Source organism: Achromobacter sp. ACRQX (assembly GCF_022346505.1).
In the GTDB taxonomy this organism is placed as follows: domain Bacteria; phylum Pseudomonadota; class Gammaproteobacteria; order Burkholderiales; family Burkholderiaceae_B; genus Achromobacter; species Achromobacter animicus.
Map to the genome: position 1 here is coordinate 1 of NZ_JAKRML010000028.1, position 86,815 is coordinate 86,815.

Here is an 86,815-nt window from a genome sequence, read left to right on the forward strand (position 1 = left end):
GGGCCTTTGGCGCGACAGGGCATATCGACCCCGTTTTGATGTCGGTGTTGCTCATCGTCGCCGCCGTGACCGGCAACTCGCTGAAGGGCGCCATCGGCAAATCCGGGCTGCGCGAAAAAGACGTGGTCCTGCGCATCGCACGGCGCCTGAAGGCGCTGATCGATAGCCAGCCCTACATGCGCGCCTACCTGACGCGCGACGACGATTACTTCGTGCCCCTGCACGTGCGCGTGCAAAAGGCGCGCCGCGTGCATGCGGACCTGTTCATCTCGATCCACGCGGACGCCTGGGTCAAGCCCTCGGCCAACGGCTCGTCGGTGTTTGCGCTGTCCCAGCGCGGCGCCACCAGCGCGCAGGCCCGTTGGATGGCCGACAAGGAAAACGCGGCCGACCTGATCGGCGGCGTCAACCTGGGCAGCCACGATCGCCAGGTCGCGAAAGTGCTGCTGGACCTGTCCACCACGGCCCAGATCAATGACTCGCTCAAGGTTGGCAACGCCTTCCTGGACGAGATCAAGAAGATCAACCGCCTGCACAAGAACAGCGTCGAGCAGGCCGGCTTTGCCGTGCTGAAGGCGCCGGACATCCCGTCGGTGCTGGTCGAAACCGCCTTCATCAGCAATCCGCAAGAAGAAGCGCTGCTGCGCAGCTCCTCGCACCAGGACAAGCTGGCGCAGGCCATGATGACCGGCATCCAGCGCTACTTCACGGCCAATCCGCCGCTGGCCCGTTTGGGCGACCTGAGCTAGCCGGGATTCGGCCCCGCGCTCGGATCCATTTCAGGGTTCACGAAAAAAGGCTATGCACCTTCCGGCGCATAGCCTTTTTGTTTGCGCAGCGCGGACGCTATTGCGTGCGGCGCGCGCGCACCAGCTTGAGGACACCGGCCCCCACTACCGGCACGACCGCCGCCGCCAGGCCCACCAGCACGATGGTGTTCAGATGATCGCGGATGATCGGGATGTTGCCAAAGAAGTAACCCGCCGCCACCAGGCTGATCACCCACAACAGCGCGCCCATGATGTTGAACAGCTGGAAGCGCGCCATCGACATCTCGGCCACGCCCGCCACGAAGGGCGCAAACGTGCGCACCACCGGAATGAAGCGCGACATCACGATCGTCTTGCCGCCGTGCTTTTCGTAGAACGCGTGCGTGCGCATCAGCGCACCGCGGTCCAGAAAGCGCAGGTTCATCGAGAACACCCGCGGCCCGATGTAACGGCCGATGGCGTAGTTCAGCGAGTTGCCGGTCACGGCGGCGACGATGAGCAACACCGACATCAAAACGGGGTCGATATGCCCTGTCGCGCCAAAGGCCCCGGCGATGAACAGCAGCGAGTCGCCCGGCAGGAAGGGCAGCACGACCAGCCCCGTCTCCGCAAAGACGATGAGAAACAGCACCAGGTACACCCACACGCCGTACTGCTCGACCCAAAGGCCAAGCGTCTGGTCGATGTGAAGCACCATATTGAAAAACTCAAGCATTGAAGCGGCCCTGATATCCGAGTGGAATTTGTCAGCGACTATAGCCGACCGGGGCATGACGCTAAAATCGTCCGCACTGCTACATAAGATCTGGGCCTCATGACCGAACGTCGTTCCATCCTTGCGCTTCCCGACCTGCTGATCAGCCAGATCGCCGCTGGCGAGGTCATCGAGCGCCCCGCGTCCGTGCTCAAGGAAATCCTTGAAAACGCCATCGACGCGGGCGGGCGCGCCATCGAGGTCCGCCTCGAAGGCGGCGGCATCCGGCGTATCGCCGTCACGGACGATGGCGGCGGCATTCCGCCCGAGGAACTGCCCCTGGCGCTGGCCCGCCACGCCACCAGCAAGATCCGCTCGCTGAACGAGCTGGAATCCGTGGCCTCGATGGGGTTCCGCGGCGAAGCGCTGGCGTCCATTGCGTCGGTCGCCCAGGTGTCCATCATCTCCCGCACCCGCGACGGCGATCACGCCTGGCAGATCGACGCGGGCAGCATGCAGGTCGGCCCCGCGTCCGGCCCGCCCGGCACCACGGTCGACGTGCGCCAGCTGTTCGACGCCGTGCCGGCCCGCCGCAAGTTCCTGCGCTCCGAAGCTACCGAATTCGGCCATTGCGTCGACGCCATGGAGCGCATCGCGCTGGCGCATCCGCAGATCGCCTTCCGCCTGTTCCACCACGACCGCGCGCAGCGCCAGTGGCTGCCGGCTGATCCGCCGCAGCGCATCCGCGACGTGCTGGGCGCCGAATTCGCCGAGCACGGCCTGCTGCTGTCGCATTCGGTCGGCACGGTCAGCCTGGCCGGCATGATTACCCGGCCGACCGCCGCCCGCGCCCGCGCCGACCGCCAATACCTCTACGTGAACGGCCGCTACGTGCGGGACCGCACCGTCAGCCACGCGCTGCGCTCGGCCTATGCCGACGTGCTGCACGGCGACCGTCAGCCCGCGTACGTGCTGTTCCTGGACATCGACCCCGCCGCCGTGGACGTGAACGTCCACCCGGCCAAGCACGAGGTCCGTTTCCGCGACAGCGGCGCCGTGCACCGCTTTGTCTCGCACGCGGTCAGCCAGACGCTGGCCCAGATGGGCGGCTCGTCGGCCGTTGCGCCTGCGGGGCACGCTGAAGACGCCGAATTTGAAACCGTAGCGCGCCCGGCGGGCGACGCGGCCTCGACCGACTCCGCCGCACCGGCTTACCGGCCGGCCTCGCCGTCCACAACGGAATCTCCGCGCCCGGGCTACGGCGGCGTGAATGGAGGCTACGGCAGCACGAATGGCGGCAATGGCGGCAATGGCGGCTTGAACGGCGCCGCGGCTGGCGGCTCGAATGCCGGCGCTTACCCTGGCGCAAGCGGCGGCCCGGGCAACGGCGCCGCCTACGGCCTGCGCCCCTCTCCCGCCCCCCAGCGCCCGCACACCCAGGTCCCCTTCCGCCTGCACGCCGAACCGGCCGGGATCCCCGCCGCCGACTGGCAATCGCTTTATCGCCCGCTGACCGACGACACGGCGGCCCGCGCCGCGCCCCTGCGCGAACCGTCGCCGGCACCCGCCGCGCTGCCCGCCGACGAAGAACACCCGCTGGGCATGGCGGTGGCGCAACTGCACGGCGTCTACATCCTGGCGCAGAACCGCCGCGGCATGGTGCTGGTGGACATGCACGCCGCGCACGAGCGCGTGGTCTATGAACAGCTCAAGCAGGCCCTGGACGCGCGCAGCCTGCCGCGCCAGGATCTGCTGGTGCCCGTGGTGTTTCACGCGCAGGAAAAGGACGTGGCGCTGGTCGAGGAGTTCGAAGAACAGTTGAACGATCTGGGTTTCGAGATGCGCCCGTCGGGCCCCACGTCCATCGCCGTGCGGTCGGTGCCGGCCATCCTGGCGCGCGGCGACATCGAAACCCTGGCCCGCGCCGTGCTGCGCGACCTGGGCGCCGTCGGCGTGTCGCGACTGCTCACCGAACAGCGCAACGAACTGCTCTCGACCATGGCCTGCCACGGGTCCGTGCGCGCCAACCGCAAGCTCACGCTTGAAGAGATGAACGGATTGCTGCGCCAGATGGAAACCACGGAACGGGCCGACCAGTGCAATCACGGGCGGCCCACCTGGGTGCAGTGGTCCATGTCGGACCTGGACAAGCTCTTTCTGCGCGGACAATAGCTTGTCGTCTTCCCAATCTCCCGCATCGCTCCCGGTCATCTGCCTTGCCGGCCCCACCGCGGCCGGCAAGAGCGCGTCCACGCTGGCGCTCGCCGAACGCTGGCCGCTCGAAATCGTCAACGTGGATTCGGCCACGATCTACCGCGGCATGGACATCGGCACCGCCAAGCCGTCGGCAGAAGAGCAGGCCCGCGTGCCGCAGCATCTGCTGGACATCCTGGATCCTGCCCAGTCGTATTCGGCCGCGGAATTCCGCGCCGACGCGCTGCGCCTGATCGGGGAGATTCGCGCGCGCGGCCGCATTCCGCTATTGGCGGGCGGCACGATGATGTACTACAAGGCGCTGCGCGACGGCCTGGACGATCTGCCGCAGGCCGATCCTGCCCTGCGCGCCGAACTGGAAGCGCGCGCCGCCCGCCTGGGTTGGCCCGCCCTGCATGCCGAGCTGGCGGTGCTGGACCCCATCACCGCCGCGCGCCTCGCGCCCAACGACAGCCAGCGCATCCAGCGCGCCCTGGAAATCTGCCAGCTGTCCGGCCAGCCGATGTCGGCGCTGCTGCAGCGGGCCGAGCGCAAGCCGGACGATGACGCCAACCGGTATCTGACCATCAGCCTGGAACCTTCGGACCGCGCCGCGCTGCACGCGCGCATCGAACAGCGCTTTGACGCCATGCTGCGGCAAGGCCTCCTTGACGAGGTGCGCGGCCTGCACGCCCGCGCCGACCTGCATCCCGGCCTGCCGTCCGTGCGGTGCGTGGGCTACCGGCAGATGTGGGCGCACCTGGACGGCGAGATCGACCTGGATACCGCCCGCGAACAGGGCATCGCGGCGACCCGGCAACTGGCCAAGCGCCAGATCACCTGGCTGCGCGCGCAGCCCGAGCGTGTGATCGTGGACTGCCTGGCCGCCGACGCCGTCGCGCAGACGATCGACGCCGTGGCAGTGGCGCTGGCGGACTGACGGGCGGCAACACTTCCTGATTCGAGAGCGTGGCGCCCAGGCGACCGCTCGCGCCACAAAAAAAATGACCGCCATCACGGCGGTCATTTCATTTCAGCGCTATCGCCGCGGCATCACACCACGAAGGTCTGCGCCATGCCGGCTTCCTGGGGAACGATCTCGCCCAGCTTGCTGACCGTCTCGCCCTGCTCGCGCAGCGTGGCGGCGATGGCGTCGGCCTGGGCCGGGTCCACCACCAGCACCATGCCGATGCCGCAGTTGAAAACGCGGTACATCTCGGTGTCTTCGACGCCGCCCTGCTCCTGCAGCCACTGGAACAACTTGGGCATTTCCCAGGCGTCGCGGTGCAGCTTGGCGGCCAGACCGTCCTGCAGGATGCGCGGCACGTTGTCCAGCAGGCCGCCGCCCGTGATGTGGGCCAGGCCCTTGATGTCGGTGCCGTGCTTGGCCAGCGCAGCCAGCACCTGCTTCACGTAGATGCGGGTCGGGGCCATGACCACGTCCACCATCTTCTGGCCGTGGAAATCGTCGTCCGGCTTGGCGCCGGCGCGTTCCAGGATCTTGCGCAGCAGCGAGTAGCCGTTGGAGTGCGCGCCGCTGGACGCCAGGCCCAGGACCACGTCACCCGCCTTGATGGACTTGCCGTCGATGATCTTGGACTTTTCCACCGCGCCCACCGCGAAGCCGGCCAGATCGTATTCGCCGTCCGGGTACATGCCCGGCATTTCGGCGGTTTCGCCGCCGATCAGGGCGCAGCCCGACAGTTCGCAGCCCTTGGCGATGCCGCCCACCACCGCCGCCGCCGTGTCCACCGACAGCTTGCCGCAGCCGAAGTAGTCCAGGAAGAACAGCGGCTCGGCGCCCTGCACCAGGATGTCGTTGACGCTCATGGCGACCAGGTCGATGCCGACCGTGTCGTGGCGGTTCCAGTCGAACGCGAGGCGCAGCTTGGTGCCCACGCCGTCGGTGCCGGAAACCAGCACCGGCTCCTTGTAGGTCTTGGGCACTTCGAACAGGCCGCCAAAGCCGCCGATACCGGCCAGCACCCCGGGACGCATGGTGCGCGCGGCAAGGGGTTTGATTCGGTCGACCAGGGCGTCGCCTGCGTCGATGTCGACACCGGCGTCGCGGTAGGTCAGGGGGGCTTTAGGTTGGTTCGTCATGAGAAATGCCGTGGGGTATGTAACAATTGCTGGGATTTTGGTGGAACGCCCTGCATTTTACGATGACGCGGGCACGGACAGGCGCGTAAGGCGCAAACCCACGCCAGGCCGTGCGTTCCGACGCGACATCAGCGCCCCAGGTGGTTTAAAGTGTAGGGTTGGCCGGTATTGATTTTGCCAGTTTCTACATGGCCCTTGCATCACCGATTTTTCTTGGCTTTTTTTCCTGGCTTTTTGTGGCGCCCCGAATTGGCTATTCCGGCGCCTTTGAAAATGGCTCTTCCGGCGCCCCTGAACATGGCTATTCCAGCGCCCCTGAAAAGCCCGATTGCTAACTCTCATGAACCGCCAGCTGCTGCTTGACGTTCTCCCCGCGCCAGCGCCATCGCTGAACAACTACATCGCCGGCCCCAACGGAGAAGCGGTGGCGGCCGTGCGTGCGCTCAAGCCCGGACGGGCCCTGTACATCTGGGGCGCCGCCGGCTGCGGCCGCACCCACCTCTTGCGCGCGCTGACCGCCCGGCCCGATGCCGTCTACGTCGACCCGGCCAACGGCGAAAACATGCTGCGCCGCCTGGCCGAGGCCGATTCCAAATCGCCCATGCCCAAGTTCGTGGCGGTCGACGACGTGCACCGCATGGACGACAGCCGCCAGGCTGCCCTGTTTGCGCTGTACAACCGGTGGCGCGAATCCGCCGCCACGCAGCGCGCCTTTGCGCTGGCGCTGGCCGGCGACCGCGCGCCGCTGTCGATGCCGCTGCGCGAAGACCTGCGCACGCGACTGGGCTGGGATCTGGTGTTCCGCCTGGATCCGCTGTCCGACGCCGACAAGCTGGCCGCGCTGTCCGCGCAGGCCGCCGAACGCGGGCTGCATCTGGCGCCCGAAATCATCAACTGGATGCTCACGCACCACGAACGCGACATCCGCAAGCTTGCCGCGTTGCTCGACGCGCTGGACCGTTATTCATTGGCCACCGGCCGCCCCATCACCCTCCCCCTGCTGCGCGCCATGCTCGCAGATCCTGATTCACAACGCACATGACCACCCGACGTCTCGCCCTGTTCGACCTGGATCACACCTTGCTGCCGCTCGACAGCGACTACCAATGGGCCGACTATCTGGCGCGCACAGGCCGCGCGGGCGATCCCGTCGAAGCCCGCCGCCTGAATGACGATCTGATGGACCGCTACAACCGCGGCGAACTCACGGCCGAACAGGCCGCCGAATTCATGCTGGGCCTGCTGGCTGCGCATTCGCCGTACGACCTGGCCGCCTGGCACGAAACCTTCATGGGCGAAGTCATCCGCCCGTCCATCACACCGGCTGCCCGCGACCTCGTCGACAGCCACCTCGAAGCCGGCGACCTCTGCGCCATCGTCACGGCCACCAACAGCTTCGTCACCGCCCCGATCGCCCGCGCCTTCGGCGTGCCCCACCTGGTCGCGACCGACGCCGAGTACCTGCGCGGCCGCTACACCGGCCGCATCCTGGGCACGCCCAGCTTCAAGGAAGGCAAGGTCGTGCGCGTCAACGACTGGCTCGCCGGCATGGGCCTGGGGGTTGCGGATTTCTCCGAATCGTTTTTCTATAGCGATTCGGTCAATGATGTGCCGCTGCTCGAAAAAGTGACCCGTCCAATTGCCGCCAACCCCAGCCCCACCCTGCGCGCCATCGCACAGGAACGCGGCTGGCAAGTGATCGACCTGTTCGACCACATGGAAGATTCGAAGTCCTAAATGATCACTGAAACCATAAGAAAATTCGTCGGCCGGCTCTTCGCGCCGACACCCAAGGGGCCGTTGCGCATCGCGCGCGACAAGCACGGCATCGATCGCCGCAACGTGTCGCGCCACGCCATCAAGGTGTGCGAGGTGCTGCGCCAGCATGGCTACGAAGCCTATATCGTGGGCGGCGCGGTGCGCGACCTGATCGTCGGACTGGAGCCCAAGGACTTCGACGTAGCCACCAACGCCACGCCCGAACAGATCCGCCCGCTGTTCCGCCGCGCGCGCATCATCGGCCGCCGCTTCCAGCTGGTGCACGTCGTGTTCGGCCAGGAAATCATCGAGACCTCCACCTTCCGCGCGCCCGCCTCGGAAGACCAGGAGACCGACGAGCACGGCCGCATCCTGCGCGACAACGTCTTCGGTTCGCAGGAAGAAGACGCCAAGCGCCGCGACTTCACCATGAACGCGCTGTACTACGACCCGCACAACGAGGAAGTCATCGACTACCACGACGGCGTGGCCGACCTGAAGAAGCGCCAGATCCGCATCATCGGCGACCCCGTCAAGCGCTACCGCGAAGACCCGGTCCGCATGCTGCGCGCGGTGCGCTTTGCCGCCAAGCTGAACGGCACGATCGACCCGGCCACGCGCCAGCCCATCAGCACGATGGCCGACCTCATCGAAAACGTGCCGGCCTCGCGCCTGTTCGACGAGATGCTCAAGCTGCTGACCTGCGGCCATGCCATGGACTGCCTGCGCCAGTTGCGCGCCGACGGCCTGCACAACGGCCTCTTGCCGCTGCTGGACGTCGTGCTTGAGCAACCCGGCGGCGAACACTTCGTGGAACTGGCGCTGGAACGCACCGATGCGCGCGTGCGCGCTGGCAAGACCATCAGCCCCAGCTTCCTCTTTGCCGCGCTGTTGTGGCAGCAGGTGGACGTGCGCTGGAAGCAGCTGCGCGCCCAGGGCGAGCACACCATCCCCGCGCTGTCGACGGCGGCGGACTCGGTGCTGGACGAACAGACCGAGAAGCTCGCCATCCAGCGCCGCTTCTCGTCCGACATGCGCGAAATCTGGTTCATGCAGCCGCGTTTCGAGCGCCGCATGGGCAAGACCATCTACCGCATGATCGAGCAGCCGCGCTTCCGCGCCGCCTGCGACTTCCTGCAGCTGCGCGCCGCCGCCGGCGAGTTCGACAGCGTGCTGGCGCAGTGGTGGATGGATCTGGCCAACGCCGACGACGACACCCGCGCCGAGATGATCGAGGAAATCTCGCGCCAGCCGCGCGAAGCCTCCGATGCGGCCACGGGCACGGCCTCTCCCGCGCGCCGGCGCCGCCGTCCGCGCCGCAGCGGACCGCGCAGCGCGCCCGCCGGCGAGTAACCCCATGCCGCAGCCGTCCGTGCGCGCCTACGTCGGCCTGGGCGCCAACCTGGGCGACAGCGCGGCCACCCTGCGCCAGGTCCTGGCGCAGTTGCAGGCCACCCCGGGCATCACCGGGGTAGCGGCCTCGCCGTTCTACCGCAGCGCGCCGGTGGAGGCCACCGGCCCCGACTTCATCAACGCCGTGGCGGCTGTGGACACCGTCCTCGCGCCGCTGGCGCTGCTGGACGTCCTGCAGGCGCTTGAGAACGAACACGGCCGCCTGCGCCCCTACCGCAATGCCCCCCGCACCCTCGATCTGGATCTGCTGCTGCACGGCGATACGCGGCTGGATGACGCGCGGCTGATCCTGCCGCATCCCCGCCTGCATCTGCGCGCCTTCGTGCTGCTGCCGCTGCGCGATCTTGCGCCCGGCCTGTCCGTGCAAGGACAGCCGCTTGACGCGTGGATCGACGCGATCCACGATCAGCCGATCGAACGAATCGCGCCCTGAGCGCAGGATCAGCAGCGCGGCGCAATGCGCGCCCGCGCAATCGCGCGGCACATTGCGCAGAGCATTACGCAGCACGTGACACGACACATAGCGCGAAACATAGCGCGACACATGGCGCGCCGCGTGCCAGCCCTCACGCCTTCGGCGTAAACGCCATCATCGCCCGCTCGACGTCTTCCACGCCCGGCAGCCCCGCCTCGTTTCCCAGATGCTGGATCTTGTGCGCGGAGGCCGCCCGTGCAAACGTGAAATGCTCAATCCACGGTTGTTCCGGCCGTGTCAGGTAAGACCACACATACGCGCCGTGAAACACGTCGCCCGCGCCCGACGTGTCGATGATGCGCGCAGCCGGCACGTCAAGCGACGGCAGCGTGTCGACGCGCCCCGTCTCGTCGTACCACAGCATGCCGCGCTCGCCGAGCGTCACCGCGCCGATGCGGCAGCCGCGCGCCTTCAGCAGATCCAGCAGCCCCTCGGGCGGCAGACCTAGCTGCTCGCACATGCGCTCGGCGCACACGGCCACGTCGATATGGCGCAGCAGTTCGTCGGTGTTCTCGCGCATGCCGCCCCCGTCCAGCGAAGTCAGCACGCCGGCCTGGCGGCAGGCGCGCGCGTAATGCAGCGCGGCGTCGGGCTGATGGCCGTCCAGATGCAGGGCGCGATAGCCGCTAATGTCCAACCGGGGGAAGTCGTTCAGGTAGCCCGCGTCGCGCGCGCGGACGATGGCGCGCTTGCCGTGGTTGGGCATGATGAACGACAGCGAGGAGCGCCGCACCTGGCGCGCGTGCAGCGTGACGCCATGCGCGGCCGCCATATCCGAGTACATGTGGCCCAGCCAGTCGGGCGCCAGCGAGCAGATCAGATCGGGCGGCAACCCCAGCCGCGCGCAGGCAAACGCCGCCGTCACCGCATTGCCGCCGAACGAGACCGCGTAGTCGCGCGCCACGCTTTTCTGGTCGCCCGTGGGCCATTCGTCGGCCAGCACGGTGACGTCGATGTAGGTATGTCCGATGAAAAGCGCCTCGCCCATGGGCTCGCCTTGTCAGGTTGTATGCGCGGGGCGCCTCGGCGCAGGGTCTGGACGAGGCGCCGGCGCGGGATTCAGCCGCGCGCGGATTCGCCCGCCTGCGCCAGCACCAGCCGCGCCCGTGCGATGACGGGCGCGTCGACCATCTTGCCATCCAGCATGAACGTGCCAGCGGCCGTGTCGCGGTGCGCGGCGATGACGCGCCGCGCCCAGTCGAGTTCCTGCTGAGCCGGCACGAAGGCGGCGTGGATGACGGGGACTTGCGTGGGATGGATGCACAGCATGCCGCCAAAGCCCATCTGCTGCGCACGGCCAGCTGCCGCGGCCAGCCCGGCCTGATCCTGCACACCGGGAAAGACGCCGTCCAACGCAGGCGCCAGGCCCGCGGCACGGGTATGCAGCAGCACCTGCACCCGGGCGTGGTCCAGCACGGTTTCGGCGCCCGGCGTGTCGGGCGTCAGGCCCAGGTCCAGGCCGTAATCCAGACTGCCGAACGCCAGCCGCGCGACACCAGGGGTGGCGGCGATCTCGCCGGCATTGAGAATGCCCTGCGCGGTTTCAAGAATGGGAATCACGGGACAGCCGGTCTGGGCTGCGTGCCGCACCTGCATCATGCTTTCGGCCTTGGGCAGCAGGATGCCCGCCACGCCGGCCCTGCCGCGGCAGGCCTTCAGATCGTCGTCGTGCCAGGACGTGGAGGCGTCGTTGATGCGCACCCAGAGCCGGGCCTCGCGATTCAAGCCCAGGAAATCGCACAGGGCTTCGCGGGCCGACGCCTTGGCCAGGTGCTCCACGGCGTCTTCCAGGTCCACGATGACGGCGTCCGCGCCCGCAGCCAGCGCTTTGGGGATGCGTTCGGGCCGCGAGGCCGGCACAAACAGGGCGCTACGAACGACGGGATGCGTCACACAACCTCCGAGGCATGGAACTGCGCCACCTGATCCGGCGCGTATCCCAGAGATGCTAGCACCGCATCGGTGTTTTGGCCCACCGCGGGCACAGGCCCCATGTGCGCCGTGAACGCGTTGCTGGTGGCGGGCGGCAGCAGTGCCGGCAGCATGCCGGCGGGGCTATCGACCTCGCTCCAGCGCTGGCGCGCCTGCAATTGCGGATGCGCCCACACGCCGGCCATGTCGTTGACGCGCGCATTGGCGATCTGGGCGTCTTCCAGGCGTTGCGTCACCTGCTCGATGGACAGGTCAGCGAAGGCGGCAACGATCAGCGCGCGCAGCGCGTCGCGGTTGGCGGTGCGCAGCGAATTGGAGATGAAGCGCGGGTCCTCGGCCAGCTCGGCCTGGCGCAGCACCTGGGCGCAGAAGACGCGCCATTCGCGTTCGTTCTGCAGACCCAGCATGATGGTGGATCCGCCGCCCACCGGGAACGGCCCGTACGGATAGATGGAGGCATGCGCCGCGCCCGCGCGCACGGGCGGCGCCGCGCCGTCAAAGGCATAGTACATGGGGAAACCCATCCACTCGACCATGCTTTCCAGCATGGAGACGTCCAGGCGGCTGCCCTGGCCCGTGCGCTGGCGCAGCAGCAGCGCGTTCAGGATGGCCGAGTAGGCGTACATGCCCGCGGCGATGTCCGCGATGGAACACCCCGCCTTGACCGGATCGTCCTTCGTGCCGGTGACCGACAGGAAGCCGCTTTCGCTCTGGATGAGGAGGTCGTAGGCCTTCTTGTCCTGATAGGGACCGCCCTCGCCGTAGCCCGAGATGTCGCAGACGATGAGGCGCGGGTATTTCTGGTGCAGCGCCTCGAACGACAGGCCCAGGCGCGCCGCGGCGCCGGGCGCCAGGTTCTGCACCAGTACGTCGGCCGATTCCAGCAGACGGTCCATGATGCCGCCGGCTTCGTCGCGCTTGAGGTCCAGCGTCAGGCTTTCCTTGGAGCGGTTGGTCCAGACGAAGTGCGAGGACAGACCTCGCACGCGCTCGTCGTAGCCGCGGGCGAAGTCGCCGGTCCCGGGGCGTTCGATCTTGATGACGCGCGCGCCCATGTCCGCCAGTTGGCGGGTGCAGAAAGGCGCGGCGATGGCGTGTTCCAGGCTGACGACGGTGATGCCGTCCAGCGGGCGGGAGGCCTGCATGTTCATTCGGTGAACCTCAATTCGGCTTGATGGGCCAGCGTGCCGTCCTGCTCGGCCCAGAGCTGGGCGACGCCCGGCTCGGACAGGCGGCCGGCGACCTGGAAAGGCGCGGGGGAAATCAGCGGACGCAGGCCGCGGTAGGCGAGATGCGTGAGGCGGGCCTTGGGATGCGCCCGCGCAAAGGCGGCAACCATCTCGGTGGCGATGAGCGGGCCGTGGACCACCAGGCCGGGATAGCCTTCGACGCCGGTGACATAGGGATGGTCGTAGTGGATGCGATGGCCGTTGAAGGTGACGGCCGAATAGCGGAACAGCAGCACCGACGTGGGATTGACCGTGTCGCGCCATTGCGCCTGCGGCGCCGGCTCGCTGCCGGTGAGCTTGGGCGGCGTGGGCTGGCGGTACACGATGTCCTGCTCTTCCAGGATGGCCACTTCGCCCGACTGCCGGTATTCATGCTGCACGGTCACGAACAGCAGGGAGCCGGTGCGGCCGGTCTTTTCCTTGACCTCGGCCACGGTGGACACGCGCTCGGCCGGCACGCCGACCTTGAGCGGCTGGCGGAATTGCACCCGGCCGCCCGCCCACATGCGGTTGCGGTCCTGCGCGGGCGGCAGGAAACCGCCGCGCGACGGGTGGCCATCCGTCCCCAACCCGTCCATGCCCACGGTGGAGATGAAGAATGCCCATTGCCACAGCGGCGGCAGGTCGTCGCCCTCGGCCGGCACCGGACCGCCCAAGGTGGCAGCGATACGCGCGGCGTGGCCGGGATCCATGGCGTCCGCCTTGCGTTCGCCGCTGCCGATCCACGCGGCCGGATCTGTAGATGTCATGCCGAGTTCCTCTGGTGGTGTTTTTACAGCCTGAAGCATGCCCGCAAGCCGACGGGCGTGTGAATTCGTTTTTCCTCAAGGCGGGGTTTGCTGCGCCTGAATCGGCCATCCGCGCCGGCGCCGGCCGCCGTAATATATGGCCCATGCACTTCGACCTTGCCGACCTCCGACTGTTCATCCACATCGCCGAATCCCCCAGCCTGACGCAGGCAGCCAAGCGGGCGCATCTGTCCCTGGCCGCGGTCAGCGTGCGAATCAAGGCGCTGGAGAATCAGCTCAATTCCCGCCTGCTCTACCGCGACAGCCGCGGCGTGGAAATCACGCCTGCCGGGCAGAAACTGCTGCAGCATGCGCGCGTCATCATGCGGCAGGTGGATCACCTGAAACACGACTTCCAGGAACAGGCCGACGGCGACGCCGGCCACATCCGCATCTTTGCCAACACCACGGCCGTCACGGAATTCATGCCGGACATCCTGGCGCAATTCCTGTCGGGCCATCCGGGCGTCACGGTCGATCTGCAGGAACGCCTGACGCGCGACATCGTGCGCGGCGTGCTGGATGGCACCACCGACCTGGGCATCGTCGCGGGACCGGTGGATGCACCCGAATTGCAGACCATTCACTTCAGCACCGACCGCCTGGTGCTGGTGGTGCCCAACGGCCATCCGTTGCAGGACCAGGACAAGGTCAAGCTGGTGGACGCCGTGCGCTATCCGTTCATCACCATGCACGAAGGCTCCACGCTGGTGGCCTTCCTGCGCGACCAGCTGGAACGCGTCGGCCAGCGCCTGCCGCAGCGCATCCAGCTCTACAGCTTCGACTCGATCTGCCGCATGGTGCAGGCGGGCGTGGGCGTCGGCGTCATTCCCGACTCGGCCGCGCGCCGCTACGGGGCAGACACCAAGCTGCAAGTTGTCGAGCTGGACGAGCCGTGGGTGGTGCGCGAGCGCAAGCTGCTGGTGCGCGACATCGACGCCCTGCCCGGCTGCGCGCGCGAACTCATCGACCAGATCCAGACGCCGCAAACGCCCTGACGTTGCGCCGCGTCATGTGCCGGTGAACGCCGGGGGCCGCTTTTCCGCGAAGGCGCGCATGCCCTCCAGGTAATCGTCGGTGTAGCCCAGCTCGCGCTGCAGGCGGCATTCCAGATCGAACTGCTGCGCCAGCGTGTTGCCGCTGGATGCCTGCAACGCCGCCTTGGTGGCGCCATAGGCGCGCGTGGGGCCGGCGGCCAGCGTGTCCGTCACCTGCTGGATCGTTTCCGCCAGCGCCGCGTCGGGCACCACCCGCCAGATCAGACCCCAGGCCTCCGCCTGCGCGGCCGACACCGATTCTCCGAACAGCGCCGCGCCCATCGCGCGCGCCGACCCGACCAGGCGCGGCAGGAACCACGTTCCGCCCGCATCGGGCAACAGGCCGATCTTGCTGAACGCCTGCACGAAGCGCGCCGACTCCACCGCAAACACCACGTCACACGCCAGCACCAGACTGGCGCCCGCGCCTGCCGCCACGCCGTTCATGATGCACACCACCGGCACCGGCAACGCGCGCAGGCGGTTGATGAGCGGGCGATAGCACTTTTCCAGCATGAGGCTCAGATCGCGGCGCGAGCCGTCTTCGGCGGGCTTGCGTTCGCCCAGGTCCTGGCCGGCGCAAAATCCGCGGCCCGCGCCAGTGATCACGAGGCCGCGCAGGTTTTCATGCCCTTCCAGCAGGTCCAGCGCGCGAGAAAGCTCGCCATGCATGACCTCGGTGAAGCTGTTCATGCGCTCGGGACGGTTCAGCGTAATGACGCCCACACCGCGGTCCAGCGTGAACTGGATCTGAGTAAAAGCCGGTACGTGCGCGCTCATGCCAACTCCTCCAGCACGGCCAGCTGCTCGGCCGTATCGCCCATCAATTGATCCACGACGGTCAGGCGCTTGAAATAATCGCCGACCTCCAGTTCGTCCGTCATGCCCATGCCGCCGTGCAACTGCACGGCCAGCTGCGCGACCAGACGGCCGGCGCGCGCGGCTTCCAGCTTGGCCGACGCGATCATGCGGCGCCGCTGCGCCGCGTCGGATTCGGTCAACGCCGCCACCGCCACATAGGCCATGGACAGCGCGAGTTCCTTGGCCACCAGCATCTCGGCCATCCGGTGCTGCAGCGCCTGAAACGACGCCAACGGCTGACCGAACTGCTTGCGGGTCTTCAGGTATTCCACCGTGATTTGCAGCAGCCGCTCCATGGCGCCGGCCGCGTGCGCGCACAGCGCGGCCGTGCCCCATTGCAACGCCTGCGCCAGCGCATCGTCGGCCGCAGCGCCTTCTGCGAGCAGCGCCCCCGCGGGCAGCGTCACCGCATCGAAGTCCAGCCGCGCGCAGCGCGCGCCATCCAGCGTGGGCGTGTCCGTCACGCGCACGCCGGCCGCATCGGCCGGCACCGCCAACAGGACGGTCTGACCGTCACCACCGCGCGCGCTGACGAACCACGCATCGGCGGCCGCGCCGTGCCAGACCAGGTGTTTGGCGCCGTCCAGCCGCCAGCCTTCGGCGGTCTGCGCAGCACGGCAGTCCTGCGGATCAGCCGCATATCGCCGGCCGGGCTCCTGCCACGCCACGCTGGCGATGGCCTCGCCCGAGGCAATGGCCGGCAGCCAGCGGCCGCGTGCCGCCTCGCCGCAGCCGTCCGCCAACGCCGCGCCCATCACCGCGCTCGGGATGACCGGCTCGGACACCAGCCCGCGCCCCAGCTCGACATGCACCGGCAGCAGGCTGGCCGGCACCTCGCCAAAGCCGCCGTGGTCCTGCGAAATGGTCAGGCCCAGCACGCCCAGTTCTGCCAGCGCATTCCAGGCCTGCCGGTCCAGCGTGCCCGCGGCCTGGCGGGCGCGCCGCTGGGGAAAGGTCCATGCCTGGTCCACCAGGCGGCGCAGGCTGTCGGCCAGCATGCGCTGTTCTTCCGTGTAGATGAAATCCATGCGTCGTGTTCCTGTCGGGGTTGCGCGGCGGGCCTACACGCCCAGCACGAGGCGGGCGATGATGCCCTTCTGCACTTCGGTCGTGCCGCCATAGATCGAGGTCTTGCGCATATCGGCATAGCCGGCGCCGGCGGCGGCAGCCATCTCGGGGCCGGGGCCGTGAAAATCGTTGCCGGCCACCAGCCAGTCGGGGTCATAAGGCCAAGCGTCCGGGCCCGCGACTTCCATCTGCAGCATGGCCAGATCCTGCTGGATCTCGGACCCGCGGATCTTCAGCACCGAGGCCTCCGGCCCGGGCGTGCCATCGTTGCTGGCGGCCACGCGCAGCAGCAGCATTTCCAGCGCCATGATGTCGACCTCGATACGCGAGATGCGGTCGCGCATCCGGCTGTCCTGCAGCAGCGGCCTGCCGCGCGACTGCGCACGCGCCGCCATGTCTTTCAGGATGCCCAGCTCGCGGTGGCAATGGCCCAGGCCCGCAATGCCGGTGCGCTCGTGGCCGAGCAGGTACTTGGCGTAGGTCCAGCCCTGGTTTTCCTCGCCGACAAGATTGGCGACCGGCACGCGCACGTCTTCCAGCCAGACTTCGTTGACGTCATGGCCGCCGTCCAGCGTGCGGATGGGCCGCACCGTGACGCCCGGCGAGCGCATGTCCAGCAGCAGCATCGAGATGCCGCGCTGCGCGCGCGCATCGGGATCGGTGCGCACCAGGCAGAACATCCAGTCCGCATACTGCGCCAGCGTGGTCCAGGTCTTCTGGCCGTTGACCACGTAGTCGTCGCCATCGCGCACGGCACGGGTCTTCAGCGACGCCAGGTCGGAACCGGAGCCCGGCTCGGAATACCCCTGGCACCACCAGTCCTCCACACGGATCATGCGCGGCAGCAACCGGGCCTTCTGCTCGGCGCTGCCGTATTTCATCAGCACGGGGCCGATCATGGACAGGCCGAACGGCAGCAGCCGCGGCGCGCCCGCCTTGAAGCATTCCACTTCGAAGATCAGGCGCTGCAAGGCGTTCCACCCCGTGCCGCCATGTTCGACCGGCCAGTTGGGCGCGCCCCAACCCTGGTCGGCCAGGATGTTGTGCCACCGCACGTAGTCGTCGCGTTCCAGCCGCTGGTGCCGCAGCACCTTGGCGCGTATGTCTTCCGGCAGCTTCTCGGCGGCGAAGGCGCGCACGGCTTTGCGGAATTGGCGCTCTTCTGGCGTCCAGGTCAAGTTCATGGTCCACCTCCTTTGCCCGGTATCTAGCCACGGCGCGTACGGCCGGACAATCTGCCTCTCCCGAAGACGGGCTTCGCGTTGCGTGTAGGGCGTGCGGTCCACTACGGATTGGCAAAAGTCCTGCTTCAGCAATGAAGAATGGCCGAAGCCGTTGGCAGTGCGGACACTAGGCGCTGTTCAGCTTCACGCTTCAATCACTGGAATCCCATCGCACCATGACTGCTCCCGATCAGACGGATGGCGTCTCGCAAGGCGTCGAGGCGCAATACCGCCAGGCGCTCGACGACGGCCGCTTCCTCATCCAGCGCTGCGGCGGCTGCGACCGCGCCGTGTTCTATCCCCGCATGATCTGCCCGCACTGCGGCGCGGACAAGCTTTCCTTCACGGCGCCCGACGGCCGCGGCACCGTGTATTCCACGACTGTCGTGCGGCGCAAGCCCGAGGCGGGTGGCGACTACAACGTCGCGCTGATCGACCTGCAGGAAGGCGTGCGGCTGATGAGCCGCGTCGACGGTGTGGCGCCGGACGCCGTGCGTATCGGCATGAGCGTGCGCGCGCAGGTGATCCAGCAGGACGGCCGCGGGCTGGTCGTCTTTGTTCCCAACAAGGAGGCGGCATGACGCTGAACGAATTGCGCGGCGCTGTGGCGGTGGCCGGCGTGGGCCACGCGGGTCTCGGACAGGCCACGGGCTTTACCGAAATGGAAATCCTGGTGCAGGCGGCGCAGCGCGCCGTGGCGGACGCGGGCCTGACGATGCGCGACATCGACGGCATCTGCACGGCCAGCGTGGCCGCGCCGATGTGGGCCATGCCGGTGATCGAACACCTGGGCATCCGCCCGACGTTCATCGACAGCACCATGCTGGGCGGCTCGAGCTTCGTGGCGCATCTGATGCCGGCGCTGCACGCGCTGGCCTCCGGCCAGTGCAATGCCGTGCTGGTCTGCTACGGCAGCACGCAGCGCACGTCCACGCTCAGCCGCGCCGAGGTCGGACGCGTGCGCAAGCAGTTTGATCCGCAACCCTACGAGTCCCCCTACGATCCGCTCAACCCGCTGTCCTCGTACGCGCTGGCAGCCGCCCGGCACATGCATCAGTACGGCACCCGCCGCGAAGATCTGGCGCGGGTGGCGCTGGCGGCCAACCAGTGGGCGCAGCTCAATCCGGAAGCGCAATTGCGCGAGCCGGCCACGCTGGATCAGATTCTGTCGGCACGCATGGTGTCCGACCCCTTGAGCGTGCGCGATTGCTGCCTGGTCACCGACGGCGCGGGCGCCTACGTGCTGGTGCGCGCCGACCGCGCGCGCGATCTGCCGCGTCCGCCCGTCTATGTGCTGGGCAATGCGACGGCGGTGTGGAACCGGCAGATCTCTTCGATGGAAGACCTGACGGTCACCGCCGCGTCCGAGTCCGGCCGCCGGGCTTTCGCGATGGCGGGCCTTGCCCCCAAGGACATCGACGTCGTCGAGCTCTACGACGCGTTCACCATCAACACGTTGCTGTTCCTGGAAGACCTGGGCTTCTGCGCCAAGGGCGAAAGCAAGGAGTTCATCGCGGACGGCGCCATTGCGCCCGGGGGCCGGCTGCCGGTCAACACCAACGGCGGCGGGCTGTGCTGCGTGCATCCCGGCATGTATGGTGTCTTCATCATGATCGAGGCGGTGCGCCAGCTTCGCGGCGAATGCGGCGAACGGCAGGTTTCGGACGCACAGCTTGCGCTGGTGCATGGCAATGGCGGTACCCTGTCCAGCCAATCGACCGCCATCCTGGGCACCCAGGCAACTCTTTGATCCTGACGTATCAACCCATGTCTCACGCAGAACCCATCCCCCGCATCCACGACATCCTGGCGCTGCAGGCGCGCCGGCAGCCCGACGCCATCTGCCTGTACGAGGAAGGCGGCGGCACGGTGACCTACGCCCAGTTGTGGCAGCGGGTGCAGGACACGGCGCAATGGCTGCGCGGCCAGGGCGTGCAGCCCGGCCATCGCGTGATGATGGTGGGCGAGAACTGCACGGCGATGCTGGCGGCGCTGTTCGGGTGCGGCGTGGCAGGCGCTTGGCCCGTGGGCGTGAACGCGCGCCTGTCCGGCCGCGAGATCGACAACATCCGCCAGCACGCGCAGCCCGAGCTGGTGCTGTTCACGAGCGGCGTGTCGGCGGCGGCTGCCGCGCATGCCGCCGCGGCGGGCGCGGTCGACGCGGACGCGGCCGTCTGGGGACCGGGCGTCGCTGCCGCGCGCGCGGCCGAGCCGACGCACGCTGAAACCGGCGAGCTGGCCGGCGAGGTCGCCACGGTGATCTACACGTCAGGCACCACTGGCGCGCCCAAGGGCGTGATGGTGCCGCATCGCGGGCTGATCCACTTTGCGCGGGTGTCGGCGGCGTCACGCCGGCTGACGCCGCACGATATCGGTTACGCGGCGCTGCCGATGTCGCACATCTTCGGCATCGCGACCGTGTTGATGGCCACGCTGCACGCGGGGGCCAGCCTGGTGTTGCGCAGCCGCTTCGATCCGGAAGACGTGTTCAAGGCGCTGGCGCATCCCGGCGTCAGCATCCTGCAGGGCGTGCCGACGATGTTCAGCCGCCTGATGGCGGTGGCGCCGCCCCGCGCGGAACTGCGCGCGCCGGCCTTGCGCTACCTGTACACGGGCGGCGCGGCGCTGGATCCGACGCAGAAGCGCGACGCTGAACGCTACTTCGGCGTGCCGATGCACCACGGCTACGGCATCACGGAGTACGCGGGCTCCATGTTCATAACGGACATCGATTCGCCGCGGGACGATTGCTCGGCGGGGCATGCGGTGGACGGCGTGGAACTGCGTATCGGCAGCCCGGACGCGGCGACTGCGCCGGGCACGCGCGGCGATCTGCTGATCCGCGGTCCGGGCGTGATGCTGGGCTATTACCGCAATCCGGAACAGACAGCGCAGGCGCTGCTGCCGGGCGGCTGGCTCAACACGGGCGACATCGGCTTTGTCGACGCCAGCGGCGCGCTGTTCATCTCGGGGCGGTCGAAGGACCTGATCATCCGGTCGGGCTTCAACGTTTACCCGATCGAGGTCGAGTCGGTCATCAACGCGTTTCCCGGCGTGCGGCTGTCGGCCGTGGTGGGACGCGGCACCGAAGATCACAACGAAGAGGTCATCGCTTTCGTCGAGCCGCTGCCGGGCGCGACGATCGACACGAATCTGCTGATGCTGCACCTGCGCGCCCAGCTCGCGCCGTACAAGCGGCCGGCGCGGATCATTCCCATCGAGACGATTCCCACCACCGTCAGCGGCAAGATCCTGAAGCAGCCGCTGAAAGAAAGGCTGGCGTAGGCGCGGACAGCTGTTCCGCTCTGACGACCGGCCACCTATGCACAAGGAGACAAGAGCGTGAACATCAAGACCCTGATCGCCGCGGCCTCGGCCGTGGCCGCGCTGGCTGGCGCGCAAACCGCGGCCGCGCAGACGTATCCCGACCGTCCCATCCGCCTGCTGGTGGGCTACGCGCCGGGCGGCCCGGTGGACACGACGGCGCGTGTCTTTGCGAAGTATCTCGGCGACAAGCTGGGACAGACCGTGGTGGTGGAGAACCGGGCGGGCGCGAGCGGCATGATCGCGTCGGACGCGACCGCCAAGGCGACGCCGGACGGCTACATGCTGGGCTTTGCCGCCAGCCCGACGCTGACGATGTCGCCGCTGGTCCAGCGCAGCACGCTATTTGACCCCCGCAAGGACTTTTCGCTGATCGGCCTGGTGGTGGATTACGCGAACGTGCTGCTGATCGGGCCGCAGATTCCGGCGGCGAATGTGGGCGAACTCGTCACCTATGCGCGGGAGCATCCGGAGGCGGTGTCGTTCGGGTCAGCGGGGATCGGGGCGTCGAATCATCTTTCGGCTGAATTGTTGAAGAAGCAGAGCCAGGCGTCGATGCTGCACGTACCGTATCGGGGGAATTCACCGGCGATGATGGACGTGGTGAGCGGGAAGGTGACGTTCATGTTCGACATCACGAGCACGGCGATTCCATTCGTGAAAAGCGGCAAGGCGCGGGCGCTGGCGGTGACGTCGAAGACGCGCAATCCGGAGCTGCCGGACGTGCCGACGATGATGGAGGCCGGGATGAAGGATTACGAGGTGGTGGGCTGGTATGCGCTGGTGGGGCCGAAGAAGCTGCCTGATGCGGTGACGGCGCGGCTGACACAGGCGCTGTCGGAGGTGTCGAAGGATCCGGCTTTCCGCCAGGCGATGACGGAAGGCGGGTACACGATCAACGCGGGCGATTCGAAGGCGCTGCAGGCGCGGATCGACCGCGAGTACGCGTTGTGGTCGGACGTGATCCAGACCGCGAACATTCAGGCCAACTGATTTTCCCCGGAGCATCACGATGAATTCCCCGTCCGCTTTGCGAGACCAGATCCGCCTGCCTGTGATCGGCGCCCCGATGTTTCTGGTGTCGGGGCCCCAACTGGTGGTCGCGCAGTGCGCGGCGGGGATCATCGGGACGTTTCCGTCGTTGAACGCGCGGCCACAGGAGCAGTTGCACGAGTGGATTACGCGGATCGAAGATGGACTGGCGGCGCGGCGTCTTGCGGCGCCGGGGGAGAAGGTGGCGCCTTATGGGGTGAACCTGATCGTGCATCCGAGCAATCCGCGCTGGCAAGGCGACTTGGCGATCTGCGCGGAACGGCGGGTGCCGTTGCTGATCACTTCTCTGCATGCGCCGGAGGCGGTGGTGAAGGCGGCGCATGCCTATGGGGGGGTGGTCTATCACGATGTGACGAACGTGCGGCATGCGAAGCGGGCGCTGGATGCGGGGGTTGACGGGTTGATCCTGGTTGCCGCAGGGGCCGGCGGACATGCGGGGCAGATGAATCCCATTGCGCTGGTGAATGAGATACGGGCCTTTTATGACGGGCCGTTGGCGTTGTCGGGGTGCATCAGCCATGGGAAGGATATTTTGGCTGCGCAGGTGCTTGGGTGCGATTTTGCTTATATGGGGACTCGGTTTATTGCTACTCGGGAGTCGTTGGCGGGGGATGCTTATCGGGAGATGGTGCTGGCGGCGCAGGCGGGGGATGTGACTTATACGGCTTACTTTTCGGGGGTGCCGGCCAATTATTTGTCGGCCAGTATTTTGGCGGCGGGGTTGGATCCTGTTGTGTTGGGCAGCAATGGGGTGACGCCGCCTCCGAATATGGATAAGAGTTCTCGGCCTAAGGCTTGGAAGGATGTTTGGAGTGCTGGGCAGGGGGTGGGGGCTGTGCAGGAGGTGTTGGGGGTTGCGGAACTGGTGGCGCAGTTGGAGGGGGAGTATTGGGATGCTTTTAAGGGGGTTTCCCGACGCTCGGCTTAGCCGCTAGCGGGGATGGTTCTTTTGGCGCACGGCACGGCGTCGGCCTGGGGCGCGCGGGGCTACGATTGCGGTCCGGAGCCTTCGCTCCGGACTGCCCCGTCGTCATCGTCGTTGTCGCCTTCGGCGACTGCCTTCCGATTCCCTCGGGCGCATCTACACGCCCCGCGCGCCCCAGGCCGACGCCACACCGGGCTCGGGTGGCTTCAGCTTGGCGGGCGCTTTGGCGGGTTGAGTTCTTGAGGTTCTTGGCTGCGCTTGCGCGGGTTTTGAGCGTCTTGCGGGGCCCGCGGCCGGTTGGCCGCGCGGGCGGCCTCCGGGCGCTTACGCGGTGTCTTGCGTTCGGGGATGGCGCTTCGCGCTTGCGGTGGCGGGTTCGTACTCTGGGTGTGTTTTTGCTCGCGATGTGCGCTGGTGTAGCAGATGTCTGACACCCTTGAGGCACACCCCCGGCATCACGATAGTCCTCGCAGGGTGTCAGACACCCTCTCCGAGATGACGGCAACACCGGTAAACTGCGCGGTCATGCGGCGCCGGTTGGCGGCCGGACTTGTACATCCTCTGGAGAGCTTCACACCATGATTCGATATCTGGTCCTTTCGGCTTCGCTGGCGATGGCTGGCAGTGTTGTGGCCGCGCCCTCGTTCAATTGCGCCAAGGCTTCCACGCCGGTTGAGAAGTCTCTTTGCGGCAATTCGCGGTTGGGGGATCAGGATGCTGCCATTGCGCAGCAATACAAAGCCGTGCGCGATCAACTGGATGCCGAGGCGGCCAAGGCGTTGGTTGCCGATCAGAAGTACTTTCTGGGCGTGCGCGACAGAGCGTATGCAGAGCCCTACGTGCAGAGCACGCCTTTCCAGGCGCTTACCGACACCATGCGATATCGCTTGGAGTTTCTGAAAGCGATCAATCCCAAGCCGGCCGACGGATTTGTTGGCAAGTGGAGGAACATCGAGGGCGAGATCGAGGTTACGCAGAATTCGCGTGGCGAGTTTCTGGTGGCGGCGAATTCGGCGCGGCCGTATAGCGGGAACTGGGTTTGCGATTTGAGCGGCCGGGGCATTGTGTCGGGCGACACGCTGACGGTGATCTATCAGGATGGACCGCCGTGGTCGCTGACGCTCAAGCGCCGCGGTGCGGTGCTGGTGACGGTTGAGACGCCGCCTGCCGGTGTGAAGAATGAGGGCTTTGGGCCGCCGTTTTGCGGCATGAACGGCAGTTTGTCTGGCAACTGGTTCGCAGTGCGCTGATCACCACCGCGGTTGCGCGAGTGACCTGATGCGCAATCGCGCGCTGCGTCAGGTCACTCCTCGGTTGATGTCGGCAGTGCCGACCAGCCCGGTTCACGCTGATCTTCACGATTCCGACCGGATCACTCCAGCTTGATGTTCGCGGTCTTGATCAGGTCGCGCCACTTTGCGATTTCGTCGCGCACGAATTTTCCGAATTCCTCGGGTGAACCCGGCTTGGGTTCCGCGCCGGCGGCGATCATTGCCTTTGCGGTGCTGTCGTTCGACAGGACCTTCACCATGTCCGCGTTGATGCGCTTGACGATGTCGGGCGGGGTGCCTTTGGGCGCCATGACGCCGCTCCACGAGTAGGCTTCGTAGCCGGGCAGGCCGGATTCGGCGATGGTGGGGATGTCGGGCACCATGCTGGATCGTGTGGGGTTGCCGACGCCCAGGGCGCGGATCTTGCCGCCTTTGAGGTGGGGGACGGCGGAGGGGCCGTCGGCGAACATGACTTGCACCTGGCCGCCGAGCAGGTCTTGCATGGCGGGTGCGCTGCCGCGGTATGGGACGTGCTGGATGCGCACGCCGGCCATGGCGTTGAAGAGTTCGCCGGCCAGGTGCGTGCCGCCGCCGGTGCCGGAGGAACTGAAGGACAGTTTGCCGGGGTTCTGTTTGGCGTAGGCGATGAGTTCGCTGACGGTGTTGACGGGCAGCGATGCGTTGACGACGAGGACGATGGGGAATACCGCGGCCATGCCTACTGGCACGAAGTCGGTGGTGATGTCGTAGCTGAGGTTGTTGCGCAGGCTGGGCAGAACGGCGTGGTGGATGGAGGCGAAGAAGAAGTTGTAGCCGTCGGGCTCTGCTTTCGCGGCGAACTGGGCGCCGACGATGCCGCCGGCGCCTGACTTGTTGTCGACGACGGTGGGCACGGACCAGAGTTGGCCAAGGGGCTGCGTGGTGAAGCGTGCGGTGGTGTCGACGGGGCCGCCGGCGGGAAAGGGAACGATGAAGGTGACGGCGTGGCCCGGCCAGATGGCGGCGCGGGCCCAGGATGGAAGCATGGCGGCGGCGCAGGCTGCGCCCAGCCCCGCGAGGACGCGGCGGCGGTCTTGATGAATCACGGCAGTCTCCTGAGTTTTGTTCTGGTCACGGCTGGACATCGCGTGCTGCCGCCCGCCGCTGTTTTTTATTATTTGCCGAATGCGGATCGACGCCGCTACGTATTTGCAAAAGCCCCTCTTTCGCGCTGCCGGAAGGACGGACTGCACGCCCGGTGATCTCGCGGTGCGGCCGGGCTACGGCACACGGGCTAGGACATTCTGATCAGGGCAAACCCCGACCGGTGCATTCAGGTGAGCGACCGCGGGCGTTTCAGCGTCGCAAGCGCACGACGACGACGCGGGCTGCCATGGGTGGCGGACGCCTTATCTGTTGCAGGCGCGATTGGCTGCAGGCGTCCTGTCTGTCGCAGCCCCCCTACTGCCCGCGTGCGGCGCGTTGCACGTGGCCGATGAAGCACTCGGCAAAACTGGGCAGGTCGCGGCCGCGCTGGCGGCACAGCAGGCGATCTCGCAGCGCCCAGGGGTCATCCAGTTTCAACACGTGCAGGAAATCAGGGCGGCTGTAGCGCGCCGCGCACGCGCGCGGCACGACGGCGATGCCTGCGCCGGCCTCGACCATGCGGCACACGGCTTCAAAGCTGCCTACGTGGACGCGTTGGCAGATGCGCTTGCCCAGGCCGCTGGCGATGTCTTCGAGGAAGGTCTGGATCGCGCTGTCCGGGTGGATGCCGACGAACTGGTAGGCGTCTACAAGATCGGCAAAATGCGCGGACTTCTGCGCGGCCAGCGGATGGTCCAGCGATGTGACGACGGTGAGTTCGTCGCGGAACAGCGGCGTGACGTCCAGGCCTTCGACGTCGATGTTGCCGGCGACAAGGCCCAGGTCGCCGGCGCCCGCGCGGATCGCGATGACGATGTCGCCGGAGATTTTTTCCTCAAGCTCGACGTCGACGTCGGGGTTCTCCGCAAGGAACGTGGACAGCGCGTCGGCCAGGAAGGAGTTGGTGGCGGTGGTGTTGGCCAGCAGGCGCAGGCGGCCTTTCAGGCCGCTGGCGTAGGGCTGCAGATCGGCATTCAGGCATTCGAGCTGGCGGAAGACGGCATTGGCGTGCTTGAGCAGCACTTCGCCGGCGGGCGTGAGCGCGACGCCGGTGGCCATGCGCACCAGCAGACGGGCCTTGAATGCCTCTTCCATGTGCTTGACCCGCGCGCTTGCCGCAGGCAAGGACAGGAAAGTGCGTTCCGCAGCACGGGTCAGATTGAGTGTTTCGCCCACGTTCAAGAACAAACGCAGGTCCGTTAGATCATGTCTCATGTTCCACCACGCAGAAGGGGGGCATTTCTAATTTTGAATTCTTCGAATGCCGGGTCGAATCTACCATGAGGCCATGCCCATGAACCAGACGGGTTGATGCGGAACTGTTTTCCACAGACGGCGTGCGCGCCGCAGCACAGGAGTCAGAAGCAATGAGCGGCTTGGTATCCGGAAAGGTGGTGATCGTGACGGGCGCGGGCGGTGGCATCGGCCGCAGCGTGGCGCTGGCAATGGCCGAGGCGGGCGCGAAGGTCGTGGTGAACGACATCGGCGTGTCGCTCACGGGCGAAGGCGGCGCGGACGGCCCAGCGCAGGCGGTCGTGAAGGAAATCGTGGAGGCGGGAGGCCAAGCCGTCGCCAACACCGACAGCGTGGCCGCGTACGACAGCGCCAGCCGCGTCGTGCAGACGGCGATCGATGCATTCGGCCGGGTGGACGCCGTGATCAACAACGCGGGCAACCTGCGCGACCGGGTTTTCCACAAGATGAGCGAAGAGGAATGGCGCCAGGTGATCGACGTGCACCTGAACGGCTCGTTCTACATGAGCCGCGCGGCGGCGCCCTACTTTCGTGAACAGGAGTCTGGCGCCTTCGTGCACATGACGTCCACCTCGGGGCTGATCGGAAATTTTGGACAGGCCAACTATGCGGCCGCCAAACTGGGCATCGTCGCGTTGTCCAAGTCGATTGCGCTGGACATGGCGCGCTACAACGTGCGGTCCAACTGCATCGCGCCATTTGCCTGGAGCCGCATGACGAGCTCCATTCCGGCGGAGACCGACGAAGAAAAGGCGCGCGTCGAGAAGCTGAAAAAGATGGAGGCCGGCAAGGTGGCGCCCATGGCCGTGTTTCTGGCCAGCGACGCGGCCAGCGAGATCACGGCGCAGATCTTCGCCGTGCGCGCCAACGAGATCATGCTGATGAGCCAGCCCCGCCCGCTGCGCACGGTGCATCACAGCGAAGGCTGGACGCCGGAGCGCATCGCCGAGATCGCCGCGCCCGCGATGCGCAAGCACTTCTACGCGTTGGAGCGTTCGCCCGACGTGATCGACTGGGATCCCATCTGAGGCCGCCACATGCCGTTGAACTATGCAACCGTGAAGGACTGGCGCTTTGACGATGTGCGTCAGCGTTATGAACAGAAGGACACGATGCTGTATGCGCTGGGCATCGGCCTGGGACAGGATCCGGAAGACGCGGGACAGTTGCGCTACGTGTACGAAAAGGACCTGCGCGCGTTCCCGACGATGAGCGTGATCCTCGGCTACCCGGGCTTCTGGGTCAGCGACCCGCGCTCGACGGTGGACTGGGTGAAAGTGGTGCATGGCGAGCAGCGGCTGACGTTGCACGCGCCGCTGCCGGTGTCGGGCGTCGTCACCGGCAAAACGCGCAACACGCACGTGATCGACAAGGGTGCGGACAAAGGCGCCATCATCGTCAGCGAACGCACGCTGCACGACGAAGACGGGCAATGCCTGGCCACGCTGCGCTCCAGCACGTTCTGCCGCGGGGATGGCGGATTCGGCGACGGCGATGCCAGCCCCGAGGCCCTGCCCGCCGCGCCCGATGGCGACCCGGAACTGCGCTGCGAGCTGCGCATTCCGTCCAGCGCGGCGCTGCTGTATCGCCTGAACGCCGACCGCAATCCGCTGCACGCAGACCCGGAGGTCGCGCGCCAGGCGGGTTATCCCCGGCCCATCCTGCACGGCTTGTGCTCGTACGGCGTGGCGGCGCATGCCATCGTCAAGACCTTCTGCGACTACGACGCGGCGCGGCTCACCAGCCTGAATACGCGGTTCTCGGCCCCCGTCTATCCGGGCGAGACGCTGCAGTGCGACATGTGGCGTATGCCGGATGGTCAGATCCGCTTCATTGCCCGCGCGAAAGAGCGCGGCATCGTGGTCATGAGCCACGGCACCGCGACGGTGCAATCATGACGCGCCCGCCTCCGCTTGACGGCATCCGCGTGCTGGACCTGTCGCGCATCCTGGCCGGCCCGTGGTGCACGCAGAACCTGGCCGACCTGGGCGCCGACGTCATCAAGATCGAACGCCCGCGCGTCGGCGACGACACCCGCGCGTGGGGACCGCCCTTTTTGAAGGACGGGAATGGCCAGGACACCAACGAATCGGCGTATTACCTCAGCGCCAACCGCAACAAGCGCTCGGTCGAAGCCGACATGGCCACGCCCGAAGGCGCTGCGCTGATTCGCGAACTGGCGGCGGTCAGCGACATTCTGGTCGAGAACTTCAAGGTGGGCGGACTGGCCAAGTACGGGCTGGATTATGAAAGCCTGAAAGCCATCAACCCGCGCCTCATCTATTGCTCGGTCACCGGCTTCGGCCAGGATGGTCCGTTTGCGCAGCGGCCCGGCTACGACTTCATGATCCAGGGCATGGGTGGGCTGATGAGCATCACGGGCGAGCGCGACGACCTGCCCGGCGGCGGGCCGCAGAAGGCGGGCGTGGCGGTCACCGACATCGTGACCGGCATGTACGCCACCGTAGCGGTGCTGGCGGCCCTGCAGGAGCGTCATCGCAGCGGTCAGGGCCAGCATCTGGACATTGCGCTGCTGGATAGCCACGTGGCCCTGCTGGCGAACCAGAACTCCAACTACTTCAACTCGGGCGTGGCGCCCACGCGCGCCGGCAACGCGCATCAGAATGTGGTGCCCTATCAGGTGTTTGCGGCCAGCGACGGCCACCTGATCGTCGCCACGGGCAACGAATCGCAGTACCGCGCCTACTGCCGCGCCATCGGCGTGCCGGAGCTGGGCGACGATCCGCGCTTTGCCACAAACCGGCTGCGCGTCACCAACCGCGTGGAGCTGATCGGCATCCTGACGGACATCATGCGCGAAGGCCGGCGTGATGACTGGATTGCCAAGCTGGAGGCGGTGGGCGTGCCGTGTGGGCCGATCAATGACATCGCGCAGGCGTTTGCGCACCCGCAGGCGCAGGCGCGGCAGCTGCGTCGCGACATGCCGCATCCGGCGGGCGGCGTGGCGCCCGTGACGGCCAGTCCGCTGCGGTTTTCGGATTCTCCCGTCGTGTACCGCCGCGCGCCACCGATGCTGGGCGAGCATACCGAGGAAGTGCTGCGCGACGTGCTGGGCAAGTCGGCGGAGGCGATTGCGGCGTTTCGGAAGTAAGCCGGGGGGGGGAAGGCGCGGCAGCACGCTGCAGCGTCACCCCCGGCATCGCCGCGCGGCTCAGTGCATGCCGTCGAGCAGCCAGTGGCGCGTGTTGAACCAGCCTCGAAACACGCGCGCGCCTTGCGGGCCGGCGTCATGCTGCGGCAGCCGCTGGCCGCCTGCCGCCACGTGCAGGCCGCGAATCACGGGTTCGAAGCGATCGCGAAACGCCCTGCTCTGCGCCCGGAAATGCGCATCCATTGCGGCGATCGTCGCGGCCTGCGCCCCCTGCGGCAGCATCGACAGAAAGAACAGCCCCTGCCGCCATGCGTAGGCGGTGTTGCGGGTCATCCGCACACACGCGTGCCAATCGTGGATCTTCATCTGATGGCGCGCGCAGATCCATTCGAAGCCGGCCATCGCCATGCGGCCGTACTGGTCACGCAGTCTCTCATCCAGCCCTGCGCCCTTCACCAGCACGGCAAGATTCTGCGTCGTCAGGATCTGCTGCTGCTCGATGACCATGCCGTTGGCGCCCACTTGGCCGAATCCTGGCTGTACGCCGGCGCGCGTGATGCAAAGCCGGTCGAACGCATCGGCGCCGGCGTCCTGGCCACGTGATATCCGCGGCAACGGCAACGCCAGCACCTGGCGGGCGTCGATGTCGAAGTAGCGGGTGTACAGACAGTCGCCGAGCAGCGCCGCCGCGCATTGCGCCGCCTCCTGGAACTTGCGTCCGAATCGCCCCATGAAGATGTCCGCCGCCACCTCGTCCACCAGCGGCAGCGTCCATTGCGCGCGCTCGGCAAGCGCATGCAGTTCCTGCAGCAGCTTGTTCGGCACGGGCGCATGCGGAAATGACGCCAGCGCGAGTTCCGCGATTTCCGTCAGCGCGGCGCGCGCCGCGTCGGCATCCTGCCGCGCGGGATGCCGCAGATTCTCCAGGGCCGCGATCCAGGGCAACCGGTCGAACGAGGCCTGCCGTTCAAGATTGACCAGGAGTAGCGATCGGCGCCGGCGGAACGCGCGATAACAAGCGCTGTAGAGCGTGCGCAATGCCGCATCGTCGAAGCCGCCGCTTTGCAGACCCGACGTGATCTGCGGCGTCAGCGTCGCCAGGAAGTCCGAGGAGGTGATCAGTTCCCGCGTCACCAGGTCGGCCAGCGTGCCGCTCTGGCAGCGCTGCGCACGGCGCGCGATGGGCGCCGGCACCTGCACGCCCGGCGGCAATTGGAGCGTTGCGGCTTCGGTCGCACTCATCGGCGCCAGCACCGGGGCCAGGTCGCGCACGCCGGCCGTCGGCGGATGATTCCGCAAGCGAGCGGCCACCACGCGCGCGATCTCATGGAATCCCACTGCTGAAACATCCTCGCGCTGACGTTGGCGCAGGGCCTCGTGCTCCGCGGACCCGGGCTCGCCATGCGCGGCCACGAAATCGCGGACGATGCGGCGTATGCGGCCGACCTGCCTGCCGGTCAGGCTGGCAGCGTCCTGCGCGCATTGCGCCAGCAGGCCGAAGAGCTCGCGTTTGTGGCGATGTCTGCGCGACGTGCCGGCCGGCAACTGGCCGCTGTCCTGGGCGGCATTGATTTCGTTCGTCAGCGCCTGCGCGCGTTGACGCCAATCCTGCGGATAACGCCGGCACGGCCAATCGTCTTCGACCGTTTCAAGGAACAGCGCGACGGTGCGATCGTAAACGGGCAGCAGGTTCTGAACGGCCGCGCGCTGCGCCGCGATGCGCGGCTGCGCCGGAAGGGTCGACAGTCGGGCGGCAACGTCGCCCGCCGTGCTGACATGGATATCGGCGCCCGACGCCTCATCAGCCGGTCCGGGCGCGGGGAAGAATCGCAGCCGGTCGAAGAACGGCGCCACCACCGCGACCAGTTCCCGCGCGGCGTCGCCAAGCCCTTGACCCAATAGCCACGCCACCACGGCCAGCGCAGCTTCTTCCGGCACCTCGATGCGATAGTCGCCACGCGCCAGGCGGTCTTGCAGCTGCGCGACGCCGGCCTCGCTGAGAAACCAGGCATTGAGATCGCGCCGTTCGCTGCCCGGCGTGATGCCGGAAAGCGTCGCCGCCAATTCGCGCTCGTAGGACGTCAGGGGTCCGCCGGCAAGCAGATCGCCCGTGGCAAAGCCGCCGGTGGCGACGTCCAGCGTCACCCAGTTGGGAATCCCGGGCAGCGGCGTGGCGGAACCATAGCTGGCCGAACCGTCCAGCGCATGCGCAGCACCTGGCGCCAGCGTTCGACGCGCACGGCCGCGCGCTCGCGCACGGCGGGGTCCGGGTGGGTCTCGAGGGTCAGGAAGGCTTTGGCGAGCATGGCCGCGGCATAGCCGCCACCCGCCCCGTGCGCATCCGGCGCGTCATCCATGCTGCGTCGCTTGGAAAAGAGGAAGGGATCCGGGAGCTGGATTCGAACCAGCGCCTATCCGGACTGGAGCCGAATGTTCTGCCGCTGAACTATCCCGGAACGACGGACGGAGTATATACATCGATTGCGCCGCGCACCCGGCAAAAAATCCGTCAAAAAAATTGGCCGCTGATGTCAGCGGCCAATTCGGACTTCATGCAGTCAAGGCGTTCAGGCAACGGCAACCGGGATCTTGCCGATCTTGGCCTGCCATTCCTTCGGGCCGGTCGTGTGGACCGAGGTGCCCTGAGCGTCGACCGCCACCGTCACCGGCATGTCCTTCACGTCGAACTCATAGATGGCTTCCATGCCCAGGTCCGCAAAGCCCAGCACCTTGGCGCCGCGGATCGCCTTGGACACCAGGTAGGCAGCGCCGCCGACGGCCATCAGGTAGGCCGAGCCGTGCTTCTTGATGGCCTCGATCGCGACGGGGCCGCGCTCGGACTTGCCGATCATCGAGATCAGGCCCGTCTTCTCGAGCATCATGTCCGTGAACTTGTCCATGCGCGTGGCGGTGGTGGGGCCTGCCGGGCCGACCACTTCATCGCCCACCGGATCCACCGGACCCACGTAGTAGATGACGCGGTTGGTGAAGTCCACGGGCAGCGGTTCGCCCTTGGCCAGCATGTCCTGGATGCGCTTGTGCGCGGCGTCGCGGCCGGTGAGCATCTTGCCCGACAGCAGCAGGGTCTGGCCCGGCTTCCAGCTGGCGACTTCTTCCTTGGTCAGCGTGTTCAGGTCGACCTGCTTGGACTTGTTGTAGTCCGGCGCCCAGTGCACTTCGGGCCATTCGGACAGCGACGGCGGATCCAGGCGCGCGGGGCCCGAGCCGTCCAGCTCGAAGTGCGCGTGGCGCGTGGCCGCACAGTTCGGGATCATGGCGACGGGCTTGGAGGCCGCGTGCGTCGGGAAGGTGCTGATCTTGACGTCCAGCACGGTCGTCAGGCCGCCCAGGCCCTGGGCGCCGATGCCCAGCGCGTTGACCTTTTCGTAGATCTCGATGCGCAGCTCTTCCAGCTTGTTCTGCGGGCCGCGGGCCAGCAGTTCATACATGTCGATGTCTTCCATCAGCGACTGCTTGGCCATCAGCATGGCCTTTTCGGCCGTGCCGCCAACGCCGATGCCCAGCATGCCGGGCGGGCACCAGCCGGCGCCCATCGACGGAACGGTCTTGAGCACCCAGTCCACCAGCGAATCGCTGGGGTTCAGCATGGCGAACTTGGTCTTGTTCTCGGAACCGCCACCCTTCGAGGCGATCTGCACGTCGACCTTGTCACCCTGGACAAGCTCGACGTGCAGGATACAGGGCGTGTTGTCGCGCGTGTTCTTGCGCGCGAAGAGCGGGTCGTCCAGCACGGAGGCGCGCAGCGGATTGTCCGGATTCAGATAGCCGCGGCGCACACCTTCGTCACAGAGCTCCTGCAGGGTGCGCTTGGTGTCAAAGCGCACGCTCATGCCGATCTTCAGGAAGACGTTGACGATGCCGGTGTCCTGGCACAGCGGACGCTTGCCCTCGGCGCACATGCGCGAGTTGGTCAGGATCTGCGCCATCGCATCGCGCGCGGCCGGGCTTTCCTCGCGCTCGTAGGCGCGCGCCAGGTGGCGGATGTAATCGACGGGGTGGTAATAGCTGATGAACTGGATGCCATCGGCTATCGACTGGATCAAGTCTTCTTCTTTAATGATGACGGACATGGCGATTTGCAGGTCTGGAGGGGGAAACGTGAAACGCGGCCGGCTAGCGGCCGCGAGGTGAAAGTATTGGACGCCCTATTTGCCTTGCCACACCGGCTTGCGCTTCTCGGCGAAGGCGGTGGCGCCTTCCTTGGCGTCAGCGGAAGTGAAGATGTGCGCGATTAGCGGGCGCTGGCGGTCGAACATGCCTTCCTGGTCCCAGTCGCCGCCTTGCGCGACGATGCTCTTGGCGGTCTGGACGGCCAGCGGGCCGTTCTCGACGATGGCGCGGGCCAGTTCCAGCGCGCCGGCCAGGGCGCCGCCCGGTTCGGTCAGGCGGTTGACCAGGCCGAAGGCGTGGGCGCGTTCGGCGCTCAGCATTTCGCCGGTCAGGATGACTTCCATGGCGATGTGGTACGGCAGGCGGCGCGGCAGGCGCAGGAGGCCGCCGGCGCCAGCCACCAGGCCGCGCTTGACCTCGGGCAGGCCGAACTTGGCGTTGCTGGCGGCCACGATCAGGTCGGAAGCCAGCGCCATTTCGCAACCGCCCGCCAGGGCGTAGCCCTCGACGGCGGCGATCAGCGGCTTCTTGGGCGGGCGTTCGTTCAGGCCGGCAAAACCGCGGCCTTCGACGTAAGGACGCTGGCCGGACGCGGCGAATGCCTTCAGGTCCATGCCCGACGAGAATGTGCCGCCGCCACCCGTCAGGATGCCGATGCGCACGTCGTCACGGCTGTCCAGCTGGTCCAGCGCGGCGGCCATGGCCACGGCGGTTTCCAGGTTGATGGCGTTCTTGGCCTCGGGACGGTTGATCGTGATGATCTGGATGCCGTCGGTGACTTCCACCGTGATCAGGTCAGACATGGGACTGCTCCTTTTTCGCGAATTTCTCGGAATCGGGTTCCGGGTTTTATATAAGACTCAGGCTCAACCCGGAATCATACGACCATTGGTTTGCGGGCGCAGGCAAAGGCCGGCGCGTGTCCACCAGGGGCACATTCGGGGACGCCCTCAGCCTCAGATGTAACGGCTACGGCCCCACCGGGGACCGCTGCGGCCGCAGGCCAGTTAAAATGCCGGGTTTCCCACGCGCAGGGCAGTTTTTGCCCGGCGGCCGAATTCCAAGAATCCTATGCTCACCTTTCAGCAAATCATCCTTACGCTCCAGGAATACTGGGACAAACAGGGTTGCGCCCTGCTGCAGCCCTACGACATGGAAGTCGGCGCCGGCACCTCGCACACGGCCACGTTCCTGCGCGCGATCGGCCCGGAGCCCTGGCGCGCCGCCTATGTGCAGCCGTCCCGCCGCCCGAAGGATGGCCGCTACGGCGAGAACCCCAACCGCCTGCAGCACTATTACCAGTACCAGGTCGTGCTCAAGCCCGCGCCCCCGGAAATCCTGGATCTGTATATCGGTTCGCTGAAGGCGCTGGGCATCGATCCTACGCAGCACGACATCCGCTTCGTCGAGGACGACTGGGAAAACCCCACGCTCGGCGCCTGGGGCCTGGGCTGGGAAGTCTGGCTGAACGGCATGGAAGTGACGCAGTTCACGTATTTCCAGCAGGTCGGCGGCCTGGACTGCACGCCCACCACCGGTGAAATCACCTACGGCCTGGAACGCCTGGCCATGTACCTGCAGGACGTGCAAAGCGTGTACGACCTGGTCTGGACGGAAGGCGCCAACGGCAACCGCGTGCTGTACCGCGACGTGTTCCACCAGAACGAAGTCGAGCAATCCACCTACAACTTCGAACACTCGTCGGCCGAGATGCTGTTTGCGCATTTCAACGACTACGAAGCCGAGGCCAAGCGCCTGATGGACGTGCCGCTGGCGCTGCCGGCCTACGAGGCCGCGCTGAAAGCCGCGCACACCTTCAACATGCTGGACGCGCGCGGCGCGATCAGCGTGACCGAGCGCGCCGCCTACATCGGCCGCATCCGCAACCTGTCGCGCGCCGTCGCGCAGGCCTACTACGATTCCCGCGAACGACTGGGCTTTCCCATGCTGGGCCGCGACAAGGCCGCCGGGGAGGCTGCATAAATGACGACGAACATCCGCCCGCTGCTGGTCGAACTGCTGACCGAAGAACTCCCGCCCAAGGCCCTGCAGAAGCTGGGCCAGGCCTTTGCCGAAGGCGTGCGCGCCACGCTGGACCGCCACGGCCTGCTGGCCGAAGGCTGCGCCGTGACGCCGTACTCGACGCCGCGCCGCCTGGCCGTCCACCTGTCCGCCGTGCTGGCGCAGGCGCCCGACCAGGCCTATGCCGAAAAGCTGATGCCCGTGAAGATCGGCCTGACCGAAGACGGCAAGGCCACGCCTGCACTGCAAAAGAAGCTGGCCGCCAAGGGCCTTGAAAACATCGACCTCGCCACGCTGGACCGTGAATCCGACGGCAAGCAGGACTACCTGGTGGCGCGCGGCACGGCCGCGGGTGCGCAACTGGCCGCCGGCCTGCAGGAAGGCATCGAAGCCGCCATCGACGGCCTGCCCATCCCCAAGGTGATGCGTTACCAATTGGCCGACGGCGTCTCCACCGTCAAGTTCGTGCGCCCGGCGCACGGCCTGATCGCCCTGTTCGGCGCGGACGTGGTGCCGGTGTCGGCGCTGGGCCTGGCCGCCGGCCGCGAAACCCTGGGCCACCGCTTCATGAGCGAAGGCGCCGTGGTTATCGCCGATGCCGACGCCTACGTTGCCGCGCTGGCGGAAAAGGGCCACGTCGTGGCGTCGTTCGAGGCGCGCCGCGCCGAGATCCAGCGCCAGTTACAAGAAGAAGCGACCCGCCTGTCCGCCACGCTGGGCGACGACCCCGAAGTGGCCGCCCTGCTGGATGAAGTGACCGCGCTGGTCGAACACCCCACCGTCTACGTGGGCCAGTTCGAGGAACAGTTCCTGCAGGTGCCGCAGGAATGCCTGATCCTGACCATGCGGCTGAACCAGAAATACTTCCCGTTGTTCGACCCGGCAACGGGCCGTCTCACGCACCGCTTCCTGATCGTGAGCAACATGCGCACGGACAACCCGGTGAACATCGTCGAAGGCAACCAGCGCGTGGTGCGCCCCCGTCTGGCCGACGCGCAGTTCTTCTTTGAAACCGACCGCAAGACGCCGCTGGCCGCGCGTGTCGAACAGTTGGGCTCCATCGTCTATCACAACAAGCTGGGCACCCAGCTCGAGCGCGTCGAGCGCGTGCGCGCCATCGCCCGCGGCATCGCCGGCGAGCTGGGCGGCGACGTGTCCGCCGCCGACCGCGCCGCCATGCTGGCCAAGGCCGACCTCGGTTCGAACATGGTCGGTGAATTCCCCGAGCTGCAAGGCATCATGGGCGCGTACTACGCCGCTGGCGACGGCGAACCCGCCAGCGTCGTCGAAGCCCTGCGCACGCAGTACCGCAACCGCTACGACGCACCGGTGTCGCAGGACACCCTGACCGCCGCCACGCTGTTCATCGCCGAACGCGTCGAAACGCTGGTCGGCATCTGGGCCATCGGCCTGGCCCCCACCGGCGAACGCGACCCCTTCGGCCTGCGCCGCGCCGCGTTGGGCCTGATCAGCGCCTTCGAACAACTGGCCGCGGGCGGCTGGCTGAAGATCAGCCAGAACGGTCCGCTGACGCTGGACGGCCTGCTGCAGCTGGCCGCCGGCACGTTCCCGGCGGACAAGATTCCGGGCGACACGCTGGCCGAGGTCCGCACCTTCATTTATGAGCGCTATCGCAATCAGCTCATCAACGACTTCGACCGCAACGCGGTCGAGGCCGTGATCGCGCTGACCCCGCCGCTGCACCAGGTGGCCGAGCGCGTGCGCGCCGCCGCCGCGTTTGCGCAGCTGCCCGAGGCCGCCAGCCTGGCCGCCGCCAACAAGCGCATCGGCAACCTGCTCAAGAAGGCCGAAGGCGAGATCGGCGCGGTGAACGACGCCGCGCTGGTGGAGCCGGCCGAAAAGGCCCTGGCCACCGCCGTGGCCGCCTTGCGTCCCAAGGCCGAGGCGCAGCTTGCCGACGGCGACTTCGCCGGCAGCCTGTCCACGCTGGCCCAGGCCCGCGAACCGGTCGACGCGTTCTTTGCCGACGTCATGGTCATGGCCGAGGACCCGGCCGTGCGCGCCAACCGGCTCGCCCTCCTGGCCCAACTGCATGGCCTGATGAACCAGGTCGCCGACATTTCCAGGCTCGCCCAGTGAAGCTCATCATCCTCGACCGCGACGGCGTCATCAATCAGGACAGCGACGCCTTCGTCAAGACGCCCGACGAATGGATCGCGCTGCCGGGCAGCCTGCAGGCCATCGCGCGCCTCACGCAGGCCGGCTGGAAGGTGGTGGTTGCCACCAACCAATCGGGCTTGGCGCGCGGCCTGTTCGACATGGACACGCTGACGGCCATCCACACCAAGATGCGACGCGAGCTCGCCGCGGTAGGCGGCAGCGTCGATGCCATCTTCATGTGCCCGCACGGCCCCGACGACGACTGCACCTGCCGCAAGCCGCGTCCCGGCATGTTCGAGCAGATCGGTCATCGCTACGACATCGATCTGGCCGGTGTCCCGGCCGTGGGCGATTCGCTGCGCGACCTGCAGGCCTCGTCGGCCGCCGGGTGCTCGCCGTGGCTGGTGCTGACGGGCAACGGCGCCAAGACCCAAGCCAAGGGCGGACTGCCGGACAACACGCGCGTCTGCAACGACCTGTCGGCCGTGGCCGACGCCCTGCTGCAGGACGCGTGACCCGATGGCCCGGCTTCGTTCCTTCCTGTATTTCGTGTTCCTGGCCGTCACGGTCATCCCATACGCCTTCGCCTGCATCCTGTGGGCGCCGCTGCCGCTGCACTGGCGCTACAAGCTCACGGTGGGCTGGCCCCGCCTGGCCATCTGGGGCGCCAAGGTCTTCTGCGGCATCCGCTGGCAGGTCAAGGGCTGGGAAAACCTGCCCGACGGCCCCGCGGTGCTGCTGTCCAAGCACCAGTCGGCCTGGGAAACCCTGTTCTTCCCGGCCTACATGCCGCGCGAAGTTTGCTTCGTTTACAAGAAAGAACTGCACATGGTGCCGTTCTTCGGCTGGGGCCTGGCGCTCTTGCGCATGATCGCCATTGACCGCGCCAAGGGCCGCGACGCCTTCGAACAGGTGGTCAAACAAGGCCAGACCCGTTTGAACGAAGGCCGCTGGCCGCTGCTGTTTCCCGAAGGCACGCGCGTGCCGCCGGGCCAGGCCGGGCGTTTCAAGATGGGCGGTGCGCTGCTCGCGTCGCGCACCGGCGCCGTGGTCATTCCCGTGGCGCACAACGCCGGCGAATGCTGGCGCCGCAACGCTTTCGTCAAGTATCCCGGCATGGTCACCCTGTCGATCGGTCCCGCGATAGAATCCAAGGGTCTTACCCCCGAAGAACTGAACCAGAAGGTTCAGGACTGGATCGAAGGGGAAATGCGGCGTCTCAACCCCGAAAGGTATGCCCAGCACTGATCAGCTAGAACTCCTGTTTGGTACGCAGGAAGACGACGCGCCCGCGGGCGCGCCGCCGTTGATCGCCGTGCCGACGCCGACGGCCGCCCCCCGGGCGCCGTCCGCCGGGCCCCAGGCTCACCGTCCTGACACTCCCCGGCCCGTCACGCCCGCCAACCTGTTTCCCGATGCCGCCAAGACGCCCGCCGCCACCGGCGAGCCGCTGCTGACGCTCTCGCCCAACGCCGCCTCACGTGTGCCCACGCCCTGCCCCGACCCGCTGCCGCCCGGCGCGCGCTGGCGCGAGGTGCCCACCGAACAGCAACCCATCGGTTTCGTGCTGCTGCGCTCACGGCGGCGCAGCATCGGCTTCGTCATCACCGACGACGGCCTGCGCGTCACCGCGCCCAACTGGGTGACGCTGACGCAGATCGACGATGCGGTGCGCGAGAAATCCCGCTGGATCCTGACCAAGCTGCGTGAATGGCATGCCCGCAAGCAGCAGCTTGCGATGGCGCACACGCGCTGGCAGGCAGGCGGCGAACTTCCGTATCTGGGCCGCCGCATCATCATCGGCGTGGGCGGCGACAGCCGCCAGGCCAATCTGTCCGGCGACGCCGATGCGCCGCAGGATGGCGAAACGCTGTGGCTGGCGCTGCCATCCAATGCCGACCAGGGCCGCATCCGCGATGCGGCGCAAGCCTGGCTGCAACAGCGCGCGGGCGCCTGGTTCGGCACGCGGCTGGCCCACTTCCTGCAGATCAGCGGGTTGAAGATACGCCGCTGGCGCCTGTCGTCGGCCGCCACCCGCTGGGGCTCCTGCACCAGCGACGGCAACATCATGCTGAACTGGCGCCTGATCCATTTCGCCCCCGCCATCATCGATTACGTCATCGCGCACGAGCTTGCCCATTTGCGCGAGATGAACCACAGTCAGGACTTCTGGCGCGAAGTGGGCCAGATCCTGCCCGACTTCGAAGACGCCAAGAACATCCTGCGGCGTCACGATCCCGCCTCGCTGCCTCAGTTCTGAGGCGCCGGGGCACACCAGCGTCTATCGCGCTCCAAGGAGAATCGAAATGTTGCTGCTGATTCCGGGCCCGGTCACGACCGATGCGCGGGTGAAGGCCGCCATGGCGCAGGACTACGCGCCGTGGGACAACGATTTCCGAACCCTGTACCGGCAGGTCTGCGACGGCGTGCTGGCCATTGCGCAGGCCGGCGCGGACGAACACGTGGCGCTGGCGCTACCCGGCTGCGGCCATTTCGCGGTCGAAGCCGCCATCCGGACTTTCGTGCCGCCCGGCGGCCGCGTGCTGGCGCCGTCCACCGGCGCCTATGCGGCCCGTCTGCAGAAGCTGGCCGGCGAGGCCGGCCGCGTCGCCGTGCCGCTTGCGGTGGGCACGACCGAGCGCGTGGATCCGCAAGCGGTTGCCGACGCGCTGGAACGCGACCCGACGCTCACGCACCTGGCGCTGGTCTACAGCGAAACCGGCAGCGGCATCTGCCACGACGTGCCTCATCTGGCGCGCATCGCCCATGCGCTGGGACGCCGCGTGATCGTGGACGCGGTGTCCGCCTTTGGCGCCCTGCCGCTCGAACTGCGGGCCCTGCCCGCGGTCGACGCCGTGGTGCTGACCGCGAACAAATGCCTGGAAGGCCTGCCCGGCGCCGCCTTCGTCGTCGCGCGCCGCGACAGCCTGGACGCCGCGCGCGGCAACGCCGGAAGCTGGTCGCTCGACCTGGCGGACATCTATCAGCACACGCTCGCGCCCAACGCCGGGCCCCGCTTCACGCCCGCGGCGCCCACGCTGGCGGCGCTGGCCGTGGCGCTGGAACTGTTCCGCCAGGAAGGCCGCGAGGCGCGGCAGGCGCGCTACACCGCCAATATGCGCGCGCTCTATGATGGCGTGATCGATCTTGGCCTGACCCCATACCTGCCGCCCGAGCTGCAAGGCCCCATCGTCGTCAACGTCCGCGCGCCGGACGCCCCGACCTGGCACCTGCAGCTCTTCGTGGATGCGCTCAAGCAGCGCGGGTATGTGATCAGCAACTTCACCAACACCGAAGAACCCACGTTCCGGGTCGGCTGCATCGGCGCCTTTGGCGCCAGTCAGATGCGGCAGGCGGTCGACGCCATGGGCGGCGCGCTGCGCGACATCGGAATCTCCCGCGAACACGCCGGAAATGCCCGGCTGTTCCCCCAACCCCTCACCGCTTAAGGAAACTTCCCATGCGTCTGCTCCACACCATGCTGCGCGTCGGCAACCTGGACAAGTCCATCGACTTCTACACCAACGTGCTTGGCATGCGCCTTCTGCGCCGCAACGACTACCCGGACGGCAAGTTCACGCTGGCCTTCGTGGGCTATCAGGACGAGGTCGATGGCGCCGTCATCGAACTGACCCACAATTGGGACACCGACAAGTACGACCTGGGCAACGGCTACGGCCACATCGCGCTCGAAGTCGACAACGCCTACGAAGCCTGTGACAAGGTCAAGGAACGCGGCGGCAAGGTCACCCGCGAAGCCGGCCCCATGAAGCACGGCAAGACGGTCATTGCCTTCGTGGAAGATCCCGACGGCTACAAGATCGAGTTCATCCAGAAGAAAGACCGCCAGGACTGACCCGGACACCGGCCATGATCCATCCCATCCTGAAAATGGGCGACCCGCGGCTGCTGCGCGTGGCGCCGCCCGTGGATCGTTTTGACACCCCTGAGCTGCACGCCCTGATCGACGACATGTTCGAGACCATGGCGGCCGCGCAGGGCGTGGGCCTGGCCGCGCCGCAGATCGGCGTGGACCTGCAACTGGTGATCTTCGGTTTCGACCGCAACGACCGCTATCCCGACGCGCCGCCGGTGCCGCAGACGATCCTGTGCAATCCGGTCATCACGCCGCTGTCGGACGAGATGGAAGACGGCTGGGAAGGCTGCCTGTCGGTGCCCGGCCTGCGCGGCCTGGTGCCGCGCTACCGCCACATCCGCTACAGCGGCCGCGATCCGTACGGCCAGCTGATCGAACGGGAAGCCGAGGGCTTTCATGCGCGCGTCGTGCAACACGAGTGCGATCACCTGATCGGGCGCCTGTATCCGTCCCGGATCCAGGATTTCACGAAGTTCGGCTTCACTGAAATCCTGTTTCCGGGCATGGACCCGAACCAGGACGACTAGGGGTTATCGGCGGGTTTTGCCGCAGCGGGGGGCTCGTTCTCCTGTTGCGGCGGTTGCGGTGATTGCGGCGGTTGCTGCGGCGGTTCCGGTTGCTGCGGTTCCGGCTGCTCCTGCTCCTGCACTCGAACCGGCGCCCCTTCGCCCTGCGGCGTCAGCGCCTCCGGCGCAAAATCATCCACCTGCAATACCTTCAGCACGGTCGCTTCCGCGGCTTCGAGCTGCGCCGCCTGCGCGTCCGTGATCGCCCCGCGCCGATGGGCCTCGCGCCAGTCGCGCACGTTGGACTGCCGCAGACGGTCGCGGATCGGTTGCACCGCGTCGGCCAGCGCGAAGGCGCGGGTCAACAGGCCCAACGGATCATCGCCGGGCTCGCGCTGCAGGTCGGCCGCCAGCCGCACATGCGTGGGCGACGGCTTGAGCAGCAGCTCGGCGCATTCGCGCGTGAGCGCGTCGTCCGGGCCCTTGGCCAGCCGCAAGGGCAGAATGGCCGCCCGAAGGCCCCACGACAGCGCCTTGACCGGCAAGTTGCGCAGCACCTGATCCATGCTTTTCTCGATGCTGGCGTAGCCTTGCGCCATGCACCACCGCACCAGCGGCAGGTCATCGTGCTTGCGGCCTTCGTCTTCCCAGCGTTTGAGCACGGCGGACAGCAGATAGAGTTCGGACAGGATGTCGCCCAGCCGGGCTGAGATCATTTCGCGGCGCTTCAGGCCGCCGCCCAATTGCGCCAGCGTGGCGTCCGCCAGCAGCGCAAAGCCCGACGCATACCGGCCCAGCCTCCGGTAATGGCCTGCCACCGGTCCCGAGGCCGGCGCGGGCGCCAGCATGCCGCCCGTCCAGGCGCGGCCAATCGCGCGCAGCGTGTTCATGCCCGCGTGGCGCAGATGGCGCCAGAAGACATCGTGAAAGACCTCGATGCCGCGTTCCTCGTCGGGATTGCCCAGCGCCAGGATCTCCGGCATCAGGTAGGGATGGGCGCGGATGGCGCCTTGCCCGAAGATGATCAGATTACGCGTGAGGATGTTGGCGCCCTCGACCGTGATCGCGATGGGCACGGCGCGGTACAGCGAGCCGAGGTAATTGCTGGGACCGTCCATGACGGCGCGGCCCGCGTGCACGTCCATCGCGTCGTTCACCGACGTGCGCATGCGCTCGGTGGCGTGGTATTTCATGATGCCGGACACGACCGCGGGCTTGACGCCCTGGTTGAGCGCGGCGCAGGTCAGGCGGCGCGCGGCCTCGACCAGATAGGCGTTGCCGGCCAGGCTGGCCAGCCGCTCCTGCACGCCTTCAAATTTGCCGATCGGTATGCCGAACTGCTCGCGCACCCTGGCGTACATGCCAGTGGTGTGCGCGCACATCGCCGCGGCGGCGGCCGACAGCGACGGCAGCGAAATGCCGCGTCCGGCGGCCAGCGCGCTCATCAGCATCTGCCAGCCCTGCCCGGCGCGCTCCACGCCGCCGATCAGCGCATCCAGCGGCACGAAGACGTCGCGCCCCGAGTTGGGCCCGTTCTGGAAGACCTGCATCGCAGGCAGGTGGCGGCGGCCGATGTCGACGCCGGGCGCATCCGTGGGGACCAGCGCCACGGAAATGCCGATGTCCTTGGCGCCGCCCAGGATGCCGTCGGGGTCCGACATCTTGAACGCCAGCCCCAGCACGGTGGCCACCGGCCCCAGCGTGATGTAGCGCTTGTGCCAGTTGAGCCGGATGCCGATGAGCTCTCGGCCGTCCACGACCTGGCGGCACACGACGCCGGTATCGACCATAGAAGCCGCGTCCGATCCGGCTTCGGGACTGGTCAGGCCGAAGCACGGGACTTCACGGCCGTCGGCCAGCCGCGGCAGCCAGTAATCGCGCTGCGCCTGCGTGCCGAACTGCATGAGCAGCTCACCGGGTCCCAGCGAATTCGGCACCATGACCGTGACGCCGGCGGTGATGGAATAGGCGGAAATGCGGCGCACGACCTCGGAGTGCGCGTACGGCGAAAAGCCCAGGCCGCCATGGCGCCGCGGAATGATCATGCCGAAGAAGCGCTGCGCCTTCAGGAACTCCCAGACCTGCGGCGGCAGATCGCGGCGGTTCCAAGAGATGTCCCATTCGTCCAGCATGCCGCAAAGCTGCCTCACGGGACCGTCGATGAATCGTTGCTCATCGGACGTCAACGTCGCGGGCGGCACGGCGAGGAGCTTGCGCCAGTCGGGGTTGCCCGTGAACAGGTCGGCGTCCCACCAGCTGTCGCCGGCTTCGATGGCTTCGCGTTCGGTGGCCGACATGGCCGGCAATGCATTGCGGGCCCAGCGGTATGCGGGTTCCGAAATGCGGCGCCGGCGCCAGGCGTTGAAATCCATGGGTCCCCCTGTGGTTCGCTACAAGACGTATCGGGGCAAAGTACCAGAATTGGCGCCGTGCGGCCAAGCTGCGGCTTACCGACTCTGCGACAATGAGCGTCGCCGCGCTGATGCGCAATCAACCGCTGTCCGGGCACGTCCGCATGCTGAACAAACTCTGGCTTGGCTTCTTTCTTACCGCTGCCGCGGCCGCGTTGTACCGCTGGCTGGTCATCGGAGATCCCGAGGTCTTTCGCCAGATGGTCGCCAGCCTGTTCGACATGGCGCGCGTGTCCGTGGAAGTGATGGTGCTGCTGTTTGGCACGCTGACGCTGTGGCTTGGTTTCCTGCGCATCGCCGAAGGCGCGGGCCTCGTCGAAAAGCTGGCGCGGTTGCTGGGACCGCTGTTCGCGCGTCTGATGCCCGAGGTGCCGCGCAATCATCCGGCCATCGGCCTCATCACGCTGAACTTTGCGGCCAATGGCCTCGGGCTGGACAACGCCGCCACGCCCATCGGCCTGCGCGCCATGCGCGAGCTGCAATCGCTCAACCCCAAGCCCGACACCGCCACCAATGCGCAGATCCTTTTCCTGGTGCTCAATGCGTCGTCGCTGACGCTCTTGCCCGTCACGCTGTTCATGTTCCGCGCGCAACAGGGCGCGCCCGATCCCACGCTGGTATTTCTGCCCATCCTGCTGGCCACCAGCGCGTCCACACTGGCGGGCTTTCTGGCGGTGGCGCTGTGCCAGCGCCTGCGCCTGGCCGATCCCGTCATCATGCTGTGGCTGGGCGGCGCCGCGTTGGTGCTGGGCGGGTTCATGGCGCTGCTGGCCAGCATGTCGGCGGCCGCTATCTCCTCGCTGTCCTCGCTGATGGGCAACCTGACGCTGTTCGGCATTCTGCTGGCGTTTCTGATCGTGGGCGCCTGGAAAAAGGTGCCCGTGTACGAGGCCTTCATTGAGGGCGCGAAGGAAGGATTCGACATCGCCAAGAGCCTGCTGCCCTATCTGGTGGCGATGCTTTGCGCGGTGGGCGTGCTGCGCGCGTCGGGCGCGCTGGACTTCCTGTTGGACGGCATCCGCTGGGTGGCCGCGCAGGCCAACTGGGACACGCGGTTCGTGGACGCGCTGCCCACCGCGCTGGTCAAGCCGTTCTCGGGCAGTGCGGCGCGCGCGATGATGCTGGAAACCATGACGCATTTTGGCGTCGACAGTTTCCCGGCGCTGCTGGCTGCGGTGGTGCAAGGCAGCACCGAGACCACGTTCTACGTGCTGGCGGTGTATTTCGGATCGGTAGGGATCCTGCGCGCCCGCCATGCAGTGGGCTGCGCGCTGATCGCCGACCTGGCCGGCGTGCTGGCCGCGATCGGCGTCTGCTACTGGTTCTTTGGTTGACCGCAGGGCGCGGCGGCCGGCATTCACGCCCGCGCCGCGCCGCAACGCGTCCGCTTCAATCCACCAGCAGGATCTTCATCCCGTTGGTGCCGCCGCTGTCGCGGTAGAAATCGCCCTTGGTCAGGATGACCCAGTCGCCCGTCTGCACCAGATTGCGCTTGCGCAGTTCGTCGATGGCGGCGTTGGACAGGTCCGCGGGATCGTAGTCCGACGGCGAGAACGGAATCGTGTACACCCCGCGGAACATGGTTACGCGGTTCTGCGTCACACTGTGCGGGCTGTAGCAGTAGATCGGCACGCCTGAACGGATGCGCGACATGATGAGCGGCGTATGGCCGCTTTCGGTCAACGCGATGACGGCTTTCACGCCGGGGAAATGGTTGGCCGCATACATGGCCGCCAGCGCGATGGTCTCGTCGCAGCGCGTGAAGGTTTCGCCCACGCGATGGTGCGATTTGGTCGAGGTGGGGTGCTTTTCGGCGCCGAGGCACACTCGGGCCATGGCCTGCACGGTTTCCACCGGGTACTGGCCCGACGCGCTTTCGGCCGACAGCATGACGGCATCGGTGTAGTCCAGCACTGCGTTCGCCACGTCGGAGACTTCGGCACGGGTCGGCATGGGGCTGGAGATCATCGACTCCATCATCTGCGTGGCGGTGATGACGACCTTGTTCAGCGTGCGCGCGTGCTGGATGATGCGCTTCTGGATGCCCACGAGTTCGGCGTCGCCCACTTCCACGCCCAGGTCGCCGCGCGCCACCATGACGCCGTCGCTGGCGCGGATCAGCGCGTCCAGGGCTTCGTCGTCGGCCACGGCTTCCGCGCGTTCGATCTTGGCGATGATCCACGCCTGACTGCCGGCGGCGGCAAGCAGGGTGCGGGCCTCGTCGATGTCGCTGCCATAGCGCGGGAACGACACGGCCACGTAGTCCAGTTCCATTTCAGCGGCCAGCTTGATGTCGACGCGGTCCTTGTCAGTGAGGCTGGGCGCCGACAGGCCGCCGCCGCGGCGGTTGATGCCCTTGTTGTTGGACAGCGGGCCGCCCACCGTGACGGTGGTGTGGACCTCGTCGCCTTCGACGCGGTCGACGACCAGCACGACGCGGCCGTCATCGAGCAGCAGCTCGTCGCCCACGCGGCAGTCGGTGACGAGTTCGGGGTAATCGATGCCCACGATGCTGGCAGTACCCGCGTCCTTGGGATGCACGCGCGACAGCGTGAACGGCTGGCCCACCTGCAGATGCACCAGCTTGTCGACAAAGCGTGCGATGCGGATCTTGGGACCCTGCAGGTCGCCCATGATGGCGACGTAGCGGCCTTGCTTGGCGGCGATCTCGCGCACCATGCGCGCGCGTTCGCGGTGATCGTCCGCGCTGCCGTGCGAGAAGTTCAGCCGCGCCACGTCCAGCCCGGCGCGAATCATCGCGTCGATGCGTTCGGGCGACGAGGTCGAGGGTCCCAGGGTGGCGACAATTTTGGTGCGGCGCAATACAGGCATGGCGGTCCACTCTCGCAAAAACAACGAAAGCGCTATGGTACGCCGGCCGCGTTGCCACGGGTATCATGGGTGACATTTCCGACCCTCAACGCGCCCAACGACACCCGTGAAAATCGTCATCGCTCCCGACTCGTTCAAAGAAAGCGTTTCCGCGCCGGATGCGGCCGCAGCCATTGCGCGCGGCGTCAAGGCAGCCTTTCCCGGCGCGCATACGGTTTGCGTCCCAATGGCCGACGGCGGCGAAGGCACCGTCGAAGCCGTCCTCGCGGCCACCGGCGGCAAGGAACGGCAGATCGCGGTCAACGACGCGCTCGGGCACAAGGTCGATGCCGTCTGGGGACTGCTGGAAGACGGCACCGCCATCATCGAGATGGCCGCTGCGGCGGGGCTTGAATTGATTGCACCGGCAAAGCGCGACCCGATGCGCGCCAGCAGCCACGGCGTGGGCGAACTGATGCGCGCGGCACTGGACGCGGGCGCCACGCGCATCATCCTCGGCCTTGGCGGATCGGCCACCAACGACGCGGGCGCCGGCATGCTGACGGCGCTGGGCCTGCGCCTGCTGGACGCGGGCGGCAACAGCCTGCCGCCGGGCGGCGGCGCGCTGGGGCAGCTTGCCTCGATCGACACTCGCGGCCTGGACCCGCGGCTGGCGCACGTCCGCATCGACATCGCCTCCGACGTCGACAACCCCTTGTGCGGTCCGCAGGGCGCCTCGCATGTCTTCGGTCCGCAGAAAGGCGCGACGCCGGAACAGGTGCAGAAGCTGGACACGATGCTGGCCCACTTTGCCGACGTCTGCGCCCGGCATCTGAACGCGGATCACCGCGATGCGCCCGGCGCCGGCGCTGCGGGCGGCCTTGGTTTTGCCGCCAAGGCGTTTCTCAATGCGCACTTCCGCCCCGGGGTCGAAATCGTCGCGGAACTGGGTGGCCTGGCCGACGCGATGGAAGGCGCAACGCTGGTTTTCACCGGCGAAGGCCGGATGGACGCACAGACCCTGCGGGGCAAGACGCCCGCCGGCGTCGCCAGGATTGCGCAGCGCGCGGGCGTACCCGTCGTGGCGCTGGCCGGTTCGCTGGGAGAAGGCTACGAGGCCCTGCACACCTGCGGCATCAGCGCCGCATTCAGTCTGGCCCCAGGCCCCATCACGTTGCAGCAGGCTCTGGTGGACGCCGAGCGCCTGCTGACCGACCGGGCGCGGGACGTGATGCAGCTGTGGATGGCGGCGCAGAAACGCATGCTGTGATCCGGCAGCCGGCCGCCCTCGCCGTGCATGCCGGCGACGTTGCCGCCCCGCCGCAGCGTGGAAAAGCAAAAAAGCCCCGAGGGGCCTTTTTGCATTGCCTTGCCATTCCGAAAGGACGTCAATCGCGCGCCAACACCCCGGCTTCGACCAGCGCATCCGACAGGCGGATGTAGCGGTCCACCGAAATATCCTCGGCGCGCGCGGTGGGCGCAATTTCAAGCGCCTCCCAGGGCACTTGCGGCGCCCAGTCAGCCAGCACCCGACGCAGCATCTTGCGGCGCTGCGAAAAGGCGCGCGCCACGACGGTTTCGAATGCGCGCTCGCTGATGGGCCGCAGGCGGTCCGCCGGCAAGGGCACCATGCGCACGATGGCCGACACCACCTTGGGCGGCGGATCAAAGGCCTCGGGCGGCACGTCGAACAGCTTGTGCATGCGATAGCGCGACTGCAGCATCACGGACAAGCGGCTGAAATCGCCGGAGCCGGGCTTGGCCACCATGCGGTCGATCACTTCGCGCTGCAGCATGAAATGCTGGTCGCGGATGTGATCGGCCCACGTCATCAGGTGGAACAGCAACGGGCTGGAGATGTTGTAGGGCAGGTTGCCCACAACGCGCAGCGCGCCGCCGAACTGCGAGAAATCCACCGTCAGCGCGTCGGCCTCGACGACCGTCAGGCGCGAAGCCTCGAACTGCTTGCGCAGGCGGGCGGCCAGATCGCGGTCGATTTCGACAGCGGTGAGATGGTCCAGGCGCTCGAGCAGCGGCCGCGTCAGCGCGGACAGGCCTGGGCCGATTTCGACCACGGCATCGTCGCGGGCGGGCGCAACCGCCCGGACGATGGACTCGACGACGCTGTCGTCGGTCAGGAAGTTCTGGCCAAAGCGCTTGCGCGCCTGGTGTTGAGACATGAAAAGCCCGTAATGCGTTTAGCGGTTGTTCTGCTGGATCTTCTGCTGCTTTTCGAGGCGGTTGTCGACGTACGCCTGCGCACGCAGTTGCTCGAGCCAGTCTTCAAAGGCCGGTTGGGCACGGCGCTCGAACAGCGTCTGGCGGGCGCGCATGCGGGCCAGATCGTCGGTCGCATCGTGATCGCGGCGTTCTTCGACCTCGATCAGGTGCCAACCGAACGGCGTCTGCACGGGTTGGCTGATTTCGCCAGGTTGCAGCGCGTTCATCGCGGCCTCGAACGTCGGCACGGTTTCACCCGGGTTCAGCCAGCCGAGTTCGCCGCCTTGCGGCGCGGTGGCGTCCTGCGAATACTGGCGCGCCATTTCCTCAAACTTGGCGCTGCCGTTCACCAGACGCTGGCGAACCTGCTCCAGGCGCTGGCGGGCCAGTTCATCGCTCATGACGGTCGACGTCTTGATCAGGATGTGGCGCGCGCGCGTTTGAACGACCTGCGTGGGACCCTGCGGCGCCTGCGCGCGCGCGGCCGGCTGCGGAGCCGGTTGCGGAGCGGCTTGGGGCGCCGGCGCGCGAGCCGTGCGGCTGGGCGCGGGCTGGGCGGTGCCGCGGTCCATCACCTTGATGATGTGGAAACCGTTGCCGCTCTGGATGAGCTGGCTGACCTGGCCCTTCTGCAGGTTGCTGATGGCCTTGACGAAGAGGTCGGGCCAGCCGTCCAGCGGACGCACGCCCATGACGCCGCCCTGCAGTGCCTCGGGACCGTCGGACGCCGCCGCGGCAAGGCTGGCGAAGTCGTCGCCGCGCTTGGCTTGCGCCAGCAGGCCTTCGGCCTTCTTGCGCAGCAGCGCCAATTGTTCCGGCGACGAGCCTTCGGGCACGCGCACCAGAATCTGCGCCAGCGCGTACAGCATGGGACCGGCGGGCGCGGCGGCCTGCTCGGGCGCGGGCTGCGGTTGCGCCTGGGGTTGCGGTTGCTGGGCCTGCGGGGGAGCCGCGCCGAAAGCCGGGTTGCGGCGTTGGTCCTTCAGGAAGGCGTCGACTTCAGCGTCGGAGATGACGATGGTCGAATCGACCGCGCGCTGACGCAGGCGATCCGAGCGTATCTCGTCACGCAGCGACTTGCGGTAACCGTCCCAGGACGTGCCGGCCTTCTCGAGCTCCTGGCGCAGTTGCGCCACGGTGATCTTGTTGCGCGCGGCGATGGCCTGGATGGCCGTATCGATCTGGGCGTCATCCACGCGGATGCCGAGGCGGTCGGCTTCGTGGCGCTGCACGCGTTCCATGATGAGACGCTGCAGCACCTGGTGTTGCAGCGTCTGGTCGTCCGGCACCTGGATGCCACGCGATTTGAGTTCGCCTGCGATGCGCTGGGAAGCGTCGCGCAGTTCGCGCAGCGTGATCACATCCTTGTCGACGATCGCGGCAATGCCGTCCACGAACTGCTCGCCCTTGGGCGCGGGCGCTTCCTTGTTCTGCGCAGCCGGAGCGGCCTTGGCGCTGTTCGCGCCGCGGGCGGTCTGCTCGGCCGCATGAGCGGCGGGCAAGCCGGCGCACAAGGCCAGCAGCAGCGCATTGCCGGAGAGGCGGCGCAAAGAGTGCAACCTACGCATCATTCATACCTTTCAAATGTGGTCCCGGCCTGCGCGGGCGGCGTGACGCGCGTGTAACCGGGGATACTTCTGTTCAGCAGGTTCATCGGGTCGGTTCCGAGGGAACCCAGGCCCGTGAGCTCAAGCTGGAAGAACAGCGCGGAGTTGGTGTCCGCCGCCGATACGGCGTAGCGCTGGTAGACCATGCGGCCCACCCAGCAGCAGTCGCCCTTGTACTCCAGGCCGGCAATGGCCTGCGTCACGCGGGGAGATTCCGTCGTGTTGGCCACCGTGCTGGACGGACCTGAACGCAAAGAGTAGTCCACCCGGCCCACGCCGTACCAGCGCTTGCTGAACGGCCACTGGACCGCCAGGCTGACCTGGTTCTGGCCTTGGGGCTGGTAGAGCACGCCTTGCTGCGGATCGCGCTGGTAACGGTACGCCAGGGCAACGGTGGTGAGACGCTGCGGCGACCAGCGCGCGCTCACGAGCCCGCGCGACCAGTTGTTGTCGTAGGGGTTGTATTGCGCTGCAAGGTCGGTGGACAGCGTATCGGTCAGAGCCGCGCTGGCGCCCACCAGGAAGTCGGAGCGCACGTTCTCGCGCGGCGTTTCGCCGGGCAGCGTGACTTCCTGGTCCTCGAAGTACAGACGTTGGGCGACGCCCAGCGACATGCGCTCGAAGCCGGTGTCGGCATCCAGCCAACGCGTGGTCAGCGCCGCGGTGAGCTGGTTGGCGTTGGCGATTCGGTCCCAGCCGCCGGTGTAGATGTTTTCCTCGAAGGCCTGCGAGAAGCTGAAATCGGCCAGCGACGTGTCGTAGACAGGAAGCGTGGACTGGTTGCGATACGGCACGCGCAGGTAATAAAGGCGCGGCTCGAGGGTCTGCGTGGAGTCCTTGCCAAACAGGGTGGTGTCCCGCTCGAAGATGAGGCCGGCGTCCACGGACATGATGGGGACAGTGCGCGACTGCGAGCGGGGCAGGCCCGCCGCCGAGCCGTTATTCAATCCGAGGGCGTCCACCCCATACCATTTGGTCTGGTAGTCGGTGTAATTGACGCCAACTTTGGGAGTGAAGAACCAGCCAGGCCGCACTATGGGATAAGACGCCGTCAAATACGTCTGGAGCCGGTCGCCGTCAGGGTAACGCTTGGCGGCGCCAAATTCCGGCATGCTGAAGCGTACGGCAGTCGAGGTCCAATCGACGTCGAAGCCGCCCCAATCGTAGCGAGCGCCCCGAAGATAGAGTTCAGGTTCCTTGTCGTACGGCGGCACCAGCGGAGCGTCCGGATCCTGCAGCGTCTGGTACTTATAAACCTGAGCGTAGGTGTTCCAGTAACCGGAGGCCCAGCCCACGCGGCCGCGCTGAGGCAGGTACGTTGTGGACGCCTGGTTCAGGCCGAGCTGGGAAATATCTCGAAAGTAGTTATCGTCGGAAACCCTGGCGATATCCCAATCCGCGTAAAAACCGCGGGAGAAGGTCTGCTGGTGGCGCCACCAATACATCCAACGATCTTCGCCTGTCACGTGATCGTCGGGCAAATACGTGCCGTTCAAAGTGCCCAGATAGCTCGACCCCAGATAGCGGAACTCGCCGCCCAGCTGGGTGCCGCGTTTGGAAAAGTAGCGCGGCTGCACCGTCAAGTCGTAGTTGGGCGCCAGGTTGAAGTAGTACGGGATCGAAATGTCGAAGCCGCCCTGGCTGGTCGTGCCGTACGTCGGAATCAGGAAGCCCGACTTGCGCTCGCGCTTGACCGGGAAGGTCATGTAAGGCGATGCGAGGATGGGCACGTCCTTGAAATACAGCACGCCGCCGCGGGCCACGCCTTCGTTTTCGTCGAAGTCGATATCGACCGAATTGGCCTTGATGTACCAGGACGGGTTTTCGCAAGGGCAGCCGCTGTACGTCACCGTGTGCAGCCGCATCTGCGACTTGCTGAAGATGTCCGCGTGGTCGGCGACGGCAAAGCCGCCCGTGGCGCCCAGCCAGAAGTTGGGTTTTTCGACTTCACCGGAATACCGGTCCACGTTGAACGTGGCGTTCGGGCCGGTCACCAGCGTGCCGTCGCGCATCATGCGGGCGTTGCCGCGCACGTCGACCTTGCCGGTGTCCTTGCGGTAATTGATCTCGTCGCCCTTGATCACGCCGTCGATGCGGCGCACCTGCGCGTTGCCGGACAGCGTGAGCTCGTAGTCGGGGTCGCCCGAAATGGTGTCCGCTTCCATGAAAGCGGGAATGCTCTCGTCGGGCAACCGGTGCATGCGCAGACCCGGAGACGTGCGCAGCTGGGGGGTTGACGTGACCGACGGCGCGGAAGCAGCGGTGCCCGGGCTACCTTGAGCCTGGGCGGCTCCGGCGGCGACGCTGACAACAGAGAGGATCAACCACGGAACCTTGCGCACGAATGAAAACAGCCCTTTTAGACCACGGGAGAGCCGGACAAAGGCGCCCACGGGGGGCCAATGCTGACGGAAATGAGCCGGTATTATAGAGAAGCCGCGAACAACGCCCAGCCTTATGTTCGCCAAATCGAAATTTCCGCAATTTTGCCCTTCTGACACGGATCTTCCTTGAAAAACGATCACGACCCCCGCTTGGCGCAGGTGCGCAACTGGCTGCAAGGCCTGCCCCCTGCCCTGAACCTGGCCGTGGAGACGCTGCGCCCCGCGTCGGCTGACGCAAGCTTTCGCCGGTACTTCAGGCTGGACGCCGGATCGCGCACCCTGATTGTCATGGACGCCCCGCCCCAGCACGAGGACTGCCGCCCCTTCCTGCACGTGGACAAGCTGCTGGCGGATGCCGGCCTGAACGTGCCGGCGGTGCTGGCGCAGGAACTGGACCAGGGCCTGCTCCTGCTGTCCGACCTGGGCGAACAAACCTACTATCAGCGCATCCAGGATGGTCTGGACGACACCCAGTTGCAGACGCTGTACCGCGAGGCGCTGGCCGCCCTGGTCAAGCTGCAAAAGGCCTCGACCGACGGCCTGGGCACCTACGACAGCGCGCGCTTGGCCGACGAGCTGAAACTGTTCCCCGAGTGGTACGTGCAGAAGCACCACGGCGTCACGCTGGACGACAAGACCGCCAATGCCCTGGAAAAGATCTTCACCCTGCTGTCGGCCAGCAACGGCGGGCAGCCCCACGTGCTGGTGCACCGCGATTTCCATTCGCCCAACCTGATGGTCTGCGACCAGCCGCAGTACGGCCCCAACCCGGGGGTCATCGACTTCCAGGATGCGCTGGCCGGCCCCATCACCTACGACCTGGCGTCACTGGTGACCGACGCCCGGACCACCTGGGAAGAACCGCAACAGCTCGACTGGGCGATCCGCTACTGGGAAATGGCGCGCGCGGCCGGCCTGCCCGTCGACGCCGATTTCGCCGAATTCCACCGCGCCTATGAATGGATGGGCCTGCAGCGCAACCTGCGGATCCTGGGTGTCTTCGCGCGCCTGAACCACCGCGACGGCAAGGCGCACTACCTGGCGCACATGCCGCGCGTGAACGGTTATGTCCGCCAGGTGGCGCAGCGCTACGGCGTCTTCACGCCGCTCCTGCGCCTGCTGGATCGCCTGGACGACCGCCAGGTCAGCGTCGGATACACGTTCTGATGCGCGCCATGATCCTCGCCGCGGGCCGCGGCGAACGCATGCGCCCGCTGACCGACCGCCTGCCCAAGCCCATGCTGCCGGTGGGCGGCAAGCCGCTGATCGTCTGGCACCTGAAACGCCTGGCCGCGGCCGGTATCCGCGACATCGTCATCAACCATGCCTGGCTTGGCCTCGAGATCGAACGCGGGCTGGGCGATGGCGCCGCGCATGGCGTGTGCATCCGCTATTCGGCCGAAGCCACCGCGCTGGAAACGGCCGGCGGCATTGCGCAGGCGCTCCCCCTCTTGGGCGACGACCCTTTCCTCGTCATCAACGGCGACATCTGGTGCGACTGGGATCCGGCCGCCGCGCAAGACGCCGCGAGCCTTGTGGCGCGGGCCGGCGCCTGGCTGCTTTTGGTGGACAACCCCGCGCATCATCCTGCCGGCGACTTCGTCCTGACGGCTGATGGGCGTGTGCTGGCCCACGGCGAGCCGCGTTTGACCTTTGCCGGCGTGGGCGTCTACCATCCTTCGTTGTTCGCGGACGTCCCGCGCGGCGAAGCAGCGCCGCTGGCGCCGCTGCTCAGGCAGGCGATGGGCCAGGACCAGGTGCACGGCGCCCGGCATGCGGGCCGATGGACGGATGTCGGCACCCCGCAGCGGCTTGCCGACCTGGACGCGGAACTGGCTGACACGGCTGCCTGACTCGGGCAGCCTGACACCCACATATTTCACAATATCAAGGTGCGCAACGAGGCTTGTCTGCGCACCATCGCCCCCGGCTAACGGGGTATTCTCTGACGCTTTGGCATGCGCGCGCCGCTTGCCCACAGGCATAAACACAGGAAGTTTTCTAGGAATGGGGATGTTTGGAAGATCGCAACGGGCCACGTTCAAGCCCTCCGTATACCAGCCGGGGCAACGCACGCGCCGCATGCCGCGCTGGCTCGTCCTGCTGATGGTTGGCATTGCGCTTGGCGCGGGCGGTGTGCTCTTCCTGCAAACCAATTACGGCCCGCAACGCCTGACCGTCGAACAATCCGAACAGCTGCACAGCGAGCTCAGCGCCTCCAACATGGAGCGCCAGCGCCTGCAGACCCAGCTTGAAGAAGCCACCCAGCAGCGCGACGCCAACAAGGCCGGCCACGAAAAGCTGACCACCGACCTGGCGGAATCCCGCGCCAAGATCGAAACGCTGAACAAGGAACTGGTGCTGTTCCAGGACGCCATGCCGCCCGATCCTCGCGGCGGCAACATCGGCATCCGATCGGCCAGCTTCAAGCGCGCCCCCGGCCTGCTGGACTATCAGGTGCTGGTGATGCGCGAAGACCGCACGGGCGCGCCCTTCAAGGGCACGCTGACCTTCGCCATCGAAGGCTCCTACCCCAACGGCCGCGCCGCCACCGTGACGCCGGAAGGCCCCGCGCTTACGGTCGACCGCTACGACTACGCGCTGGGCCAGCTCAAGCTGCCCGACGGGTTCACCGCACGGGTCGTGGTGCTGCGTGTGCTGGACCCCAACCAGAAACAGCAGGCGATGCGCATCTACAACGTACGCAACTGAAGCGTGCGCAACTAAAAGCATGTGCCACTGAAGGCCCCTTTCCCGGCCTGACCTGGCCCCCAAAACCCGCCCCTCGGCGGGTTTTTTATCGTCTTCAAAATTTGGTTGCGTGCGCAACATACCAGGAATATAGTTGCGCAAACAACCAAATTCTGGAGACGGCATGACGCTCCCTTCGCATGTTCCCGTGCTGATCGCCGGCGGCGGTCCGGTCGGTCTGACCCTGGCCGCCCTGCTCGCCGAGTACGGCATTGCCTCGCTCACCATCGAGGCCGATGAAGGCTACTGCAGCGGCAGCCGCGCCATCTGCATGTCGCGCCGGTCGCAGGAAATCCTGGGCTGGATCGGCGCCGACCGGCCGCTGATCGACACCGGTCTGGCCTGGACAGGCGGGCGCAGCTATTACCGCGACCGCGAAGTCCTGCACTTCCAGATGCCGCACGATCCCCTGCAGCGGTATGCCCCGATGGTGAACATCCAGCAGTACTACGTGGAGGAATTCGCGCACCAGGCCATGCAGCGCCATCCCGGCCTCGCCACCCTCGCCTGGTCAGCACGCGTCACTGCCGTGCAGCCCGGTCCCGACGGCGTATCGGTCGAGGTGGAGGCGGGCGGCGCCCGTTACACGGTACGCGCCGACTGGCTCGTCGCCTGCGACGGCGGCCGCAGCACCGTCCGCGAATCCATGGGCCTGAAGCTCGAAGGCATGCAGTACGAAGGCCGCTACGTCATCGTCGATATCGAACAGGAATCGCAACGGCCCGTCGAGCGCCTAGCCTGGTTCGATCCCCCATCCAATCCCGGCTCCACGCTGCTGATGCACCGCCAGCCCGGCAACATCTGGCGCGTCGATTACCAGATCCGCGACGACGAAGACCCCGACGAGGCCGTCAAGCCGGAAAACGTGCTGCCGCGCGTGCAAAGCCATCTGGACATGATTGGCGAGACCGCGCCCTGGAAGCCGCTCTGGATCTCCATCTACAACGCCAAGTGCCTGACGCTGGACCGCTACCGCCACGGCCGCGTGCTGTTCGCGGGCGACGCAGGCCACCTCGTGCCGATCTTCGGCGTGCGCGGCCTGAATTCCGGGCTGGACGACGCCGGCAACCTGGCCTGGAAGCTGGCGTGGGTGCTGAAGGGCCAGTCGCCCGACACCCTGCTGGACAGCTACAGCATCGAGCGCGTCCATGCCACGCGGCAGAACCTGGCCTATGGCGCCAAAAGCACGGAATTCATGGCGCCGCCGGATTTCGGCTTCCGGCTCATGCGCGACGCCGCGCTGCGCCTGGCCCTGGTGGACGACGGCGTGCGGTCGCTCATCAATCCGCGCCAGTCCGCACCTATCTCCTATGACACCTCGCCGCTGAACCGCGAGGACCGTGCGCCCGAAGCCGGCCCCGCCGCCGCGCCCGGACAGCCCGCGCCCGACGTGCTGCTGCAAGACGGCGAATCCCCGCAGTACCTGACCGCCAGCTTTGGCGCGGGCTTCGTCGCGCTGGCCATTGCGCCCGATGCGGCGCTGTCGGCGGCGTTGGACACACTGGCCGCCGACACGCAAGACGCGCCCCAGCCACTGCGGGTGCTGCGGGCAGGCGAAGGCGGACTGGGCGACCCGCACGGCCAGCTTGCCGCGCGTTACGGCAATCAGGCAGGCGCGGTCTACCTGCTCCGTCCGGACGGTTACGTGCTGGGCCGCTGGATCGCGCCCGCCGCCGCTGAACTGCGCGCCGCGCTGGCGCCCTACTACCCCTCGCTGCACGTGAACGCCACCCCGAAAGGCCAAGCATGAACAACGAATCTCTGGATCAGGTCTACACCAGCATGGCGCAGGCGCTGACGCGCGTCGGCGAATCACGCGCGCCGCTCTTTCTGTCGATACTTGGCTTGTCGCTGCTGAGCCGCCTGCCTTCCACGCAAGACGCGCTGGCCCTGCTGGCGCAGGCCGAAGCCGCCAGCCTCGAGGACGGCGCTATGGCAAACTATCCGGCCTCATCTTCCGCGGGCGCAGATCCCGCCCGCCCGACGTGAAAACGCCCCCTCTGGAACGATTCCTGACTTACCGCCTGCACGTGCTCAACAAGATCACGGACCGGGACACGAATCGGGCTTACTTGAAGGATTGCGACATTCCTCTGGGCGAGGCGCGGTGCCTGGCCGCCATCGGCCGGTTTGCGCCGCTCTCGGTCAATGACCTGGCGCGCGCTGCCAACCTGAACAAGGGCCAGGCCAGCCGATCCGCGCAGGCACTGGTGGATCGCGGGCTGGTGGAAAAAACGGTGTCGGCGTCAGACGGACGCGGCGTCGTGCTGGCGCCAACCGCCGAGGGCCTGACGCACTACCGGCGCATCATCGACCTCATCGCGCACCGCAACAAAGAGATCTTCGGCTGCCTGACCGCCGAAGAACAGCGGCAGTTCGGCGATATGCTGGACCGCCTGATCGGCCATCTGCAAGCCGAGGCCGGCGACGCCGCGGACTGAGAGCGGCGGCAGCGTCCTTCAGGGCTGTGCTTTCGGCGCCGTCGCGCCCGCGTGCTCGGCGGCTTCGTCCATGAACTGCGCCATCCGCACGTCCAGCTCGGTCACGCCGCCGGCGTCATGCGTGGTCAGCGTGACGTCCACGCGGTTGTAGACATTGGTCCATTCGGGGTGATGGTTCAGCTTTTCCGCGAACATCGCCACCCGCGCCATGAAACCGAACGCGGCATTGAAATTGGGAAAGCGGTAGCGCTTTTCGATGGCATCGCGCCCGGCCACGGCCTGCCAGCCGGTGAGCGCGGCGATCGCGATATCGGTGCCGATGCGGGCGGGGGGGAAATCGCTCATGACAGACTCCGTAAAGAAAGGCGGCGGCGCATCGCGCCAGCCGCCTGTCAGCAAATGACGCGCCCGCGTTTATTGCTGGACCGCGTACAGGTAGATCTCTACGCGCCGGTTCAGCGCGCGCCCTTCGGCGGTCGCATTGTCGCCGATCGGGTCGTTCGGACCGCGGCCTTCCACCGTCAGACGCGTGCCGGCCACGCCCTGTTTGGCCAGATAATCCGTCACGCTCTTGGCGCGGTTCACCGACAGCGTCTGGTTATGCGCCAGCGCACCGGTGCTGTCGGTATGGCCGACCACCTTGGCCCGCAGTTCAGGATGCTGATTCAGCGAACGCGCCACGCTGTCCAGCACCGGCAGCAACGCCGGCTTGAGCTGCGTCTTGTCCGTATCGAACGACACGCCGCTCGGGATGTTGACCTTCAGGCTGCCGTCGGGCATTTCGACGACGTCGATGCCGAGCGATGACGCGCCGGACTTCTGCACGTCATCCTTCACGACCTTCCAGTTGTAGCCCACCAGGCCGCCCGCCACCGCGCCGATGCCGGCCCCGATCGCAGCGCCCTTGCCGTGCCCGATCAGCGCGCCGATGCCCGCGCCCAACGCCGCGCCCGCGCCCGTACCGACAGCGGTATTCGTTTGCTGTTGCGTCGCGCAACCGGCCATCAAGGCACCCGCCGCCACAATCACGGCGATACGGTTGAGTGTTCTTCTTGAATTCATGGCAACCTCCACTGTCCATCCATCCAGATGCCGGATCATTCCGGCGTGGATCATGCTAGCAAGGGGAAATGGGGCGCCGGGCAACATTTTGTACGCGGCCAACGCTAAGATGGCGCTTCCGATGGAGAAACCCATGTCCGTGGCGCGCACCTACTTTTTCAACAGGATGGCCGGCGACGAACTCGCCCGCTTGTGCGACGCAAAAGCGGATTTCTTCCTTGAAAACGTCGACGACCTGGAACTCGCCGTCACCCGTCTCCATGCCTTGTGCCGCGACGCAGGCATGAGCAGCGCGGTGGTGCGTGCCCCGCTCAATCCCGCGCCCGGAATCGGCGATCTGGTATCGGCAGCCGTGCCATTGCTTGGGCTGATCTGGACCGCCAAGACGGTGGGCTCCGCGGTTCATCCTCAAGCCGACGTGAGCTTGCGCCTGACGTCGAACACGTCGATCAGCGTCGTGTTCTCGGATTCGGCCCGTGTGCCGACGCTCCGGTAGGCCACGCCGTCGCGGGCCATCAGCGGTGCGATCACCCGCGCCGGCCAAACACCATCGCCAGCCCGAACAACGCCCCCAGCCCGCCCACGATGGCCAGCGACACCGATGGCTCGCGCAAGTTCAGCGCCATGATGGCCGATCCCGCGCCCAGGGCGGTGATTGCCAAGCCGACCAGACGCCCCGCCGTGGACCCATAGAAATGCGTGCGGCGCGCCGCCTGCGTGCCTGCAGGCTGGCGCTTCTGCCACGCCGTCAATGCCTGTTCGAATTCGCGCAGCAGGCGCTCGCGCCTGGGCAAGTCCGCCGCGCTGACCAGCAGGGTCGGCAGACCGGGGCGGACCAGTTTCAGATAATCGTCCGTGCCCCAACTAACCAGATCTTTGAAGGCAACGGGTTTGCGGCGTGAAAACTCCAGCCCTTCGGCGGTCACCTTCACGTCATTGCGCGTGGGAAATCCCCTGAACGCCACCAGCGGCGGCACGAACAGGCCCAACACGGCAAGCACGGCAGCCAGCCCGATCGGCCCGCGGTTGAAGACCACGAGCATAAAGTTGCCTGCCGCCAGCGCGAACGCCAGGGGCACCGACAACTGGTGCCATCGCGTATAGACCGACACCGGGATCCGTTCGTTGCTGTTCATGCGTGCGCCTTGTCAGTTAGTCGCTCTTACAAGATTTGAACCGCCGGGGCCCATGGGCACCGAGCGGATGTCGGGCATGCGATCCGGGTCGGGCCAGTATTCGACCTTCAGGATCGCTTCATTGAAAATATCGTCATCGACCAGCACCTCCGTGCGCAGCACCCCGCGGCCGCTGCTCACATTGAACTGAACCGACTCGTCCCAAGGCTTGGCGGTGAACTCGATGGATTGGCTGCGATCCTTGCGTATCCAGCGCCAGGCATCCGCCCACCCGGGGCGGGAGGTCATATTGTCGACGTAGTTGTCCACACGGTCGGCCCAGGTCTCCTCGCGCGGGCGCCCCTGCACCCATTGCATATCGGATGGTCCACGCGGCAGCAGATCCGGGTCCGTCGCGCGCGGGGATCCCTTGCTTGCCACGATGACGCTGATGCCCGGTCCGACGAGCTTCAGGATGTATGCGTAATCGCTGTGTTCGGTATAGCCCGGCATCACCACGTCCAGCACCAGACGATCGCGGCCAAAGATTTCCCCCTGCTTAAAGCCCTTCCACTCCAGCATCACGCGCACGCCGAACACCGCCCAGTTGAAATCCTCAAGTTCCTCTTCCCGGGTCGAATAGAGTTCGCGATCCTTCACGTCCGAGAACTGCGCGGAGCGCATGCAGCAACGCGTGAACCAGACTTCCAGTTCGCTTTCCTTGGCGCTGTCGCCCCAGAATTTGAAGTACAACCCGGCAGCCAGAAGGCACAGGCCCAGCGCAATCCATCCCCACACGGGAATGCCCAACAGCACCGTGCCGCCGCTGGTAAGGCCGACCATCGCGCTGCCAAAGCCCCCCGCGCCCGCCACCACCCCGGCCGTGCTGAATGCGCCGCCCAACGAAACCAGGGCGGTGGCCACGCCGGTCAACCCGGACAACAGCAGGAACACGGATGAGGTGGCATAGGCGTTGCCCGCCTCGTAGTTCTTCACATCGTACTGGTCGATCGCATTCAGCGCGTTGTTGGCGCCGTCGACGAACGTGGCCGCTGCCGCAAACACGGCGCCGGCCGTCCGCACCGCAGTCAGGCGCATGTTCAATTTCAGGTTCATCGTGAAGGCGGTGTTGGCGCCCACGCGTGCACCGATCGCGCCCGCGGTCACTTCGATCGCGACGCTGCCCACGCCCAACACCCCCGACGTGATGCCGAACCATGCCTTGCGCGCGGCCTTGGCGTCCTGCACGACCTGCGCGTTGCGCAAGTCCGAGACCGACGCATACAGCGCCACCAGCGTCAGCACGCCAGTCGCCCCCGCATTCGCGCCGTCCTTGGACTTTGCCCACTTGACCAGGCCCGCCAGCGGCGACATGGTCGGTGCGGGCAGCGCCAGCACGGGCGCGGGCGCCGGTAGCGCAAGCGCCGGCGATGGGCCGCCGCCGGGACGGGGCGGCGCCGCCGCCGCGGCGTTCAACTGCGCATCCACTTCCTCGGGAATGATGTAGTTGAGCGTGACCGGCGTGGAGCGTTCGGCCTGCGTGCCCATCCAGCCGGACTGCATCTGCTTGCTCGCACCGAGGCCCTCGCTGCTGCCCGCGCCCACCGTCACCGTCGCCGGGTTCGGTTCCCAGACAATCTGGTGCATGTCCGCGATCATCCGCGGCAAGGTGGTCGTATGCGTGCGCACGGCCATCACGACGTTCATCCGCGCCGACATCGTCAGCGTGACGCGCGCCGCAACGCGTTCGGCGATGGGGTCGCCCGCCAGGGTCAGCCGCAGCAGCTGCGTCGCCATGAACCGGCCGATCGCCGCGCCAGCCACCCGCATCGGCGGCAACTGGCCTTTGGCCGCCCGCGCCTTGATCCAGTCGTTGTAGCTCTTGATCATCCTGCGGACATTGGAGACCTGCTTGGAGATCACCTTGCCCTTGGCCTCGCGGTCCAGGAAACCCAGCAGCTCGCCGTCGTTCGCCGCCAGCGCGCGCCAGATCGCCGCATAGGTGCTGTCGCTGTCCTCGTCCTTGAGCGAATCGTCGATGACCTTGTGTTCGCTTTCGATCGCGCCCGCGCCATCCACGCACAGCGCCATGTCCTCTTCCAGCCGCTCGCCGGCCGCGGCGTCCTTGGGCGAATAGGCCTTGAGCGCCAGCCAGAACGCTTCGCGGCCATACCACCACGCCCAATCCTTGCCCGCCCCTTCGATCTTCTCGCGCATGCGGTCGATGGCGACCTTGTTGTCGCTGAGCGTCTTGGCGACCTTGCCGGTATCGACACGTTCGCGCAGGCGCCGGATCTCGTCGCCCGTGTTGCCCATCTGCTTCTGCAGGCCGTCGATGATCTGCGCGACGCCCACCTCGCGCATGCGCGTGGGGTCCAGATGGTGTTCGGCCAGCTCGCCCATGCATTTGTTGCGCCACGTCGCCACGTCGGCCAGGATGCCGACGGGGTCGCGCAGCGCGAGCACGATGCCGCCCTTGGGCGTCATCTGCCGCATCTTGGCCGCAACGGCCGCGCCCTGCCCGCCGAACACGTTGACGGCCGGGGACAGCGTATTGCTGAACAGCGTGGCGGCGCCGGCCGCGTCGCGGAACTCGATCGAGTGCTTGGCCAGATTGGCGCCGTCCTCGGCCACGCGGTAGCCGGTCTCGGGCTTGGGATACCCGCCGCCCCACACCGCCTTGGCGTCCAGCTCCACCATGATCTTCTTGCGCCAGCGTTCGTCGCGGGTCAGATCGCGGCGGATGTCGCGCGTCCACCATACGCGCGAATACCCCACCCACACCGTGCGCGACGCGTTGGCCGGCGCCTCCACATTGATCAGCGTGGATTCCAGGCCGTGACCCTCGCGCGTGCACGTGAACGTGGGCTGTTCGGACGGACGGTTGTCGTCGTCGACCGGCACTTCCTTCATCTGGCCCGTCGCCGTCGCCGCGAACGCGCGCCAACCGTAGCTGCGGCGCGGATCCCAGATGTAGACGTAGCCGGCGGTGATGGCGCGCAGCATGTAGGCGCCCTGGCGCATGGTCTCGTAGTACAGCTCCGGATCCATGTACACGCCGTCGGGCAGGTCGTTCTTGCCGCCCGGCACATAGGCGATCCGCATGGGCAGGATGGGCAGGCCCGGCCGGCCGCAGAACTTGCCCTTGCAGGGCAGCGCGTCGTAGTCAGTCGTCATGCTTGCAGATCCTCCCGCGCCTGCGCCTCGTGCGCAAACGCCTGCCAATCCTCGTCGTCCATGCCCTCGGCGGCGCGATACAGGCGGCCGCCTTCCTCGCGCACTTCGCGCAGCAACGCCAGGAACGATGGCGCGCATTCCAGCGGCGCGTCCAGTCGCACGCGCCAGGCCGCGAACAGCGCCGCGTCCTCGTCATCGGCGATGCCGCACGCCGCGGCGGCATCCAGCGCGCGCCGTACCGCCTCCAGCGCCGGCGTCTCATAACGCAGCCCTTGCGCGTTCAGCCGTTGCAGGACGGCGTTGACGCGGCCCAGCCGCGCCAGACGCGGCCAATCGGGCGTGACGGTCTGCATCGGGCCGCGCGCGTCCGGCAGCGTCTGCCACTGGCCGAACCCGTCCACGCTCATCCACGTGACGCCCTCGATCCAGGAGGCCGGCGCCGTGCCCGCGTACAGCTCGCTCTGGAACTGCGTGGTGCGCGGGTCCCAGAACCGCAGGATGCGCACGCGCCCCTGCGCATCGCGCAGGCGCGCGCGCAGCACCAGGCGCTGCGCGACCTCGGCCAGCGGCAGATTGGTGGCCAGCCATGCCGACATCGAGCGCGGCCGTTTGGCCGCCGGCGCCGGACGCACGGCCTCGTCCACCGCCAGCCGCAGGCTGCGGTTGATCAGACGTTCGTGCCGCACTTCATCCGGCACCTCGGCCAGATACAAGGGCGGCGCGCTTGCCCCTTGTGAAATCAGGTCGACCTCGCAGCGCCGCAGGCCGGCCGAAGCAATGTCCTGGCCCAGCGGATCGGCCAGCGTCGAATCGCACAACAGCAGCACGCGGCGGTCGGCGCGCGCGTCCAGCACCGCGCGCAGGCCCGCAATGGCGTGCTCGACGCGGGCCTCGGCGGCGGGCGTCCAATACTCGGGCTGGCGGGTCGTCATGTCCAACGTCATGTCCATCGTCATGCCGCCAGCGCGCCGCTGCCGGCCGCGTCTTCTAGCGCCGCGGCGCAGCCTTCCATGTCGCCCTGCGGCGGCTGCGCGGGTCCGGCGCCGCTTTGCGGTCCCACCCAGTTGTGCACACCTGCCTTCAGTTCCACCTTGCCGGGCGCATGCAGCTGGATGCCGCCACCCTCGATCCGCATGTACGCGCCCGCGGCCGTCGCCAGCACCTTCTTGGACGCATTGACGTCCACCGCGCCCTGCGCCGACGCCAGCGTCACCGCCTTTTCCGCCGCCAGCCGCATGCGCGCCTTCTGACTCTGGAGCCGCAGCTTTCCACCGGCGGCGTGCAGGCGGATGCCTTGCTCTTGCACCGCCCTTCCGCTGCCGCCCAGTCCCTTGGTAAAGAGCGCGACGCCCTGCGCCACGCACATCGCCAGATTCGCGCCCGCCGCCCAGTTCACGTCCGGGGCAATCTGGCACAGCGTGGCGCCGGCCACCGTGTACGCGTTATGCGGCGTGTATTGCCCGATTCCGCTGGGCGCGCTGACCTGGACGTGCGGCTGGGTGTAGGCCGGCACGCGGTGTTCTGCGTCGGACTTGGTGCCTTCGATGATCTCGCGCACTGCATTCAGCTCGTTCAGCGCCCGCGGCTTGTCGTTGTCGCCGGGCAACAGGGCCTCCTGGCGGCCGGCCGTTGCGGACAGCTCGGCGGCCTGCTCGATGGACTTTTCCATTTGCTGGATGGCCTCTTCGCTGTCCAGCAGGCCGCCCGTTGCGTCCTCGCGCTTGTGGGCGCTGATGAGCAGGCCTTCCCCCGCCCGCAGCGCCAGCGCCTCGGCCGTCGCCAGCTCGGCGCCATGGCCCAGGTCCGACAGCCGCTCGTTGTCGCGCTGCTGCTTCAGGTGCCCCAGGTTCAATCGCGATTCGGCCTGCGTGGTCGAGGCCGTCAACCGCGACTGGCCCGGCGTGTCGTCCTGCACGAGCTGGTTGTAGCCGCCCATGCCCTGTCCGCTGGACGCCAGCGCCTGGGTCTTGAAGCCCGACATCACCACGTTGTGCGCGTGCCCCGCTTCACTGCCCGCGAACCAGGCGGGCGCATTCCCGGTCGCCTTGGCCGCGCCGCCCTGCACCTGGTTGTTCGCGGCGTTTTCCGTGCCCGCGCCGTTGTACAGCGCGCCCACGACGACAGGCCGATCGATATCGCCATGCAGGAACTGCACCAGCACCTCCTGTCCCAGCCGGGGAACGAAATGCCCGCCCCAATCCGATCCGGCGACGGGCTCGGCCACACGCACCCAGGTGCCCAGCGCCTCGCTGGCGGGCGCATTGTCCTCGCCGGCCGGATGGTCCTGCCGGCTGCTCGACGCGCTGCCGCGCTGCCAGTGGAACTGGATCTTGATGCGATGATCGCGGTCGGTGTGCACCGAGTCGCCGGCGCCCACCACCAGCGCAGTCTGCGCGCCGTGCACGGTGGGGCGCGGATGCAGACGCGCGCCGTGGCCGTCGCGTGTGCTGGGCCGGTACTCCAGCGTGGCGGCAATGGCCTCGAAGCGATTGCGATAGAAGTCCGCCGCCTCGCCCTCCGCCTTTTCCACAGCCCCGCCGCCCGCCGCGCCCAGCGCCTGCGCCACGGCCTGCCCGAAGCTTTCGTCGAAGTTGTTGCGCGCTTCGTGACGGATGCCGATGACCACGAAGTCCGCCCCTGCGCCTTGCGAGGGCCCCCAATGGCCGGTCAACGTGAAGCGCTGCCCCGGCGCCAGGGTGCGCACGGTGCCTTCGCCCTCGAACAACGACTGGCGAACGCGCTGCGCGGCCAGCGCGTTGTGCGCCAGCCGCTCGCCCTGCGCGCTGTCTTCGTACAGATACTGCCCGGGGTAATCCGAGTCGGCCAGTTCCAGCGCATTGGCGAACTTGTCTTCGACCTGGGCGCTGACCTTGCGCGCCTGCATGGCGCGATAGTCCCAGGTGGCCAGCCGCACGGCATTGGTGCGCCATGCGCGGTGCTGCCGCCAGGCCTGGATGGAGTCCTGTTCCTCGGTCGCATCGGCGCGCTGGAAGGAAACGCTGTCCTGCGGGCCGGTCTCGAATGCGCCGTTGTGATCGGCGATCACGATCGTATGCGTACCGGGTTCCCCGTCGCCGCCTTCATGTTCGACCCAATAGAACAGCCCCTCTTCCGCCAGCAGACGCTCCACGAACGCGAAGTCGGTTTCGCGATACTGAATCGTCAGGCTGCGCTTGGCGTAAGCATCGCGATCCTTCACTTCCCAGCGCCATTGGGGCGCAAGCGCACCCTGGCCCTTGTAGTCGCCAAACACGCTGTCGACGATGTCGATCACCGACAGATCCTGAAACGCAAAACTGTCGCGCCGCTGGCGCAGCAGCGCCAGCCATGGCTCGATGCGCAGGCGGTAGCGCGCAAAGCCGCCATTGGCGCCCTCGAAGCGCGCCTCGGTCACCACGCCGCACCACACGCGGTGTTCGTCCCGGCCCAAGGCGGTCTGCAGCTTGACCTGCGCGGACTGGCCGATCAGCGACTTCAGCGGGATGTGGGCATCACCGGACAGCGCGTCCACGTCCAGCACGAAGCCGCCGCCGCTCAACTGCTCCCGGCCCTGCAGCCGCTCGGCCAGCAAGGTGTCCGGACCCAGCGGCGTGGCCAGGTCCAACAGGCGATCGGCCTGCGTAAAGCCTGCGCCCAGCGGGCCGGCGGCAGCGGATTCAAGGGCCATGTCTGCGTCTCCCTCGTCAGCTCATCCGGAACCGGAACTCGCCGTTCTTGCCCGCGGTCACGCGGATCTTGGCGATGGCCTCACCCTGCGACATGCGGCCAAGCACCTGCTCGGCGATCTCCGGCAGCAGCGCGCCGTTCAAAATATGGTCCACATTGCGCGCGCCCGTGTCGACCTCGGTGCAGCGGGCCAGCACGGCTTCCACCAATCCGTCGTCCCAGTCGAACGCCGCGCGGTGCGTGGCCTGGACGCGGCGCGCGATGCGGCCGAGCTTCAGGCCAATGATGTGCGCCAGCGCGTCGTCGTCCACCGGGTAGTACGGAATCGTCTTCATGCGGCCCAGGAACGCCGGCTTGAACGCCTTGTACAACTGCGGCGCCAGCAGTTCCGCCAACTGCTCCGGCGACGGGCGCTCACTGGCCGGCTTGTTCAGGCAGGCCTGCATGATGGTGCTGGACCCCACGTTGGACGTCAGGATGATGAGCGTGTTGCGAAAGTCGATCTCCCGCCCTTCCGCATCGTCCATCACACCCTTGTCGAACACCTGGAAGAACAGTTCCAGCACATCGGGATGGGCCTTTTCTATCTCGTCCAGCAGCACCACGCTGTAGGGCTGGCGCCGCACCGCCTCGGTCAGCACGCCGCCCTCGCCGTAGCCGACATATCCGGGCGGCGAGCCCTTCAGTCCGGAAATGCTGTGGGCCTCCTGGTACTCGCTCATGTTGATCGTGACCAGCTTGCGCTCGCCGCCATAAAGAATGTCGGCCAGCGCCAGCGCCGTCTCGGTCTTGCCCACGCCCGACGGGCCCACGAACAGGAATACGCCCTTGGGCTTGTCCGGATCTTCCAGCCCGGCGCGGGCCGTGCGCACACGCTGCGCGATGGCATGCAGCGCGTGGTCCTGGCCGATGACGCGCTCGGCCAGCATGGGCTGCAATTGCAGCACGGTGCGGATCTCGTCGTTCACCATGCGGCCCAGCGGAATGCCGGTCCAGGCGGAAATGATCTCGGCCACGATCTGGGCGTCCACGCAGGCGGGCACCAGCGGCTGCTCGCCTTGCAAGGCGCGCAGCTCGTCCATCAGCCCGGCCAGACGCTGCTGCTCGGGCGTAAGCGGCGCGGGCGCCGGCTTGCGGCGTCCGGAGGCCGGCGCGGCGGATGGCGCAGCAGCCGCATCCCCGCTCGGCCCTTCCTGCCCCTGGGCTTCGAGTTCGGCGCGCAAGGCCTGGATCCTGTCGACGAGCGCCATCTCGGCCGCGTGACGCCCTTCCGCCTCGGCTAGCGCCGCTTCCACGCTGGCGATCTCCGCGTCCAGTTCCGCCAGCCGCGCCTGCGGCGCCCCCGTGGCGGCCTCGCGGCGCAGGGCCTCCCGTTCGGTGCGCAGCCGCGTCAGGCGATGGCGCGCATCGTCGATCAGCGCCGGCGTGGCGCTGCGGCCCAGCGCCACGCGCGCGCAGGCGGTGTCGAGCACGCTGACGGCCTTGTCCGGCAACTGGCGGCCCGTGATGTAGCGATGCGACAGCCGCGCGGCCGCAACAATGGCCTCGTCCAGGACGCGCACACCGAAGTGGCGTTCCATCAGCGGCGCCATGCCACGCAGCATTGACGCCGCCAGCGCCTCGTCCGGCTCCTCGACCTTGACGACCTGGAAGCGCCGCGCCAGCGCAGCGTCCTTCTCGAAGTACTTCTTGTATTCGCTCCAGGTCGTGGCGGCGATGGTGCGCAGCTCGCCCCGCGCCAGGGCGGGCTTGAGCAGATTGGCGGCATCGTTCTGCCCCGCCTGCCCGCCCGCGCCGATCATCGTGTGCGCCTCGTCGATGAAAAGAATGATGGGCGACGGGCTCTTCTTGACCTCGTCGATCACGTTCTTCAGGCGGTTCTCAAATTCGCCTTTCACGCTGGCCCCGGCTTGCAGCAGGCCCATGTCCAGCACGCGCAACGTGACGCCGGCCAAGGCGGGCGGCACGTCGTCCGCGACAATGCGCAGCGCCAGCCCCTCGACCACTGCAGTCTTGCCCACGCCCGCCTCGCCGGTCAGGATGGGATTGTTCTGCCGCCGGCGCGTCAGGATGTCGATCATCTGGCGGATCTCGGCATCCCGCCCGATGACCGGATCGATCTTGCCTTCCCGCGCACGCTCGGTGAGATTGGTCGTGTACTGGTCCAGCGCGGGCGTCTGCGACAAGCCCGGCGCGGGCTGCCCGGGCGCTTCTTGCCCACCCGCGTCATCGGCCAAGCCCACCGCCTGCCCCGTCTCCTCCGACCCTTGCGTCAGGGCGGCGAAATCGTGTTTCAGTTCGTCCAGCCGGAACGATTCGAACAGCGGCGAGCCCCGGCGCGCCAGTTGCGCCAGGTCCGGCTCCGTCAGCAACGCCAGCAGCAGATGCCCGGAACGGATCCGCGTGGTCTGCGTATCCAGCGACGCGATCAGCCACGCGTGTTCGAACAGCTTGGGCAGATGCGCCGAAAACACGGGCGTACGCGTATTCCCATTCTTGAACCGGTCGATCTCCGCCTTCAGATCGGCTTCCAGCGCATCAGCCTGGATGTGGCAACGCCGAGCAATGATGCTCACGTCGCTGGCCGGCTTTTCCAGCAGCGCCAGGAACAGATGCTCGAGATCCACCTCATAGTGGCCCTGTGCCATGCACAGGCTGGCCGCGCGCTCGGCGGCCTGGCGGCAGGTCTGATTCAACTTCCCGATCAACGTCTTCAGCGGAGTGGCCATGAGTCTTTAGCTTGTCTTCGGTTCAATGGATGGTGTGCAGTTCATAACTGGCGTCGTCGCGGTCCTCAGTGGCCGGGCCGGTGCACAGGAACGAATTCCAGCCCAGGCGCACGTCGCCGCCCTCGCCGAGCTGGCAAGGCATGACGCTCTCGCGCGCCAGCACCAGCCTCACTTCGTATTCGAAAGTCATGCCGCCGAACATCGTCAACAGCTTTTCCAGCGCCTGCGCGCGCTCGCCACCCGGCAGGAAATCGGCGAAGGCCTGGCGCGGCAGCGGGCCGATCCACAACCGGATGCGCAGGTCGCGCTGCCAGATGCGATCGCCCGCCAGGGCGGACACGCCGAGTACCGCGCCCGGCTGTCCCAATCGGGTACGGTTCTGCGGCGGCACGTCATACCAGCGCCCCACGAACTGCTCCACGCGCAGAGGCACGCCGAAGTAGTCCTGCAACACGCGCTGCAGCATCGGCGCCGAAACAGGCCGCTGGCGCGCGGCCGCCGCGTAATGCGCCACGGACTCGTCGAACACTTTGCCCGCGCCGCTGTGCAACCGGTCGCGTAGCGCCGGGTGACCGATCCCACCCAGCGCCAGCAACAGCGGCAGAAAGTGATGGTCCTGTTCGGTTTCGTGCCGCAGCGGCATGCGGTACTTCTTCCACGCGGCGTAGAACAGCGCCGCCGCCCGGTTCGAGAAAATATCGAAAAAGGCGCGCGCGCCGCGGTCGCGCCGCAGGCTCTCCCGGTTTGCCAGCATCTCGGAATAATGCAGCGGCAGCGCCCCCTGCCCGCCAAGCAGACCAAAGAATGCCGGTGTCACTTCCACACGGCCCAACCGTCCCTCGGCAATGGCAGCCTGGCGCGCCGCCTCGTCGGCCAATGCCTCGCCATCCTTGTCATACGCCACCGCATCGACGACTTCGCTGGGCGGGAACGCCAGCCCGGGGGCATTGGGAAAGCGCAGGTGCACGGGAACCGTATGGCGCGTCGCGCCGCGTTCCTGCCGCGCGAAGCACTGCTCGAGCAGACGTACGGCCTGGAAAAACTTGAAGCGCTGCGGCTCTGCCAGCAGCGCGTCCATCACGCTAGGATGGCGTCGCCGTTGCATGGGGGGCATCGTAGTAATTCCTCTGCGCCGCGGCGCGACAACACGACCAATTGCACAAAGCTGTTGGCGTGCACGTACAGGCCAAAGAAGCGGTTGATGACGGCAACGAAGGTATGCAGGCTCGTGCCCACGAAGTGATCTTCATTGACGGTCAGGCGGATCTCGATCCCGCGCACGAATGTGGCGAAAGGCTCGCCCGGCATCCAGTGCGTGGCCGGTTTGTAGTCCAGGCCGATCAGTCCTTCGATCTGACGCGCGGCGACCGCCGACCCGGACAGGTCGTAAAGGCGCAGCGTTTCCTTCAAGGCGGGCAGGCCGCTCTGCACGAGGGACAGATGGTTCAGCGCCAGATGCGAAATCAACCGCCAGTGGGCGGCGCGCCCCTGCTGGAAACGGTGCGAATGCGTCGGCCGGCGCAGCATCCGGATGCTGCGCGCCACCGTGCCGCCTTCCAGGAACAGGTCGCCGCCCGACTGGCCCACCGCGATGCTCGCCGGCAGGTCGCGATTGGTGCACGTCAGGTCCAGGCTCAGGGTTTCGGTCTGCGGCACCGAGGGATCGAAATCGATGTCGACGATGGAAATCTCGGTCTCGTACCCCGGGCTGCGTTGCGCCATCGACGCATCGCGCCGCATGGTCCAGTAGTGGCCGGCAGACTCCGGCGATTCGCCGTGATGCAGCGAGTAGAACGGCCGGAAGTCCACCACCGTATCGTTCTGGGCGTTCTGCCGCACCTGACGCACGCGATCGATGGAATAGACCTCGTATCCGTACGCGCGACGCGCATCGGCCACCACCGGATACGACGCCGCGGCGTGCGTCACGCGGATCGGATCGGCGCGCTGCGCAAACAGGTTCACCACCGGCGTGCAGCCCAGCCGCAGGTTGTCCGCCGATGTCGATTCGAGCAGACGCGCCGTGTTGGAATCGGCGCGCACCCCGCTGACCGGCACATGCAGCGTAAATTGCCGCACGGCGCCCAGATGGGGACGCAGCGCGCTCAGGTCGATATCGACGAAATTGAATTTTTCGGCGAACACGAAGTATTCGGCCAGCAGGCGGTACGCCGGGTGCGAGCTGGCGGGAAAGTCGATCAGCGCATCTTCCTCGGCCAGCCCGACCTGCGCCAGCGGAATCGTGGCCAGGCGGTCCCACCGTCCCGGCTGCTGCTCGACATAGGCAGCAGCCGCGCGCAGGAACAGGGCGTCGCGCAGCGCCGCCACGAACGACGGTTCGCCGTGCAGATAGACACGCAGCCGGTCGACGCCCGGCATGCCGAAGTGCTGGTTCTCGCCCAGGCAGCCCAGCGTAATGGAGAAGCGGCCCGTGACGCCGGCCGGCAGCTTGGCCGTGGCCGGCGCATTGGCGCTGGACTCGAACGCCGCGCGCCGGACCTCGATGGGGGCCAGCGTGACGTCATAGGCGGTGCGGAAGCGGCACGCCACCCCGCGTACCGGATGGGATTTCAGTTCGGTGCCTCGCCCGATGCGCACGGGTGCGGTCAATTGCGCGCCCGCGCCGCCCAAGTCGAACTGCGCCACGCTGCACGAAGGAAACGGCCGCAGATAATGCGGATACATCACCTCGAACAGCGCTTCGGTGAATTCGGGGTAATCGTCGTCCAGCTTCTTGTTGATGCGCGCGCTCAGCAATGCGAACGACTCGATCATGCGTTCGACGTGCGGATCCTCGCAGGTCTCGCCCGACAGCCCCAGCCGCGCGGCGATCTTCGGGTAACGCTCGGCAAAGTCGCGCGACGAGGTGCGCAAGAAGCCAAGTTCGCGCTCGTAATAGGGCAGCAATTCTTCCATTGATGTCTTCCTGTCCGGCGCGCCAGGGCACCTGCACCGCGGGTTGATGCGCTAGACCGTGGCCGGGCTTTTGGCCCAACCCTTGGTCACGGAGTACTGCAAGGTCGAGGGCTGCAGCGTGGCGTCGAAGGTCACGGGCTCGTGGGCGGGTCCCACGTCCAGCATGGCCGTGATCGCGAAATACAGCACCGACGTCGCCCGGCTGTCGACCTGCAGCATGACCCGCACGTGCGTCAGCCGGGGCTCGTGGCGCGCAATCGCCTGTTCGAGCGAACGGCAGATGAACTCGCGGTCGTAGTGGCTGGCCAGGCTGAGCCCAGAAAAGTCCGACAGCCCGTACGTCAGCACGGAACGCCGGCAGTTCGGATAGCGCCGCAGGTCCTCCTCGGTGAACACCATGCGGGTGTTCAGCAGCGCCTCGATGTCGCGCGCCACCGTCTCTTTCATCTCCTCGATCGACAAGCGCCGCAAGGCATAGGGCGACTGGCCCTCTGCTTCGAACAGCTTGTCGAAGAGACTCGGTTCGAATCCTTTCATCGGGGCCTCAAAAGAAGGACGGCGACCCTCTCGGGCCGCGGTCTTCGTGCCTGCCCGGCGGAGATCAGACCGAGTAGGTCTTGTCGTTCTTGGTCAGGCTCCAGGCGCCCTGGGCGTTGCCGCCCTGATTGCCGCCCACCTTCTGCTGCGTGTACTTCCACTGCACGGCGGCGTACTTCAGCGAGAACGTTTCGTGCGGCAGGCCTTCGGCCACGACTTCCGGCGCCACGCGAGCAATGATCACGTACTTGAGCTTGATCTCCAGGTACTTGACGCGGTTGCCCTCGCCGTCGGCGCGCAGGAAGTCGATGGTCACTTCGTCAAAGGTGGTGCCGCCCGACGCGTGCTGATACAGCAGCGGGCTGACAACGTCCAGATCCTTGGTGAAGACCATTTCGCCGTGTTCGGTGCGCTCGGCGGTATGGCCGCCCGAGGTCGATGCGGTGGCCGAACGCGGCTGGATGATCTCGTGGCGCCACGAACTGACTTCGATCCAGTCCGGATGGTCCTTGTCCTGCGACTCGCCCTTGAGCGCCGGATTGCCGAACTTGACGTAGATGTCCTTCATTGTTGATAGCCTCTTCAGATGATGGATGAGTTGTCAGTGCAATGACGCTCAGGATTTCTGGGCCTGCGCCGGCAATTCGGCGACCAGGCGCAACGAGATCGAGAGTTCGTCAAGCTGGAAATGCGGCCGCAGGAACGCCACGGCACGGAAGACGCCAGGGCGGCCTGGCACCTCGGCCACTTGCACCGATGCTTCGCGCAGCGGGAACTGCGCCTTTTGTTCCTGCGTCGCGTTGTCGTCCAGCAGCACGTACTGCGATACCCAGCGATTCAGGAAACTCTCTACGGACTGCGCCGATGCGAAGCTGCCGATCTTGTCGCGCATCATCGCCTTCAGGTAGTGCGCCACGCGCGATACCGAGAAGATGTATTGCAGCTGCGCCGACAACACCGCGTTGGCGTTGGCGCTGTCCGTGTTGTACTTCTTGGCCTTCTGCACCGATTGGGCGCCAAAGAAGGCGGCGTAATCCGAATTCTTGCAATGCACCAGCGGGATCAGGCCCTGATCGCTCAGTTCCTTTTCGCGCCGGTCAGTGATGGCGATCTCGGTCGGGCACTTGAGTGCGATTTCGCCGTCGTCCGTCTTGAACGTATGCGTGGGCAGATTCTCGACCAGGCCGCCGCCTTCGACGCCGCGGATCGCCGCGCACCAGCCGAAGTCCGCAAATGCCGCCGTCAAGCGAGCGCCGAAGGCCCACGCGGCGTTGCACCAGAGGTACTTGGAATGGTCGGTGCCGTCCACGTCCTCGACGAAGTTGAAGCCTTCGACCGTGGTGCCTTCCACCGGGTCGTACGGCAGGCGGCCCAGAAAGCGCGGCATGGTCAGGCCGACGTAGCGCGAATCTTCCGAATCGCGGAAGCTGCGCCATTTGGTGTATTCGACGGTATCGAACACCTTGGCCAGATCGCGCGGGCGACCCAGATCGGCAAAGCTGTCCAACCCCAGCAGCTCCGGCGACGCCGACGCGATGAACGGCGCGTGCGACGCGGCCGCCACGTGCGACATCTGCTCGATGAAATACATGTCCTCGGGCTGGCGCGTGATCTCGAAATTGCCCAGCAGCGCCCCGAACGGCGCACCGCCGAACGTGCCGAATTCCTCTTCGTACACCTTCTTGAACATCAGGCTCTGATCGAAGTCGATCGCGGTCTGGAAATCACGCACCAGGTCGCGCTTGGTGGTGTTCAGCACCTTGATCTTCAGCATCGGGCTGGTGTCGGTCTCCTGGCACAGGTAGTGCAGGCCGCGCCAGGTGCTCTCCAGCTTCTGGAACTCGGGCGCGTGCATCACTTCGCTGAGCTGGGCCGAGATCAGGCGGTCGAGCTCGGCGACGCGCGCGTCCAGCATGGCCGACAGATTGTCGGACACGACGACGGTGCCCTTCATCACCTCACGCACCAGCTCGCCGATGATGTCCTTGGCGCGGTCGTGCTCGGCGGTGGATTTGGCGACGCGGCTTTGCTCGACGATCTGGTCCAGCAGCCCGCTTTGCGCTTCGGTGGCGGTGGCGGCGGTGTTTTGTGCGGCGGCGGAATTACTCATTGCGGCCTCCCTTGTCGGTCTCGCTGGTGAGCTGTTGCAGCTTTTCGGTGCTGGTCAGCACTTCGCCCAGCAGGTCTTCCAGCTTGTCGTTGCCGGCAAGCTTGTTGCGCAGATCGGCCAGCTTGGTGCGGATGTCGAGCAGCTCGCGCAGCGGATCCACCTGCTGCACGACGGCTTCCGGACGGAAGTCCTCGATGGAGCGGAATTTCATGTCGACGCCGAACGTGCCGCCTTCATCAGTCAGGCGGTTCTTCACGCGGTACGCCGCGCGGGGCTCCAGCCCCCGCATCACGTCGTCGAAGTTGTCGACGTCGATGTTGACGAACTTGCGGTCCTTCAGACGGGGCAGCTCGGCCTCGGACTGCGCAGAGAAGTCGCCCACCACGCCGACCACGAAGGGAAGCTCCTTCTGTTCGATGGCGTCGCCCTTCTCCACGTCATACGTGAGCTGAACGCGCGGCGGACGGACTTTCTGCAATCGTTTCTGAACGCTTTCTTTCTTGGCCATGGACGGCTCCGTGCAAAGGATCTTGTCTGTCGGTCGAGGAGACGCCAGGGCGGCGCCCCAAGGCGAATCATTTGGTCAGCAGGTCGCCGAACGGATTCGGCGCGCGATTGGGCTGCTGGGCAGGCGGGCTGGCGGGTTGTTGCGAAGACGGGGACGCGGCGGGGGATGCGGCGGGCGATCCTGCGGCGGGCGCCCCTGCAGTGGGCAGCGCCGCTGCCGGTTTGACTGCGGGTGCCGGATCCACCTTGCGCGGTTGGCGCGGCCGGGGCGGCGGGCGGCGTCCCTCGGGAAACAGGACGTCCTGGCCCAGCGTTTCACGCATTGCCTCGGCAAGTGCAACGGCGTCCGGGCGGGCATTGCCGGCCAGCAGCGCGTCGGCGCGCACATCGGCCAGGGACTGCATGGCCACGCGCAGGCCACCGACGGCGCGCACCGTCTTGGCCACGAAGTCATCCGGATCGCGGCTCAACGTTTCGTCGGCGGCCACGATCGCCTGCCCGTACTTCTGCTGGTCGAAGCGGATCTTTGCAATGTAGGACCAGGGTTCGCCCTTGGACGGATTGCGCTGCGCGATCTCTTCAAATTGCGCGACAGCCTGGTCAGCGTCTTTCTGCGCCAACGTCTTTTCGGCGTCGGCCAGGGACTGCTTGTACTCGGCTTCGGACTGCGGCTTGACCGACACACAGCCGGTCATCAATGCAACGACACCTGCGATGACAACGAGGCGGAAGAAGGGCATTTTTTAAGGACCTAGCAAGGTTGTAACCAGGGGCCGTATTTCATCAACCTTTTGTTAGTGCAGCGCTACAGCACGTTTCTTCATGTTACTTGCGTCGAATTTGCACGTATCGTGCCGTGATCTGTATTGCTTCACACACTTCCGGTATAAAGAGCCATGTCCAAACATATCCGTTTATCACGTTTGTTCACGGGGTTGTCGTGTGCGCTCGCGAGCACCGTCCTTACTGGATGTGCAGCCGTTTCGGCCATCGGCGCGGTGGCCGGTTTGACGGGCAATGCGATGGAGATGGCGGGCCTGAAAAAGCCCGAAAACGCGCCTGTGGAAGTAAACCTGGCGATTCACGCCGGAGAAAATTTGAATGCCGGCGCCGGCCAGGCAATGGCGGTCGTTACAAAAATATACTACCTGAAGAATCCTGAGCCATTCCAGCGTGCGCCGCTCACGCAATTGATAGACACTGCCGGGGAAAAGGCAGCGCTGGGGGAATCAATGCTGGGTTCGCGCGAGCTCACGCTCACGCCGGGACAGCGTTACGAAACCGTCGAAAAAGTCCCCAAGCAAGCCGATTACATCGCTGTCGCCGGGCTGTTCTATGCACCCGCGCCCTTGCGTTGGAAGTACGTATTCAAAGTCGAGAATGTTGAAGACGACGGCATCGTACTGGGCGCGCATGCCTGCGCGCTGACGGTGGCCAAGGGCCGCCCCACGTTGCCTGCGGGGGTGCCCGGCTACGACCCGTCACGCCTGTCCGGCGTGCAGTGTCCGGGCTGAAGCATCAAAGCCGCCCGCCGCACATCCTTCAATTCTTAAAGCAATAAGAGAAACCAGGAAAGACGAAACAGGGAGCGCGTATTTTGAGTTACTCCGCCAAAGTCCTTTGGGGCGAAGGTCTGTTCCTCCGGCCGCAGCATTTCCAGCGGCAGGATGCGTATCACGAAGATCGGCTGGCCGAAATGGCCCGCGTGTTGCACCCCTATGCATGGGGTCTTCGCTCTGCGCGTTTCGATGCCTCGGCGCTCGCCAACGGCATGCTGCGCGCCACCGAAATGAGCGCCGTGTTTCCGGACGGCGAACTCTACAGCGCGCCGCACGGCGATGAACTTCCACCGCCTGTCGCGTTGACCGCGCTGGATGGCGTGACCGAAGCCGTGTTCTATCTGGCGATCCATCCCTTGAAGGCAATCGGCGGCAACTACCGCGACGCCCAGACGTCGGGCAGCTTCGATTCCCGCTACACGCACAGCAATACCCCCGCCCCCGATCTCTACACCGGCGCGGCCTCCGCCGAGCTCGCATTCCTGCGCAAGGACGTGCGCCTGATCTCCGAATTCGAACCGCGCGACGAACTGCTGGCGATTCCCGTGGCGCGTGTGCGGCGCACGGCCAACGCCAGCTATGAACTGGATACGACCTTCATTGCGCCCAGCCTGTCGCTTACTGCCTCGGGCGCCCTGCACGAGCTGCTCCGGCGGCTGCTCGACGCCTTGCAGGCCAAGGTCAACGCGCTCTACGGTTTTCATCGCGAACCCAGCAAGAACATCATCGAGTTCCGCTCCGGCGACGTCGCCTCGTTCTGGCTGCTGCACACCGCAAACGAGGCCTACGCCACGCTGTCGCACCTGTTCCATCACCCGCAACTGCATCCCGAGCGCCTGTTTCAGGAACTGGCGCGGCTGGCGGGCGCGTTGATGACCTTTTCCAAGGTGCACACGCTGGCGGATCTTCCCGTGTATCGCCACGATGCGCCCGGACCGGCGTTCGCCCGCATGGACGAGATCCTGCGCGACCTGCTCGAAACCGTGATCTCGACCCGGTACTTCTCGATCGTGCTCGAAGAGTTGCGCCCCTCGTTCCACATGGGCCGCCTCGATTCCGAAAAGCTGGACGAGACCACCTCGCTGTATCTGGCGGTGCAGGCCGCGATGCCCGCCGCTGAACTGGCCGAGAGCGTGCCCATGCGCTTCAAGGTGGGCGCGCCGGAAGACGTGGACAAGCTGGTGCTGTCCGCCATGCCGGGCGTGCCGCTGTCCTATACGCCGCAGGTGCCGCCCGCCGTGCCCGTCAAGCCGGGCGCTGTCTATTTCGCGTTGCAGACGCGCGGTTCGCTGTATGACCGCATGCTGCAGGCGCGAAGCATTGCCATCTATGCCCCCGCCGGGATTCCCGAACTGAAGCTGGATCTGATCGCAGTGACTCGCTGACAGGAACGACACCGCCATGACTGCTGACGCCCCCTCCCTGATGCCTGGCGCAACGCTGCCGCCGCACGCGGCGGCCTTTCACGCTAGCCGTCCCGCCAGGTCGTTGCTGGATCTGATGTACGACGGCTTCCTGATGCTGTTTTTGCTCAAGAGCGGCCAGGAGCCCGCCGACGCGGCCGCCTTCTCCGCCCACGTGCAGCAGTTCCTGGCGGACTACGAGCGCGCCGCCAAGAAAATGGATATTCCCGCCGAGGACGTGTACGCGACCAAGTACGCGTTCTGTGCCGCCGTGGACGAGACCGTGCTCAATTCCGGTTTCGCGATCCGCGACGCCTGGATGCTTCAGCCGCTGCAGCTTGCGCTCTTTGGCGAGCAACTGGCGGGCGAGAACTTCTTCGCCCGGCTGGAGGATCTGCGCGCGCAGGGCGCGCCGCGCCTGCAATCGCTGGAGATCTATTACATGTGCCTGCTGCTGGGCTTCCAGGGCAAGTACCTGATCGAAGGCCAGGAAAAGCTGGGGTATCTGACGGCGCGCCTGGGCGACGAGATCGCCCTGTTGCGCGGCAAGCGCACCGGCTTCGCGCCGCACTGGCCGCTGCCCGACAAGGTGGCGCACACGCTCAAGCGCGACGTGCCGCTCTGGTCGATCATGGCGTTGTTCGCATTGCTGGGCCTGCTCGCCTTCCTGGGCATGGGCCACTTCCTGAACACCGAAATGCAGACCGCGATGGCACCCTATCACGACATCGTCAAGCTGGGTCCGCGTGCCGCGCACCTGACGATTTCGCTGCCCTAGCGGCGGCACGCAAGACCCGGGCGGGCCACGCATGAGAGGGCCCGTTCCTTCCGGCGCACCCGCGCGCCTCTGGCTCCGCCAAACGAATACCGCCCAGCCCTATGAACGCCTCGCCTTCCAATGCCCCGGCCTATTCCACGCTGAACATCGCCACCCTGTCGCAACAAGCCCGCTTGCTGCGCCTGACCACCGCGCTTGATGCGGAACTGGTCATCGAGCACATGAGCCTGTCCGAGGGCGTCTCGCGGCTGTTCTCGATGACGCTGGATTGCCTGGCGGCCAGCGCGGAATTGGACGTGGCGGCCTTGCTGGGCAAGGAGATCACCGTCAGCCTGCTGCAGGCCGACGGCTCGATGCGGCACTGGCACGCGGTGGTAGAAGGCGCGGACGCGCTGGGCGCCGATGGCGGCCTGGCCCGTTACCGCCTGCACGCCGCGCCGTGGATGGCGGCGCTGGCGCTGCGCCGCGACAGCTTCATCTATCAGGACCTGTCGGTGCAGGACATCGTCAGCGAGGTGTTTTCGGATTATCCCCAGGCCGCGTTCGCCTTCGAACTCACCGACGCGCTGCCGCCTCGTGCGATCTGCACCCAATACCGCGAATCGGACCTGGCGTTCGTGGAGCGCATTCTGGCGCAGGCCGGCCTGTGCTACAGGTTCGAGCACCAGCAGGACGATGGCGAAAGCGCCGGCGGCGGCGCACGCCACCGCGTGGTGATCTTCGATGCGGATGCGGCGCGTCCGGAAGACCCGGCGTCACCCCTGCGCTTTCACCGCAGCGACGCCACGGAGACCAGCGACACCATCACGCGCTTTTCCGCCGTTCAATCCGTGCGTCCGGGCAGCGTGGCGCGCGCGGCGTGGAACGAGCGCTCGTTGACCGCGCATGCCGCGCAGTTGCAGTCGCAGGTGGTCGTCGAGGCGCTGCCCGTGCTGGAAGACTATGACTACGCGGGCCACGGCCAGTACGCCGACGACGATGCCGCCGAACAGAGCGCGGCGCGTGCGATGCGCGCGCACGAGTCGCGGCTGGTGCGCTTCGAGGGCGCCGGCACGGCCCGCTCGCTTGCCCCGGGCCGGGTGTTCGCGCTGAGCCAGCATGACCGTTATGCGCAGGGCGGCGGCAAAGAGGCCATTGATGAGCTTGCCGGCAACCGGTACGTGCTGCTCGACGTCACGCACGAAGCGACCAACAACCTGGGCGGACAAGCCGCACAGGTCCTGAACACGCCGGACATGGAGCGCGGCACCTATCGCAACCGCTTCCGCGCGCAGCCGGAGGCGGCAGCGCTCATGCCGGCCTGGCGCCCCCGCCCCACGGCGCCCGAGAGCCTGGCCGCCGTGGTGGTCAGCGCCACCGACGCGCCCATCACGTCCGACCGCGACCTGCGCGTGAAGGTGCAGTTTCCGTGGCAACGCGGCGAGAAGCCGTTGACGGGCGGCCTGCCGCATCGCTCCCATGGCGACGCCAGCGGCAACGCGCCCGGCGACGACCGGTCCGGCACCTGGCTGCGCGTGGCCAGCGCGCAGGCCGGGCCAAACTGGGGCGCTCATCATCTACCGCGTGGCGGCACCGAAGTCATCGTCGAGTTCATCGACGGCGATATCGATCAGCCCGTTGTGGCGGGCCAGCTATACAACGACGCGGATCTGCCGCCCTGGTCCGCGGGAGAGAACGGCGACGCCAACCACGCGGGCGTGCTCAGCGGGTGGCATAGCCAGGGACTGGACGGCGCCGGCCGCAACCAGTGGGTCTTCGACGACACCAAGGGCAAGCTGCGCACGCGCCTGGCAAGTTCCACCGCCGCCACGCAACTGGGCCTGGGCTATCTGGTGGAACAGGGTCTGGACGACGCCAGCCGCGGCCAATGGCGCGGCACGGGCTTCGAACTGCGCACGGACGCCTGGGCCGTGCTGCGCTCGGGCCAGGGCCTGCTGGTGTCGGCCACGGCACGCGAGCAGGGCAAGTCGACACAGGCCGATATCAACGAAGCGCTGCTGTTGCTGCGCGGCGCGCAGGACGCCTCGCGCCGGCTCAACGACAGTGCGGGCCAGCACCAGGCGCGGCCCCTGGCGGCCGCCGAGGGCTATGACGATCTCATCAAGGCCCTGGATCCCGAGCAGGACGGCCGCTACGCCCGCCAGGTCAATGGCCAGGCGGCAGGCAAGGCGATCAACGGCCAACGCATGGCCGAGGCCGACATCGAACGCATCGACGGGCCGCACCTGCTGGTCGACGCGCCGAACTCGCTGAACCTTGCCACACCGGCCAGCGCCGTGCTGCATGCGGGCGAACACCTGCATGCCACCGCGCAGTCCGATGCCCATGTCGCGGCCACGCAGACGTATGCAGCCGTCTCGGCCAAGTCCGCCAGCGTGTTCGCGCAGCAGGGCCCGCTGCGCGCCATCTCGGCGCAGGCGCCCGTCTCCCTGCACGCCCACACCGACATCCTGGAAGCGCTGGCCGGGCAGGACATCACCGTGACCTCGTCGGCCGAAGGGATCGAGATCCTTGGCAACCAGCGCGTCACGTTGCAGGCCGCCGGCGGCAGCGTCACGCTCGATGGCGCGGACATCGTGTTCAAGGGGCCCGGCCTGTTCTCGGTCAAAGGCGCCACGCACAACTTCGTCGGCCCCGGCAGCGATGCCGCCAGCCTGCCGGCCCTGCCCAGCACGACGGTGGATGATCCGCTCATCATCAGCGCGGAACTGGTGCACAAGGACGGCGTGTTCGCCACCGCCGCCAAGAAGGCCGGTACGAGCCTGATGGCGGGCTTTGGCGGCGCGGCGGGTGCTGCGGGCGCGGGCGGTGGCCTGGGCGGATTGGGCGACATGGTGCCGAGCGGCTTGAGCGACCTGGGCAAGACCGCTGCAGGTGCAGCCGGCAAACTGTCGCAACTGGCCGGCCAGGCCAATGCGCTGGCCGGCATGGCAAAGAATCCGATGAGCGCGCTGTCAGCCGCCCCCGGGCTGCTGGGCAACGCCAGCCCTGCCGTCGGCGGCCTGCTGACTACGGCGAAGAACACCATGGGTATGGTGTCGCAGGCGCAGGCCATGGTTGCCAACCCCATGTTGGCGCTGCCGGCAGCCAAGGGATTGCTGGGTAGCGTGGCGCCCGGCGCGGGCGGCCTGATCGACGGCGCCGCTTCTGCTGCGGGCGCGGTTTCCAAGGCGGCTGAACTCGTCAAGAACCCCATGTCCGCGCTGCCGGCCGCCACCGACATGCTGGCCTCCGTCGCACCCGAAGGCGCGTCGAAGATGATCAGCAGCGCCGCCGGATTGGCGGGGATCGGGAGCGGCGCTGGCGGAGCGGGTGCTGGCGTGGCGGGGGGATTGGGTGCTGGTGCTGGTGCTGGTGCTGGTGCTGGTGCTGGTGCTGGTGCGGCTGTTGGCACGGCGGGTGAAGCGGCTGCCCCAGCCGGTGTTGCCGATAGTGCGCAAACAAGCGCAAGCTCGACACCCGCGGCAAGCGCTGCTGGTGGCCCTGGCGCCACGTCTGGCGGGCCTGCCGCTGCAGGCGGCGCAACAACCGCGCAGGCGTCGCAACCCGCTGCGGCATCGCCCGCCGCCAACAGCTCGGCCACGACGGCGGATGCCGCTGCGTCGCCTGCATCGGCGCCGACCTCCACACAGAATTCCGCCGAGGCGTCGGCGCCTGCCTCGGCATCGGCATCGGGTTCCGCTCCGGCAACGCCATCCGCATCCGCACAGACAACGGCATCGGCGTCGTCAGCGACTTCGCCATCAGCGCCTGAATCGGCAGCATCTGCGCCGAATGTCACGTCGGCAGCCGCTGACGCGCCCTCCGCAGCGTCGACAGCGTCCGCCAACGCAACGCCGACGCAATCCGCGACGACACCAGCCACCGCCTCGAGTTCCGGCGCGGCGGCAGGCAGCGCAACCGCAGCGGTGAGCGCTTCCGCCGTCTCTGCCACGGGCGCGGCGGCAGGCGTAGCCGCCAACACCCTGCCGGCCGGGGCCGGCGGGGGGCTGGCCGCCAGCACCGCCGGAGCCGGCACGGTCGCAGGTCTGACCGCTGGCGGGGCGGGCGTGAATCCGTCCGCGGCGGCCATGAACGCCGGCGCGCAATTCGCGAGTCCCGCGCTTGATGTCCAAGGCGCGGGCTCGGCGGCAGAGCTGCCGCTCGCAGCGGTGGACCCGTCGGTTGGCGCAAGCGTCGCGCACAGCATGACCAGCGCAAACCTGGCGACGGGCACCGTCGAGGGAACGTCTGGCGCATTCGCGGACATGGGTCTCGCAAACCATGCCGCCGACGCAGGCAGTGCCGCACCATCTCTAGCGGGATCGTCCGGAGCATTTGCAGACAAGGCGCTCGCGAACCCGGCAACCGATGCAAGCATCGCGACGCAAACCATCGCGCGTTCGCCAGCAGCGATCGCCGGCGCGGGTCTCGCGAGCGACGCCGCGGGTGCGAGCGCAACAGCAAGGCCCATTCTGGATGCAATGGGCGCAGCGGCTGGCGCGACGATGGCCGCAGGCGTTGCCGCCGGCACGGTTGGCGGCAAGGTCCAAGCCTCGCGCGAGCCCCAGCCGAGCGCAAGTGGCGCGCGTGCAGCCACGGACGCCCCGGGTTCGGAAACGGCTGCTCCGTTTGCCGCCACGGCCGCAGCGAATTCGGCGAGTCCGGCGGACTCCGCTTACGCCGCAGACATCAAGCGCTCCGTCCGGCCAGAGGACGCCGTCTCTCGCTTCGACGCCCAGCCGTCCCTGCTCGCGGGCTTTGCCAACGTCGCGTCTTCGGGCGCCCGCCAAACCAGCGCACCGATCGCGTCTGCTGGCATGCTGGCGACATTGGCCCACGCGATGTCGGCACAAGCGTCGTCGCAAGCCGACAGCGAAGGCGTCAGCCGTCGTGCCGATGAAGCCCACACCGCCGATGAACCGCGCAGCGCCGCGACCAGCTCCGCTGCCTCCATTGAGAACCCCGACCAATACGGAACGCCGACACACGGCGAGGCAACGCCCGCCGCGCACGATCGGCATTCCGAATCGAAAACAGCCGCGCTGTCCGCGCTGGCCCTGCTTGGCGCAGGCCGTTCGGGACAGTCCAACGCGACCGCCGCGCCGTCCGCGCGCGCACAGGCAGCGGACGGCTCAGCCACGCTCCCGCACGCTTCCCACGACGCCAAGACCGGCAACGCGCAATCCGGTTCTCACCGCGACAACACGGCGAGCACCACGGCGCTGCCGAATGCGGCCCTGCTCGCCTCATTGGCCGCGGGCGCGGGCAGCCTGCTTGGCACAACGGCGTCGGCAGCCGGCCATGCCGGCCCGCTGACCTCCGCATCCACGGTGGAAGGCGGCCTGCCCGGCGCTTCGGATCTTCCCTCCATGGCTTCGCCTTCCGGCAGCGCCGCGTCCGGAATATCCGCTGGCGACGCCATGACCGAAGACTTTTCGGCGGCCGTGTCCGCGCCGGCACAAGGCGGCGCCGCTGCCGCGATGTCCTCGACAGGCGCATTCGCGCAGCATGCGCCCTCGGCCTCCGCGCCTGACGCCGTCATGAGCGAAGCGACGATGCTGCCGGCAACCGATGTTTCGTCCGCCGCCGCGACGTCCCTGCCGCAAGCCTCGATGCAAACGCCGGGCTTCGTGCCGGAGGCCGGCACGGCAGGATTGCCGCAAGGCGCCGGGTTACCGCAAGGAGCGGGCTTGCCGCAAGGCGCCGGGCTGCCGCAAGGAGCGGGACTGCCGCAAGGAGCGGGGCTGCCGCAAAGCGCCGGGCTGCCCGATGTGCAGCCGTCGGCCGGGGCAGGCATCGCGGGGACGAGCGCCGCCGTCGGCGCGGCCTCCGGCGGCAACGCGACGGCAGGCACGGCGCCGGCCGTTGGTTCCGTCGCCGGGGCCACGGCAGCGCCGGGCGCTGAAGTGTCACCGACCGTCGGGTCTTCCTCCGCAAGCGTGACGGGAGCGCCAGGCGCAGACGGCACGATGACAGGAGCAGGTGCGGGCGCTGATGCAGCCGTTGGCGCGCCCCCAGGCCCCAGCACCCACGCAAATATCGATGCGGGCAACACAGGATCGGGCACGGATGCTGGTCCGGGCGCGAACACGGGCGCCACAGCATCCACGCCTGCCGCGACGAATGCTGACGCCGGAGCAACGGCGGACGTTGGCATGGGAGCGGGCGCGGATGCTGGCGTTGGAACAAACCCTCAAGCGGGCGGCGCAGCAGGTGCTGACGTTGGCGCTGGCGCTGGCGCTGGCACGTCTACAGGAGCCACCGCGGGTGCAGGGGCAGGAGCAGCCGCAGGCGCCGGGGCAACCGCAACCGCAGGCACAAGCACCGGCACCACCATCGGAACCGGCGCAGCCGCCACCCCCACCTCCCCCCCGGGCGCCACGC

General features: G+C 67.2%; 71 protein-coding genes and 1 tRNA gene. 38 read left to right on the plus strand and 34 right to left on the minus strand.

The window, feature by feature from the left end:
• The coding region (locus MHZ91_RS21555) for an N-acetylmuramoyl-L-alanine amidase (RefSeq protein WP_239215640.1) at positions 1–749 on the plus strand (749 nt) is incomplete at its 5' end.
• Between the two features lie 97 nt (positions 750–846).
• Here MHZ91_RS21555 and MHZ91_RS21560 read toward each other — a convergent pair.
• Positions 847–1,485 (minus strand): VTT domain-containing protein, encoded by a 639-nt coding sequence (locus MHZ91_RS21560; RefSeq protein WP_175123266.1) that lies wholly within the window; start codon positions 1,483–1,485, stop codon positions 847–849.
• A 99-nt stretch (positions 1,486–1,584) separates the two neighbouring features.
• Between MHZ91_RS21560 and mutL the strand changes: the two genes are divergently transcribed.
• Together mutL and miaA are read left to right on the plus strand one after the other, a co-directional pair.
• On the plus strand, positions 1,585–3,636 hold the full coding sequence (mutL, locus tag MHZ91_RS21565; protein ID WP_239215641.1) for a DNA mismatch repair endonuclease MutL: 2,052 nt from the start codon (positions 1,585–1,587) through the stop codon (positions 3,634–3,636).
• A 1-nt stretch (position 3,637) separates the two neighbouring features.
• Positions 3,638–4,597 carry a tRNA (adenosine(37)-N6)-dimethylallyltransferase MiaA gene (gene miaA, locus MHZ91_RS21570; RefSeq protein ID WP_175138850.1) on the plus strand — a complete coding sequence of 320 codons (960 nt, stop codon included), beginning with the start codon at positions 3,638–3,640 and terminating at the stop codon, positions 4,595–4,597.
• A 113-nt stretch (positions 4,598–4,710) separates the two neighbouring features.
• Here miaA and purM read toward each other — a convergent pair whose 3' ends face one another.
• On the minus strand, positions 4,711–5,760 hold the full coding sequence (gene purM, locus MHZ91_RS21575; RefSeq protein ID WP_056320991.1) for a phosphoribosylformylglycinamidine cyclo-ligase: 1,050 nt from the start codon (positions 5,758–5,760) through the stop codon (positions 4,711–4,713).
• 340 nt (positions 5,761–6,100) lie between these two features.
• Here purM and hda point away from each other — a divergent pair, with 340 nt between their 5' ends.
• Genes hda through MHZ91_RS21595 form a run of 4 tightly spaced genes read left to right on the plus strand, consistent with a single transcriptional unit; the run spans position 6,101 to position 9,364 of the window.
• The gene (gene hda / locus MHZ91_RS21580; protein WP_105237474.1) at positions 6,101–6,802 is read left to right on the plus strand and encodes a DnaA regulatory inactivator Hda; all 702 of its coding nucleotides are present in this window, start codon (positions 6,101–6,103) and stop codon (positions 6,800–6,802) included.
• Positions 6,799–7,497, plus strand: coding sequence for an HAD family phosphatase (locus tag MHZ91_RS21585; protein WP_175123270.1), 699 nt, complete (start codon positions 6,799–6,801; stop codon positions 7,495–7,497). Before hda ends, MHZ91_RS21585 begins: the two co-directional genes overlap by 4 nt.
• Positions 7,498–8,871: a polynucleotide adenylyltransferase PcnB gene (gene pcnB, locus MHZ91_RS21590; RefSeq protein WP_175138851.1), complete on the plus strand. Its 1,374-nt coding sequence runs from the start codon at positions 7,498–7,500 to the stop codon at positions 8,869–8,871.
• 4 nt (positions 8,872–8,875) lie between these two features.
• On the plus strand, positions 8,876–9,364 hold the full coding sequence (locus MHZ91_RS21595; protein WP_239215642.1) for a 2-amino-4-hydroxy-6-hydroxymethyldihydropteridine diphosphokinase: 489 nt from the start codon (positions 8,876–8,878) through the stop codon (positions 9,362–9,364).
• Positions 9,365–9,497: 133 nt separating this feature from the next.
• Here MHZ91_RS21595 and MHZ91_RS21600 read toward each other — a convergent pair whose 3' ends face one another.
• The 4 genes from MHZ91_RS21600 to MHZ91_RS21615 form a co-directional block, all read right to left on the minus strand.
• Positions 9,498–10,394, minus strand: coding sequence for a sugar kinase (locus tag MHZ91_RS21600; protein WP_239215643.1), 897 nt, complete (start codon positions 10,392–10,394; stop codon positions 9,498–9,500).
• Positions 10,395–10,465: 71 nt separating this feature from the next.
• Positions 10,466–11,299 (minus strand): CoA ester lyase, encoded by an 834-nt coding sequence (locus tag MHZ91_RS21605; protein WP_175123274.1) that lies wholly within the window; start codon positions 11,297–11,299, stop codon positions 10,466–10,468.
• On the minus strand, positions 11,296–12,489 hold the full coding sequence (locus tag MHZ91_RS21610) for a CaiB/BaiF CoA-transferase family protein (RefSeq protein ID WP_175185927.1): 1,194 nt from the start codon (positions 12,487–12,489) through the stop codon (positions 11,296–11,298). Before MHZ91_RS21610 ends, MHZ91_RS21605 begins: the two co-directional genes overlap by 4 nt.
• Entirely contained in the window at positions 12,486–13,316 is an 831-nt protein-coding gene (locus MHZ91_RS21615) for a MaoC family dehydratase N-terminal domain-containing protein (RefSeq protein WP_239215644.1), read from the minus strand. Before MHZ91_RS21615 ends, MHZ91_RS21610 begins: the two co-directional genes overlap by 4 nt.
• Positions 13,317–13,459: 143 nt before the next feature.
• Between MHZ91_RS21615 and MHZ91_RS21620 the strand changes: the two genes are divergently transcribed.
• A complete protein-coding gene (locus MHZ91_RS21620) occupies positions 13,460–14,353 on the plus strand; it encodes a LysR substrate-binding domain-containing protein (RefSeq protein ID WP_175123277.1) in 894 nt (297 codons plus the stop codon).
• A 12-nt stretch (positions 14,354–14,365) separates the two neighbouring features.
• On the opposite strand, the gene paaG is transcribed toward MHZ91_RS21620, so the two are convergent.
• The 3 genes from paaG to MHZ91_RS21635 are packed head-to-tail and all read right to left on the minus strand — an operon-like array spanning position 14,366 to position 17,505.
• The gene (gene paaG / locus MHZ91_RS21625) at positions 14,366–15,172 is read right to left on the minus strand and encodes a 2-(1,2-epoxy-1,2-dihydrophenyl)acetyl-CoA isomerase PaaG (RefSeq protein ID WP_239215645.1); all 807 of its coding nucleotides are present in this window, start codon (positions 15,170–15,172) and stop codon (positions 14,366–14,368) included.
• Entirely contained in the window at positions 15,169–16,281 is a 1,113-nt protein-coding gene (locus MHZ91_RS21630) for an acyl-CoA dehydrogenase family protein (protein WP_239215646.1), read from the minus strand. The genes paaG and MHZ91_RS21630 overlap by 4 nt, the downstream gene beginning before the upstream one ends.
• A gap of 33 nt (positions 16,282–16,314) precedes the next feature.
• Positions 16,315–17,505: an acyl-CoA dehydrogenase family protein gene (locus MHZ91_RS21635; protein WP_239215647.1), complete on the minus strand. Its 1,191-nt coding sequence runs from the start codon at positions 17,503–17,505 to the stop codon at positions 16,315–16,317.
• A gap of 215 nt (positions 17,506–17,720) precedes the next feature.
• Here MHZ91_RS21635 and MHZ91_RS21640 point away from each other — a divergent pair, with 215 nt between their 5' ends.
• The 6 genes from MHZ91_RS21640 (at position 17,721) to MHZ91_RS21665 (ending at position 24,096) form a co-directional block, all read left to right on the plus strand.
• Positions 17,721–18,125, plus strand: a complete 405-nt coding sequence (locus tag MHZ91_RS21640; RefSeq protein WP_239215648.1) for a Zn-ribbon domain-containing OB-fold protein — start codon at positions 17,721–17,723, stop codon at positions 18,123–18,125.
• The gene (locus tag MHZ91_RS21645) at positions 18,122–19,294 is read left to right on the plus strand and encodes a thiolase (protein WP_175123282.1); all 1,173 of its coding nucleotides are present in this window, start codon (positions 18,122–18,124) and stop codon (positions 19,292–19,294) included. Before MHZ91_RS21640 ends, MHZ91_RS21645 begins: the two co-directional genes overlap by 4 nt.
• Positions 19,295–19,311: 17 nt before the next feature.
• Positions 19,312–20,829 carry a class I adenylate-forming enzyme family protein gene (locus tag MHZ91_RS21650; protein ID WP_239215650.1) on the plus strand — a complete coding sequence of 506 codons (1,518 nt, stop codon included), beginning with the start codon at positions 19,312–19,314 and terminating at the stop codon, positions 20,827–20,829.
• A gap of 57 nt (positions 20,830–20,886) precedes the next feature.
• Positions 20,887–21,861, plus strand: coding sequence for a tripartite tricarboxylate transporter substrate binding protein (locus MHZ91_RS21655; RefSeq protein ID WP_239215652.1), 975 nt, complete (start codon positions 20,887–20,889; stop codon positions 21,859–21,861).
• 19 nt (positions 21,862–21,880) lie between these two features.
• Positions 21,881–22,849: a nitronate monooxygenase family protein gene (locus tag MHZ91_RS21660; RefSeq protein WP_239215654.1), complete on the plus strand. Its 969-nt coding sequence runs from the start codon at positions 21,881–21,883 to the stop codon at positions 22,847–22,849.
• Between the two features lie 575 nt (positions 22,850–23,424).
• A complete protein-coding gene (locus MHZ91_RS21665) occupies positions 23,425–24,096 on the plus strand; it encodes a lysozyme inhibitor LprI family protein (protein ID WP_175138865.1) in 672 nt (223 codons plus the stop codon).
• 122 nt (positions 24,097–24,218) lie between these two features.
• On the opposite strand, the gene MHZ91_RS21670 is transcribed toward MHZ91_RS21665, so the two are convergent.
• A complete protein-coding gene (locus MHZ91_RS21670; protein WP_255810197.1) occupies positions 24,219–25,241 on the minus strand; it encodes a tripartite tricarboxylate transporter substrate binding protein in 1,023 nt (340 codons plus the stop codon).
• Positions 25,242–25,557: 316 nt separating this feature from the next.
• Positions 25,558–26,457 (minus strand): LysR family transcriptional regulator, encoded by a 900-nt coding sequence (locus MHZ91_RS21675; protein WP_218344974.1) that lies wholly within the window; start codon positions 26,455–26,457, stop codon positions 25,558–25,560.
• A gap of 152 nt (positions 26,458–26,609) precedes the next feature.
• Here MHZ91_RS21675 and MHZ91_RS21680 point away from each other — a divergent pair, with 152 nt between their 5' ends.
• From MHZ91_RS21680 to MHZ91_RS21690, 3 genes are read left to right on the plus strand one after another with little or no spacing between them, the layout of a single operon-like run.
• Positions 26,610–27,524: an SDR family NAD(P)-dependent oxidoreductase gene (locus MHZ91_RS21680; protein ID WP_175138867.1), complete on the plus strand. Its 915-nt coding sequence runs from the start codon at positions 26,610–26,612 to the stop codon at positions 27,522–27,524.
• A gap of 9 nt (positions 27,525–27,533) precedes the next feature.
• On the plus strand, positions 27,534–28,394 hold the full coding sequence (locus MHZ91_RS21685; RefSeq protein WP_239215656.1) for a MaoC/PaaZ C-terminal domain-containing protein: 861 nt from the start codon (positions 27,534–27,536) through the stop codon (positions 28,392–28,394).
• Positions 28,391–29,608 carry a CaiB/BaiF CoA-transferase family protein gene (locus MHZ91_RS21690; protein WP_239215657.1) on the plus strand — a complete coding sequence of 406 codons (1,218 nt, stop codon included), beginning with the start codon at positions 28,391–28,393 and terminating at the stop codon, positions 29,606–29,608. The genes MHZ91_RS21685 and MHZ91_RS21690 overlap by 4 nt, the downstream gene beginning before the upstream one ends.
• 60 nt (positions 29,609–29,668) lie before the next feature.
• On the opposite strand, the gene MHZ91_RS21695 is transcribed toward MHZ91_RS21690, so the two are convergent.
• The 4 genes from MHZ91_RS21695 to MHZ91_RS21710 all read right to left on the minus strand — a co-directional run bounded on the left by MHZ91_RS21695 (position 29,669) and on the right by MHZ91_RS21710 (position 34,542).
• Positions 29,669–31,753, minus strand: a complete 2,085-nt coding sequence (locus MHZ91_RS21695; RefSeq protein ID WP_239215658.1) for a hypothetical protein — start codon at positions 31,751–31,753, stop codon at positions 29,669–29,671.
• 239 nt (positions 31,754–31,992) lie between these two features.
• A tRNA-Trp gene (locus MHZ91_RS21700) sits at positions 31,993–32,064 on the minus strand.
• Between the two features lie 111 nt (positions 32,065–32,175).
• The gene (locus MHZ91_RS21705; protein ID WP_239215659.1) at positions 32,176–33,699 is read right to left on the minus strand and encodes a fumarate hydratase; all 1,524 of its coding nucleotides are present in this window, start codon (positions 33,697–33,699) and stop codon (positions 32,176–32,178) included.
• Positions 33,700–33,774: 75 nt separating this feature from the next.
• Positions 33,775–34,542 (minus strand): crotonase/enoyl-CoA hydratase family protein, encoded by a 768-nt coding sequence (locus MHZ91_RS21710; protein WP_056569111.1) that lies wholly within the window; start codon positions 34,540–34,542, stop codon positions 33,775–33,777.
• A 268-nt stretch (positions 34,543–34,810) separates the two neighbouring features.
• On the opposite strand from MHZ91_RS21710, the gene glyQ reads away from it, so the two are divergent.
• Genes glyQ through def form a run of 8 tightly spaced genes read left to right on the plus strand, consistent with a single transcriptional unit; the run spans position 34,811 to position 42,286 of the window.
• A complete protein-coding gene (gene glyQ / locus MHZ91_RS21715; RefSeq protein ID WP_062683440.1) occupies positions 34,811–35,722 on the plus strand; it encodes a glycine--tRNA ligase subunit alpha in 912 nt (303 codons plus the stop codon).
• Positions 35,723–37,861, plus strand: a complete 2,139-nt coding sequence (gene glyS, locus MHZ91_RS21720; RefSeq protein WP_255810202.1) for a glycine--tRNA ligase subunit beta — start codon at positions 35,723–35,725, stop codon at positions 37,859–37,861.
• Entirely contained in the window at positions 37,858–38,397 is a 540-nt protein-coding gene (gene gmhB / locus MHZ91_RS21725) for a D-glycero-beta-D-manno-heptose 1,7-bisphosphate 7-phosphatase (RefSeq protein ID WP_175123306.1), read from the plus strand. The genes glyS and gmhB overlap by 4 nt, the downstream gene beginning before the upstream one ends.
• A 4-nt stretch (positions 38,398–38,401) precedes the next feature.
• Entirely contained in the window at positions 38,402–39,130 is a 729-nt protein-coding gene (locus MHZ91_RS21730; protein WP_175138872.1) for a 1-acyl-sn-glycerol-3-phosphate acyltransferase, read from the plus strand.
• Positions 39,117–40,142, plus strand: coding sequence for a M48 family metallopeptidase (locus MHZ91_RS21735; RefSeq protein ID WP_239215660.1), 1,026 nt, complete (start codon positions 39,117–39,119; stop codon positions 40,140–40,142). Before MHZ91_RS21730 ends, MHZ91_RS21735 begins: the two co-directional genes overlap by 14 nt.
• A gap of 46 nt (positions 40,143–40,188) precedes the next feature.
• Positions 40,189–41,331, plus strand: a complete 1,143-nt coding sequence (locus tag MHZ91_RS21740) for a 2-aminoethylphosphonate--pyruvate transaminase (RefSeq protein ID WP_239215661.1) — start codon at positions 40,189–40,191, stop codon at positions 41,329–41,331.
• An 11-nt stretch (positions 41,332–41,342) separates the two neighbouring features.
• On the plus strand, positions 41,343–41,738 hold the full coding sequence (gene gloA, locus MHZ91_RS21745) for a lactoylglutathione lyase (RefSeq protein WP_063955180.1): 396 nt from the start codon (positions 41,343–41,345) through the stop codon (positions 41,736–41,738).
• 14 nt (positions 41,739–41,752) lie between these two features.
• Entirely contained in the window at positions 41,753–42,286 is a 534-nt protein-coding gene (gene def, locus MHZ91_RS21750; RefSeq protein WP_152383492.1) for a peptide deformylase, read from the plus strand.
• Here def and MHZ91_RS21755 read toward each other — a convergent pair.
• A complete protein-coding gene (locus tag MHZ91_RS21755) occupies positions 42,283–44,637 on the minus strand; it encodes an acyl-CoA dehydrogenase (RefSeq protein ID WP_239215662.1) in 2,355 nt (784 codons plus the stop codon). The two genes, def and MHZ91_RS21755, sit on opposite strands and share 4 nt — an antisense overlap.
• A gap of 143 nt (positions 44,638–44,780) precedes the next feature.
• Between MHZ91_RS21755 and MHZ91_RS21760 the strand changes: the two genes are divergently transcribed.
• Positions 44,781–46,010: a nucleoside recognition domain-containing protein gene (locus MHZ91_RS21760; RefSeq protein ID WP_175123310.1), complete on the plus strand. Its 1,230-nt coding sequence runs from the start codon at positions 44,781–44,783 to the stop codon at positions 46,008–46,010.
• A 55-nt stretch (positions 46,011–46,065) separates the two neighbouring features.
• Here the strand turns inward: MHZ91_RS21760 and pyk are convergent, their stop codons facing one another.
• Positions 46,066–47,508 carry a pyruvate kinase gene (pyk, locus tag MHZ91_RS21765; RefSeq protein ID WP_175123311.1) on the minus strand — a complete coding sequence of 481 codons (1,443 nt, stop codon included), beginning with the start codon at positions 47,506–47,508 and terminating at the stop codon, positions 46,066–46,068.
• A gap of 106 nt (positions 47,509–47,614) precedes the next feature.
• On the opposite strand from pyk, the gene MHZ91_RS21770 reads away from it, so the two are divergent.
• Positions 47,615–48,757 carry a glycerate kinase gene (locus MHZ91_RS21770; RefSeq protein ID WP_239215663.1) on the plus strand — a complete coding sequence of 381 codons (1,143 nt, stop codon included), beginning with the start codon at positions 47,615–47,617 and terminating at the stop codon, positions 48,755–48,757.
• A 118-nt stretch (positions 48,758–48,875) separates the two neighbouring features.
• Here the strand turns inward: MHZ91_RS21770 and rsmA are convergent, their stop codons facing one another.
• Genes rsmA through MHZ91_RS21785 form a run of 3 tightly spaced genes read right to left on the minus strand, consistent with a single transcriptional unit; the run spans position 48,876 to position 53,656 of the window.
• Positions 48,876–49,667, minus strand: a complete 792-nt coding sequence (gene rsmA, locus MHZ91_RS21775) for a 16S rRNA (adenine(1518)-N(6)/adenine(1519)-N(6))-dimethyltransferase RsmA (protein ID WP_175123313.1) — start codon at positions 49,665–49,667, stop codon at positions 48,876–48,878.
• Between the two features lie 18 nt (positions 49,668–49,685).
• Positions 49,686–51,278, minus strand: coding sequence for a peptidylprolyl isomerase (locus tag MHZ91_RS21780; RefSeq protein WP_175123314.1), 1,593 nt, complete (start codon positions 51,276–51,278; stop codon positions 49,686–49,688).
• Complete coding sequence (locus MHZ91_RS21785) at positions 51,275–53,656, minus strand: LPS-assembly protein LptD (RefSeq protein WP_239215665.1); 2,382 nt, start codon at positions 53,654–53,656, stop codon at positions 51,275–51,277. Before MHZ91_RS21785 ends, MHZ91_RS21780 begins: the two co-directional genes overlap by 4 nt.
• A gap of 168 nt (positions 53,657–53,824) precedes the next feature.
• Here MHZ91_RS21785 and MHZ91_RS21790 point away from each other — a divergent pair, with 168 nt between their 5' ends.
• The 6 genes from MHZ91_RS21790 (at position 53,825) to MHZ91_RS21815 (ending at position 58,890) form a co-directional block, all read left to right on the plus strand.
• A complete protein-coding gene (locus MHZ91_RS21790; protein WP_239215667.1) occupies positions 53,825–54,865 on the plus strand; it encodes an aminoglycoside phosphotransferase family protein in 1,041 nt (346 codons plus the stop codon).
• Positions 54,865–55,551: an N-acetylmuramate alpha-1-phosphate uridylyltransferase MurU gene (murU, locus tag MHZ91_RS21795; RefSeq protein WP_239215669.1), complete on the plus strand. Its 687-nt coding sequence runs from the start codon at positions 54,865–54,867 to the stop codon at positions 55,549–55,551. Before MHZ91_RS21790 ends, murU begins: the two co-directional genes overlap by 1 nt.
• A 160-nt stretch (positions 55,552–55,711) precedes the next feature.
• Positions 55,712–56,410 carry a DUF6776 family protein gene (locus MHZ91_RS21800; protein ID WP_175123318.1) on the plus strand — a complete coding sequence of 233 codons (699 nt, stop codon included), beginning with the start codon at positions 55,712–55,714 and terminating at the stop codon, positions 56,408–56,410.
• Between the two features lie 163 nt (positions 56,411–56,573).
• Positions 56,574–58,199 (plus strand): FAD-dependent oxidoreductase, encoded by a 1,626-nt coding sequence (locus tag MHZ91_RS21805; protein WP_239215671.1) that lies wholly within the window; start codon positions 56,574–56,576, stop codon positions 58,197–58,199.
• The gene (locus MHZ91_RS21810; protein WP_175123320.1) at positions 58,196–58,438 is read left to right on the plus strand and encodes a hypothetical protein; all 243 of its coding nucleotides are present in this window, start codon (positions 58,196–58,198) and stop codon (positions 58,436–58,438) included. The genes MHZ91_RS21805 and MHZ91_RS21810 overlap by 4 nt, the downstream gene beginning before the upstream one ends.
• Positions 58,435–58,890, plus strand: a complete 456-nt coding sequence (locus MHZ91_RS21815) for a MarR family winged helix-turn-helix transcriptional regulator (protein ID WP_175185947.1) — start codon at positions 58,435–58,437, stop codon at positions 58,888–58,890. Before MHZ91_RS21810 ends, MHZ91_RS21815 begins: the two co-directional genes overlap by 4 nt.
• Before the next feature lie 18 nt (positions 58,891–58,908).
• Here MHZ91_RS21815 and MHZ91_RS21820 read toward each other — a convergent pair whose 3' ends face one another.
• Complete coding sequence (locus tag MHZ91_RS21820; RefSeq protein WP_175123322.1) at positions 58,909–59,235, minus strand: 4a-hydroxytetrahydrobiopterin dehydratase; 327 nt, start codon at positions 59,233–59,235, stop codon at positions 58,909–58,911.
• 69 nt (positions 59,236–59,304) lie between these two features.
• Positions 59,305–59,952, minus strand: coding sequence for an OmpA family protein (locus tag MHZ91_RS21825; protein ID WP_175123323.1), 648 nt, complete (start codon positions 59,950–59,952; stop codon positions 59,305–59,307).
• Positions 59,953–60,085: 133 nt separating this feature from the next.
• Between MHZ91_RS21825 and MHZ91_RS21830 the strand changes: the two genes are divergently transcribed.
• A complete protein-coding gene (locus tag MHZ91_RS21830) occupies positions 60,086–60,448 on the plus strand; it encodes a hypothetical protein (protein WP_239215673.1) in 363 nt (120 codons plus the stop codon).
• A gap of 31 nt (positions 60,449–60,479) precedes the next feature.
• Here the strand turns inward: MHZ91_RS21830 and MHZ91_RS21835 are convergent, their stop codons facing one another.
• The 12 genes from MHZ91_RS21835 to MHZ91_RS21890 all read right to left on the minus strand — a co-directional run bounded on the left by MHZ91_RS21835 (position 60,480) and on the right by MHZ91_RS21890 (position 77,449).
• On the minus strand, positions 60,480–61,088 hold the full coding sequence (locus tag MHZ91_RS21835) for a hypothetical protein (RefSeq protein WP_175123325.1): 609 nt from the start codon (positions 61,086–61,088) through the stop codon (positions 60,480–60,482).
• 12 nt (positions 61,089–61,100) lie between these two features.
• Positions 61,101–64,244, minus strand: a complete 3,144-nt coding sequence (locus tag MHZ91_RS21840) for a T6SS effector BTH_I2691 family protein (protein ID WP_175123326.1) — start codon at positions 64,242–64,244, stop codon at positions 61,101–61,103.
• Positions 64,241–65,200 carry a DUF4123 domain-containing protein gene (locus tag MHZ91_RS21845; RefSeq protein ID WP_239215676.1) on the minus strand — a complete coding sequence of 320 codons (960 nt, stop codon included), beginning with the start codon at positions 65,198–65,200 and terminating at the stop codon, positions 64,241–64,243. The genes MHZ91_RS21840 and MHZ91_RS21845 overlap by 4 nt, the downstream gene beginning before the upstream one ends.
• Positions 65,197–67,911 (minus strand): type VI secretion system Vgr family protein, encoded by a 2,715-nt coding sequence (locus MHZ91_RS21850; protein ID WP_239215677.1) that lies wholly within the window; start codon positions 67,909–67,911, stop codon positions 65,197–65,199. The genes MHZ91_RS21845 and MHZ91_RS21850 overlap by 4 nt, the downstream gene beginning before the upstream one ends.
• A 16-nt stretch (positions 67,912–67,927) precedes the next feature.
• A complete protein-coding gene (gene tssH / locus MHZ91_RS21855) occupies positions 67,928–70,639 on the minus strand; it encodes a type VI secretion system ATPase TssH (RefSeq protein ID WP_239215678.1) in 2,712 nt (903 codons plus the stop codon).
• A gap of 22 nt (positions 70,640–70,661) precedes the next feature.
• Entirely contained in the window at positions 70,662–71,753 is a 1,092-nt protein-coding gene (gene tssG, locus MHZ91_RS21860) for a type VI secretion system baseplate subunit TssG (protein ID WP_175138886.1), read from the minus strand.
• Positions 71,717–73,555 (minus strand): type VI secretion system baseplate subunit TssF, encoded by a 1,839-nt coding sequence (tssF, locus tag MHZ91_RS21865; protein ID WP_239215679.1) that lies wholly within the window; start codon positions 73,553–73,555, stop codon positions 71,717–71,719. Before tssF ends, tssG begins: the two co-directional genes overlap by 37 nt.
• A gap of 51 nt (positions 73,556–73,606) precedes the next feature.
• The gene (gene tssE, locus MHZ91_RS21870) at positions 73,607–74,092 is read right to left on the minus strand and encodes a type VI secretion system baseplate subunit TssE (RefSeq protein ID WP_105237423.1); all 486 of its coding nucleotides are present in this window, start codon (positions 74,090–74,092) and stop codon (positions 73,607–73,609) included.
• A gap of 64 nt (positions 74,093–74,156) precedes the next feature.
• Entirely contained in the window at positions 74,157–74,660 is a 504-nt protein-coding gene (locus MHZ91_RS21875; protein ID WP_105237422.1) for an Hcp family type VI secretion system effector, read from the minus strand.
• Between the two features lie 48 nt (positions 74,661–74,708).
• On the minus strand, positions 74,709–76,202 hold the full coding sequence (gene tssC / locus MHZ91_RS21880) for a type VI secretion system contractile sheath large subunit (protein ID WP_175123331.1): 1,494 nt from the start codon (positions 76,200–76,202) through the stop codon (positions 74,709–74,711).
• Positions 76,195–76,710 (minus strand): type VI secretion system contractile sheath small subunit, encoded by a 516-nt coding sequence (gene tssB / locus MHZ91_RS21885; RefSeq protein WP_008168611.1) that lies wholly within the window; start codon positions 76,708–76,710, stop codon positions 76,195–76,197. The genes tssC and tssB overlap by 8 nt, the downstream gene beginning before the upstream one ends.
• 67 nt (positions 76,711–76,777) lie before the next feature.
• On the minus strand, positions 76,778–77,449 hold the full coding sequence (locus MHZ91_RS21890) for a tetratricopeptide repeat protein (protein ID WP_239215680.1): 672 nt from the start codon (positions 77,447–77,449) through the stop codon (positions 76,778–76,780).
• A gap of 156 nt (positions 77,450–77,605) precedes the next feature.
• Here MHZ91_RS21890 and tssJ point away from each other — a divergent pair, with 156 nt between their 5' ends.
• The 4 genes from tssJ to tssI all read left to right on the plus strand — a co-directional run.
• Positions 77,606–78,223 carry a type VI secretion system lipoprotein TssJ gene (gene tssJ, locus MHZ91_RS21895; RefSeq protein WP_239215681.1) on the plus strand — a complete coding sequence of 206 codons (618 nt, stop codon included), beginning with the start codon at positions 77,606–77,608 and terminating at the stop codon, positions 78,221–78,223.
• Positions 78,224–78,306: 83 nt separating this feature from the next.
• Positions 78,307–79,653, plus strand: a complete 1,347-nt coding sequence (gene tssK, locus MHZ91_RS21900; RefSeq protein ID WP_175123333.1) for a type VI secretion system baseplate subunit TssK — start codon at positions 78,307–78,309, stop codon at positions 79,651–79,653.
• Positions 79,654–79,669: 16 nt separating this feature from the next.
• Entirely contained in the window at positions 79,670–80,449 is a 780-nt protein-coding gene (locus MHZ91_RS21905) for a DotU family type IV/VI secretion system protein (RefSeq protein WP_175123334.1), read from the plus strand.
• Between the two features lie 101 nt (positions 80,450–80,550).
• Positions 80,551–86,815 (plus strand): type VI secretion system tip protein TssI/VgrG (gene tssI, locus MHZ91_RS21910; protein ID WP_239215682.1); only part of this gene is annotated, 6,265 nt, incomplete at its 3' end.

Excerpts from the sequence above, each read along its gene's own strand:
- MHZ91_RS21560 (WP_175123266.1), bottom strand. The coding sequence starts at position 1,485 with ATGCTTGAGTTTTTCAATATGGTGCTTCACATCGACCAGACGCTTGGC.
- mutL (WP_239215641.1), top strand. The coding sequence starts at position 1,585 with ATGACCGAACGTCGTTCCATCCTTGCGCTTCCCGACCTGCTGATCAGC.
- purM (WP_056320991.1), bottom strand. The coding sequence starts at position 5,760 with ATGACGAACCAACCTAAAGCCCCCCTGACCTACCGCGACGCCGGTGTC.
- hda (WP_105237474.1), top strand. The coding sequence starts at position 6,101 with ATGAACCGCCAGCTGCTGCTTGACGTTCTCCCCGCGCCAGCGCCATCG.
- MHZ91_RS21585 (WP_175123270.1), top strand. The coding sequence starts at position 6,799 with ATGACCACCCGACGTCTCGCCCTGTTCGACCTGGATCACACCTTGCTG.
- pcnB (WP_175138851.1), top strand. The coding sequence starts at position 7,498 with ATGATCACTGAAACCATAAGAAAATTCGTCGGCCGGCTCTTCGCGCCG.
- MHZ91_RS21595 (WP_239215642.1), top strand. The coding sequence starts at position 8,876 with ATGCCGCAGCCGTCCGTGCGCGCCTACGTCGGCCTGGGCGCCAACCTG.
- MHZ91_RS21600 (WP_239215643.1), bottom strand. The coding sequence starts at position 10,394 with ATGGGCGAGGCGCTTTTCATCGGACATACCTACATCGACGTCACCGTG.
- MHZ91_RS21610 (WP_175185927.1), bottom strand. The coding sequence starts at position 12,489 with ATGAACATGCAGGCCTCCCGCCCGCTGGACGGCATCACCGTCGTCAGC.
- MHZ91_RS21615 (WP_239215644.1), bottom strand. The coding sequence starts at position 13,316 with ATGACATCTACAGATCCGGCCGCGTGGATCGGCAGCGGCGAACGCAAG.
- MHZ91_RS21620 (WP_175123277.1), top strand. The coding sequence starts at position 13,460 with ATGCACTTCGACCTTGCCGACCTCCGACTGTTCATCCACATCGCCGAA.
- paaG (WP_239215645.1), bottom strand. The coding sequence starts at position 15,172 with ATGAGCGCGCACGTACCGGCTTTTACTCAGATCCAGTTCACGCTGGAC.
- MHZ91_RS21630 (WP_239215646.1), bottom strand. The coding sequence starts at position 16,281 with ATGGATTTCATCTACACGGAAGAACAGCGCATGCTGGCCGACAGCCTG.
- MHZ91_RS21635 (WP_239215647.1), bottom strand. The coding sequence starts at position 17,505 with ATGAACTTGACCTGGACGCCAGAAGAGCGCCAATTCCGCAAAGCCGTG.
- MHZ91_RS21640 (WP_239215648.1), top strand. The coding sequence starts at position 17,721 with ATGACTGCTCCCGATCAGACGGATGGCGTCTCGCAAGGCGTCGAGGCG.
- MHZ91_RS21645 (WP_175123282.1), top strand. The coding sequence starts at position 18,122 with ATGACGCTGAACGAATTGCGCGGCGCTGTGGCGGTGGCCGGCGTGGGC.
- MHZ91_RS21650 (WP_239215650.1), top strand. The coding sequence starts at position 19,312 with ATGTCTCACGCAGAACCCATCCCCCGCATCCACGACATCCTGGCGCTG.
- MHZ91_RS21660 (WP_239215654.1), top strand. The coding sequence starts at position 21,881 with ATGAATTCCCCGTCCGCTTTGCGAGACCAGATCCGCCTGCCTGTGATC.
- MHZ91_RS21665 (WP_175138865.1), top strand. The coding sequence starts at position 23,425 with ATGATTCGATATCTGGTCCTTTCGGCTTCGCTGGCGATGGCTGGCAGT.
- MHZ91_RS21670 (WP_255810197.1), bottom strand. The coding sequence starts at position 25,241 with ATGTCCAGCCGTGACCAGAACAAAACTCAGGAGACTGCCGTGATTCAT.
- MHZ91_RS21675 (WP_218344974.1), bottom strand. The coding sequence starts at position 26,457 with ATGAGACATGATCTAACGGACCTGCGTTTGTTCTTGAACGTGGGCGAA.
- MHZ91_RS21680 (WP_175138867.1), top strand. The coding sequence starts at position 26,610 with ATGAGCGGCTTGGTATCCGGAAAGGTGGTGATCGTGACGGGCGCGGGC.
- MHZ91_RS21685 (WP_239215656.1), top strand. The coding sequence starts at position 27,534 with ATGCCGTTGAACTATGCAACCGTGAAGGACTGGCGCTTTGACGATGTG.
- MHZ91_RS21690 (WP_239215657.1), top strand. The coding sequence starts at position 28,391 with ATGACGCGCCCGCCTCCGCTTGACGGCATCCGCGTGCTGGACCTGTCG.
- MHZ91_RS21705 (WP_239215659.1), bottom strand. The coding sequence starts at position 33,699 with ATGTCCGTCATCATTAAAGAAGAAGACTTGATCCAGTCGATAGCCGAT.
- MHZ91_RS21710 (WP_056569111.1), bottom strand. The coding sequence starts at position 34,542 with ATGTCTGACCTGATCACGGTGGAAGTCACCGACGGCATCCAGATCATC.
- glyQ (WP_062683440.1), top strand. The coding sequence starts at position 34,811 with ATGCTCACCTTTCAGCAAATCATCCTTACGCTCCAGGAATACTGGGAC.
- glyS (WP_255810202.1), top strand. The coding sequence starts at position 35,723 with ATGACGACGAACATCCGCCCGCTGCTGGTCGAACTGCTGACCGAAGAA.
- MHZ91_RS21730 (WP_175138872.1), top strand. The coding sequence starts at position 38,402 with ATGGCCCGGCTTCGTTCCTTCCTGTATTTCGTGTTCCTGGCCGTCACG.
- MHZ91_RS21735 (WP_239215660.1), top strand. The coding sequence starts at position 39,117 with ATGCCCAGCACTGATCAGCTAGAACTCCTGTTTGGTACGCAGGAAGAC.
- MHZ91_RS21740 (WP_239215661.1), top strand. The coding sequence starts at position 40,189 with ATGTTGCTGCTGATTCCGGGCCCGGTCACGACCGATGCGCGGGTGAAG.
- gloA (WP_063955180.1), top strand. The coding sequence starts at position 41,343 with ATGCGTCTGCTCCACACCATGCTGCGCGTCGGCAACCTGGACAAGTCC.
- def (WP_152383492.1), top strand. The coding sequence starts at position 41,753 with ATGATCCATCCCATCCTGAAAATGGGCGACCCGCGGCTGCTGCGCGTG.
- MHZ91_RS21755 (WP_239215662.1), bottom strand. The coding sequence starts at position 44,637 with ATGGATTTCAACGCCTGGCGCCGGCGCCGCATTTCGGAACCCGCATAC.
- MHZ91_RS21760 (WP_175123310.1), top strand. The coding sequence starts at position 44,781 with ATGCTGAACAAACTCTGGCTTGGCTTCTTTCTTACCGCTGCCGCGGCC.
- pyk (WP_175123311.1), bottom strand. The coding sequence starts at position 47,508 with ATGCCTGTATTGCGCCGCACCAAAATTGTCGCCACCCTGGGACCCTCG.
- rsmA (WP_175123313.1), bottom strand. The coding sequence starts at position 49,667 with ATGTCTCAACACCAGGCGCGCAAGCGCTTTGGCCAGAACTTCCTGACC.
- MHZ91_RS21780 (WP_175123314.1), bottom strand. The coding sequence starts at position 51,278 with ATGATGCGTAGGTTGCACTCTTTGCGCCGCCTCTCCGGCAATGCGCTG.
- murU (WP_239215669.1), top strand. The coding sequence starts at position 54,865 with ATGCGCGCCATGATCCTCGCCGCGGGCCGCGGCGAACGCATGCGCCCG.
- MHZ91_RS21800 (WP_175123318.1), top strand. The coding sequence starts at position 55,712 with ATGTTTGGAAGATCGCAACGGGCCACGTTCAAGCCCTCCGTATACCAG.
- MHZ91_RS21805 (WP_239215671.1), top strand. The coding sequence starts at position 56,574 with ATGACGCTCCCTTCGCATGTTCCCGTGCTGATCGCCGGCGGCGGTCCG.
- MHZ91_RS21810 (WP_175123320.1), top strand. The coding sequence starts at position 58,196 with ATGAACAACGAATCTCTGGATCAGGTCTACACCAGCATGGCGCAGGCG.
- MHZ91_RS21820 (WP_175123322.1), bottom strand. The coding sequence starts at position 59,235 with ATGAGCGATTTCCCCCCCGCCCGCATCGGCACCGATATCGCGATCGCC.
- MHZ91_RS21825 (WP_175123323.1), bottom strand. The coding sequence starts at position 59,952 with ATGAATTCAAGAAGAACACTCAACCGTATCGCCGTGATTGTGGCGGCG.
- MHZ91_RS21830 (WP_239215673.1), top strand. The coding sequence starts at position 60,086 with ATGTCCGTGGCGCGCACCTACTTTTTCAACAGGATGGCCGGCGACGAA.
- MHZ91_RS21835 (WP_175123325.1), bottom strand. The coding sequence starts at position 61,088 with ATGAACAGCAACGAACGGATCCCGGTGTCGGTCTATACGCGATGGCAC.
- MHZ91_RS21840 (WP_175123326.1), bottom strand. The coding sequence starts at position 64,244 with ATGACGACTGACTACGACGCGCTGCCCTGCAAGGGCAAGTTCTGCGGC.
- MHZ91_RS21845 (WP_239215676.1), bottom strand. The coding sequence starts at position 65,200 with ATGACGATGGACATGACGTTGGACATGACGACCCGCCAGCCCGAGTAT.
- MHZ91_RS21850 (WP_239215677.1), bottom strand. The coding sequence starts at position 67,911 with ATGGCCCTTGAATCCGCTGCCGCCGGCCCGCTGGGCGCAGGCTTTACG.
- tssH (WP_239215678.1), bottom strand. The coding sequence starts at position 70,639 with ATGGCCACTCCGCTGAAGACGTTGATCGGGAAGTTGAATCAGACCTGC.
- tssG (WP_175138886.1), bottom strand. The coding sequence starts at position 71,753 with ATGCCCCCCATGCAACGGCGACGCCATCCTAGCGTGATGGACGCGCTG.
- tssF (WP_239215679.1), bottom strand. The coding sequence starts at position 73,555 with ATGGAAGAATTGCTGCCCTATTACGAGCGCGAACTTGGCTTCTTGCGC.
- tssE (WP_105237423.1), bottom strand. The coding sequence starts at position 74,092 with ATGAAAGGATTCGAACCGAGTCTCTTCGACAAGCTGTTCGAAGCAGAG.
- MHZ91_RS21875 (WP_105237422.1), bottom strand. The coding sequence starts at position 74,660 with ATGAAGGACATCTACGTCAAGTTCGGCAATCCGGCGCTCAAGGGCGAG.
- tssC (WP_175123331.1), bottom strand. The coding sequence starts at position 76,202 with ATGAGTAATTCCGCCGCCGCACAAAACACCGCCGCCACCGCCACCGAA.
- tssB (WP_008168611.1), bottom strand. The coding sequence starts at position 76,710 with ATGGCCAAGAAAGAAAGCGTTCAGAAACGATTGCAGAAAGTCCGTCCG.
- MHZ91_RS21890 (WP_239215680.1), bottom strand. The coding sequence starts at position 77,449 with ATGCCCTTCTTCCGCCTCGTTGTCATCGCAGGTGTCGTTGCATTGATG.
- tssJ (WP_239215681.1), top strand. The coding sequence starts at position 77,606 with ATGTCCAAACATATCCGTTTATCACGTTTGTTCACGGGGTTGTCGTGT.
- MHZ91_RS21905 (WP_175123334.1), top strand. The coding sequence starts at position 79,670 with ATGACTGCTGACGCCCCCTCCCTGATGCCTGGCGCAACGCTGCCGCCG.